This is a genomic window from Fischerella muscicola PCC 7414 (genome assembly GCF_000317205.1).
Taxonomy (GTDB): domain Bacteria; phylum Cyanobacteriota; class Cyanobacteriia; order Cyanobacteriales; family Nostocaceae; genus Fischerella; species Fischerella muscicola.
Map to the genome: position 1 here is coordinate 1 of NZ_AJLK01000117.1, position 115,343 is coordinate 115,343.

Consider the following 115,343-nt stretch of genomic DNA (forward strand, 5'->3'; position numbering starts at 1 on the left):
GAGGTCTATATTTAACAGTTATCAGTTATCAGTAAAATCCTTGGCGAAACACCACACCAATTGGTGGTAGATGTTGGTGGCGGGTAACAGCCCTACACCACACGCTTTGATAACTGATAACTGTTGACTGTTCACTGATTTAACAGCCTCTATTAATTCATTGCCCCAGAAGCAGCAAGTTCTGCCAAACGTTCTTGCTGATCCTGAGAGATACAAGACTGAATCAGTTGTTCTAAATCGCCTTCTAGAACTGGGCTGAGGGAGAAGTTTTGCCCAAGACGATGGTCAGTAACTCGGTTATCTTTATAATTGTAGGTGCGGATTTTTTCGGAACGTGACCCTGTACCTACTTGCGATCGCCGCATGGAAGTTACTGCTTCTTGTTGTTCGCGTAACTTCATTTCATACAGCTTTGCCCGCAAAATCTGCATTGCCCGTTCTTTGTTTTGTAACTGGCTGCGTTCTTCAGTACAGAAAATCCGAATCCCCGTTGGTTTATGGAACAAGTCAACCGCAGTTTCTACCTTGTTGACGTTTTGTCCACCAGCACCACCGGATCGGGCTGTAGTCATTTCAATATCTTTGGGATCAATGTGGACTTCCACATCATCGACTTCTGGCATAATGGCGACGGTGGCTGTGGAAGTGTGAACTCTTCCTCCAGCTTCAGTGACTGGTACACGCTGAACGCGATGCACCCCAGCTTCAAATTTTAATTTGCTGTAAACGCTGTCTCCCTGGATTTCTAGGATTGCTTCTTTAAAGCCGCCCATCTCTGCCAGGGATTCACTGACTAGCTTAACTCGCCAACCTTGAGTGCCAGCATAACGTTCGTACATGCGTACTAAATCAGCAGCCCAGATACTAGCCTCTTCACCACCAGTCCCTGCCCGAATTTCCAACATGATATTTTTATCATCGTTAGGATCGCGGGGTAGCAGCAATATCTTTAGACGGTTTTCTAAGTATTCTATTTTCTCTTCTAATTCTTGAACTTCCAGGGCTGCCATTTCTTGCAGTTCGGCATCTCCCTGAGATTCTTTCAGTATTTGCCGTGCCCCTGTGAGTTCTTCTTGGGCTGTTTTCCAAGTTTCATAGGTATTAACTACTTCTTCTAACCCTGAGCGCGCCTTTGCCACTTTCTGATACTCATCAGGATTTTTAGCGGTATCGGGGTCAGCAAGACGACGGGTTAGTTCATTAAAAGTTTGTTCAACAGATCTAAGTTTCTCCAGTAAATATTGTTCAGCCATGATGAGTGCGATCGCTCCTTAAAATAACAAGTTGGCCTGAGCATTTATGACAAGCGACCCAGCAGATGCAGGGTCGTCATTACCAGCAACAGAGCCAACCCGCTACTTTTTCTTTTTGCCGCCAGAAGCTTGATCGCCCCTCATGCCATACTTCCGCATGAAGCGCTCAACACGACCTTCAGTGTCAATAATCTTTTGAGTGCCGGTGTAGAAGGGGTGGTTTCCAGACCAAACATCTACGTGCAGTTCTGGCTTGGTGGAGCCGACGGTCATTACAACCTGACCGTTGCAGTAAACTTTAGCTTCTGGATACCACTCAGGATGAATACCAGGTTTAGCCATTGTTCCTTTTGTGGTGAATATACTACAATTATAGCTTTGGTGTTTGATTAGGACTAGGGAATGAAAGGGAGACAAGGGAGACAAGGAGGATAATAAACACCAATACCCGATCCCCAATCCCTGATCCCCGATCCCCAATCCCTTATCGCTTCGAGTACTGAGGGGCTTTGCGAGCTTTGTGCAAGCCGTACTTTTTCCGTTCTTTGGCACGGGGATCGCGGGTGAGATAGCCTTCAGCCTTTAGAGGTGAGCGATTATCAGGATCAAGTTGGCATAAAGCACGAGCCACTCCTAAACGAATTGAATTGGCTTGGCCAGTCAAGCCACCGCCTTCGGCTTTCACCAAAATATCATATTCGTTTTCCAGTCCTAAAGTTTCTAGAGGTGCTTTGATGCCTCCAAGATAATTAGGATTGAACTGGAAATACAAATCTCCAGGTTTGCCATTGACAATCAATTGTCCAGTGCCTGGAACTAGGCGTACTCGTGCGACCGCAGACTTACGACGACCAGTACCCCAGTACATAGCGCGACCGCTAGTGTTATCTGTTGCTTGCATTAATCTTGTTCTCCTGGAATAGTATTAATTTTTAGCTCTTTTGGTTTTTGGGCATCATGGGGGTGAGTTGGCCCAGCGTATACTTTTAACTTAGTGAACAACTGTCGTCCCAAGCTATTTTTCGGTAGCATTCCTTTGACAGCGTGTTCAATAATTCGTTCTGGTAAACGCCCTTGGAGTTTGGCAAAAGTTTCCGTTTTCATCCCGCCAGGACGACCGGAGTGACGACGATAAATCTTTTGGGTACGCTTTTTACCAGTTACCGCTACTTTATCAGCATTGACTACTATTACGAAGTCACCTGTATCCATGTGAGGCGTGTAATGAGGTTTATTTTTGCCTCGCAGAACCATAGCGATTTCGCTGGCTAGGCGTCCAAGACGCTTGTCGGTAGCGTCTACGACGTACCAATCACGCGTTATAGAATCAGTAGGAGGAAGATATGTTTTGTTCATTGTTAATTGTTATTTGTTGATTGTTGTTTGTTGTTTGTCATTAGTTAATTGTTATTTGTTGATTGTTGTTTGTTGTTTGTCATTAGTCATTTGTTATTTGTTATTTGTTGGTTGTTCTAATCAATTGTTAACTACTAACTACCAACTACTAACCACTAACTAATGACCAATGACTAATGACTAATGACAAAAAGTGGCTGAGTGTCAAACCAGACTGCTTTTGGAAAGGGAAAATCTGGATAACCGACTCGCAATAAGCATAAGCCGTGGGCAGGGGCAGCATGTTTTACTTCTTCCCGCCGTTCATTTTTCCAGAGGTCAGTGAAGTTAGCAAGCGATCGCTCTCCTGTTCCTACCTGCACTAACATTCCTACTAATAGCCGCACCATTCCATACAAAAATCCATTGGCTTGTATTTCTATATGGAGAAACGGCCCATTCCGATAACACTCTACTGCTTGCACCTCGACCCAAGAATGCTTACGTGCTGAGTTGCTACGGTGAAATGCAGCTAAATGATGATGTCCGAGTAAGGGTTTTAATGCTGCCTGAATTAAAAATTCATCTAGGGGTGCATGGTAGTAATGCCAACTGAAGTGCCTCACAAACAAGTTCGGCTGTTCTCCAGTGTATATGGTGTAGCGATAACGTCGATACACTGCGCTAAAGCGAGCGTGCCAAGATTCGCTGACACCTGCTGAAGCTAAAATCAATATGTCTTCGGGCAGGTAACTATTCAGAACGGTTGCCCATTTGTGAGCTGGAATTTTACCAGTCGCATCAAAATGAGCTACTTGAGCTGCGGCGTGGACTCCGCTATCAGTACGCCCTGCTCCGTGTAGTGTAACAGAATGACCTAGTAAATTAGCTAAAACTTTCTCTACTTCTTCCTGTACACTACGGTGATGTGGTTGCCTCTGCCAGCCATGAAAATGAGTGCCCAGGTATTGAATTACCAGGGCGACTCGTTGTTTTGGTGTAGGCTGGTGGCTTTCTAACATAGAATCAACTCAAGGCTGAAGTGTGAAGTATGAAGTATAAAATCTAATTTTTTACCTTCTGCCTCCTGCCTCCTGCCTTCTGCCTTCTTTATACCAGTTCAATGATTGCCATCTCAGCATTATCACCACGACGAGGCACGGTATGTAGGATACGAGTATAGCCGCCTTGACGATTACCGTAACGAGTGGGAGCTTGCTCAAATAGAGCATGAACTAATTGTTTATCGTAAATGTAGCCAAGGGCTTGACGGCGTGCCGACAGGGAACCGTCTTTAGCTAAAGTGATCATTTTATCTACTTCGGCTCTCACTACCTTAGCTCGCTGTAGGGTGGTGGTAATTCGACCATGACGAATTAACTCAGTGGTGAGCGCACGCAACAGGGCGCGACGTTGATCAGCTGGTTTGCTGAGTTTTTTGACACGACAACGATGACGCATAACTATGAACCATTTAAAGATAACGCTTACTAAGAAAGTTATTAGTTAGTCCATAGTCTAATCATTAATTGACTATTGACTACTGACAAATGACTAACCGTGTTTAGAAGACCTTTCAGTTGGTAGGGTAATGCCCAAGCGTCGCTGTAGTGCTTCAACGACTTCTTCCGCTGACTTCTGACCAAAGTTTTTAATTTCTAATAGGTCTTCTTGGGTATAATCCAACAAATCTGCTACCGAGTTAACTTGCGCCCGCTTGAGACAGTTATAAGCTCTTACAGAAAGCTGCAACTCTTCAATCGGAATTTGAGCGGTAGGATCATCTGGGATATCAGAATCTGTATCTGTTTGTCTGATATCAATATCTTTTAAGGGATTGAATAAGTCTACCAAAATTCCGGCTGCGGAAGAGAGAGCTTCTTGAGGGCTAAGACTGCCATTTGTCCAAACTTCTAGAAGCAATCTATCTCTTGGCATTCCGTTATCGCCACGAGTCTCTTCAACACTGTAGTTAACTTTTCTGACTGGCATAAATACCGAGTCAATTTGCAGGAAATCTAGAGATGTGGCTTCCTCACGACCTCTTTCTACGGTGCGATACCCTTTGCCTTTTTCAATCCGAAATTCCATTTCTAGCTTTCCCCCTTCGGCGAGAGTAGCTATGTACTGGGTCGGATCCATGACTTCTACTTCACTCGGTAAATCGAAGTGTGCTGATGTGACTGTAGCCGGACCGTTGACGAGTAAACGACCTATTTGGGGTTGAGAGGAATAACTTTTGAGAATTACTTCCTTCATTCTCATGAGGATTTCTAGTACATCCTCTCTGACGCCAGGAACGGTGGCAAATTCATGTGTTACCCCTGCAATTCGTACTGCTGTGACAGCCGTACCTTCTAGATTTGACAACAATACCCGTCTGAGGGCGTTGCCAACGGTTGTTCCTTGGCCCCGTTCCAGAGGTTCTAGGATAAATTTACTGTAGTGGCTCCGACTTTCCTCTGTACTAGACTCTACACATTCAATTTGAAACTGCGCCACGGAGTAGCCTCCCTTGTTCTAAGGTCTTACTAGTAGACAGATATAGACTGCCTACAAATTTGGATTTTTGCCTTGTGTTTGAGGTTGAGCAAACTAAATACTTTGCTTAATGAGCAATTAAGTTTAATACTCTACCAACTTACAGGCGCTACTATTTTTTAGGTTTTCCGAAGTTTAGCAGCCCTCTATACCAACTAGGGCTTACGAACTTCGGACGGCCACTATACGTGTGAGGGAAACAGGTAAGTTTAACAGTTATCAGTTATCAGTTATCAATGATTAATTAATTGCTGTTCACTGTTCACTGTTCACTGGTCACTGTCCACTGACTACCTTTACCACCCAACAAGTCGTATTTAGACTCGACGGCGTTTGGGAGGGCGGCAGCCGTTGTGAGGAATTGGGGTAATATCTCGAATAAGCGTTATTTCGAGTCCTGCTCCTTGCAGCGCCCGGATGGCTGTTTCCCGACCTGCTCCTGGCCCACTCACCATTACCTCAATTTGGCGCATTCCCTGATCGATCGCTCGGCGTGCTGCACTTTCAGCTGCGGTTTGAGCTGCAAAGGGAGTTCCTTTTTTTGCTCCTTTAAAACCGCTAGAACCAGCACTTGCCCAAGAGATCACATCTCCGTTTTGATCGGTAATGGTGACAATGCTATTGTTGAAAGTAGATTGGATGTAAGCAACACCATTTGGTACGTTGCGTTTCTGTTTTTTGCTCCCGGTCTTTTTGCTTGGTTGTCGCGCCATATCGTTGTGATTGGATGAATGTAAAACTTGCTAACAGCAAGCATTGCCAAAAATTTATTTCCCTGGTGCTTTCTTCTTACCAGCGACTGTTTGTCGTCTTCCGCGGCGGGTGCGGGCATTGGTGCGAGTTCTCTGTCCTCTCACTGGTAAACCCATGCGATGACGACGCCCTCTGTATGTACCAATATCAACTAGGCGCTTGATGTTCATCGCTTCCCAGCGCCTCAAGTCACCTTCGACTTGATAGTTTTCTTCTACTTCTCCCCGTAGGGCTGCTACATCAGCATCACTGAGATCCTTGACACGAGTATCAGGATTTACACCCGTAGCCTTTAAAATCTCCTGCGATCGCGATAGACCAATTCCATAAATATAAGTTAGACCGATTTCAACACGCTTATCGCGTGGTAGGTCTACTCCGGCAATACGTGCCACAACAATGTCTCCCTAATTTGCTTGCTAGTGATGTAAGTTAGTGTTTAACGATGGTTTTGTCGTTTTACTTCACCAAGTCTTAAGAGTTGTACCTTAATTCGCTCTAACCTTGGCGCTGTTTATGCTTCGGATTGGAACAGATCACCATAACACGACCCCGACGGCGGATCACGTTACACTTTTCACACATTTTTTTGACTGAGGCTCTGACTTTCATGCTTGCTAATTGACTCCAAATGTTAAATTATAGCATTTTCCGATAAATATTGAGTTAAATTACAGGAAGAAAACTAATTGTTTTGAAGGTGTGGTATATTAAATTACATAGAGTTATTTCTTCCGTAATCGATAAGTAATTCTGCCCTTTGTCAAGTCATAGGGAGTTAGCTCCACCTTGACGCGATCGCCAGGTAAAATTTTGATATAGTTACGGCGAATCTTGCCAGAGATATGAGCTAAGACGTTGAAGCCATTATCTAAATCAACGCGAAACATGGCGTTGGGCAATGACTCCGTAACTGTACCTTCCATTTCAATCAAATCTTGCTTAGACAATTTATTTTTCCCTCAATTCAACACTTCTTCATTCATTTCCAGCTATTGATAGTCTGCAAATGAACATATTTTTAGAAAAATATCAACAGTTTATTAATATATCTTATCCAAGATTTACATGTATTTGCCTACTACTGGGGGAGTAGGGGTATAGGGGTGTGGGGGTGTAGGTGAGTTTGAGTAATAAATTCGTCTTACACCCATGTACGCTTATCCCCTTAAACCCTTTTTCATGAAATAGCCTTTTTCAGTTCGGCAGTGACTTCTTCTAGGGACTGATTGCCGTTGATAGTGATTAATTGGTGGCGATCGCCATAATAGTCAATCAAGGGAGCAGTTTCAGAGCGGTATACTTCCAGGCGACGGCGAATAACCTCTTCTGTATCATCAGCACGCCCTCGTTGTAGCAGACGATTAACTACAACATCATCTGGCACATCTAAATTGACTACCTTTTCCCCCTGCTGTTCTAGTTTTTGCAGTAATTCTCCTAGAAAAGCTGCTTGCTTCACAGTCCGAGGAAAGCCGTCCAAAATCCAACCTGACTTGGTATCCGGTTGACAGAGGCGTTCTTCCACCATTTCCTCTACAAGCTGATCAGGAACTAGCTCACCCCTATCCATATAAGCTTGGGCTTTTATACCCAAAGGAGTTTGCTCTTTCAATGCTTGACGTAAAATATCACCCGTGGAAATATGGGGAATTTCGCAGTCAAGGGCCAATGTTTTAGCTTGAGTTCCTTTACCAGCACCCGGCGGTCCCAAGAAGATTAATCGCGTCACTATTGCTTCACCATTCCTTCATAGCGCTGAGAGATCACATAAGTTTGGACTTGCTTTGCTGTATCAATCGCCACACCTACTAGAATTAGCAAAGACGTAGCACCCAACCCTCTAAAAGTTGGTACTCCTAAAGCTGTTTCTACAGCAGTGGGGATGATCGCAATCAAGCCTAAAAAGATAGCACCCAAAAAAGTTAGTCGATTCAAAATGCGCTCTATATACTCGCTAGTGGCTTTACCCGGACGTATTCCAGGAATACTAGAACCCATTTTTTTCAGGTTCTGGGCCACATCAACTGGGTTTACTATCAAAGATGAATAGAAGTAGCTAAAAAATACAATTGAAACGAGGTAAACAAGGGCATATACCCAAGACTGAGAACCACCAGGACTGAGATAAGTGTTGATAATATTCGCTAGCTGGGGATTTTTGGTGAAATTGGCAATAAACAGTGGCAAACTGAGGATTGCAGCCGCAAAAATGATTGGCATAACTCCACCTTGGTTCAGACGTAAGGGGAGATAGCTACGCTGTTCAGCAAAAATGCGCCGACCGACTTGGCGACGAGCAGAAATAATTGGAATACGGCGAATTGCTTCCTGAACAAAAACGATACCAACAATTGTGAATAGAAAAACTAGAACCAATACAATTACTGGGCCTACTCTTTCTCGAACAATTTCTTGACCACTACCTTGGATATAAGCAATGGTATCGCTCAGGGATTTAGGCAGTGTTGCCACAATGTTGACAAAAATCAACAAAGATGCTCCATTACCAACGCCACGCTCTGTAATAACTTCTGATGCCCACATTACAAACATAGAACCAGCTACAAGCGCAACAGCTGTTTCAATTACGAAAATGGGGCCAAAATTCAAGGCAAAAGGTCTTAACCAAAATGCTGCCAAGAAAACACTTTGTAAAATTGCCCAACCCAAAGATACATAGCGGGTAATTTGTGAAATCCTCCGCCTTCCTGCTTCCCCTTCGTTTTTTTGTAAGTTTTCTAAATATGGAATCGCAGCTGTAAGCAATTGGATGATAATCGAAGCATTGATATAAGGCAGAATACCTAAGGCAAAGACTCCCAATGCAGATAGACCGCCTCCGGAGAATATATCCAAAAAGCTGAATATCTGATTATTACTATTAATTGCTGCGGCAAACTGCTGTCGATCAATTCCTGGTATAGGTATATGTATACCTAGACGAATCAAAATGAGAATACCGATGGTAACAAGCAGCCGGCCTCTTAACCCTGCTGCTTGCGCCATTTGCATAAAAGTTTCTTGAGCGGTTGGGGGTTTATCTCGACTGATCATAGAGGGCTACCTTTGAAGTATGAAGTATGAAGATCAGAAGTGTGAAGAATGTGGAAGTGTGAAGCACGAAATTTGAAGTATTAAGTTTTTCATCTTTTATCCTTCATCCTTCATCCTACCCTGTGGTAAGCCGCCCTAAAGGGCGTCTATAACCTTCACACAACCTCACAACTTCCGCCTGCTGCCTCAATTTTGCTACGAGCTGTACCTGTAAATGCTGCGGCCTGTACTTTGAGCGGAACATTTAATTCCCCATTCCCCAAAATTTTCAATGGCCCTTTGGCAGCAGTCAGAATACCTGCTTCTTGTAAAGAGGTCAAAGTAACTTCTGTGTTAGCTGGAAGTGAGGCGAGCTTCTCTACATTAATCGTAGTGTAATTTTTACGGTTAACTAAGGGAAAGCCTTTTAGTTTGGGTATGCGACGGTACAATGGCTGTTGACCACCTTCAAAACCCGGTCTGGTGCTGCTACCAGAGCGAGCTTTTTGACCCCGCATACCTTTACCAGCACTTGCACCTTGACCGGCAGAGACACCTCTACCTAAACGGCGACCACGTTTTTTAGACCCTTTTTGGGGACGAACATCGTTGAGTCTCATAAGCAATAAATTAAGCAAAATTCGTCATTTGTTATTGGTCATTCGTCATTTGTCATTTGCTAAGGACAAAGGACAAATGACTTTTAAATGTAAAGATTCTCTACAGCAATACCTCTATCTTCAGCTACCTCAGAGAAGGTACGTAAGGTAGTGAGGGCATTGATAGCAGCTCTAGCATTATTTAGGGGATTGTTGGAACCAAGTTGCTTAGCTAAAACATTACGCACACCTGCCAACTCTAGTACGGTACGAACCGCACCCCCAGCAATTACACCAGTACCAGGAGCTGCTGGTCGCATAATTACTTTTGCACCACCGCCAGTACCATCAACGGGATGAGGTATAGAGTTGGACTTAGTGATAGGAATGTCAATCAGATGTTTTTTACCATCGGCTACACCTTTTTTCACCGCACCAATTACATCTGAAGCTTTACCCACTCCTACACCAACTTGACCGCGTTCGTTGCCAACAACTACGATCGCGCGGAAGCTGAGTTTTTTACCACCTTTGACTACCTTACTTACACGTCGGATCTGAATGACCCGCTCTTGCCAGTTGGTTTCTTCTTTTTTAACGCGGTTAGTTTTACGACGATTTGTTGCCATTGTCTAATTTCCTGTGTCATTTGTCATTTATCATTTGTCATTTGTCATTTGTCATTTGTTGCTCGTTATTTGTTGTTTGTTGTTTGTTGTTTGTTGTTGTTGGAAGCAACCAACCACTAACTAACAACTACTAACTACTAACTACTCACCATTGACTAATGACCATTGACTCTTGACAAATTTAGAAATCTAACCCAGCTTCACGTGCTGCATCAGCTAGTGCTTTGATCCGACCGTGATAAAGATTACCACCGCGATCAAACACGACTTTGGTTATACCTTTTTCTAATGCTCGCGTTGCAATTAGTTTGCCAACTTCAGTTGAGGCTTGAATATTCCCTCCAAAGGTGAGCTTGGATTTGAGTTCTGGTTCTACAGTGGAAGCTGCCACTATGGTGTGATGTTGGGTATCATCAATCACCTGAGCATAGATGTGTTGGTGGGAGCGAAATATTGCCAACCGTGGACGTTCTGGAGAACCGCTGACTTTCCCACGAATGCGCCGATGACGACGCTGTTTTGATTCTCTACGAGTAAGTTTCATATTTACTTCTTACCACTCTTACCAGTCTTACCAGCTTTACGTCTAACTGCTTCGCCAGCGTAGCGAATACCTTTGCCTTTGTAAGGTTCGGGTGGACGAACAGCACGAATTTTAGCTGCTGTGTTCCCGACTACTTCTTTGTCGTAACCGCTGACAATTACGTTAGTATTATTTTCAACTGCAAACTGAACTCCCTCTGGTGGCGCTATCTGTACCTGATGACTGTAACCCATATTTAGAACTAGGTTACGACCTTGGATTTGCGCCCGGTAGCCAACCCCTTGAATTTCCAAACGGCGTTCAAATCCTTTGGAAACTCCTTCAACCATGTTGGCCACCAAGGTACGGAATAAACCGTGTAACTGCCTAGAAGTACGTGACTCATCTCGGCGATTAACCGTTAGTATTTCCCCATCTTGGGACAAAATCACATTAGCGGGAAGTTCGCGCGAAAGTTCGCCTTTTGGGCCTTTGACACTCACCTTGGCGTTATCAAAAGTTACTTGGACTTTTGCGGGAACTGTAATTGGGCGTTTACCAATTCGAGACATAACTTTATCTTTGTTGTTAGTTGTTTGTTGTTTGTTGGTTGTTAGTTGTGAGTCAGCGCGGTCTTGGGGGTTCTCCCCCAATCCCCACTCCCTGTCGGTCGTGGGGGCCCCGAGTCCCCCATGAGCGACTGCGAACCCGGAGGGTTGGTTTTTACTACTAACCACTGTACAGACGTGCCACCTCTCGTCTCTACAACCACTAACTAAATGACTACCAAACGTAGCAAAGTACTTCACCACCCAAGTTCTGACGCCGTGCTTCTCTGTCGGTCATGATGCCACTAGATGTAGAAATAATGGCGATGCCTATGCCACCTAATACCCGTGGTAATTCTTTTTTATTTGAATAAACGCGCAAACCTGGTTTACTTACCCGTTTCAAAGTAGTGATAATAGGTTGACGATTTTTACCCTTATATTTCAGTGAAATTACTAGGTTGCGCTTGCTTCCTTCTCCAACATCTTCGTAATCACCAATGTAACCTTCTTCTCGAAGCACTTTAGCGATATTACGGGTCATTTTTGTGGATGGCACTTGTGTAGTTTGATGCCGCGCCAGATTGGCATTGCGGATGCGCGTCAACATATCAGCAATTGTGTCGTTAGTCGCCATCGTCTCCTCGTTTAATTGAACTTATTGTTCCCGAAAGGGCATTCCCATTTCTTTTAGTAAGGCACGACCTTCTTCATCATTCTTAGCTGTGGTGATGATGGAAATATCCATCCCTCGGATTTGGTCAATGCTGTCGTACTCAACCTCTGGAAAAATCAGCTGTTCTCTAACGCCAAGGGTATAGTTACCACGACCATCGAAGCTTTTGGGACTAACACCACGAAAGTCGCGAATTCTGGGTAGAGTCAGGTTGATTAATCTGTCGAGAAAGGCATACATCCGTTCGCCTCTCAAGGTAACCATGATTCCAACAGGCATACCTTGACGAATCTTGAAGCCTGCGATCGCTTTTTTCGCTCTTGTCACTACAGGCTTTTGCCCTGTGATCAAAGCAATTTCACTTAAAGATGCTTCTAGGGCTTTAGCGTTTTGCGCTGCTTCTCCCAATCCTCGGTTGACAGTTACTTTCACCAATTTTGGTACTTGGTGAACGTTGGTGTATCCAAACTGTTTGGTGAGGTTGGGGACTATTGTTTCTTGGTATAAACTTTTAAGTCTTGTTGGCATAGTTTTTTGTCCTGGTTGTCCCTGGGCTTGGTCAGGGAAATAGCATTTTGTTGTTTGTTGCTTGTTGGTTGTTGTTTGTTAATTTTTCCGATCAACTACTAACTACCAACTGACAACCAATAACTATTTATCGATAATCTCACCTGTTTTCTTGAGCATCCGTACCTTCTTACCTTCTTCGGTAAAGGTGTAGCAGATGCGACTAGCGACGTTCTGCTTGGTGGAGTAAAGCATGACATTGGAACTGTGAATTGGGTATTCCTGGGTGACAATGCGCCCGGATTCACCTTCAGCTTGGGGCTTGACGTGCTTGGTTTTGATATTGACGCCTTTGACAATTACTTTGCTTTCTTGAGGCAAAGCTTTGATAATCTCGCCAACTTTGCCTTTGTCTTTACCAGCAATTACCTGGACGGTATCTCCAGCTTTGACATGCATTTTGTAGAACTTTGGCTTTTCTTTTTTGCTTGCCATTACAGCACCTCCGGAGCCAAAGAAACGATTTTGGTAAAGTTTTTATCACGCAGTTCTCGAGCAACGGGGCCAAAGACGCGAGTGCCTTTAGGATTGCCGTCTTTATTAATGATGACTGCGGCGTTGTCGTCAAAACGGATGCTCATACCGCTATCCCGCTTAATATTGTGGCGGGTACGAACAATCACTGCTTCTACAACATCTGATTTTTTGATAGCCATATTTGGCTGGGCATCTTTGACAACAGCAATAATTCTATCGCCCACAAAACCGTAGCGACAGTTACCTGCTCCTAAAACACGGATACACATGAGTTTACGAGCGCCGCTGTTGTCTGCAACATTTAGGTAAGTCTGGGGTTGGATCACAATAACTCTCCTTATGGTTGGTAATTGCTAATTGATAATTGCTAATTGGTAATTACTAGTTGTCTTACCTATTACCCATTACCCATTACCCATTACCCATTAAGTATTTTTTGTAGTCAGAATTTCTGTGACTTGCCAGCGCTTGGTTTTGCTCAGGGGTCGGGTTTCTTGAATGCGGACGCGATCGCCTATTTTACAGCGATTTTCTTCATCATGAGCTTTATAACGCCGGGTTTTCACCACAATTTTGCCGTACTTGGGATGGGGAGCGCGGTTTTCAACAGCGACTACAACTGTTTTTTGCATTTTGTCGCTCACTACCAAGCCAACTCGTTCTTTAACTGCCATAATCTCCTACTCTTGTTCTTTTGCGGCTTGACTTGCGGCCCGTTTGCGTTCTGACTCTACCGTCAGCAATTGAGCTAAGCGGTGTCGGGCATGTCGAAACAGGTGTGGTTTTTCTAGCTGTCTAGTTGCTTTTTGCAAGCGCAATTGAAATAACTGTTTTTTGACGGCAAGAATTTCCTCAGCCAGTTTTTCGTCACTTAATTCTCTTGCTTCCGAAATCTTGGGAAGAGGCATAACTTACTCCTGCTCCTGTGGTTCTATTTCAGAACGTGAAATGAATTTGGTTTTAATAGGTAGCTTGTATGCTGCTAAGCGCATTGCTTCGCGGGCGGTAGCTTCAGGTACACCGGCAATTTCAAATAAAATTCGTCCAGGCTTGACTACTGCTACCCAATATTCGGGAGAACCCTTACCAGAACCCATCCGGGTTTCTGCGGGACGCATTGTTACAGGCTTATCAGGGAAAATGCGAATCCAGATTTTACCACCCCGACGGATGTAACGGGTCATGGCTCGACGCGACGCCTCTATTTGTCGAGCGGTGATCCAAGCTGGTTCTTGAGCTTGGAGAGCAAAATCACCAAAGTTCAGGGAACTACCAGCAGTGGCTAGACCTTTCATGCGTCCGCGCTGCTGTTTGCGGAATTTCGTTCTTCTAGGACTTAACATGATGTGTTAGTTGTTGGTTGTTAGTTGTGAGTCAGCGCGGTCTTGGGGGTTCTCCCCCAATCCCCACTCTCTGTCGGTCGTGGGGCCCCCGAGTCCCCCATGAGCGACTGCGAACCCGGAGGGTTGGTTGTTAGTTGTGAGTCAGCGCGGTCTTGGGGGTTCTCCCCCAATCCCCACTCTCTGTCGGTCGTGGGGCCCCCGAGTCCCCCATGAGCGACTGCGAACCCGGAGGGTTGGTTGTTAGTCGTTACTACTAACCACTAACTATTAACCACTAACTATCCTTCGTTAGAGCGGTCTTCAAATTGCTGACGACGGCGTTGTTGACGACGACGTGGTTCACGCTCCCGTGTTGTTGGTGGGGGAGGTGCTTCTTCTTGTCCAGGAATAATTTCTCCTTTGAATACCCAGACTTTGATGCCAAGAATACCGTAGATGGTTTTTGCTGTGCAGTAAGAGTAGTCAATGTCAGCCCGTAGGGTATGTAAAGGTACTCTACCTTCACGCGTCCACTCTGTGCGAGCGATTTCCGCACCATTGAGACGACCACTAACCTGGACTTTGATACCTTGTACACCAGCACGTTGGGCGCGCTGAATGGCTTGACGCACAACTCGGCGGAAGGAAACGCGGCGTTCTAGCTGTTGAGCGATGTATTCAGCAATTAGGTAAGCATCAGCATCAACACGTTGTACTTCCACAACGTTGATGCGGATTTGACGATTGCTGCCCAACAGGTCTTGAAGTCCGGTACGCAATGATTCAATACCTTGCCCACCTCGACCTACAACTACACCTGGACGTGCCGTGCGTACTTCCAGATCAATTTGATCCGCTTTACGCTCAATCCGCACTTCCGAAATGCCTGCATTGTTCTGAGCGTATCTACCCAGTTTATCCTCGATAAAATTACGAAGTTTGTGATCTTCTTGTAGGAGTTCTGGATAGCGGCTAGGGTCAGCAAACCAACGAGATTGATGCTCTTGGGTAATTCCTAGACGAAAACCAACTGGATGTATTTTCTGTCCCACGAAATGCTTTCCTCTAAAATTTCTTTCAGCTATGGGTATAAGTAACTATTCAGCTGAGGCTCCAGGAGCAACAGCGACTGTAATATGACACGTTGGTTTGCGAATTTGGTACGCTCGACCTTGCGCCCTTGGTTGAAACCGTTTCAGAACTGGCCCTTGATCTGCATAGGCCTTAGTAATTACTAAATCTGCCCGATCCAATCCTTCGTTATGCTCTGCATTGGCAGCAGCGCTTCTGAGAACCTTCAATACTGGTTCACAAGCGCGATAGGGCATAAATTCTAGAATGATCAGCGCTTCTCGATAAGACCGTCCACGAATTTGATCGAGTACCCGACGCACTTTATAAGGGGACATGCGTATATAACGGGCGATCGCTTTTACTTCATTAGTAGTATCAACAGCCATAGTTTTCTCCGTTTTAGTTAGTGGTTAGTAGTTATTGGTTAGTAGTTACTGTCCACTATCTACTAACCACTAACTACGTTCTACCTTCCTGCTTTTTTATCTTTGGCATGACCTCTAAAAGTACGTGTGGGAGCAAATTCGCCCAGCTTATGTCCCACCATTTGGTCACTGATGAAAACGGGTACGTGCTGCCGTCCGTTATGAACGGCAATGGTATGACCAACCATTTCCGGCAGAATTGTGGAAGCTCGTGACCAGGTTTTGATCACTTCTTTTCTATTGCTTTCGTTAAGCTTCTCAATTTTGCTGAGCAAGTGATCTGCTACGAAAGGACCTTTTTTAAGAGAACGACCCATAGTTTATTTGGTGTTAGTTGTTAGTTGTTGGTTGTTGGTTGTTGGTTGTTAGTTGTTAGTTCAAACAACAATCAACAAACAACCACGAACATTTATGATTCACGACCACCGCGACCGCGCTTAGAGGACTTACGGCGACGGCGTACAATTAACTTGCTACTTGGCTTTTTCGGTTTGCGTGTCTTGAGACCCAATGCTGGTTTACCCCAAGGAGTAACAGGCCCGGAGCGGCCGATGGGTGCGCGACCTTCACCACCGCCGTGCGGGTGATCGACTGGGTTCATGACGCTACCTCTAACATGGGGACGGCGGCCTTTCCAGCGATTTCTACCTGCTTTACCTGCACTCAAGTTTCTGGCATCAATGTTACCCACCTGTCCAATGGTGGCGTAGCATTCCCGACGGATCATGCGGACTTCTCCTGAAGGCAACTTCAGGGTGACATAGTTACCTTCTTTGGCTACGACTTGAGCTGTTGCGCCAGCAGAGCGAACGATTTGACCTCCTTTACCAGGAGTCAGTTCGACGTTATGAACGCTCGTACCCAAAGGAATGTTTGCCAAAGGTAAGGCGTTACCATCTTCAATGGGAGCATTGACACCAGCAATTACTGTTGTTCCAACTTTCAATCCGTTGGGCTGGAGAATATAACGTTTCTCGCCGTCTTGGTACTGTAAAAGGGCGATGCGGGCGTTACGGTTGGGGTCGTATTCAATGGCGATGACTTCAGCGGGAATATCACGTTTATTACGTTTGAAGTCGATGATCCGGTAAAGCCGCTTGTGTCCGCCTCCCCGAAAGCGGCTGGTGATCCGCCCTTGGTTATTGCGGCCTTTGGCGCGATGTACAAATTTGGTTAAAGACTTTTCCGGCTCAGTTTTGGTAATTTCTGAAAAGTCGGAAATAGTTACCTGGCGAGTACTGGGGGTATAAGGGCGAAAAGAACGAGTACCCATAATTTTAGTTGTTAGTTGTTGGTTGTTGTAGAGACGTGCCATGGCACGTCTGTACATTGGTTAGTTGTTAGTTGTTAGTTGTTAGTTGTTTGGTTGTCATCCCTAACGAATTACGGGCGCAAGGTATTCCTTACTATCCACTAACTACTAACTACTAACCAATCACTAGTTACACTTCGGGGAATAGAACTTGTCTGATCTTGTCTTCATCCCCAGTCGCCACTGTAACAATGGCTCGTTTGTATTGGGGTTTGTAACCAATAAATCTTCCGACGCGACGCTTCTTGCGTGGACGATTGCTGGTGTTTACTTGTACCACTTTGACGTCAAACAGGCTTTCTATTGCCGCTTTTATTTCTGGTTTCGTTGCTTTGGGAGAGACTTCAAATGTATATTTATTCTGCTCCATGAGGATGGTCGCCTTTTCGGTAACAATTGGGCGACGCACTAGGTCAGGGAGTTTGCGGGGGTCGAAGTTAGGCACTGTAGACCTCCTGAATTTTTTCTAGGGCTGATGCGGTAACTACTATTTTGTCCGCGTGGAGCAGATCATAAACGTTGAGATGATCAGCAGCGATGAGTTTGAGATTCTCAACGTTACGGGCTGACAAGATTACGTTTTCGTTTTTTTCGGACAAGACCAGCAGTGTCTTGCTTTCCGGGTCAGCACCCCAACGGGCGATCGCTGACACTAATTCTTTGGTCTTGGGACGCTGTAGCTGTTCGCTAAATTCTTCTACCACAATCAAGTCATCAACACGGCTAGCAAACGCTGTCCGCAATGCTAACTTCCGCTCTTTGCTGTTCATCTTGATGTTATAATCTCTGGGTTTGGGCCCGAAGATGACACCGCCACCACGCCACAGTGGGGAACGAATAGAACCGGCACGCGCCCGACCAGTACCTTTTTGCCGCCAAGGTTTGCGACCGCCTCCTCTGACTTCAGAGCGAGTCTTTGTACTGGCGGTTCCATGACGAGCATTGGTCATTTGTCTAACCAAGGCTCTATGCACAACATGAGCCGCTGTTTCTTCTTTGGCAACCCGCAAGTCAAAGCTTTTTTGCCCGACTTGTTCTCCCTGCCAATTTTTGACTACACATTCAAACATTGTTAATGTCCTTTGTCATTTGTCTTTTGTCATCTGTTTGATGTTGCTTGTTGTTTGTTGTTTGTTGTTTGGAAGTACAACCAACGATCAACTACCAACAAATAACCAATGTGACTATTGACTATTACTTACCAACTACCTTGGCAGGCAAAATATTTAGCAATGACCCGGGTTTGCCAGGGACAGCTCCCTTGATTAGCAATAAGTTGCGTTCCGAGTCTACTCGTACCACTGTTAATTTCCGAACTGTGGTGCGGCTACCTCCTAAACGACCTGGGGCCCGCTTACCTGGGTAAACACGACCGGGCGTTGTACCAGCACCAGTGGAACCAGGCGCTCTATGGTTTTTGGAACCGTGCGACATAGGCCCACGACCGAAGTTATTGCGTTTTTGGTTACCTGCAAAACCACGACCGATGCTTGTACCTATAACATCTACTTGTTGACCTGCACTAAATATATCCGCTTTAATCTCTTGACCCAAGGCATAATCACCAGAGTTATCGAGGCGATACTCTTTTAAATGACGTAATGCTGGGGCAGAGGATTTCGCTAGATGACCTAATAAGGGTTTGTTTAGCGCTTTTGGCTTTACTTCGCCATAGCCTACTTGGATGGCGGAGTAACCGTCGGTCTGTTTTGTTTTAACTTGAGTCACTGTACATGGTCCCGCCTGAACGACAGTCACAGGAATGGCTACTCCTGCATCGTCAAAGATTTGGGTCATGCCCAGTTTGGTGCCGATAATACCTACAGACACAGTTACTGGCTCTCCTTTCTACTTTTTTCTTGGGAAATTGGATTCTTCAGGACACTGGTACAGTAGCTGTTGCGGCTACTCTCCGCTGGTGAGCGGCGCCTATTGAAGTCAGGAGCGGCTTAGGTATGGCGGCTCCAACTTCCCCGGTCTTTTACCAAGCATCCATACTAATTACGTGAATCCGTTTGCTTTCACTCAGATGTGATTAGAACAACCAAAATACCTTTCCACTAGGGAAAGTATATTGTTTGGGTTCAATACAAGGCTTTGGAGCTTTGTGCAACAATGCTTCTATCTAAGCAATTGCTCTGGCACTTTACTTGCTTGTAGCAGGACTTAGGCAGCAAGCTACCCAGTATCCTTGTAACTGAGACTTACGCCATGCTACAAACCAACATCACTGCTCAGTTTCTACCCCTCCAATTACCTTAAACTATAATCTTTAAGGTTTTGCCTGTCTTTGGCTCTATTACAAGAGTGAACCGGTTTTACTGACTGGGGTGAGTTCGAGTTTTTGACTCTACTCTTTTACCTTGACCTGAAAGCTTTTATAGTTTACCAGTCTCTTGTCTATTCTAGCCAGCTAATTCTGTTGAGAATTGAGCTATTAGTTTTAAACACTAAATTGTAGCTAGTAATGACAATGAAGGGGTATCCTAGAATTTGGTCACGATCTAAAAATATAGATCAAATATTTACTTTTGTCTATTAACTTTTTTAGAGAAATGAGAATTAGGAAGACGAAAAACAAAGCGATCGCCTAATCAAACCACTTTTTTGCCTAAATTCAAGAAAAGGAATCTTAAAAAGTGCGATCGCTTTTGGGTATTTGCCAACTAGGTTATCTAAACCTACGATCAAGCTAGTAGTTGAGCAACCCAAAATTGACGGGTGAAGACAGACATACCGGATGCGGTGAGGCGGTGAGTACCAAACAAGGGAGAATCTCAAAAATATTCTCCATCTTCCTCGTGTTGGCTGTCTCCCTTATCTTCCTTGTCCTCCCAATCCTCAATCCCCTATTCTCTGTCCCCTAATTTTGGTATTACATTCTAGAAAATTATGCTATTTGCTTTATCCTATCGATAAGATAATCGTTTAACGTAATTTCATAACTAAAAGTAAATAATAGAGATATCTAAGTCGGACAAGACAAAAACCTATGGCACTAATTACCACTGGTAACACTTTAATTCGCGATCTAGAAAAAAATGGCGCTCTTGGCGTATACGTACCTCTAGAAGGAGGTTTTGAAGGTCGCTATAGACGCCGACTACGTGCAGCAGGCTATATCACTCTTGATATCACTGCTAGAGGACTAGGTGATCTAGCTGCTTATCTGACAGGTGTACATGGAGTTCGACCTCCGCACCTTGGCAAAAAAAGTACTGGTAGCGGGGCGGCAGTTGGTTACGTATATTATGTGCCACCAATCGTTAACTATCAGTTAGAGCAGTTACCACCAAAGTCCAAAGGGTTGGTATTGTGGATAATTGAAGGGCATATTCTTTCGGATCAAGAAATCGAGTACTTAGCGAACTTGCCCAAGCTAGAACCACGGGTCAAAGTCGTAATCGAACGAGGTGGCGATCGCGCCTTCCGTTGGATGCCTCTGGAAAAAACTTTGTTAGCTAGCTAAATCTAGAGGATCGGAGATTGGGGACTGGGGGACAAGGGAGCAGAAAGACGTGGGGATGCTCTGACGTGGGAAATAACCAATGCCCAATCCCCGATCCCCAATCAAGCTACTTGACTAGAACTTGATCCAAAATTGACTAAATCTTCTGGAACTCCAGATTTGCAAACATTATTGTGGCTTTCCTGGTTTAGCCCAACTATGGTGACATGCTTACCAAGGCGATGATATTTGCTTATTACTTTGGCGATCGCATTTGCTGCGGCTTGATCCCATACATGGGAACGATGAAAATCTATGACAACTTTGTCTGTATCTCTAGCATAGTCAAATAACTCTACAAAGTGGTTCGCGGAACCAAAGAACAATTGACCGTGAATATAATACACTTTATGCTCATCGCGAGCAATAGTTGCTGTAGCCCTAACTTGGGCTGCTTGCCAACCAAATATTAGTAAATTTAGAATTACGCCTGCTAGAACTCCTTGAGCTAAGTCGTGTGTTGTAAGTGAAACTATGACTGTAAAAGGCATTACTAATGCCTCTGGTAGTGGTGTCTTCCGTAATATCTTGAGGGAATTCCAATCAAAGGTTTCAAAAGATACCATTATCATGACACCAACCAATGCAGCCATAGGAATTTGCTGGACAATATCCCGCAGGACAAAGATAGAAAACAGTAAAAATGCGCCAGAAACGAAGGTAGACAAACGACCTTTGGCACCACATCGGTGATTGATAATAGATTGTCCTACCATGCCACAGCCCGCCATACCACCCATGAAGCCAGTAATTACATTAGCTATTCCCTGACCTTTTGTTTCTCGGTTTTTGGAGGTGCGAGTCTCAGTGAGATCATCGACTAATGCGGCTGTTAACAATGATTCTAAAAGACCGACGATCGCTAATGTTAGTGAGTAAGGTAGGATAATCAGGAGTGTTTCTATGGAGAAGCTAACCTGAGGCACATGTAACACAGGTAAGTTGCGCGTAATTTCTCCTATGTCTCCGACTCTGCGAATATCCAAATCCATTGCGATCGCTACAAGAGTCATAGTGATAATTGCTATCAGTGGTGATGGTATGCTCTTAGTAATACGTGGAAATAAGTAGACCATCGCCAGTGTGACAGCTACCATGACATACATCTGCCAAGGTTCTCCGGCAAATAGGCTTAACTGAGCGATAAAAATCAAAATTCCCAAAGCATTGACAAATCCAGAAATAGCAGATTGGGGAATAAAACTAAAGAATCTTTCTAACTTAAAAACCCCAATCAAAAATTGAATAATTCCTGTCAGAATGGTGGTAGCAAATAGGTATTCTACTCCATGCTTTGCAACTAATGTTGTCATGAGTAACGCCATTGATCCAGTTGCTGCTGAAATCATGGCTGGGCGTCCTCCTACTAAGGAAATGACCACTGCCATACAAAAAGATGTATACAGAGCTACCATTGGATTAACTTTGGCGATCGCAGCAAAAGCCAAAGATTCTGGAATCAGTGCTAGTGCTACTGTTGCACCTGCAAGTATCTCGGTTTGAATTGTAGATAGACGCAGATTGTTCCTAAGTTTTAACTGAAATAAGTTAATTTTATTCTTCTGTTTTTTTTTCGCGTTTTCTCGATTGAAAAGCATGTTTAACCCTGCTACTGTGGTATGGCTGTGTAGCTATATTGTTGGCAAAATAAAAAAATATAATTGCTTCCAAAATGCAATTAATGCAGATGTCTTTATCAAACGTGCAAAACACCTGATTGAACGCATGGTTCACAAGTACATTAGTATTAGATAAAAATCAAAACTAAGCTATTTTTACACCATTAAAGCTGTATATTTTAGATTTATTTATCAAGCAATTATGATTTTGATTTCATCTTCATACTGACATTAAAATGTATAAAGTTATGATGAAGACATCGATATTGACCGTAAAAACCTCAGTGAAAATGTCTTTGCAAACCATGACCATTACATTAGGTTTTTTGAAGATAAACAGCGGCTAATTAGGTGGACATAATTAAATGTAAAATGCTTATGCCCATAAACTAGATAAGTTCAGTCTTTCTCCTTCTGCCATCTGCCTTCTACTTAGAAACAGATAACCACAAACAACCAAATACTAATGTTTCTACAAAAAATCATCGAGAGAAACCGGCTAGTAGTGGCAACTTTACTCTTGTGTGCTGCGTTGGTAGTGATGATTGGAATTTCTTTATCATTGGGGGCTGTACCAATAACGCCAATCCAGTTATGGAGAGCAATTTGGCGCCAAGGAGATCCACTTTACCAAACAATTCTATGGGATTTACGGCTACCAAGAACTTTGGCAGCAATGCTTGTGGGCGCAGCTTTGGGTACAGCAGGCGCATTGTTACAGGGAATGTTGCGTAACGGTTTAGCTGATCCGTTTCTCCTTGGTATCTCAGCAGGTGCAGGTTTAGTTGCTGTGGCAATGTTTAGCTTTGGGGTATTACAGGCGTGGGTTCCCCTGGCGGCTTGGATTGGAGGCTTATTCACAACTATCGTTATTTATTTTTTAGCTCGTAGAGGTGATGGTATTTCAGTTGAAAGATTAATTTTGGGTGGAGTGGCAGTCAGTTCTTTATTTGGTGCGATTCAATCGGTATTGTTACTAATGGCTGAAGATGGGCAAGTGCAAGCAGCATTGAATTGGTTAATTGGTAGCTTGAATGGACGGGGATGGAGTGAGGTCAAAACTGGGGGAATTTATATTTGCGTATCTTTGCTATTAGGATGTTTGCTAGCTCGTACCTTAAATTTGTTGAATTTGGGTGACGAATTGGCAGTGGGGTTGGGAGTTTCCCTGGTGCGATCGCGGATTTTGATTGGTGGTATCGCTTCGTTATTAGCTGCGGGTGCGGTGAGTATCGGCGGATTAATTGGCTTTGTCGGCTTGATTGTACCGCATGGCATCCGTTTACTTGTAGGTGCAGATTATCGTGCTGTTTTGCCACTTAGTGCTGTTGGCGGTGCTTTTGTCCTCACCCTTGCCGATGTAGTTTCTCGCTCAGCAGCTGTAGAGTTACCAGTAGGTGCAGTTACTGCTTTGTTGGGTTCACCTCTATTTATTTGGTTGCTTTATGGCCGCCAAACAAGCATTTAAAGAGTGCAGGTTTGCGTAAAATGATAGCGGCTTTAAACGCAGAGGGGCGCGGAGGTAGCGCAGAGAGAAGTTTGATCGGAGGAAACCTCCGCTCAAAGCTTCGGTGGGTTCGCAGAGTTTTTTTATAGAAAATTTGCTATGAATTCGTGAAATGTTGTACTCATAAGATGAAAGCCTTCTTTCATTCAATAATCAAAATCCAAAATCAATGTTATGCCTGTAGAAATTCACAATCTTACTGGCGGTTATGCAAATCAACAAATAGTTAAAGATATCAACATTACTATTGCGAAAGGAGAATGGTTAAGTTTAGTAGGTGCTAATGGTTCAGGGAAAACTACACTGCTAAAACTCCTCAGTCGCCTCATAAAACCACAACAGGGGACTGTGTTGCTAGATGGTAAGGCAATTCACACACAACCTAGTACAGTGGTGGCACAAAAATTAGCTTTTTTACCACAACAGCAAACAATTCCGACTGGTTTAACAGTGGAACAGTTAGTTAGTTTAGGACGTACATCCCATCAAGCGTGGTGGCAATGGGAATTAAATAGGGAAGATCGCAGCAAAGTAGAGATGGCTTTGCGGCTAACACAAATGGAAAATTTTCGTGATCGCACTATCGAAAAACTCTCTGGTGGAGAACGTCAACGAGCTTTTTTAGCATTAGCTTTGGCACAAAATCCTCAAATTTTATTGTTAGATGAGCCGACTACGTATTTGGATATTCGTTATCAATTAGAATTATTAGAGCTACTTAAAAAACTTAATCAACAGCAAGAATTAACTATAGTAACTGTTTTACATGATGTTAACTTAGCAGCCAGATACAGTTCTCGAATTGCCCTACTGTACCAAGGACAGATATTTACTATTGGGACACCAGAATTTGTTCTTAAACCTGCCTATTTAGCTCAAGTTTTAGGTGTACAGATTGCAGTTATCGAAACACCTGTTGGGTTACAAATTTGTCCATTAGCATCAACCGCTTATTGAAGAAGGCAGCAGTAAAAATGCGGAAGTAATTCGTGGAAAATCCAACTCATACATACAGTCTTTCTAAATAGTTTTTGAACAAAATATTTTCTTCCTCTTTTTCTGACCTTCGCGTGCTTTGCGTCTTTGCGGTTTATTAAATCAACTTCTCATTGACTATAAGGAAATTTAAAATGTGTCGCTCTTGGATATTATTCTGTTTACAATTATTCTTGATTGGTAATTTAGTTGCATGTGCCACAAATATTAATCAACAGCCTCAACAATCTATTTCTACTCCTGCTCAAGTAGTGCCGAAAAATTCAGCCAAAAGAGTTGTTGCTCTTTCTGCAATTGCGGCTGATATTATTTCCCAACTTGATCAATCTAAATTAGTAGGCATGACTGGCAGTAGCCTGTTTAATAAAAATAGCAGATTGCAAAATATCCCCCGTATCAATGAGGGAAGAACACCACTAAATTTAGAAAAAGTTATTGCACTCAAACCAGATTTAGTTGTTGCTCCAACTGGTTTTTATGTGCAAGAAATGGGAAAGTTACAACAGCTAGGAATTGCTACTTATACTTATAATCTTAATAGTTGGGAAGCTTTACAACAACTAACTAAAACTCTTGCTCAATCAATTGCTGCTGATCCACAACCTTTGTTAAACCGTTACCAATCGTTTTTAGAAAATAAGCCTGCTCAGCAATATTCAACTTTGGTGTTAGTGAGTGTTAAACCAATTTTGTCACCGAATAAAAATAGTTGGGCTGGTGATTTGCTCACAAAATTTCAAGCCAAAAATGTCACAGCAGACTTACAAGGACAAAGTCAATTCCGAGGTTATGTAACTCTTTCTCCGGAAAAAATTCTACAGGAAAACCCAGAAGTATTAATTTTAGTTAATACTCCTCAACCTCAGTCTCGAACAGAACTTTTAGAGTCTTGGCAAAAAGAAGCTTTTTGGCAGCAATTACAAGCTATCAAAAACAACCGTGTTTATATTTTTGACTATCACGGACTCGTGAATGCAGGTAGCATAGATGCGATAGAAGCAACTTGCAAACAGTTACGCTTGGCTTTGTCTGGGCAATAATTAAGTTAGAAGTAGTTTTTGTGTTTTGAAAATAGGGATTGGGGATCAAGAAAGAGAAATGAAATCTGTAGCAATAGGGAAGGGACTGCTGTATGTCCTGTTGACACTGTACGCTATCATTACCCTCATCCCGTTTTTGTGGGCGCTTTCGGCATCCTTTAAACCCCTCTCGGAAATAGTCAGTGGCGAAGCTAATTTTTTGCCTAAAAACTTTACTTTTGACAACTATAAGCAAATTTTTCTGCAAGAACCCCTATTTCTGCGCTGGTTGTTCAACAGTGTAGTGATTGCGGTTTGCGTCACTGTTTTAAACTTATTGTTTAACTCAATGGCTGGTTATGCTTTGGCAAGATTGCGGTTTTGGGGTAGACATTTTTGGTTCTTACTGATTTTGGCAGTACTAGCAGTGCCAGCACAAATTACTCTGATTCCAACATTTTTGATCTTAAAAGCGTTTGGCTGGCTGAATTCCTACCAAGGTATGATCGTCCCTAGTATGGTGAATGCCACTTTCATTTTTATGATGCGGCAGTTTTTTGTTAACTTTCCTAAAGAACTAGAGGAAGCTGCTGCACTTGACGGTTTAACTCCTTTGGGCATTTTTTGGCGTATTGTTTTACCTTTGGCAAAACCAGCATTGGCAGCGCAGGCAGTTTTTGTGTTTATGGGCAGTTGGAATAATTTTTTGCTGCCCATAGTGATACTGTTCGATCCAGAAATGTTTACCTTGCCTTTGGGGTTGAATTCTTTTAAAGGTCAATATATTAGCTACTGGAACTACATCATGGCAGCTTCAATGGTGTTTACTTTGCCAGCTTTAGCTATTTATGCCTTTTTCAACCGATATTTTATTCAAAGTGTGACTTTTACAGGAGGTAAGGGGTAAGAATTTCGCGATCGCCCATCGTATTTTACATGCTGTCTATCATCTTGTGTCTAAACCAGAACCATTCCAAGACTTGGATGCTAATTATTTTGCTCCATGTCGCTCTCAATCGTTAATCACAAACCTCTGTTATCGATTATCTACCAAACTTGGCTATTACGTTCACTTATAACCCTTACAGCCCTGATTTATTTTGCCAATCCTCATTCCTACGCCTTATCCCCCACGCCTATTTTCAAGACAGCTTAAAAGAAAGTCAGTAAAATTTAGAAAATAACTAGAAATTTTATCTTGACAAAGTCAAGTCTTTATTTATAGAGACAATCAGATAACTCTATTAAATCATGAACCAGGTAGATTACCTCCGGATTAGTTTAATCGATCGCTGTAATTTCCGCTGTCAATACTGTATGCCAGAGGGAGCAGAACTAGACTATATCCTCAAGCAAAATTTATTGACTGATGAGGAATTGCTCACCCTCATTCAAGAAGTTTTTATACCCATAGGATTTACCCGGTTTCGTTTGACAGGGGGAGAACCTTTGTTACGTCCACGTGTGGTGGAGTTGGTGAGGGCGATCGCTTCTCTTCGGGAAACGCAAGACCTCTCAATGACAACCAACGGCTTTTTACTCGCTCCGATGGCGCAAAGTCTCTACAATGCTGGTTTACGGCGGATTAATATTAGCTTAGATTCTCTCGACCCTAAGGTTTTTGACCAAATTATTGGTAATCGCGGTCGTTCTCGTTGGCAAGATGTGTGGAATGGGATTCAAGCTGCTTACAGTGTCGGATTTGACCCCTTGAAACTAAATATTGTGGTTATCCCTGATGTTAACGATCAAGAAGTCTTGGATTTGGCAGCATTGACTATTGACAAACAATGGCATGTCCGCTTTATCGAGTTTATGCCGATTGGTAATAGGTCATTATTTGGTGATCGCGGTTGGATATCTTCTGCGGAACTCAGGCAACGCATCCGCGAACGGTGGGGATTGACAGAAGCGCAAGTTTGTGGTAGTGGCCCAGCCGATATATTTCAAATTCCGGGAGCAAAGGGGACGCTGGGTTTTATCAGTCAGATGTCTGAGTGTTTTTGCGATCGTTGTAATCGGATGCGTCTTTCTGCCGATGGTTGGTTGCGTCCGTGTTTATTAAATGAAACTGGGCAAATAGATTTAAAAACAGCCCTACGAACTGGGGTTAGTACAGCTGAACTTCGGCAACAGCTAAGAGAATTACTAGCCATTAAGCCAGAAATCAACTTTAAGTTGCGTGATTCAGGCACAACAGGTGCGTACACTCGTACCATGTCGCAAATAGGTGGATAGTCATGAGTCATTAGTCATTTGCAACTGAACTAAGGACAAATGACTAAGGACAAATGACAAATCACGATCTACGCTTGTCGTGAGTAGTACTCAACCACAAGCAGTTCGTTAATACTTAGCGCCACCCATTCACGTTCAATGACACTGTTGACTTTACCTTCCATCTTGTTTTTGTCAAATTCAAGATGACTGGGAAGGTTAGCTAAACCGGGATATTGTAAGTTAGCTTCCACTAGCTTCCGGGATGCTTCTCTATTTCTAACAGCAATAACTTCTCCCGGACGGCACTGGTAACTGGGAATATTCACAACGCGACCGTTGACTGTGACATGGCCGTGGTTTACCAATTGTCGTGCTGCTGGGATAGTGGGAGCCATACCCAGGCGGAAAACCGTATTATCCAAGCGCATTTCTAGCAATTGCAGTAGCACTTGTCCGGTAGAACCAGTTACACGTCTGGCTTTCCGTACGTACCGTAGCAGTTGCTTTTCTGTCAAACCGTAGTTGAAGCGGAGTTTTTGCTTTTCTTCAAGACGGATAGCGTACTCAGAGCGCTTCTTACGGTTCTGACCGTGTTGACCGGGAGGATAAGAGCGTCTGGCGCTTTTACGAGTTAGTCCTGGCAATTCACCCAGGCGACGTGTAATTCTTAGTCGTGGTCCTCTGTATCGGGACATGAGCTTCCTAATCTAATCCTAATTTCAACTGTTACCCAGACATATCATTTTGACATTCCCTGCCCAAAAGTGCTAGAGATTCTTGGTTCCCAGAACACACGATTTAACAGTTATTCAGTTAACAGTTATCAGTTATCAGGTATTGATTACTGTTTACTGATTTACATGAAGTTGCTTCTGTTTCCAAGCTTTTACTCTGATTGCTCCAGAGTCAGTTTCGGCGTGTCTCGCCGTACTGTACTTGTTTTTTCAAGCTTTTAGTTGCGATCGCGCGACTTACCGTTAGTCACTGCTTGAGTTTCAAGCCTCTAAGGTAGCGCTAAATGCCAGCAGCCAAGACATTTTCGCTAACTCCACAAGATATTATACAAGCAATTAGCCATGATTGGTGATCAGGGATTAGTCAATGGTCAATCGTCAATTTGTCATTGGTCATTGGTCAAAAGTTAATATTTATTCTCCCTACACTTCCCACACTTCCCACACTTCCCAATCTTCCTTGTCCTCCTTGTCCCTATCCAAGACTTCTTGCCAAAATAGGTGAGAACAACCTTTGAAGATGAGATAGCATTACTTTGCGTGATTGGAGTAGAACGGAAATGCCTTTCCCGAAAAAAAGTAACTATTTATACAAAAATATGCGAAAAACTAAACAAAGATTTAGTGCTGGGATAGCCGCACCAGCATTTGTTGTGATGGGATGGTTAGGAATGACTTTTTTACCTGGTACAAATGCGATCGCTGTCACCACAGGTGATTATAGGGCTTGTGCTTCTCGACTCCTGAGGGCAGGCATCACTGCGGAAGCAGCAGCAAGCGTCTGTGCAAGGGCATTGCGTCCCAGAGATTTGTCCTCTTGTGTTGCTGAAATTGAAGATGAGACAGAAATAGCAGCAGTGGAAGCACTATCTACCTGCATACGAGCATGGCGTCCTGAAGATGTAGGCGCGTGTGTAGTTGGTATCAGCAAAAATACTGAAGCAGGAAACCAAGTTCTCGATAAACAGTTATTGAACAGAACAATTTTAAGTAATTGCGGTTTGAGTTTGTTACCAAGGCGCTATGCTCAATGCGTTGTGGGTTTGCGATTGCAAATCGACAATTTAGCCCCCACCCAAGCTATAAATACCTGTATTGATGCCAGCAATTACGTCAGTAACTATTTACCTACTTTTATACCTGCTAATAGAACAGAAAACACGATTTTTCAGCCTTCTTTTCCAACTCAGCCAATTCCCAACAACCAGGTTCCTAATAACCAAAACAGTCAATGAATGAAGATGAGGAAAGGAGAAAGGAGACAGGGGAAAGGGAACCCCATATTTCAAAATAGAGAACAGGGAATAAGGGAAGCATAATTTTCATGTTTGTTGTGTACCAATGTTCATGAATAGCTGACTTAAAAGTAACCTCACCCCGTCAAGAGAGGACGTTCCTCTCCGCAGGTTCGGAGAGGGGCTATTCTTGTGAGGTTTTTTCATCGGGACTGCCCTCTGCCTTTCTTCTGTCAATTTTTTAACTTGTTAAGTGACTTTTTAACGTTTTTATAATCGCTATAACTTTGGGGAATTTCCTCTAGCATTTTAATGGCTTCTGCTTTTTGACCAGATGAAGCTAGTACTTCAATCCCATACTTATGCTTGAGTCTACTTAAGCGCTGTTCACCTTCTTTATCTAATCGCAATGCTTGTTGATTTTTAAGGGTTTGAAGTGCATTCAAAGACTGTCTCAAAATAGATGGTTCTTTAGTACTTTGAAATTGAATGATAGATGATTCAGCTTTAGCAATTAGATCTGGTGGAGTTGGTTTCACAGGTTGGTTGTCAATTACTTCTTGAGCGACAATGGTTGCTGAGTTATTGCCTGTAAAATTGTTAATTGCTGAGAGAACAACTACGGCAACAAAGGCAGAGGCTAAACCAATAATTACAGGATTGAAAAACTGTTTTTTTTGTGGTTTTGATGGATTTTGATGTTGATTTTGATGTGATTGCGCGCCTTGTAACTTTCGTGGTTCGGGAGTTGGTTGTATTTGGCGTTGTTGTTTATTCTTGTTTTTATGCGGTTGATTCTGTGGTTTCGGAAAATGATTTGCTTGTTTGTGATTTTGTCCACCAGCAGATTGAAACCGTTTTATTCGTTGGTAAGCATCGGAAACGGCTTGAGGAACTTTGCCTCGGTAATAATCAAGGAAAAACCAATCTGAAAGGTCTTTAGCGGTTAGTGTGCAGAAGTTCGGTAAACCAGACTGTCCTGCTAAACCTTTCATTGTCGGGTCATAGGTGACAAGGATAATCACACTATTAGGATTTTCTCTCGCTAATCGATGAGCGCAAGCGAGAATTTGTCGGTCTTTTTCGTTGTCTAGAGGAATTTGGCGGTTATCTTCCTTCGGTTGAATTTTGTAGCGACTTCCTTTACCTGCAAACTCAAGAAATGCCTTAGCAGCGTGAAAATCTGGGTTCTCTTTTTCTTGAGATATCCTGCTGATTTCTGCATAGGTGGCGCCAGGTATATAGCATTCTCCAAGTTGTTCGTTGTTACGCCATACTTGTAATCTATTTGATTTATCTGCACTCAACAAAGCGATAGTATCAAATACTAATAAGTGTTTATATTCAAATACTGGTTTTTTTATAGGAAGATTACTCATTAATATTCTCCAGGCTATGTATTTGATAAAAGATTTTTGGTTATTTGGAAATGCGAAGCTGTGAAGATTGGCTCATTTACCCAAATGACTGACAATTCGAGAATCAATTTCTTGAATACGGCGTTCTAATTGACGCCACTGTTGTTTGTCGCGGCGAGTCAGGCGTTCGAGGCTGCGTCCTTTTTGCAGTAATTCTCTTGCACGGGAGAAGTTATTATTTCCAGCTTCTAAATCTGCAAGTTCTACGTATGCGCCGAGATTTTTCTTTTGTTTGAGTGATTCTTCAAAACAGTTGCGGGCTTGGGCAGCATTCTTGAAAATATACCGATAGAAGCAACCAAACTCGTACCAAAAATATCCTGTTTGTTCTTTATCTAAAGATATTGCTCGCTGATAGTGTTCTCGCACTTTGGAATAAAAATTTGCTCCTTTGCGTTGATAACACTGAGCCATGTATAAATTAGCAAGTCCATGTTTGGGATTCTCATCTATGACATATTTTAAATATTTGATTGCTTCATCAGGTTGTGGTGAAGGTCGTTGAATTAAAAGACGTGCGTAATGTAAATTTGCATATCGAATGATGCGATTCAGTTCCGGGAGATTAGCACCTAATTTTTTTTGTTGGACTTTACCTGTGTTCAGAATCTGCAAGTAAATTTTTTCTGCTTGATTGAAGTCATTGTGAAAATCTCGAAGTATATTGGCAGCATTAATAATTTGCACCCAATAATTGATTGGTATATCTAATGTGGATTGAGTAATAAATTTTGCTAATGAGTCACAATGCTTATCGTTTAAGTACTCTCTAAACCATGCAAAAATCTTAAATAATATGTGGTATATATCGCGATTTTTGGGGTAATTATCAAGGGCAAGATTAATGAACTTTTGTAGCAAGGGGATTAATTCAGCCCTGATTTTAGGGTCTTGGGGGAGGGCATTCTGAAAGCTTGAGTAATTATTTTGCAGCCAAGTGGTAGTTTGAGCGATCGCATCATTTTTTTGTTGTTGATTTCCACTCTGAGAAACCAATGCTAAATATAGGCGACGAATAATTCTATCTTCGGAATTTTTCAGCAGCCAAGGTTTTGTTTCATCAATGGCATGACGTTTTTGTTCCTCTGTGCCAAAGCGGGAAATCAGCCCTAAATGTTGACTGCGAATTTTGATATCTTCTGGATGCTTTTGTCGCAATGCTTCATATATTTTTATCCAAACTGACCATTCGCTAGAGTCATCCTTTGGTTTGAGAGTTTGAATTTTTTCTGGATAGTCTTGCAAAACTTTGAGAACAAGATGATCTTCACCATTGGTAGCCAAGCTTCTCAAACAATGGCCTAGCCAGCGTTGATGAATTTCTTCAGTTGCATCTAAACTTGGTATAGCTGTAGTCAAATATTTTTCTAAAGATTTGGATGGGTAAACTTGGATTGCTTTTTGCAGATAAAATGGATCACTTATTGCTAGTCTTTCAAATCGACCTCTAGCGCTGATGATAACTATATTTTTTAATTCGTTATTTAAGATACTATCAACGACATTTTGAATTGCTTGTTTTGAATATTCGGGTAAACATAATGGCAGAATTTCTGCTGGTGTGGCGATGTCATGCTGATAGAAGCTGCAAATTACTCCAAAAATTTGATAAATCGGATATTCCTTGCCTTTGGGTAAATTCTTAATGTAATCTGTAATATTTTTTTCATTTAGTTGTTGTGATAGAGATGTTTTCGGTGTGCTGAGAGTTGCAGATGTCTGAAGAGAAGAATTTTTGACGTTTTCCTGCTTGTTTAGTATTTGTGGTTTTGTGGATATGTTTGCTTGTACAGGTGTCTTAACAGTTTTGTTACTTGCTTGTTGATGAGTCGAAGTGCTGACTGCACGACATAAGTCACGCCAAGTAGGAGGTAATTTGTGTGGCAGTTGATAAATAACTGGCAACCAACTCGCATTGGGAGTTTCTGATTCTAAAGCGGTTAGGATTTCTCTGGCTTCTCTGACTGCTAGAAATAGAGGTTTGCCGCGTGAAAAATCTCTGAGAAAATACTTCAAAAATGCTTGAGCAACTTTATCTGGTACAGGTTCCCGCATCACGATAATTTGAGGAATATGCAGTTCAGTTAGCTCTTGTGCTAATCCCAAACCATCGCAGGAGTTAAAAATTGCTAGCTGCAAACCTCTTTCTAAAGCTCTTACTAAGCCATACTTTAATTCACGAATTTGTAATTTGTTCGTTTTATTGAGATTTATGTAACCTTTTTTAACTTCTTTGTCACTGGAACTATGCCCCGCAAAAAATAGAATATCCCAGCCTTGTTCATCACGCAATTGCTCATCTAATTCATGACGTTGTGGTTCTGCAAGAAAAACTATTTCTGGATTATCTGGTAAATTTCTGAGTTCTTTAGTGTCTTCTTCAAGATTAATTCCGGTTCTGTCTCCCAAAATGGCTAAAATTCTAACTTTGTTTCTGCGATTTGCTGACAAAAGAGTTGGTTCGTAATACTCAGACGACGAGAGGGCAATTTCTGCTTGGCGGTACTGGTCAAGAAAACTATCAAAAAATAAATGCCAAGGTAACTGCCGTAACTTGCTATCCTCGGTTTGAATCAGCAGGCGAATTTCATCGGTGCGATTTAGTTCTCTGTATATCGTTTCTCGAACCTTGGCAAACTGCGGATGGTCAAACCAATCCTTCATACTGTTTTTCAATGCTGTAGCAGAGATGCTACATTGTTGGGGGTTTTTGCTAGTTCTTCCAGCTTGGGCGGTTCCAAATCGGCGTTGTATATCTAGCTCTCGATACGCACTTTGCCAGTTATCATGATGCCTGTCAACTTCTAGCGATTTAGGCAAAGTGCCCAGAACTTCAGCAAAGGGAAACTCACCATCATTGGCTATTGCCAAATTAACTGCAAGATCCTGTTGAGTTCCCTCTTTCCTTAGTTTTAGAACAACTACCTTTGCCACTATTGCTCTCCTGTCAACTTAAATCAAGTTAAACCTCAAAATCTTTGGCGATGCTGACATCACCAAAAATTATTTGGGCTGTGAAACTATCTGCTGGTTCACCATCTGGAAGTATCACTTCTATTAATTCCCTGGTACTCTCAGCTTGGTCTTCATACAGTACATCTCCTGATAGGGACAGTAAGATCAGCTGTAAACCTTCTGGTAAGTAAGTTTCGTTGTTGGTAGCTTGCAATTGCACTCTGACGCTGAGTTTTTCGTCCTCTTCTAATCTGGTTGCAATTTTCAGTTGTACTATTTGACTGTACAGGGGAAATTCTTGTAAGTCTAACTCTTGCCATGTACCAGTAGTTGACCGAAAAGCTAAATTTGCTTCTGTTGTATTACTGATCAAGGTGTCTAATACATCTCCTATTGAGGTCAGAACCTGCTGCAACTGTCTGAGATTGACACGTCTTGTTGGTTCAACTTGTCTAATATTGATGGGGCTTAATCTATTTACTAATGCTAGGTATTGTTCACGCACATATTGGTCTTGCAGGTGCGATCGCAACCAAATTGTGGTTTCAGCGACTGCACGCTGTTGCTGTTGTTGTGTGCCAACTTCACCAATGAAGGCAAGGTATTGCCCACGCACATATCTATCTTCTGGATGGGATTGCAACCAAGTTGTAGTTTGATTAATTGCTTGTTGCTGTTGTTGGCGTGTTCCCGCATTTTCCACAAGTACTAAGTATTGTTCGCGCACGTATGTATCTTCTGGATGGGATTCCAACCACTGTGCTGTTTCCACGAGTGCTGCTTGCTGCTGTTGAGTTGTCCCGACTCTATTAACTAATATTAGGTATTTTTCCCGAACTGCTGGCGCTTCAAAATGCGATTCTAGCCATGCGGCAGTTTGTCGAATCCCTGCTTGTTGCTGTTCTAAAGTCCCTTGGGAGTCAACTAAGGTGAGGTACTGCACCCAAAGCGCTTCGGTTTCTGGTTGGGTTTGCAGCAAATTAGCGACTCTGGCGATCGCTTCTCGTTGCTGTTGTGGTGTCAAAATGGTGTAGTTGAAACTGTCCTCGCTTGTCATCGGTGAAGGTTGATTATTTGGTTCACGCAATAAATCTTCGTCGCTAAGTCCATTTTGGAACCAGTCATCATCTCCACTTTGAGAATGAGTATTCAAATAATCTGCACCAAGAGCTAATTTATCCCTTTGGATGGAGTAGAAAAAAAATATTATTTCTTCGGCTGTAGAACAAATGGCTAGTACTCTACCACACAAGTTTTGACAGCTTGCGAGACGTCAGATCCCCGACTTTTTTAAAAAGTCGAGGATCTAGCCAAACTGTCAAAATCAATTTGGTGAACTACTAGTTGGTTGGATGAGGCACCCCCTGAAGAAGTCAGTGATGGTATGGTGTCAGCAATTGAAGATGCGCTTATTGCTAAAACCGATGATGACTGTACCCTCGCGGTTATCCGTCGAGGATTATTTCTACAACTATGCATGGGAGTGTCAATCTACAAGTAATTATTTCTATTTAGTTTTGCATCTGTCCCACACTAACAACACTGTACTATTCAGTACTTGTTGTGTAGCGTGAGACTGTCGTTGATGGTACTAGCTGGGATTTTGCCCAGGAAAATCTAAAGACTATACCTGTCTTTGGGATATTAGTCTTCTTTCTTACCAAATACCATCTGTAATACCACAGGGACTCCGTCATCTTGATGATACTTATCTGCCCAAGCACGGATAATTTCATCCAATTCGTCTTTGGCCTGCTGCATCTTTTCGGGTGAAATGTCCAACTCTTCCAAGACGCGCATGGTGTTTGGTCTTTTTTCTGCCCAATCTCGCATCATTCGGAAGAAGCGAGCGGTATCTTCCACCATGATGTAAGTACGCTCTTGGTCGTCTGCTGGCGCATAAAAGGGACGGGTGAGAGCGTAGAAGGGCATTCCCCAAGGAGAATCAATCCGTGTCACCGTACCAGAGTAAAGCAAACGGCGCTTAATATGCTCCGCTAAAGCTTCACTCAAAGGCATTTGGTGTTCTTTGGGTAAATCTTCTTGCGATCGCTTGTGCAGAAATTCTATCAACTCTAGAAATTCAAACGAGGTGATCAAATGAGCATCTGGCAGATTAGAGGGTAATTTCTGCTCAATTTGTCTCTTTTCCTCGCTAGTTAGACTTGTACCGGGAATGCGCGAACGTCCAGGTCGCCAAGGATATTTTTCCATCCAGACATAGGGGAACTGAATCAGATAACGTGGTTCTTGAGAACCAAGCATCTTTAACAGTTTGCCCTCAGTCAAGGCTTGTCTAACTTCCTCAACAATGGCTTTGACTCGCTTTGGTTCTAAGTGATGCAAATGCCCTGTCATCCGCAGGTTTTGTCCCTGCTCTAGATAGGTCATGTAGATTGCACACTTGGCTGCGGTTGCGGCTGCATCTAAAAAGGCCCCATGCCTGTGCCCACTTGTCCGCATGGCACTAAAAGCCAGATAAAGCATGATCTGATCCATCGCACTGGGGCCAAGACGTTTGATCAGATCTACGTCGTTACTCATATAACAGGCAACTAAATAGCACGTTTACAGTAATCAGTCAATGGAAAGTATGTAGTATACACCCGACTGAAGGCGATGTCTTTACTTAGATGATCTATTATGCGTTAAGTATGGGTGTTCTTGGTAGTCATAATTGTCATTTAGTCCGTATTTTCTGGCAAATTGGCAGAATCAACTTAGTTGGTAGACTTTATCAACAAACAAAAAGGGAACTCTGAACAAACAAGGCAGGAGGCAGAGGGCAGAGGAGCCACTGCGTTGGTGAGGCAGCGCGCCCCAAGGGGGGTTCCCTCCCCCAACCCCAAAGGGGGCCGGTGAGTCCCCCATGAGCGACTGCCGTAGACGCGTAGACGCGTAGATGCGAAGCAGCTTCCGCAGGTAAAGGCTTCTGTAAAGTAAGGGTTCCCCGGCTTGAAGCACGTGGCGTGGCAGAAGGGAAGAGGATTTGACGGATTTGACTTGTTTTTTCCATTCATTGCAGGGTGGCGTACTCTACCTTGAAGCCGCAAGAGAACCCGTCTACGCGTAGCGTACTGGAAGTATTCGCCGCTAGTGGGGTACTCTTAATTTGGAGAGCTAGCCTAAGAAGATGAAGGAGGCATGTTTAGCAGTTTCATTAAAAACGCAGCGTATGGTGAACTGCTTTGTAATTGCCAATGGATGATGCTGTCCTGATGATAAGCTGGTTCTGCTTGAGGGAAAGTCATAGACCTCAAAAGATAAGATAATAATTCAAAAAACAAAAAATCTTTTTATTTTCAACAAGATTTTTGCTGATTTTAGCAATTTTTAGCCTGAGCATATGTAAAAACATTTACAAATTTGCTATTTATGCTAAAAGTTTTATTTAGAAGCGTTTTAAAAAAGTCATAAATCGCTTGCTAAATTACAAGTTTAGGCTTTTTGCTTAAAAGTTGTTAATAAAAATTTTGGTTTTTCTTTAAACTTTGGGTTTACCGCCAAGCATGAAAAAGATTTTTTCTAAACCCTTACACCCTTTTGGTGCGATTCCGCATTTTTTCATAGCTAACAGCGGCTGCACCACCCGTCACAAATAAAACTCCTAATACCTGTGCAGGTAGTAGTGTTTCTTGAATAATCAACCCGGCCAAAATCACAGTTATTACCGGAACAGTAGCACCCAAAATTGCCGATCGCGTAGCTCCGAGTTTGCGAATACCGACATTATTAAAAACATGACTAAATAATGTCAGTACGCCTAAAATGAAGGCACTTAAAATCAATTCCAGCAATTTATTAGAATTGACTTGGAGGCTCCAGGTGGTGGGTAAAGGTATGATCAAACCAACGAAAGACAACACGAGCATAGTAGCAAAATTAATTAAAGTAAAAGGGACAGGATGCACTTTGCTTGCACAGATGTTTGTCAATATCACGTAGAAAGCAAAAGCTATTCCAGAAACAACAGCTGTGATACTGCCTAAAAAAGCGTTACCTGTACCAATACTTGTGTCTCCTGCTAAAATCAGCATCTGCCCCAAAAAAATAGAGGCGATCGCACTCAAACGCAAAGAAGTAGGTTGCTCTTTGAGCAAAGACCATGCCAAGAGTCCACTAATGGCTGGATAAACAAACATTAATGCGATCGCTACTCCTGTCGCAATTTGACTAATAGCAATATAAATTAAGACTTGAGACAAAAATAAAAAGCATCCGCTGACAATCGACAGCAGCAATACTTGCTTAGCTTTTGCATTAGTAGTGGTAGATTTTGTTCGCCGTGATCCCACTAGACTTTGCAAATCCTGCCATACTTGCGGATACAGTATAGGAGCTAAAACCAACATCAATGGTACAACTACCAGCATCCTGAGCATTAAAATCAACAGAGAATTACCAAGAGTAGGCGCAAGTAAACCCTCTACCTCAAAGACTCCAAAAATTAGCGAAGTTGAGTTGAAAATAACTTTGATCGCAACGTTGTAAAGCGATATTACCACTGTTGACACCAAAATCAACAGTAAACCCATTGGTGCAACTGATGAATTTCTTCTCCTTCGGGATGGTGCAGCTGCGGTTACTTGTTCGCTTGGTGATGCACCATTCATAGAAAATATTGTGTCACTGTCTTGGGAAGAATTGACTGCGACAAGATTATCTTTAGTTGATGCAAAAACTTCAGATTCTTCTGATCGATTAATTTCTGCCTCTTGATACTCTCGAATCCTATCTGTTTCTATCTCCGTCGGTACATCCCAGGAACTTGATTCCTGTTGTTGGGTTGGTTCGTCAGCACGATGGGGTGGTGTTTCCCAAAATGTTGATTCCTGTTGTTGGGTTGGTTCGTCAGCACGATGGGGTGGTGTTTCCCAGAAAGTTGATTCCTGTTGTTGGGTTGGTTCGTCGGCAGGGTATGGTGTTGTTTGGATGACTGTTGGGGGAGATTGTTGTGGGAAGCGTTGTGTAGTTTTTTCTAGTTCTGCACGTATGAGTTCTCCACGCAGGCGATTTACTAACTCTGCTAATATTTCTTCCCCTTGCTGTTGTTGTAGTGACATCTGAGACAGCTGTCGAGAAATATTAGTTTGATAGTTCTTTACTTCCTGCTGGAGAGTGTTAAAAGTGATAGTGAGGGTATCATCTAAAGAGCCAAGCAACTGATTGACAACAGCATTGCTTTCGTCTTTGCTCTCATCGGCTTGTTTTACAGCTTGTTTGGCTAAGGTTTCTAGAGAAGATTGCAGTTGCGAGGATATATGACTCGCCAAAATATTGGCTAGTTGACGCAACAACACTTGTAATTCGCTTAATTGCCTACCTTGTAGTAGTTCTTCTTTTTCTTCTTGCAGACGTTTGATATCGTCAGCCAAGCGGAGTCTTTCTGTCTGTAAACGCTTGATATCTTCTTGTAAAGACTTGAGCAAAGTCCGCTGGATGATTTGCAATTCCTCGGTGACAGCTCGTAGAGCGGTATCTGCTTCTGTGAACGTCTCGCCTGCTCGTGAGTTTTCTGACCGCTTCTCAAATCGCCCCATTAGTTTGTTACCTCTGACCTAAGGTTCCAGTCTTAATTGCAGAATTTTGATATGGCTTCAGGCTTTGTATAATTTTGATAACTTTTCAGATTCAATCAATCATTATCTGGTATTATTTTTTTCTGAATAAAATCTTACAGAGATTTATGTGATCGAAATAAAAATTAAATAAATTCTTTTGGTAATTAAAGTTTCCTAGAAATACATTTACCATGTAAGAATGTAAATTTAATGACAGTTTGCCTACAAATCTCAAAATTGATTTTTAAGTATTTTGTGAAAGTTAAAAGTTTTGCGATCGCCCGAAAAGCATTTTAACAGTTATTAGCTATCAGTTATCAGTTTTCCCTCCAGCAACCACTACCCACTAACCAATCCAAAATTTAGAATCCGGGCAATACTAAAAATCGCAGCACTAAGTCCTGCACTGACGGGAATTGTAACAACCCAAGCGGTGGCGATTCCTTGGAGAGTCTTAAATTGAACAGATTTAGGGTTTTGTACTAGTCCTACACCAACTACACCACCCACGAGTGCGTGAGAAGTAGAAACAGGTAGCCCCAAACGAGAAGCAAGCAAAATTGTGGTAGCAGTGGCAAGTTCAGCGCAAAATCCACTACTCGGTTGTAAAGAAATAATACTTTCGCCAATAGTGGCAATGACTTTTTTACCCCAAATTGCTAAACCAGCAACAATACCAGCACCACCAAGCACTAAAATCCAGATGGGAATAGCGATCCCGCCTATGGGTACTGTACCAGTGTTATGAATATAGACGATCGCCGCCAAAGGAGCGATCGCATTACCAACATCATTAGAACCATGAGCAAAAGCCACAAAACAAGCACTTAGTAACTGGAATTTGGCGAATAGACGCTCAACAGTTGGTTGTTGGTTGTTGGTTGTTGGTTGTGGGTTGTTGGTTGTTGGTTGTTGGTTGTTGATTGTTGGTTGTGGGTTGTTAACCATTTCCCCTTGTCCCCCATGTCCTCCTTGTCTCCTCTGTCCCCCCTGTCCCTCGTGTCCCTCACTCCTCCTCTCCAATTCCCGCCAACTGTACAAACTCAACCCAGCTGCGGCAATTCCTCCCACACATAACGAAATATCATGAGTGGGTATTTTGACACCAACTTCCTCAATCAAAAAATTTGCGAGTGGTTGAGTAACTGATGGTAAAACGATTACACCAAAAATCCCTAGTAACATCGCACTTAGCCAGGGAATCCACTCTTTCATTTGTAATAATTGATGCGGTTGTTCTAAAATCCAACGCTTGATCTGACTGTAAAATAAACCAGCGATCGCACCACTGATTACTGGCGTCACAACCCAACCGAGAGTGATTCTACTAATTGACGACCAATCGATCGCACCTACTCCTAAAGCTACCCAACTAAAGCCAGCGATCGCACCTACAACTGCATGAGAAGAAGATACAGGTAAACCACGTGCAGTGGCAATCTGTAACCACAAACCGCAACTGATCAGCACTGTGATCATCCCGATCATTAACATCTGTGGTGTACTTGCAAATAAGTCAGGATTAGCAATTTTTGTTGCAAGAGTTTCTGAGACTTCCTGTCCAAACAATACCGCACCTGTAAATTCTAAGACACCAGCAATAATCAATGCCTGTTTAAGAGTTACAGCCTTGGAACCGACAGAAGTTCCCATTGCATTAGCAACGTCATTAGCACCAAGGTTAAAAGCGAGATAGAAAGCAAGGAGGATGACTATGAAGATCATGGGGAGATGGGAAGATGGGGGGATGGGGGGCTAGGGATCCCCACTTTGTGGGGTTGGGGGGCAATGGGGAACTCACCGGCCCCCACTCCCTGTCGGTCGTGGGGATTAGGGGTAATGGGGAGATGGGGAGATGGGGAGTGAAAATGCTCCCTATGTTGTCCTCCAGATCCCCGATCCCCAATATTATGGATAAATCAAAATCTTATATGTTTCCGGTGTTGGTGCGATCGCTTGTTCTACGGCTTGAGATAAATTTTGTAATGGATAGCGATCGCTGATTAATGCCTGTACATCGATGCGTTTATTAAACACAATATCAGCCGAGAGGCTTTGCAGGCGGTAGGATGAACTGTAGCTGCCCATCAAATCAATTTCTCGACGATAGAGAATATTGGGATTCAGAGGAATTTCTACTTCATCGGGAAATTCAGCGAAAAAGAGGATTTTACCGCCTTTACGCGTACAGTCAAGGGCTTGGAAGAAAGCTTTTTCACTGGGAACAGCCAGTAAAGTGACATCCACACCTAAACCATTGGTAAGTGCTTGAATTTTAGCTGGTAAATCAGCATCACGGGCGTCAAAAGCTGCTTCTGCGCCTACCTGCAAAGCTTTTTCTATACGGGAGGGAATGAGGTCAGTAGCGATCGCTTTTGCCCCAAAATATTTTACCAACATCACAAACATTAACCCAATCGGCCCCGCACCAGTAATCAAAACTGTTTGTCCGGGGGCAATTTGGGCTTTTTTCACTGCTTTGAGACAGCAGTTAGTAGGTTCAACAAAGCTTGCTTCTTCAAAACTGATATTATCGGGGATGGGAATCAACCCACCATTGCGGACAATGTGACCAGGAACCTTGACATACTCAGCAAAACCGCCACCACTGGGTGCAAACCCGGCTGTCGTGCAGATATTTTTATAGGTATCGCACATTGAAAAATTGTCATTTAGGCAATAATCACAACGCATACAAGGGATGTGATGCATCACTGCTACCCGTTGTCCGACTTGCCAATTTTTCACCTCTGCACCCACTGCTGCAATGGTTCCCGCAGTTTCATGTCCGAAAATGCGTGGTGGTTCATACAGGGGATAACGAATTTTTTTGATATCCGACTGACACAAACCCACTACCCGCACCTGTACCAACACTTCATCCGGTTGCAGTTCGGGTACAGGGATCTCTTCGTAGGAAAGTTGATTAACGCCTCTAAATACCTGTGCTTTCACGTTGATATTTCACCGCTCAACGATATTAGATTTAACACTAGGGGCGTGATTTGGGCTATGAATTTTGAGATTTTTGTATATGTTAATGCTCTGGGGAGAATTTAAAGTGCATCCTCAAAGCCATGAGTCTGATTGTTACTCAGAACTTAGTACAAAATCTTAGCGATCTTAAACGCACCAGAGACGCAAAGTAAGCGCACAGAGACGCAGAGTCTATCCAAAGAGAATTCGCTATGATATAGACATCTTCAGAAATTAATTATGCGTTACCCAAAATCCTTGTACCAGACGTGCCATGGCACGTCTCTACACTATTTGTAGGAGAAATCTAATATATGAAATGCAGTACTTACGCAAAAAATCAAGAATTTATCTTGTCTAAGATTAACTCAGCTTGAGCTCGCGAAGAAAAATTGAAGATTTGTAACGTCGTAAATATATTGTGGCACTTCATCCTGAATAGCAATTATATCAAGTCCGGTCTAATTACTTACGATCTGGTTGGTTTTGTTGGTAATTGGTTTGTTGCATCTGTGATTTGGTACTTTTGCTACTTGCTTCTACTAATTATTCCTACTTAGAGCGGGATTTATGAAAATGCATAAAGTGAAAGGAATTTCTATGAAGCGTAATCTCACTGCATTAATGATATTGTTGGGAGTGCAATTACTGCTATGGAAAGGAATTCCAATTATATCCCGTACAGCATATAAGGATACCTCAAAACCAGCCACAGTGACACTCATTGGAGTTATACCGTGGATTTTTGTCACTTTAGCATCTCACAATATCGTATTCTGGAATGTGCCTCAGATCGATGGTGGTATTTCTGGGGCTTTGGTTTTTGGTACAGTAGGAGCGATCGCTGGGGCTGTAATAGGTGCTGTAATTGGTGGAATATACGACCTTGTTGAGCAAAACAAGCAAACATCAAACAGTTCTAACTCATATTCACATGATTCTTGGCAATCTACAACCACAGCTTCGTTTGCGGTAGCAGTGATTGCTGGTGTACTGGGAATTATTATTGGTGGTGTGTATGGAACGATTTTTAGTTCATCTAGACCCAATGATTTAGTGGGTATTATTGGGATGTCGATATGGGGAATTATAGTAGGAGGCTTGGGCGCTTTTATTGTTGGCGGAATCGCTGGATTGATAATTGGGTTTATAAGCAGTGTTGTAATCTTGGCTATTTTGAAGTTAGTAAATGATTGGTTGTCGCTACTCGCCGCAGCATTTGGAATGAGTGTGGGGTTTGGTTTTATTGGCGGCTTTTTCAATCCAGCTACTATATCGGCACTGGTAGTAACAGGAATACCCTTGTTATATGAACAACTTTATCCACCTATCAAGTACCACAGATTAATAACTAAATATCGTCACGCTGAGAAAAATCTGATCAAGCCTTAATTAGTCCTCTTGCAAAAGTCGAATTAAACTCCTCAAAGTTAGGTTGCCAGACCACATAAGTTCTGACTCTTTGCGAGGGGCCAGATCCCCGACTTTTTTAAAAAGTCGAGGATCTCACAGGTCATCAAAATCAATGTGGTGGACTACTAGGGGCGTGATTTGGGCTATGAATTTTGAAATTATCGAATACTTCTTAAAAAGAAGAACCGCAAATATACGCCTCAAACAATAAAGACTGCACAATTATTGCGTACATCTGCGGTTATAAATTTATATTTCTCGAGTTAACAAATCCATTTAATGCACTAATTCAATTGCCCTTTTCGTCAACGCTTCCGCAGTTAAACCATTAAACGCCATTAACTCACCTGCACTTGCTGTTGTTTCTCCACGCCGCCAGGCAAAGGTATCGCGCTTGCTTGTACTCCGCAGCATGACGGGTTCTAACATCGCCGCCGCACCTCCAGTTACACCAATTAGCGCATCACCTGCAAATAATTCAGCGAATTTTTGATCATCAATGAAACCACCATCAAGTTCAGCGCAGGTATCCCAACTTGTGTCATGAGGACGATACAAACGGCGGGGATTAATAACAGAAACTATCTTCACCCCGATACCTTCTGTTTCTAAGAAAGCTGCTGCTTCAAACACAGGAATTAATGTCATGTCACCAATCACAGCAAACACTACTTGCTTATCTCCAGCAACTTCTTGCAAGACTACCGCACCATCTTGTAACCCATGACGAGTCATGTTAAAAGTAGTGCGAATTGGCAATGGCGACTTACTAGCAGTGATGACAATTCCCTTATTTTTAGTTGTCAATGCCCAGTCATAACAAACTTGAATACTGTTAGCATCGGGGGGGAACAATGGGAAGACATTGCCATTTCGCATCATCGCGGCAAAGTAAGCTTCAATTTCTGGACGTTGATGAGTCCAACCGTTGCGTCCTTGTTCTAATGCGCCGGCAGTAAATAATGTAATTGTCGAGGGAGTGGGACGTCGCAATTCTGCCATTGCTTGGGTGACGGTTTGCCAAATTGGTAAACCGTTAATGGCAAAAGATTCGTAGGAACACCACAAACTTCTAGCACCCATCAACGATAAAGCCGCAGCTAATCCAGCGCAAGCATCTTCACTCAAGGGTTCGTAAACTTGTCCGCCTGGTGCTTGGTTGTATAACTTATCAGTGGTGGGGTGGATAATTTTTAAGGCTTGGTTGATGTTACCAATACCTGATGCTTCGTTACCGTCGGCGTTGGTGACAAGGAAGTTTTCATCGATTTGTCCAACTTTTGCCACTAAACGTCCCATCGCGGTTGTGGAAACTTTGGGATCGCCACCTACAGCATACTCTTCTAAAGGCAATTCGCCTAAGTCTGGTAAAGGATACTCAAATTCGGTAACTACTGTTTTCGCTGCTGGGCCTCCGCCTGCACGTTCACAGTTTGTCCGTACGACTTGCCAAGCTTCTAGAGGTAAGGCACGTTCTTTCAGTGCGTTGACAATATGGGGTGCATCCAGTGTGTCTTTGGGATAAAGGTTATGAGACTTTGCACCCCGGGCATGGACGCCTGCGCCTTTGAGTTGTTTAATGATGAATACAGTTAGCTTACCACTCAAAGCCGATCGCGCGGCTTCATCTATACCTAAGAGTACTGCTTGGGTGAAAGCGAGGCGTTGGGCGAAAGAAAAAGCGGTACTATCTACGTAATCCCCCGCTTGGTCTTTGTCATCAAAATCTTTAGCGTCTACTAACACGACTTCTTCAAAACCGTTACCGTGCCAGTATGCCATCATCTGTTTGTTGGTTTTGATGGATACCATACTATGGTGTTCCTGGCTATAACCATTCCACACCAACACTGGTAAAAAGTTTGTCACACCAGGATAGGCGGTGTGGAAGTGCGCCATCGAACTCATGACATAGGGTTCACCCAGTCCTCCATCCCCAACGGTGAAGGGAAATAATTTGTCTTTATGCAACAGCGCAGCAGCCATCGCAAAATGTTGCCCTTGTCCCAAGGGGCCTGCTGGTGCGAGAATACCAGGAATGTAGCCAGACAGGTGTCCCAAAAGTCCATGTTTTTCTCGGAAGCGATCGCGCAGTTGTTGTACTGTATAAATGCCCATGTCTTCTAAAGAGCGATCCAAGAACATGGCACTATAAAAACCGGGGGCGTGGTGTCCTACTTCCGTAATAATATTTTTGTAACCGAGCATGACCAAAGCAGCATAAGCTTCCGCTTGCGAAGCGAAACCACCAGGATGTCCAGAGGCTTTACTTCCGGTAATTTGCAGTGTCAGATAACGCAAAGCATCGGCAGCAAGCAAGGTTTGGTATACTGCTGCTGGTTCTTCTGGATTGGCGATCGCTTCTTTTCCTGACTCTATGGCTGGAGTTGCACCATATGTTTCAAATTCCGGTAACGCTTCGCCAAAATATTGAATCCCTTCGTAAAAATTGGGAAGCGCTGAAGTTGCCTTGGAAGTAGTTGCCGTCATGCTAAGTACCTTACTAAGCCTATGGAGAAACTATAAATTAATATAGATGTTCGCCAATTTAACAAAAATTTTACAACTTCTCGACGGTCACTATTGATTGCTATTCAGCATCATCAAGATAAATAGCTTCTATTTTGCAGCATGAAAACCTCATCCCCTCCCCTACCCCTTCTCCGCGAGTTCATCAGAGGGGTGTCCTCTCTTGACGGGGTGAGGTTCTTTCAAGTCAGTCCCGATGAAAAAATTTCACCACCATGTATGAAAATACCTCTTCACCTGTTCCCTATACTTTGAACGAAGAGACGGTGGGGCTTGCGTGACGGGATAATAGGGAGAAATTCTCTCCCCACCTCCCCATTTGGTTATATTTTGCCTAAGCGCTGAACATTCAACTACTTCAATTTTTGTCTGACAAATCATCTCCACCTGTGTAACCAGTTGCTACCCAAACTAAGGATCTCACACCATCGCGGATAGATTTACCAATTGGTTCTGGTTGGGAACTACCAGAAGGAACTGACACTGGTTTAAAAGTAATTCCTCGACTACCCAAAACAATCTCACCGATGACTTTAGCGCGTCTCATGTGATAGTCGGAAGTAACTAAATAGACACTTTTAATATTATTTTTTTCTAACTCATCTACTAGAGTTGTAAAGTTCTCTACTGTATTATTGGCTCGATAATCTAAGTGCAAGCGTTGATGATGAATTCCCGCTTTGGTAAATACTTTTCTTGTCACTGCTGGTGGACTACCTCCAGAAATCCAAATAGGTAGGTTGGGATGCTTACGGGCAAAATCTGCCGTAAATTTTTCTCGTTCTAGTTTTTTTGTAGAACCACCCAAGACTAAAATCGCTTGTGGTTGTGTAAATTGGCCTTGGATTTCCTTATAACCCCACAACGTTATTAGTGGTAGGGTGAGAATCATCAACCGAGAAGAAAGATTTTTGAACAGTAGCTTTTTCAAGGTTCTATCAGTTCGTCAGCTGCAACAATTTTGCTTGAAAAAGAATAATTGACACCAGCAAAGTCAGAAGAAATTTTCCCAAGTATGTTTTTGGGTAATTTCCTTGTTTTGCAAGCAATCAAGTAAGCCTAGCAACAATAGATAGTTGCTGACTCGATGCTAGATTTTAGCCGCTATTAGGGCAGATGCAAAGTGTTCATGCAACTTTATATAAAAGTTTTTAGACAACGGGACTGGCCAGACTCGAACCGGCGACCTAGCGCTTCAGATTTGTGTGAGTTTCCCCACTCTCTGGACTATACCTTCACCATAGACTGTAAGTCTTTAGGTGGTGGCTATCTAGTCTCTACACCTTCCTGAGAAAACTTACAGCTATATACTGTATAGTTTTAATTCTCAGGCTTGGCTCGGTATTCCCATGAAATGCAAAGACGGTTTACTCATTTTTTAGGGTTCACCGAATTTAACCACATTCACTCATAGAGTTTCCTCTATGGTGCCCGATAGTTCAGGAGGCGCTCGCTCTATCCAACTGAGCTACAGCCCCAAAATATATGGATATCACTTTCCATGATACCACTTTTAATGAGACTGCCAAGCATCATTCCAAGGCCCGCCGCCTATTTCTAATCCACAAGCAGAACTATGTGCTTTCAGGATAATTTCTTGGTGATTATCCTTTTTTTCTCGCAGTTCTATATTTAATTGCCCTTGCAAAGTGTCACGACAGCAAAAGATCAAACCATTTTCTGTTGGCGCACGTAAGGGAGTTCCTGGTAAATCGGTAGTTCCTGTTAATTCAACTTCGTAGTGAGAATTTTGAGCTTGCATTTGCCATTTACCCCAAGGCTGAATATTCCAGCTAACTTGTGAGTTCCAAGGCACAAATTCGTAAAACTTGCCTTGGTAGTGTATGCCAATCATCGCTACAGATTCCATCCACCACAACACCCCTCGTCTACCACCGCCAGCGGTTAAGGCTAAGTCAGGAGTGTCTGAAAAACTATTGCAGTTTGCCCAAAACCACTTCTGGGGAAAAGCGCCACCCCAATTTTTTTCACCATAGGCAGGGGCGTTGGTAAATTCGTAGCGTTTGCCATTCCAGTCTATCCAACCGCTAGCCAACCCATGCGCCATCAAGATTTGCCAACCAGGTTCAAAAATCTGTAAAAATGATAACCAGCCTGCGGTTGATTGCTGTATACTGCGTTGATTTCCCCAGCCATACACGGGTTGAATTTCATATTGCCAACGACAATATTGACCAGTACTGGGATCACTGATTACTCCCTGATTTAAGGTAGCTGTGGCTTGATAGCCTTGCTGAATATACCGTTCAAATTCTTCTGGTTCCAAGTAGCAAGGTTGAGTATCTGGTGCAGTTTGGTGGACATAGTTATCTGGCTGAAAAGGACTAAAAAGTTTATGAAATAAACTTTCTTCCCTTCTGCCACAGCACTCCTTGTTTGCCCGCAGCTTTGCAAAGACCGCCTCTTCTACCCCCCGGCGGGCGTAAGGGGGTTTGTGCCAGTTGACGTCGTGCCCTCTGCCTTCTAGATTAATTTGACCCCAATGACCCAAAGCTAGCACATCCGGCTTTGCCCAAAAATTCTTGACTTCTGGGAAGGTACGACATAAATACTCATCATTCGGCCCCAAAATTTGGGCTGCACCGCCGCTATGGGGTTTACCGCCGATGGGGTCTTCGATAGAGTACATAAAGGCGAAGGATTGATCTTCATCAGGCAATGTAACGCGGTAGTACCAACCTTCAAAAAAGCGACGGCTACTATGATCCCAGTGATAACCACTGTGAGGAGTTTGGGTGGTGTCAAAAGGATTGCTAAGAAAACCAAGCATGATTTCTGTTGACAGAGATTTAGGAGTGTAAAAGGAGAAGGGTGTGAGGAAACCTCATTCAAACTAACCTTACACCCTTTTTTAGTATGGGCGATCGCACTTACTTCTTGGCAGTCTCAATCAAGCAAGTTTCATCGCCAAAGATGAACCCCTACACCCTTACACCCCTAAAAGCCCGATACATTACCCGTGGTCATTTGCTGCCGCAAGCAGTACCTTTGTTTATTCTGTTGTGGGTAATGAGGATTTCTGGGCACAGATTGGAGAAGTTTCTTAGCAGAAGATGAAGATAACTCCTAAAACTACGTTGCGCGTTCTAGCTGTTTTACCTCCCAGCCGCAAGTACAGCAGTTCACTAAATATGACCAAACTCCACTGGCTAGAAGTTACTGAATATATTTCCTTATACGCCTCTGCAATTGGAACCTTGGCAGCTACAGCCACTCAACAAGTTGTCTACGCAGCATTTCCTTTAACTGTAGCCCTTGGTTTAAATCTCACGAATCGGGAACGATTGAAGCGTTTAAACGAGCAATATCGACAAAATGTGATCGCCCAATTCGATCAATTGGTTGATCCCTTTAGACAGCGCTTAGAAAACTTTGATGACTTTACACAAAGATTAAGTCAAACAACTCAACAACAAATAGAAGAATTACGACAAAATCAAAAGGAGCAAAATACCGATTCTAATCAACAACGCTTAGCGCAATTTGATACATTTAGGCAACAGTTGATGAAAGCGACTGAGCTACAAATAGAACCTCTTAAACAACATCTTACCCAGTTAAACACCTACACTCAACAGTTATATACAAGTATCCAACAAATAGAACCTCTTAAACAAAATTTTGCTCAACTCAACACCTACACTCAACAGTTATATACAAGTGTTCAACAAATAGAAACTCTCAAACAAAATTTTGCCCAACTCAACAATTTTACTCAACAGTTAAATGCCAGTACTCAAAAGCAATTTGAACTACTCAGACAACAAGTGGGAGAACTTGATGCTGAGACCCAAAAAATCACTACAACTTCCCAACAGCCAATAACAAAACTTGATGCTATTCATCAACGTTTGGAACAACTTGAGAATTTTACAAAACAGATAAATACAAATACTCAACAGCAAATTCAACCCTTGAGGCAATATGTCACTCAACTAAATGCTTATACACAAGGCTTTAATAAAAATACTGAGAAACAATTAGAAGAATTTAAATACGCGATCGCTTTACTGCAAACCGAAATGCAGAACTTAGCAGAGTCTTTAACTCAAACAGAAAAACGTCTCAGTCAAGAAGTAGCTGAAAAAGTCAAACAACCCCAAGTAAAAATTACAATTCCAACACCAGTTAAGTCTCAACCACAAAATACAATTTTACATATTCAACCATCAGAAGCAGAAAAAACTGAAACAACACAAGCTTTACCGCCAGTTGAGATAGCGCCTCCAACACCACCAACAACACAAATACAAAAGAGCAAATCTCTCTCTAGCTTACGAGGACATACAGAACGAGTTGTTTCTGTTACTTTTCATCCCAATTCTGTTGATCCAGAAAAAAGGATTTTAGCTAGTGGTAGTCATGACAAAACCATCAAAATCTGGCGTTTAGATACTCAAGAAAACCGCACTCTCACAGTTTCTGGGAAAGTTAATTCAATCGCCTTTAGCCCTGATGGTAAAATTTTAGCCTGTGGTCATGACGACAAAACAGTTAAATTATGGGATGTAGATACAGAAAGAGAAATTTGTAATTTTATTGGGCACAAAGAGAAAGTTTATACTGTTGCTTTTAGCCCCAATGGTAAAATTATTGCTAGTGGTAGTCAAGATAAAACTATTAAACTTTGGTCTATAGAAGAGCAAAAAGAGATATATACACTGACAGGACATCTAGATGAAATTTTATGCGTTGCTTTTAGTCCTAATAATAGATTAGTCGCTAGTGGTGGTGGTGAACGCGACCAAACTATTAAAATTTGGCATCTAACTCAAGATAAATTTCTCACTCTCAAAGGTAAATCTGGTAAACTAGGGAGAATTTATTCTATTTGTTTTAGCCCCGATGGCACAACTTTAGCTAGTGGACATCAAGATAAAATTATTAGATTCTGGGATGTGGAAACTGGTAGAGAAATAAGTAATATCACAGGACATAATGACGAAGTTTATGCTGTCGCTTTTAGCCCTGATGGCAGAAATTTAGCTAGTGGGAGTTACGACGGAAATCTTAAAATCTGGCAAGTAGATACGGGTGAAGAACTTAATCATATTACAGTTGGCGAAGGTGCAATTTATTGTGTTGCTTATAGCCCAGATGGGAAAATACTAGCAACTGCCAATGGCGATAAAACTGTGACCCTAGTAAATCTTGAATCTAGAACAACACAGCAACGCAAAGACATAGAAATAGAGAAAGGGTTTGATTAACCTTAGATAAATCTTTAGTTAACCCAACATCCCGCCCTCAAATAATTTTGGGGTGCGGGGCAAAAACACACTTTCACAGTGATCAGTTATCAGTTATTGATCACTGTTCACTGTTAACTGATAACTGTTTAAGCAGTCAATTTTTCTTGCACCAATACAAATGGTTGGACTATTAAAGTATTAAATCGCTTAGTGCGATCGCTATTCCATTCACCCAATTGATCTAAAGATGGTTTAGCAATCAATGCTTCATCAATCCAGTTTTGGACTTCTAAAACATTATCACTAGCAATAGCTACACCTACATCCAATATATTTAATCCTACTGCTACCACAATTACTGCATCTCTTTGCGCGTGGGGAATTAGCCACTCCCACTCTGCCTCATCTAAGTTTTCTGTTAATTCTGCTCTTAAATTTGGATTAGTCATTAGTCATTAATTAAAGGCTCTTTTTACTATATTAGATAAAATTTACACAAAATTACATATTTTAGATTGAGTTTTTAATCATTACTTTAGTTATGTAAATATTAAATAGTTAAATGTGTTACCAATGATAATAAACTAAACTTCCGACTTCATTTCATCGATTTCAAATATAGAAACTATAACCCCAGCAATAGGAATTGCAATAAAAATTCCCAATAAACCAGCTACTCTTGCGCCTACTAGTAAAGCAAAAAATACCACTACAGGATTCAAATTTAGCGCACCTTGCATAATTCGAGGTGCAATAAGATTATCTTGTATTTGCTGAAGTATAATGCAAACTACCAATACCTTGAGAGCCAGCCAAACACCTTGAGATAATATAATCAAAGTGATTGTGCCAATTCCCAAAGTTGCACCTATACCAGGAATAATGTCAAGTATACCGACTATTACTGACAATATTAAAGCAAAGGGAACTTTTAATAATAAGAACGCAATAAAAGTAGAACTAGTCAGAAATAAAGTTAATATCAATTGACCTTGAAAAAATCCTAAAAAATTGCGTTTCACTATATTATTAAATCTATTACGGCGGTGCTTTGGTACTACTTTGAGAATTAAAAACCAAAGCTTTTCCCCATCCAGGAGCATAAAAAAAGCAATAACTGCGATTAATATAAAAGTCACAAAATTAGTTAAAAATGTTTGTAAAATAGCCAAGCTATTAACAAGGCTAGATATGGCTTGGGCGCGGATTTGTTCTTCAATAACAGTTAAATCTAGCTGAATATTACGTGAACGAAAAAATGATTCTATTCGCTCTAATAAAGGTACTAATGAATTGAGAAAAGCTGTAAGATTATCAATTAATTGTTGTCCTTGGGAGACAACAGTTAAGCCAACAGTAATTGTTAGACTACCAATAATCACAATACTCAGCAAAAAAATTACAATTACTGCTAAACTATGGGGCAAAAAACGTTTTAGCCATTTGACAGGATAACTTAGTAAAAAAGCTAATATAGCAGCAAAAGTAAAAATTACAATCACTGGTTCAAAATAAGCCAAAAGTATTACAATTGCCCACCCAGAAGCGACCAAAAGTAAAAATCTGACTAAAACAACATTATTTAACCTAGACCAAAAATTATTATTTTCCAAGCTACTCATGAATTATTAGAGATAAGTATATTAAAGGTTAATAGCACTAAGTACAACATTTATTTAATTCCTAGCAAGTTCTTTATAGTAAAAACTCTGCGCTCCTCTGCGGTTACTTTGCGTTCCTTTGCGTTTCAAAACACTGCATTTAACGCAAAGCGACACAGCCAATAAAATGTCTTAAGCCCATTAACCAATGACATTTACCTTATAGTCTTTAGGTACTAATAACAACTTTCCTAAAGTATATTTTTCTGTTTTTCTAGCTAATAATCTCAATTCCCCAAGAAGGAAGGATTGTGGCAAGACAACTATCTAAAGGTATGTCTTTTTTAAACTTGGTGCGTTTCATTACACTTCAGGGATAATCCAGAAAAATCAAGAGTTTTATATCGAGTCCGTCTTGCTGTAGAGTACACAGATTGTTTTCTTGTTCGCTCACCTGAGTTGCACCTCGCCCTGAGTACACCTTGAACTGAAGTTCAAGGCTCATAGTACACAGATGAACACCGATAGATTATGGGTTGGCTGTTAATTCCTGTTTTTCTACTTTCTAGACAGCCACTTATGACTTCGTTTCCATCCAATTTTCACCAGCACGTACATCTACTACTAAGGGGACACTTAATTGCACCGCATTTTCCATCGTCGACTTAATTTGCATTTGTAATTCTTCCCATTCTTGCGGAGGAACCTCAAATACTAATTCGTCGTGAACTTGTAGCAATAATCGTGCTTGGTAATTTTGCAAAATTTCATGCAGCCTCACCATCGCAATTTTGATAATATCAGCGCTAGAACCTTGAATTGGGGCATTTGCAGCAGAACGTAATAAACCAGTGTCGTAATTACCTAAATTCTTCAGCTTACTTAAATCAATATCTTCCGGATTGCTGCCTTTTAATTGACGTAGGCTATTGGTGGTAAACTCAAAATAACGACGCCTACCGAGAATTGTTTCGACATAACCTTGAGCGATCGCTTGTTTTTTCAATCCCTCTAAATATTCAAATATTTTCGGATAACGTTTGTTAAATCGCTTGATAAATTCGTTCGCAAGATTGCGATCTACACCTGTTGAACGGGAAAATTTCAGCGAACCCATTCCATAAATTACACCAAAGTTAATTGTTTTTGCTACCCGTCTTTCATCTGATGTAATATCTTGTTTTTCAAACATCAGTCTCGCGGTAACGGTGTGAATATCTTCGTTGTTTTGATAAGCTTCTACTAGTACTGGTTCTTGACTCAAATGAGTGAGAATTCTTAACTCAATTTGTGAGTAATCAGCAGCAACCATTAACCAACCAGATTCTGGTAGAAATGCCTTACGAATTTGTCGACTAAAGGCAGTCCGAATTGGGATATTCTGCAAATTTGGATTAGAAGAAGATAGCCTTCCTGTTGATGTCGCTGTTTGATTAAAATCGGTATGAACTCGCTTTGTATCTGCACGCACCAAAGCTGGTAAAGCATCTACATAAGTAGACTTTAATTTTGCTAATGTCCGATATTCAATGATGGTGTCAATGATGCCTGTTGTGTCTACTTCTCGTAATCTTTCTAAGGTAGCTACGTCTGTAGAATATCCTGTTTGAATTTTGCGAGAATGTTTAGTACTTAACCCTAATTTTTCAAACAATATTTGACTTAGTTGTTTGGGAGAACCCAAACTAAACTTTTCTCCAGCTATCTCGTAAGCTTGTTGTTCCAGTTTTGCTAAATCTGTTTCTAATTGTTGTGAAAGTTCTTTTAAATAAGCTGTATCGATGTGAATACCGTTGTATTCCATTTCTGCCAAAACAGCTTCTAGAGGTTGTTCCACTTCCACTAATAGCTGACATAAAGCTGGTATTTTGTCTATTTCCGTGCGTAATTTTGTCACGAGTTGGAATGTAGCCCAAACTTGCAAACCACAGTAGTCGGCTACTTTATCAATTTCAATATCAGCGATGGTTTTACCTTTGGGAACTAACTCTACATAATTTTGAATTGTCAACCCTAAATGTTTTTGAGCTAAGTCACTCAAATTATGACTACTCTCAGGATTGAGGACATAACTTGCTAACATGGGGTCAAATACAACCCCAGTTAAATTAATTCCTTGGCACTTGAAAACTAAGCGATCAAATTTGGCATTTTGGAAAGTCTTAGGATAGCTAGCACTTTCAAAAATTGGGCGTAGGGCTTGTAGTACAATTTCTTTGTTTAAATTTTCCCCGGTTTGATGATTCAAGGGAATGTAAGCTATTTCATCTGTGTTTGTTCCCCAGCAACAACCAATTCCAACTAACTCAGCATCTCGTGGTTCTAAGTCGTTGGTTTCAGTATCCCAAGCCACGGGTAAGTTGGGGTTAGTAAAATCTTTTAATAACTGCACCAATTCAGTGAGTTTGGCTTCTGTATCAATAATGCGGGGTTGAATTGTAGAAGTATTTTGTTGCTGTTGTTGTTCTGTATCCGCAGCGCTGAAAAACCACAAATCTTCATCTTCCCTACCAGGTAGGGGTGTATAACTCGCCTCTACTTCTTCTGTGTCTGTAGCTGAAGTTTCTGCTACAGTACCACCAAACTTTTGCTGGAGTTGGTTAATTTTGCCTAAAAAAGATTTAAATTCTAATTTTTCTAAAATAGGTACTAGAACGCTACTATCAAAGCCTTTTAATTTGCAATCTTCTAAATCAATATCGAGGGGAACATCAAGGACGATCGCTGCTAAGTATCGAGATTTTTCTGCGTCTTCTTTGCCAGCTTCTAATTTTTTCTGAGTCGCGCCTTTGATTTGACTTAATGATGCATAAATTTGCTCGAGAGAACCATAGGTATTTAGCAACTGGACTGCCGTTTTTTCACCGATTCCCTTGACACCAGGAATATTATCTGACTTATCACCACAAAGAGCTTTAAAATCAATCACTTGTGATGGTAAAATCCCTAATTTTTCTTTAACTTCTGCCTCTCCAAATTCACTGATACCATTTGTCGATGTAGAACGTTTCAGCGCATCTGGACTAAAATACAAAACGCTAATTTCTTTTTCAGGATCAATAAGTTGAAATAAATCGCGATCGCCTGTGAGAATCTTGACTTGATACCCCGCCGCACTCGCCTTTTGTGCTAGGGTTCCCAGTACATCATCCGCTTCGTAACCAGGGGCAGTGAGAATTTTGAGGTTGAATGCGTCTAGCAACTCATGTAAGTTTTTCAAATCCGGAACAAAATCCTCTGGTGTACCTGGGCGATCAGCTTTATAAGTATCATCTGCTTCGTGGCGAAATGTGGGTAAACCTAAATCAAAAGCCACTGCTATTGCTTGTGGCTGTTGTACTGTCATAACTTCTAGCAGACACTTTAAAAAGCCAAAACATACACTGGTAGGAATTCCTGTTTTGGTTCGTAATCCGCCGTCTCTTCCTCTGGCGAAGGCGAAGTAAGAACGAAATGCCAAGGAGTGTCCATCTATCAAAATGAAGGTGGGACGTGTTGCGGTTGAATTAGAGGGTGTTTTTTGGGACATACACATATTTTAGCCAGCAGCTTTCATTGCTTTATCTGACCAGTAGGAGGATTTCAGGTGATTTCTTAACCAGAGACTGATAACCTCGAACTGGGACTTCAAAGTATATTGATCATCAAATTTATGCACAAAGCATCTGCTACTCAAATAAAATCAGCTGCTGTTGCGGGTATGGCTACAAAAGAAATTAAACTGCTGGTTCTAGATATAGATGGAACTATCGCCGGCGAATCTAACAATATCAGCGAACCTGTCAAAGAAGCAATCACTGCGGCAAAAGCACAAGGAATTAAGGTCGCGATCGCCACTGGTAGGATGTTCCGTTCTGCTTTGCGCTTCCATCAAGACATTGGCTCTACTCTACCCTTAATAGCCTATCAAGGAGCCTGGATACAAGACCCAGCCTCTCAACAAATGTACCAACATTTACCTGTTTCCAGGGAAATGGCTCAACAGCTATTAGACTATTTTGAACAACCACAATTGCGATCGCTTTTATCTGTTCATTTTTACATCAACGATCAACTCTACGTCCGTGAAATCACAACCGAAACTCAACTTTATGCAGAACGTTCTGGGATTAACCCTATTGCAGTCGGTGACTTACGTCAAGTTTTAAACACTTATGAACCCACAAAAATACTAGCTTTGTGCGATGACACAGACATTATTGATAATTTACTCGGTTCTTTAAGCCGTCAATACACCCCTGCTGAGTTGTATTTGACAAAATCCGTTGCCACATTTTTTGAAGCGACTAATCCTTTTGCTAATAAAGGTGTGGCTGTGCGTTACCTTGCTGAAGAACTGCTAGGGCTACAACCTACTAACGTCATGACTATTGGCGATAACTTTAATGATTTAGAAATGCTAGAGTATGCTGGTATTGGTGTCGCTATGGGTAATGCCCCATCACAAGTGCAAGCGATCGCCAACTGGATAGCTCCTAGTGTTGAGCAAGATGGAGCAGCAGTGGCAATTGAAAAGTTGTTGCTATCGCAGTAGTTGTTTGTTGTTAGTTGTTAGTTGTTTGAAACGACCAACAATCAACAACCATCGATCAACAATTTATAAAAAATCAGAAAGGGCGCCGACGACTGGCCGTGTTTCGTCTCGGCACCCTTGCTGGTTCGCTCCTCACACACCAGCTAATATATCTTGGGTGATTAGATCAGTCAATACTTGTTACAAAAGTTTTGGTTTCTTTCATTAAACTCTCATATTTCTACCTGTTTAAATGAAGATTTCCTCACAATTCCAAAAGAGCCAAAATACCAAGCTTTTCTTCCAACAGTATTCTTAAAACCGATTGAGTGGCCATAACCAATCCCAGCCTAGCTTGAGCTAATTCTGGTGAGTTGACTTTTACCTCGCCCCAAATCCGACAGTCGCGCCAGAAGTTGTCAAACACTTGACTTAAACAAAGCGCCTGTTTTTCCCATTTCACCGAATCACTAGAGTCCGAACACTCTAATTCATCAACTACTTGCACTAACTCACTTAGCAAACACAACTCACTTGGATGATGAAAACGTAGTTCTTGTTGTTTGTTAAGCCAAGGTATAGCGCCCTCAGAGGTAATTAATCCCTCTCGTTCACCCAGTTGCACAAGGGAGCAACAGCGTGCATGGGCATATTGAATTGGGAATAGCTGATTAGGGATCGGGGATTGGGGAGATGGGGAGTGTGGGGAGAATAATACAGTAACCAATTCCTCGTTGTCTTCCTTGTCTTCCTTGTCCCCCGTGCCCCCGTGTTCCTGCGCCACAATATCCCCCCGTCCTTCAACCAGCCTCTGCAACCAGCCAGCCAAAACAGGGTGGGTCAATTCTAAATGAATCCAACCAGGTGAGACTATGCGAATAGTAAAAACTCTAGCCGAGTTAGCCGATAAATGAGAAGCGATCGCTTCAGCAATCTCCATCGCTGGAATTTTCTCATATTTTGATAGCTGTAATGCTAACCCTGTGATGTAAAAAACTTGATTACTATTTCTACCTTTAGATAGAGGAAATTTTTTATTTGCTAGACTTTCAATTTTTGGGTAGCCCGTATAAATACTTAAAGCAATCATTAAATAACTGTATACTAACTGTTTAATTGCAGTGTATTTACTTACTAGTAGCATTTTATGCACATACTTTACTGATAAAAGGCTCCTCCGTTAAAACTATTGATTTTCTGTCATCTGTCTTTAGGTAGAACTTTAATCTAAGCAAAGAAAAATTAGAATTATGCAAATTTTTTTTGAAACTGAGTAAATTTTACTACCATCATTGTACAGTAGGTAGTATAACAAAAGAGTAGGAACTCAAATTCCTCTCTTTGCATGGCTGGCACTGTTAGGTGTTAAGCCTGACCTGCCAACGAGAAGACACTCCTTGCACCTTGTTATGACGTCTTTGTCTTCAGCCGAACGCTCTTTGTTACCTATGCAATCTCCATCCTCCTTTTCTGAGGCATCACGGCCTTTCTTAACTTGGCAACGAATTCTTGATTGGGCTCAAGAACACTACCGCTGCCGCACCTTTAGCAAAGATGAGCGCATTCCAGCCCGTCCTGGATTGCTGTATTTGGTGCAAAGGGGTGCTATCCGCATGGTAGGAACCGCCCAAGTGAGTGCAACAGCAAACCAGTTAACATCTCGACGCATTAACAGAACCCCAGAAGAAGCCTTCTTAGGATTTGTTGGTGCGGGAAACCCGTTTGAAATTGTTGCCCAGTCACCATTCACACTCCAGGCTTATGCCCACGTTGACCAAACAGCAGTGTTGTGGATGTATTGGCACGATTTAGATAACTGGCCTCACTTCCGCCGCGAAATCATGGATCTTTTTAGATATCAGCACCAGCGCAAACTGCTGTGGCTGAGTGCCTTAGGACAACGCCGCACCATTGACCGACTCTTAGGATTTCTCACATTGTTGATTGAGGAATATGGAGAGCCGGCAACGAGCGAAACAGATCCTGAGGTGATTCGTGGCTATTGCCTACCTTTCCCTCTCACTCATGCCCAAATTGGCAGTGCAATTGGTTCGACTCGTGTTACCGTCACCCGTTTGATGGGTAAGTTGCGTCAGCGTGGCTTAATCCTCACGCAGGGAGATAATTTGATTTGCTTGCCAGCAGAGTCGATTAACAGAGCCGGCTAAAGCATATGTGCCAAATTCTTTGACGAGAAGTCGCCTACCATCAGGAATAGCGCCCACCACCGCTATCCTTACGGGAAGGCGTAAATCTCCCAAGAATCATCCTTCAATCATTTCTTGCACGTTTATAGAGGGTTCTAGGGGTGTCTATTGGCAATATCGCCACTTTGTAGCCTGCTTATGACCAGTGTCAGCGAATTTTGACAAACCCAGCTTGGAAAATCAATTCCTGTCCCTGTTCAGTCAGCAGCAAGTTGGCATAAGCGACACCCGCTTGCTGCTCAATTTGGTTATTCTGTTTGACCACCACAAACAGATTTCGGGTAATTGGGTACTTTCCAGATTGGAAAGCCTCAATGTTCAATTTATTTCGTTTACCAGGACACTCAGAAGGGAGGACAAGTGGTTCTTGGTAAGGAGCAATATACTGCCCTTGCGTTCGCCCCAAAGGCAAGGGTTTAATTGAACATTGGGGAACAACTTCTGGGGCAGAAGCGTAGTATATGCCACCAATACTACCAGCCACTTTTTGCAAGGCTTGGGTGGTTGTGAAAACAAACTCCACATTGGAGCTAAAGGCTTGACCACTCAAGATGTCTTGGACAAATAGTTCTACAGTCCCACCATCACTGATGCGACGCGAGTATGGCTTTATAGGGATATTAGGGCCACCCACTTGATTCCAATTCGTGATTTTGCCTGTGTAAATAGACCGTAATTGGTCTACTGTTAGTCCTGGAATATTAATATTAGGATTTACTGCTACTGCTAAGCCATCAATTGCTACAGCAATTTGTTGCAGAGTAAACCCGCGCTCTTTAGCACGCTTTAGTTCTTCGTCCAGAATTGGTCGAGATGACTGAGCAAACGCTAATCGACCATCAATTAATGCTTGAATACCTGTACTGGAACCAGGAGTAGCACTGATTGGTTCTACATAACGCAGACGAAACTCTGGTCGTGCTGCTTGAATTGCTGGATCAACAGCGAGTCGAATCGGTGCCCAAGAAGTACTGCCTCCATAGTTGAATAATCCTGTGGGGACACTTTGAATAGAGGCAAAATTGTTACCACTTGATTCTGGCTTAGTAATATTAGGACTAGTGGAATTAATCGGTTGAGGTTTGGTAACTTGATTAAAGTTAAAACTAGTTTTTCTGGTAAACCACCAAAAGCCTCCACCAATCAACCCAATAGTTATTAATAAAGATAATATTAAAATTGGCGTTTCATTTTTTTGTGACATAGTAATTTACCTATTGTTAGTAGTTAGTTATTGGTTCTTTCCAACAACAAACAACAACCAACAACCAACAAATTAAAAGTTTAGCTGTTGATAGTTACGTAGTTGTTTATTAGTAGAAGAGTGAATTTAGCCCAACACCAACCAACAATCAACAATCAACAAATAATAAATTATCTAATCCTGACAAATCCAGCTTTAGAAATTAATTCTTGACCTTGGTTTGTCAGCAGTAGATTGGCATAGGTTTCTCCCGCTTGCTGATCGCTTTGATTATTTTGTTTCACAATCACAAACAACCGTCTGGTAATTGGATATTCACCACTCAAAAAAGTAGATGCATTGAGTTGGTTACGCTGTTGTGGACACTGTTGCAGAGGAATAAATGGTTCTTTGTAAGATGGAATAAATTTATCTGCTGTTTTTCCTAGTGGTAAGGGTTTAACAGTACATTGTCCGACTACTTCTGGTGCAGAAGCGTAATACATACCTCCTGGATTTTTTGCGACTTCTTTTAAAGCTTCTGTGGTAGTGGGAATGAATTGAACATTCGCACCAAATTTTTCTCCTTCTAAAACGTTTTCATCAAAAAATTCGACCGTACCTCCTTCTTCCAAACGGCGAGAGTAAGGTGTAATCGCTAAATTTGGCCCTCCTACTTGTTGCCAGTTGGTGATCTTGCCAGTGTATATATCTTTAAGTTGGGCAACAGTTAAACCAGGTACTTTGAGATTGGGATTTACTGCAACTGCAATGCCATCAATCGCCACTGGAATTTCTTTTAAAGTAAAGCCGCGCTGCTGTGCTTTTTGGTATTCTTCGTCTTTAATTGGACGTGAGGACTGGGAAAAAGCTAGCTGATTGTCTAAAAGCATCTTAATCCCACTTCCAGAACCTGGGGCCCCTATCGTTGGATCTGTGTAGCGTAGTTGAAATTGCGGAAATACAGTTTGAATCGCTGTATCAACATTTTTACGAATTGGCGCCCAAGTAGTGCTACCACCATAGTTAAATAAGCCAGAAGGAACATTTGGTAACTGTGCAAAAGTCTCAGCAGTAGGTGGTTGAATCGGTTCAGATAAATTATTTTTTGCCTTGAAGAATCTAATTCCAGAACTATTACCTAACCATAAAAAGACACTACCCACAAGCCCTAATGTAATGACTAGAGTTAAAAGCAAAACTGTGGTTTCATTTTTTTGAGACATAATAAATTTATAAATTTTTAGTTATTGCTCTTAAAGCAATTTTTCACTTTTATGAATCGCTGTGGGTTAAGAAGTGGTTAATTGTTTGATTTTTTCAGTAGATGGTATAAATAAAGCTAACTAGTTAGGCTCGTCGTTTATCTGTTGTCACTTGTAACAATTAGTGACTATTACCTTAATTACGTGATGTAGAAACTGGTACAAAATCAAACCCAGTACCAGAACGAGAAGGATTTTTGCTGACGATTTGCACCAACTGTACAGGGGCGTTGCGATCGCCTGATGGTAAAAACCGAATTGTACCAGAAGCGCCTCTAGTAGAAAATTCCGGTGATGAAAGAGTTTGTTGGATACCTATACGGGTAGGATTACGTTCTAATGCTGCAATGAAAGCACGGGTAGCATCGTATGCTAAAGCAGTACGCCAGTTCACATCACCTCCCCACAATTGTCTTGACTTTTGTGGAAAATCGGCATTGAGATTGCTATCAATATGCCAAGGAACAGCCAACACCATTCCCACTGTTTGTTGCTGTCCAATTTCTAAAGTTTTGGGCGTGTAGATATCATCTCCGCCCAGCAAACTTAACCGTTTTTGATTCACTTGCACTACTTGCAGTGCTTTATCTAAAGTATCTGTACTAGCCGCTAACATCAAAACCTCTGCACCTTGTTTAACTGCTTGTTCTACACTTTTAGCAGCACTAAAATCGGCTTTAGATAAGTCAAATTCACTTGACACCTGTCCACCTTCTAGGGAAACAGACGAGACAAATTCAGACTTTAAAGACTGACTATAGTTACTTTGGGAATTGAAGAAAACAGCCGCATTTTTTTCTGTAAGTTTTCTACCATATACTTAGCTAAGGCCCTGGCTGCCATAAAATCGCTAGGAACCGTGCGAAAAATATAGCGGCTAAAGTTGGATATTTTCACAGAAGTGCTAATTGGGGAAATAGCCACAAGTTGTCCGGGGGTATAAACAGTGCCTGCGGCTAAAGTGACGTCACTAGCATAAGGCCCAACTACACCCAGTACTTCCTGATTTATCACCAATGCATTGGCAATTTGTTGAGCAACTTCTTGATTATTATCGTCGTTTGCTATCCCTACTTTCAGTGGTACTCCCTTATGTTAATTGGAAAAAAATAGAGTTAATAATTTATAAATCAGACGGAATAAAGCTGTAACAGCGATCGCGACTAAACCCGCAGCCACAGATAAAATAATTACTTGCTTAATACTTAAACCAGCCCGCAACACAGGGAAAAAAAATATCACTCCCCATGTAGCTGCTGCTAAGACTAACATCTCGGTTCTTTCAATCCAGCGCTGCTTTTGCCCAAAAATTAATATTGCCAGTATCACAGCACCAGCAACAAAAGTAATATTTAGAGAACGAAGCACACCATACAAAGCGATCGCAATCAATCCGCCTTCAAAACCGCTGAATCCAGCCCCCATCAATAACTCTAAAGTAGACAATGGTGCAACACGTGACGTTGACGAAAATGGTGCTTGCTGTGCAGGTTGAGTAGGTGTAGGCTGTGGTTGCGACTTGATTGACGATGGTAATTGGGTGGGTTGGCGGGGATTGATTTGTGTTGGTATTACAGGCTGAACATTTAAGTTAAGAGCATCTAAAACTTCTTGTGCTGACTGAAAGCGTTGATTAGCAGCAGGTAAAAGCATTCTATCGAGAGTATTAGCCACTAAAGGACTGACAGAAACACGCTCTTGCCATTTCCACTGGTTACTATAAACATCAAATAGCTTGGTTACGTCTTTTTCACCCGTTAATAGCATTACAGCTGTCACAGCCAACGCATATAAGTCTGTGGACGGAAAGACTTGTCCACCAGACATTTGTTCTGGTGGTGCAAAACCCAGAGAAAAAATGCCAGTAGAAGAAGCAACTCCTCCGGGGGGTGCGTTTGCTACCTGCTTAACAGCGCCAAAATCTAATAGGTAAAGCTTACCGTTACGATGGCGCATAATATTAGAAGGTTTAATATCTCTGTGAATGATGCCTTTGTTATGGACAAACTGCAAGATTTTCAGAACATTTTGCAGCACATCTAATACTTCTTGTTCAGAGAATTTACCTTTGTGATTTAATTCTTCTTCTAGGTTTTGTCCATCTATATATTCTTGAACAAGATAAAAAAATTGGTCTTGTTGTCCTGGTTGAGAAAAGCTAGAAACTATAACTGGGAAATAAGCGAATAAATCAGGAATTTGCTCGTGTTGAGAGCCTATCTCTTCTAAGACTATTGCTTCTCTCTCAAATAAATCTTGTGCTAATTTTAGTTGAGTTGCACTGAGATTACCCGCTGGTTGGAATTGCTTAACCACACACTGGCGCATCCCTGGAGTATAGCGATCGCAGGCTAAGAACGCTGCTCCAAAACCGCCTCGTCCCAGTAATTTTGTCGGCAAGTATCGCCCAACCAGAATTAGAGGCATTCCACAAGCTGTACAGTATTTTTGCTGCACAGTTCTTAAAATGGAATGGTCATCTAAATCTGAAAAATAGTTGCGTGGGCGAGGACAACCGGGACGAGTGCAGTAAACTTCCATTTTTTGTTAATGGTCAATTGTCAATCGTCAATTGTCAATTGTCAACTGTCTTTAAGTACAAGTGACTTTTGACCTTTGAGTAGACAGTTTGCTTTAGGCGATCGCTACAAAATAGTGATCTTCTAAGGAGTGGCTGCCTGCTTTTGACTCTTGACTCTTGACTATTGACTCTTGACTAAATCTTAACTTTCATCTGAGTGGGATGTGTCTAATTCCAGTGTGGTATTGATAGCTAAGCTCCGATGATTGTGTGATGATTTTAACACATCTATATTCCATCCAGGCGCAGCAAACTGGGGTAGAATTTCCCGACTGAAAGCTTCTGCGGCCTTGGATCTATAGCGATTAGGATTAAAAATCAGCCACAGTGTCCGCTTGACGACAACACCCTCAATGGGAGCGCAATGTAACACGTCCATTTGCAATTCTTTAGCAATGGCGGAAGTAGAAACAAAAGCAGCTCCCAAACCAGATTGCACAGCATTTTTAATTGCTTCAATCGAATTGAGTTCCATTTCTACTTTTAAACGCCGTGTATCAATATCATGACGTGCTAACACTTGGTCTATGACCTTACGGATTGTTGATTGAGAATCAAGGGCAATGAATTGTAATTTATATAGGTCTTCTTTTTGGATGGTTTCCAATTTGCTAAAAGGATGTAACACAGGTAAAATCAGCGCCAATTCATCCTCTGAGTAAGGAATAATTTCTAAAGATTCCGCCAATTCCGCAGGAATTTCACCACCAATAATTGCCAAATCAACTTGTCCGTTCACTACACTCCAAGCAGTGCGGCGGGTAGAGTGGACATGTAATTGCACTGCCACATCAGGGTATTTTTGTCGGAACAACCCAATCATCCGGGGCAAAAGATAAGTGCCAGTAGTTTGAGAAGCACCAACAATTAATGTACCGCCTTGGAGATTTTGTAAATCCTCAATAGCGCGACAGGTTTCCTGACACAGACTGAGGATTTTTTCTCCGTAATTGAGGAGTAAATGCCCTGCTTCGGTCAATTGAGCACGACGTCCTCCACGGTCAAATAAGGGAACATCTAATTGCCGTTCTAAGTTTTGCACTTGCAAACTTACGGCAGGTTGGGAAACATAGAGACTATCAGCGGCGCGCTTGAAGCTCCCTTCTTGTGCGATCGCTTTCAGAATCCGTAACTGATCTAGTGTGAATGGAAGGTCAGACATAAGGCTCAACCCACAGACAAGAAAGGAGCAGCATTAGCAAAAAACCAGCGATTCATAGTATTCTGGCTGGACATTAATTGTTGCATATTAAAATCGGAGGCTTTATCCGAAAAAGACATTAACACAACATCTTGACTTAAGTCCCCCTTTGAATACTTTGTGGTATTGATTGTACTGAATTAAGTTTTCTTTAAATTACTTCACTTGTGTATATGATGCTGCCAACGTGGTTGACCCCCAGTCATTTTATAATGTTGGGATTACAATTTGGTTTTGCAATTGCTCATAGCGGCGGAGCCGCCTTGCGACCTTGGGCAGAAAAATATATTGGCCCACGAGTTTACCGGATTATCTTTGCCTTAGTTAGTTTACCTTTGGCTGTAATTTTGATTATTTACTTTTTTAACCATCGTTATGATGGTTTACAACTTTGGCAAGTCCAAAGTTTACCTTGGATAAAACCATTTGTTTGGGTACTGTCGGCAATTTCTTTTTTATTTTTGTATCCAGCTACTTTCAATCTACTAGAAATTGCTGCCATTCAAAAGCCCCAAGTCCACCTCTATGAAACAGGAATTATTCGCATTACTCGTCATCCCCAAATGGTCGGACAGATAATTTGGTGTATTGCTCATACTTTGTGGTTGGGTACAACTTTTACTTTAGTTACTTCTTTGGGTTTGATTTTACATCACGCCTTCGGGGTATGGCATGGCGATCGCCGTCTTGCTTGGCGTTATGGCGAGGCTTTTATGGCAGTGAAGCAGCGTACAAGTATAATTCCCTTTGCAGCCATATTAGATGGGCGTCAATCTCTACGGTGGCAAGAATTCCTTCGTCCTGCTTATATTGGAGTTGCTATATTTGTGCTGCTATTGTGGTGGTCGCATCCGCTTTTATTGGTAGCGACTAGTAAGGTACAATGGTAAGTCCGGACTCAAACCCTATTTACAACAGCACAAAATAGACAAGCGATGAGAATTTAGGCTCATCTCGTGATTACCAAATCAATGTAGGATGAATGGAAATAGCTGTTCAGTGGAGGGGGTGGGTTAAATCAATTTGAGATTTTTTCCTTGTAGTTGCTGGTCAATAGTCATCATTGAAAGTAAGTGATATCGAACAGAGCCAGTGCGTTAGAGGTTTTCCCTACGGACAGGTCGCGAAGGTGGGAAAAACCCCCTAAGCGTACTCTTATCCTTACGGAAACGCCCTACTGTGTAAGAGAAGCAGGAGGGGCGAACCCCCAAATTAGTACTGCTCATGGTACACTACTATCCTCCCCAAGCCCACTACTGTGGGAACCCCAAAGCAAAGCGTTGTAGCTTCTGGTCTACTAAATTTCCCTCCCCAGCAGCGGCATCCGTTGGACTTCAAGATCCCCAAATGCCACTGTCAATGCTACATTAGCTTATTTGCCAGCAGCAAACTCACCAAATCAAGGCTGGAAAGATTGCATACCTTCCTGTTTGCCTACCAGGGCATCTATCGGCAGTTACTGAGTTTACGCTACCCTTGTGCTGATAGCAAGTTGGATATAAAAACCCTATAGTATTAGAGGCATCATGGTGTTGTCGGTTAGTGAGCGGACATTTACTCAAGAAGTTTTAGAATCCCCTATTCCTGTTTTAGTAAATTTTGAAGCTCCTTGGTGTGGTTTGTGCCGCATCATACACCCTTTACTGTTGCAATTCAAAGCCCAATGCAACGAGAAAATCAAATTGGTTGATATAAATGCCGACGACAATTTTAAATTGTCAACCAAATATCGGCTCAAGTCACTACCAACTTTACTTTTGATCGAAAATGGTATTGTCAGACGTCGTTTGGAAGGTTTTCGCGGTCGTGAAGATTTGCTGCAAGCATTGGAAGAAATCAAACTCAGCTACGACAAGTCTTCTCATTCGTACAATACCCCCACAACAGCGGATTTAGGATGCCGTTCGGCATAATGGTCATTGATCATTGGAGAAAGGGTGATTAGAAAAAAGCTCATTGGTGATTGGTCAAGAGTCATTGGTCAAATGACAAATGACCAATGACAAATGACAAAATCTAAAACCATATTTAAATTACCCCGCCTAATCAGTATCAGGTGGGGTATTTTATCCTAAAGGGTGTGTGTCACAATTATTAACAGATCCGACAAGTTAGTCAACTAAAGGTTGAAGTATGTAGACGCCTTAAATAGACGTCTATCTACAGGGTAGGTTGAAGTATGAAAAAATGTTTGGTTGCTTGCTTATGTAGAGACTTGTACTGTTCCCAACAGACCAGACTTAGCCATAACATAAGGCGTGAAAGTTCCTCTTTGTTGGCACTCTCAACAGCCATTTGCAACTAGTCCATTCTTTCATCCTTAAATCCTTTAGCCTTCATCCTTTACTCATGAAGAATTCTATAAGTAGGCGTCAGTGATGGAAGTAATCTATCAATATGCCTGGCTAATTCCGGTCTTGCCCCTTCTTGGGGCAACGCTGGTAGGGCTGGGATTAATTTCTTTGAATCAGGTGACGAACCGCCTACGACAGCTCAATGCCGCCTTGATTATTTCCTTGATGGGAGCGGCTATGGGGCTGTCGTTTGCCATATTGTGGAGCCAACTGCAAGGACACGCACCTTACACTCGCACCCTAGAATGGGCAGCGGCTGGCAATTTTCACTTGAGCATGGGCTACACAATTGACCACTTGACAGCTTTAATGCTGGTGATTGTGACGACGGTAGCCTTCCTGGTCATGGTTTACACTGATGGCTACATGGCTCACGATCCTGGCTATGTCAGGTTTTATGCCTATCTCAGCTTATTTGGCTCGTCAATGTTGGGTCTGGTAGTCAGCCCGAACTTGGTGCAGATTTATATCTTCTGGGAGCTGGTAGGGATGTGTTCCTACCTGCTGGTCGGCTTCTGGTATGATCGCAAATCCGCAGCAGACGCAGCCCAAAAAGCCTTTGTCACTAACCGCGTTGGTGACTTTGGTTTGTTATTGGGGATTCTGGGGCTATTCTGGGCAACAGGCAGCTTTGATTTTCAAATCATGGGCGATCGCCTTACCGAACTCGTCCATACGGGTTCTCTCAGCAACATACTGGCAGCCCTATTTGCGATTTTAGTCTTCTTGGGTCCCGTAGCCAAATCTGCCCAGTTTCCCCTCCATGTCTGGCTACCAGATGCGATGGAAGGTCCCACGCCCATTTCTGCCTTAATCCATGCAGCAACGATGGTGGCAGCAGGCGTTTTCCTCATTGCCCGGATGTACCCCGTATTTGAACACGTCCCAGCAGCAATGAACACAATCGCCTATACTGGGGCATTCACCGCCTTTTTAGGGGCAACCATTGCCATTACCCAAAACGACATCAAAAAGGGCTTGGCTTACTCCACCATTTCCCAACTCGGTTACATGGTGATGGCTATGGGAGTAGGCGCTTACAGCGCTGGACTATTCCACCTGATGACCCACGCCTACTTTAAGGCGATGCTGTTTTTAGGTTCTGGTTCGGTAATTCACGGCATGGAAGCAGTTGTCGGTCACGACCCCGACTTGGCGCAGGATATGCGCTTAATGGGTGGACTGCGGAAATATATGCCAATTACAGCCATTACCTTCTTTATTGGTTGTGTAGCAATTTCTGGTATCCCGCCCTTTGCTGGTTTCTGGTCAAAAGACGAAATCCTCAGTGCGGCGTTTGCATCTAACCCGCTACTGTGGGGTGTTGGCTGGCTAACGGCTGGCATTACCGCCTTTTATATGTTCCGGATGTATTTCACTACCTTTGAAGGTAACTTCCGGGGCAACAAAACCCAGTTGTGGAAAAAACTCAAATCTCCGATTGGCATGGCCATTGTGACGGGCTTTGAAAGAACTCCAGCTTTTGGTCCTGGTGCAATGACCAAAGGAGAACTAGAAGCCCACGCCGGACAGCACAACGACCACAGTCATGGTCATGGCCACAGTGAGTATCCCCATGAATCACCCTGGACAATGACCCTACCTTTGGTGTTATTGGCAGTTCCTTCGATGCTCATTGGATTAGTGGGGACACCCTTTACTAACTACTTTGAGGAGTTTATTTACTCTCCCAATGAAACTCTTGAAGAAGTTTTGGTCAAAGCTGCTGAAGTTGACCTGCATGAGTTTTACATTATGGCAGGTGGTTCAGTAGGAATTTCCCTGATTGGCATTACTGTTGCTTCCTTGATGTACTTGTGGGGTAAAATCAACCCAGTGGCGATCGCTGCCAAAATTAAGCCACTTTATGAGCTATCCCTCAACAAGTGGTATTTTGATGACATTTACCACCAAGTGTTTGTCCTTGGCTTGCGTCGCCTAGCTAGACAAGTCATGGAAGTTGACTTCCGCGTTGTTGATGGTGCTGTTAACCTCACAGGCTTTTTCACCCTGGTTAGCGGTGAAGGATTGAAATACCTAGAAAACGGTCGTGCCCAATTCTACGCTTTGATTGTGTTCGCTGCCGTACTGGGTTTAGTGATATTCTTTGGTGTCACCTAAACAGTGGTCAGTTATCAGTAAACAGCCTCATGTTGGTAGATTAAACCCACCAACATTGCCTCCAATGCAAACCGATAACTAATAACTGATAACTGATAACTGAAGTTAGATGAAGGCAGGACAATCGGTTCACCTGCCTTCATCTTTTTTGACTTTTGTTAAATCAACCTAACAAATAACAACCAAGTCACGAAAAAACTGCTAGTTAATAGCTAGTAGCAGATAGCCGAACCTTGAGAGCGACTTCAATGAATACAGCTAATTTTCCCTGGCTGACTACAATCATCCTGTTACCGATAGCAGCATCGCTGCTCATTCCCGTCTTGCCGGATAAAGACGGTAAAACGGTGCGTTGGTATGCCCTCATCGTTGGGCTGATAGATTTTGCACTAATTGTTACTGCTTTTTACCTTGGGTATGACTTCTCTAATCCCAATTTGCAATTGTTTGAGAGTTACCCTTGGGTTCCACAACTAGATTTGAATTGGTCAGTAGGGGCGGATGGTTTGTCTATGCCCCTAATTATTTTGACTGGATTTATTACCACACTGGCGACTTTAGCAGCTTGGCCTGTAACGCTGAAGCCAAGGCTATTTTACTTTTTAATCCTGGCGATGTACGGCGGACAAATTGCTGTGTTCGCTGTCCAGGATATGCTGTTGTTTTTCCTAGTGTGGGAACTGGAATTAATTCCGGTTTACTTGCTGCTGGCAATTTGGGGAGGTAAAAAACGCCAATACGCAGCGACCAAATTTATTTTGTACACTGCGGGTGGGTCGCTATTTATTTTGGTAGCTGCCCTAGCAATGGCATTTTACGGCGATACAGTCACCTTTGACATGCGATCGCTCGCAGCGAAAAACTTCGCTTTGAATCTACAATTATGGCTGTATGCTGCTTTCTTGATTGCTTACGCCGTCAAGTTACCCATCTTCCCACTCCACACCTGGCTACCAGATGCCCATGGTGAAGCTACAGCCCCTGTGCATATGTTGCTAGCTGGTATTCTGCTGAAAATGGGTGGTTACGCCTTAATTCGTATGAATGCCCAGATGCTCCCTGATGCCCATGCTTATTTTGCGCCTGTATTGGTGATTTTGGGAGTAGTTAACATCATCTACGCTGCTTTGACATCCTTTGCCCAGCGTAACCTCAAGCGGAAAATTGCCTACTCTTCGATTTCCCACATGGGCTTTGTCACCATTGGTATTGCTTCCTTCACAGATTTGGGTTTGAATGGGGCGATGCTGCAAATGGTTTCCCACGGGTTGATTGGGGCGAGTTTATTCTTTTTAGTGGGAGCAACTTACGACCGCACACACACTTTGATGTTGGATGAAATGGGCGGTGTCGGTAAGAAAATGGGTAAGATTTTCGCTATGTGGACGACTTGTTCCTTGGCGTCTTTGGCATTACCGGGAATGAGTGGTTTCGTGGCAGAATTGATGGTCTTTGTGGGTTTTGCCACTAGCGATGCCTATAGTTCCACTTTCAAAATAATCGTGGTCTTCTTGATGGCAGTTGGTGTGATTTTAACGCCGATTTATCTGCTGTCCATGCTGCGGGAAATTTTCTATGGTGAAGAAAACAAGGAATTAGTTTCTCATCAAAAACTTATCGATGCCGAACCCCGCGAAATCTTTATCATTGCTTGCTTGTTAGTACCAATTGTTGGCATTGGTTTGTATCCCAAGATTTTAACTCAAGTTTACGATGCCACAACTGTGCAGCTCACAGAAAGGTTGCGTGATGCAGTACCTTCATTAGCACAGCAAATTACGCCGGAAGTATCGTTAAGTGCGCCGGAGATTGAGTAAGGTAAAACAAATAAAGTTTTTACCTTTAGTGATGATTTAGGGGCGGGTTCTATGCCTGCCCTTTTTTGTGTGCTAATTCGGGACTGTAGAAATGTATTTAAGCTAGCTGACGAGGATCATCAGCAGGTGGATGCCAACCAGCTTGCACCTAAAACCTACGAGCATCTCGAATTGTTCCCTCGTCATGTAAGCTTGGGAGAAAGAAACAATCATCAGAATTAACGCCCAGCGAGAACTGCTAATGGCGTACCTTGATCGCTCGTTTGATGAACGTGCAGAAAACTTTCGCGCTTTATTTTCTGTAGTTGATAGTGCGATCGCATCTGGTAATAATGAGCAATTAGCCCTTGCTTTAAATTCAATTACAGAAATAGCTAAATCCAGCCCATTCAAAGACCTTGCCAATTTAACATCTGTTCGCGCTGCATTGAACGATCCAAATCACGAATGGACATTTTGATTATTCGCTGATTGGTACAGATGACTTCTACGACATTTATTTGTCAATATACGTAGTATTGCCCTACCTTATCCAGGTGTGGGTATTTTTTTGGAAGCTCACTTCATTCATAGACACTGTGCGATCGCTACTCATATCAGATCATTCAGAATCCTTCTCTACAATCTATAGTAGAATCTTAATTCTGCAAATCTCCCATGCTAGACTACAACCCTTTAAAGTGCTTACCCTCTTCTGAGGAATTGCCCGATTCTGACGACACACCTGTGGATAACGAACTACAAGATTTAATTCCTAGCTTATTAAAAGCAATACTGGCTTTGCTGTGGTCGGATCGTTGGGATTGGTTCTTTGGGGTTGATATGGGTATCTATTATGACCCGAATCAACCTGCTATTGTCCCTGATGGGTTTCTCAGCTTGGGAGTTCAGCGCTTTATAGATGAAGATTTGCGTTTGAGTTATGTGCTGTGGGAAGAGAAAAAACTACCCATTTTAGTTTTGGAAGTTGTTTCTCACAAGTATCGGGGCGAGTACACTACTAAAAAAGCACTCTACGCAAAATTAGAGATTTTGTACTATGTGGTCTACAATCCCCGTCGTCGCAAGAAACCACCTCTAGAGGTGTATCGCTTAGAGAATGGCGAATATATTTTACAGCCAGGAAACCCAGTTTGGCTAAGCGAAATTGGTTTAGGAATTGGCAGAGAACGAGGAACTTATCAAGGCATTACACGAGAGTGGTTGTACTGGTATGACGAGAAAGGGCAAAGATTGCTCACGCCAGAAGAACGCATTCAAGAAGCAGAACGACGGGCGCAAATGCTGGCGGAACGGCTAAAAGCCTTAGGTATAGATCCAGAAAGTTTAACTTAAGATTGGCTAAGACTGTTGGTTGCAGAAGCTTTTTTGTTTCTTTATATCTATCTAAATTAAATTTGTTCCTTTTTGGTATTGCAATTTTAAAAATTTTATAGTAGAAAATCAAATCACAAGTTTACAGAAATACCCTCTTGTCTGCATAACTTACACCTAAGGGCGATCCCCGTATCTTAAACAAACTATGAATAGTTGATAAAAAAGCATAGAATACAGCATCATATCAAGCAAACTTAATGTAATTATAAAAAAATGTAATCAAAAATTGTGCTGGTAAGTAATTAAGTTCTAGAATTGGAACTATTTTTGTAGTTCAGCTATCTAGGAATAAGATTCATCAACAGTAAACAAACCCAAATCGAAATAATTATTTATCACTAGTAATGGTTTGCCAGGTTTCAAAACAAATCATAGAAACTCATCATGAACTAAATGTTTGATGAACGCTTATACAGTCTTTATCTGTTTTTGATCCCCATTTCGATAAAATGACTTGGCAGAACCTTATAACTAAAAACCGCTTTTGACAGCGACGCCCATGAATAAACTTAACAATGGTTTTACTCTATTTCTGAGTCTGCTAGTCGAGGCGATGCCTTTTTTGCTATTGGGAGTATTATTCTCCAGCTTGCTGCTATTTTTTGTCGATGAGCGCAAATTGGTAGACAAAATGCCTAAAAATCCCCTACTAGGGGCTTTGGTCGGTAGTATGGTAGGGTTTTTGTTTCCGGTCTGTGAGTGTGGTAATGTGCCAGTGGCACGGCGCTTATTGATGCAGGGAGTGCCTACATCAGTAGTAATAGGCTTTTTGCTTGCAGCACCAACAATTAATCCGATTGTGATTTGGGCGACTTGGACAGCATTTCGCGATCAGCCAGAAATAGTAGTATTGCGAGTAGTGTTTTCCCTATTAATTGCAACTATTATTGGCTTCGTCTTTAGTTTTCAAAAAGACCTGACTCCTATAGTTCAACCGGCGCTTGCTCGTTACTTGAAATTTAACCCACCCCCAACTGCACAAACAAAACGCCGTCCAAAGCTTTCCCAAGCACAGCAGCAAGCAAGTGTACCGACTTTATTACAGTCTGGAACGTTTTTGTTAGGAGCAGGGCAAGCTACGCGGTTAGAAACTGCTGCGGAAGCCACAACTTCAAATTCTCCTCAGAGTAAACCCTTAGGAGCTAAACTCCAATTAGTCTTAGAAAATACCGTGCAGGAACTGCGGGAATTAGGAGCAGTACTAGTGATTGGTAGTGCGATCGCAGCTGCTATTCAAGTTCTCGCTCCTCGCGAATTAATTCTTAGCTTGGGTTCAGGCCCCATTAGTTCAATTACTGCCATGTTGGTATTGGCGGCGGTAGTGTCAATTTGCTCTACTGTTGATTCTTTTTTTGCTCTGTCTTTTGCCTCTGTTTTTACTAGTGGTTCTTTATTAGCATTTTTGGTATTTGGACCGATGGTTGACCTTAAAGGCGTGGGGTTGATGTTAACAATATTTAAACCCAGAGCTATCTTTTACTTGTTTGCTTTAGCAGCACTATTAACTTTTTTGTTTACCCTGATACTGAATTTGCACTTTATTTAAAAAACTGGCAAATGGTCAATTGTGAATAAATAAACTCTTGGCTCTGGAGCAATGACAACAATCCCAAATCGCAAATTAAAAATTAAAAACTTGTTACTTTCATGGCTTGATATCCTAGCAATTACTGCTTGGGGTATTTTGTTGTTAAAGTACTGGCTAACTAACAAACTGAATTTGTTAATTCATCCCAATTATTTTGGATTAGTAGTTACAGCTGCATTCGGCTTACTAATTATCAGTTTTTTCAAAATCAAACAAGCTTGGCAGCGACGTCGCTATGAAGTAACTGCTAACTTTCAACACATAAATTTATTTCCGCCTGGATGGGGTAGTGCTTTGCTGTTAGTGGCGGCAGTTTTGGGATTTATCATTACACCACAAGTATTTGCTAGTGATAAAGCACTGCAACGAGATTTCAGTGAATTATTGGGTTCCACACGTGTTAAACCGCAAGCATTCCGTGCCTCTGTTGCTCCTGAGCAGCGATCGCTCGTAGACTGGGTACGTATGCTTAACGTCTATCCAGAACCCGATAGATATCAAGGTAATAAAGTCAAGGTACAAGGATTTGTCATCCATCCACCAGATTTAGGAAAAGAATATCTCTTTTTAGCGCGATTTGTTCTAACTTGCTGTGCCGCCGATGCTTATCCTGTAGGATTACCAGTCAAATTAAAAGAAACCCGCGATCAGTATCCACCTGATACCTGGCTAGAAGTAGAGGGAGAAATGACCACAGAAACAATCGCAGACAAACGTCAACTTACCATTGCTGCCAGTTCCCTGAAAAAAATTCCCCAACCAAAAAATCCCTATAGTTATTAGTTGTTAGTTATTAGTTGTTAGTTGTTAGTTGTTTGTAATCACAACCAACAACCAACAATCAACAATCAACAAATTACAAATGACTACTAAAAAATATTTTTTCCAACCCTTAGATCGCATTGCGCTCGCATTAATGTTATTGCTGATTTTGGTAATTGGGCTAATCATATCCCAAGGTGATGTAGTCAGAGTTCGTGTCCGCGAATTCACCTGGAAGCACTTACAAAGTGAAGAAAAAGATATATCTGTGAGTAATTTCACCACCCAAAACCAAAAAATTGGCTCAGAGTACAAAGCCTTTGTCCTGACTTTTAGTCGTCCTATGGATACGAAAAGCGTAGAGGAAAATTTGAAAATAGAGCCTCCCTTAGCAGGTACATTCAGTTGGGCGGGGCGACGCATGGGTTATAGCTTCATCACACCAGCACCCTATGGAACAACTTATAAAGTGAGCTTAGAAGGGGCAAAAGACAAATTTGCTACCCAAGAAAAAACTAATAAAACCATACAACCATTTCAAACAACATTTAGCACACGCGATCGCGTGATTCTTTATATCGGATCTAGCGATGAAGACAAAGGAAGGTTAATTCTTTACAACTTAACCCAAGAACAAAAAAAGATACTTACCCCCAAGGATTTAGTCGTTACTGACTTTAAGCCATTTCCAGATGGACAGAAAATATTATTCTCGGCTCGCCCCGCCGATAGTCAAGATTTACTATCAGCACAGTTGTACACAGTCACAACTGGCTTTAGTGCGCCCCATCAAACCAAAGCAGAACCACCTGCTAAAGTAGACTTGCTTTTAGACAATAAAGAATATCAAAACTTGAAATTTGATGTATCGCCTGATGGGCAAACAATAGTCGTCCAAAGGGGGAAGAAAGATAATCCTGGTGACTTTGGGTTGTGGTTTATGCCAGTTACCAGTGACAGTTCTGACACAAAACCGACTCCTCAACGCTTGCAAAGTCAACCGGGGGGAGATTTTATGATTACACCGGATAGTAAAGCTGTAGCGCTTGCCCAAGGCCAGGGGACAGCCATTTTACCTCTACAAAAAGATGGCACTAAACCCCTAGATTTTTTCCCACAATTTGGCTTGGTACAAGCCTTCTCCGGGGATGGTTCCCAAGCCGCAATGGTTAAATTTAATACGGATTATACACGGGATTTGTTTTTAGTCACTAACCAGGGGGTTCAGAAAAAACTGTTATCCACCACAGGTTCTATAGTTAATTGTCAATTTGATGCTGCCTCCCCTACACTCTATTGCTTGCTAACACAGCTACTACCAGGAGAGTATTATCAAGAACAACCATATTTAATTGCAATAGATATCAAAACGGGGGAACAGAAACCATTATTGGTGCTACCGCCCGACCAACGAAACGTCCAGATGAGTTTATCTCCTGATGGCTTAGGTTTATTATTTGACCAGATTCAGACCCAAACCAACCCAACTACAACACCAAATGCACCTTTTTTGACAACTGATGATGGAGAGACCATTACCACTAGCAACCTGTGGTTAATGCCATTATTACCAATAGCGGATGCCCAGTCCAGCGCAGACCTTAAACCAGAACAATTGCCCTTAACAGGGTTTTATCCTCGTTGGTTGCCCTGATGAGGAGGTGGGGGAGTATGAGGGGTGTGAGGAGTATGAAGGGTGGAGGAGAAAAATTTTTCCCATTCTTGGGTAGCGAAAAGTTATAACAAAATAATCACAAATGACTCTCCCTGGGTAGGTGACAAACTTGCCTTATGGAGTAGATTTTGATAAGACAGCATTTATTATGTAATGCTGCCGCAGTCACCAATCGATAAGTTTATGCTGGTGGGTGAAAAGTCATGAATGAAGCAGACACCCCAAATAACGGGGCTTTTATTGAACCCCTAGATCCTGCTAAGGCGTCACAACCGCAACAAGCAAGTTGTCCTTTTTATTCTGTTTTGCCTGTTGACAACAGAACAATTTCACAATTGCCGTTGTTAGCACCAGCAGAAGATAAACAGTGTCAGGAAGATGCATCTTGTCAAGACTCAATGACCGAAACAAACGAACCAATAGAGGTAATTAGTAATTCTCAATGCGTATTAGAGTTAAATCAGCAGCAGTTAGAAGACTTAGAACCTGAACTAGATTGGGTTGCGGAGCCTGAAAAAGAAAAAGAAGTACAGATTGATTCTGAATTTAAACAACTGTTGGCATTAAATGAAGAATTGCGTGCTGCCAACAATGATTTATATGAACAGGTAGAAAGCTTAAAAAATGCTCTGTCTGAGTCAGAAGCCGCTGTACAATGGCAGAAAAAGCGTTCTGCTGTTGCAGAGGCTATGCTCAACCAACAGACTCAAGAACTGACTGCTGCTCAAGAACAAATAAAGTCCTTATTTCAGCAATTGGAAACTGCGCTCCAAACAGTTCAAACTCAAGAAACTGCTATAGAGAACTATAAAGCACAGCTAGAAATTACCCAACAACGTCTTGCCCTGCTGGAACGAGAATGTACCTTAATTCAGACTAAATATAACGAACAATCCCACCAGCTATTACAATCAGAAAATTCTTGTCGAGAATTGCGTACTCGGTTAATGCGGCAACAACGCCAGACATTACAATTCAAAGCAGCTCTAGAAAAATGTCTGGAAACACCACCAGTTCCTAGTTCTGATTCTACAGATACTCATGCTGATGCCAACAATGTAGGTGACAGACAAGTTAGAAATTATCGGCGGACTCATTCTTTAGTTCCCAACCAGCAACCAATTCAACCTTGGTCAGCAGAACTTGATTCTTCTTGTGAGGATACAGGTAGTTTCTGGGTAGACTCTTCTTTATCAACCCCGCATACATGGGAAAACCCCACCTCTGACCAATTGTCGACTGCTGACACTCCATCTCCAAAAAGCACATCGACAACAGAGCAATTAACTACTAACTCAGAAATTGATGATGCAACTGAACCAAAAATAGTTTCATCTTCCGATTCCTTAAGTTTGGATGAGCAAGTAGAAAACTTAATTCAGTTATTTTTTGCAGCTCAAACTACATCTGCATCACCACCCTGTGTTGAAAATACAGAAGATATGGAAGATGCAAAGAGTGAGGATGAAGTTGTGACACCCATTTGGGAAACGGTTGCTACCTCAGTTGAGGATACAAAAGAACCAATAGTTGTCATTCCAGTTAGTGCTGATACAGATTCTGAGGAGAATGAGGATTTCTGGTTAGATGTGTCACCATTACCTCCGTCATTATCAGGCTCTACTGAGTCTTCTAAATCACCCTCACCTTTGCTTTATCCCGAACGACCACCCAAAGGGCGAAAGTCTTTAGCATCTGTAGAATTGCCGAATTTTCGCCCTAATACTCAATGAAGAAGGCAGAGCTATGCAGAAGGATAAATACTAATAATTAACCCTTCCCCTTTCCCCTTCTTGACTATGGACTCTTGACAATTGACTCTTGACTATGGACTCTTGACTCTTGAGTGTGAACTTTTTTAATTTCTGGTTTGCCCTTACCTGTGGTCAAAGCATAGCTAATTGCTAATAGGTGCAACCACAATGCTGGAGAGCAATTTTCCAACCACTGATTACGGTGCAGAAAATTCGGTAGCCATCCACTTAGTAAAGCACTAATGAGGCTATGACGGATAAAGTCAAAATAGTTGCCTAACCAACGCAATAAATCTTTAGCACCAGCTAGTTCCCAAATCCACAGTAGCAATGCTGGGTTTTTCTTGGCTGCTTTCAGTGCTAAACGATTAAAAGTAAGCAAATTAAATCTATCTTTGATAAAATCGTCTGCTACTTCTAGGGGTTCATCTGCTAACAAACCAAAGAAGTTATTCAGCATGGTGTTTATGCGTTCTGGTGGTAAGAATTTACCAGTAGGAACCATCATGCCTTTGGAAAACATCCAAGTCACAGCAATATTATTTTGAAAGGCACGAATTCGGTTCAAGTGTTGGCAAGAAAGTAAGTCGTGTTTGAGGGCAATATCTAAAAGAGTAGTGAGGCGTTCTAGGTTACGAACCAAGGAACCAAATCCTGTGAAAACCAAGGGTGATTGGAGGGATGCTGCATCACCAATGGCTATTAATCGATCAAATGCTACTTTGCGATCGCTACTCCCCACACTAAAATGCCCTGGTATATAACCAAAGGTCGGCTTTTTCCAAACTAGTTTGTCCATGTCGCAGCGCCGATACTCTGGCAGAATTGTGAAAAAGTCTTCATATATTTCCAGCAAGGAACCGGGATTTTGAGAATTGACTTCATGGTAATGAAATAAATAAATTGTTAGTTCTTCGTCTGCACCAGGAAATAATTCCCAAATTAACTGTCTTCCCCGCGAAATATCGCCGTGACTATTTAGCACATCCCCGTACTGAGAATCCCAAACTCCTGGTTCAAATCCTCGTTCTATTACTGCTCCTACCGTTGGACAAACACTGTCAAAAGCACGACCACCATTTAACTGCCAAGCGATCGGTGATGCTGTTCCCATCGCGTCTACCAGCATTCGTCCGCTTACGTGCTTGTCTATTTGGTTTTTTAAGTCTTTAACTGTAACAACAACTCCTGATGTATAAATATCAGCTTTGATAAACTCTGTTTCATCCCAGATTTCGCCACCTGCCAACCGCAGCTTTTGTCCGCATAATTGGAGCAATTTCTCGGAATCTAACCCCAAATTTAGAACTGTGGGAGTGTGCAAAATAGGTGCTTTTAGTTGCTTGGGAACATAAGCATCAAAAAATTTATTAAATCCATCTTTATACTCTCGGGCAATAATAGATTCAACTTCGTTGGGTGTCAGCAAACCTAAGTTAATCAAACTTTGAATTTCATCACGAGAAATATTCCATTCTCGGTTCATGCGCCCAAAAGGCAACCGTTCCACTAACAGCACTTTGTAGCCTAATTTTGCCATCACAGCCGCGTGAATTACACCAAGCGCACCGCCGATGTAGATTAAATCGTAGGTGGGGTGGTGGGGTGATGGGGTGGTGGGGAGACTATTTTCTCTTATCCCCCTATCTCCCCATTTACCCCTAATCCCCACTCCCTGGGGTCGTGGGGGCCCCGAGTTCCCCATCTCCCAATCTCCTTTATGGGAGAAAACTACCTGACGCGGTTTTTGTGGATTCCGCACTCCTTGACGCCAGCGTTGCTCCCACCAGTACACTCGCTTGAGGTCATATTCGCCGTTGGGCATTTTTTGAAAATATTTGACGGTGAGGGGATAATAGGGAGCTAATGCTTCAAAAATCGATTGCTGGGATAAATCAATTGTTGGTGGTTCTGGGTATTGATGGGGAAAGCTGCTTCTAATCGCAGTTGTTAGCCTTTTGAGAATTTGTTTTTCCTGAGGAAAAACTTGCTCTGACCAGCGGAACGCTTTTAAGTAAGTAGTCCGTTGTACCGACCAAACAAAGATAGAGAGTTCAACGGGCAAGTTTTCCGGAATATTTCTGCTATCATTTGTATTTTCAATCATTCTCAGGCAAAAACCATCCGGTGTCACCACTTTTTCCCCATTTCCTGGTTCAAACTCAGTTTGTAGCCATTTGCATACTGCTGCTGTGTCCGGAGTGGGGATTTCTATGTAAAGTATTTCTTTCATTCGTTTTTCAAATCTCCAATCATAATATGCACTAAGACAGATCCAAAACTAGGGTTATTTACGGTAAAATCCGCCCTATCTTGTTGAATAAAAATTCAATAAAGAAATTTTAAAAGTTTGTCAAAGTTTTTGTTCATTCTCTGTTTCATTAAACTTACGCCATGAATTATCCCATTCCAGATAACCCTCAAGAAATCATTGCCCTAAGGCAAAAGCCAGTTGATGAAGAAATAGTTGCTGCTGCGATCGCAGGTGTAATAAAAGTTGTCCGTGCCCAAGGTCAATCCCTAGAAGAATTAACAGCTCAATTGCTAGCAGAAGACACTTTACTAGATAAACAGCAGCGACGTTGGCTGAGTCAAGTAGTTGCCCAAGCCTGGGAAAGTTTCTCTTAGATTTTGTTGGTAGTTCTTGGTTGGTAGTTGTTTGGAATAGTCAACAAACAACAAGCAACAGACAACAAACAACAAAGATTGTGTTGGTAGTTCTTGGTTGGTAGTTGTTTGGAGTAGTCAACAAACAACAAACAACAGACAACAAAAAAATTCATTGCCAATCATTTTGTGTGGTGTGGGAGTATAAATTGTGTGGATTGAGATTGGCAATTGGCAGGTTAAAATTAATAAGCAACTCAAAAGCAAGAAATAGACTTGTGATTAACAAGTTACTAACTCTCAAGGATATATCTTGATTTAAGTTTTGACGCGGACAGATTTTGGATTACGCTTCAATTATTCCTCAAAAGTGAAATCATCCGCAATTACAACTAAATAGTTAGTTACAAAAAGCACCAGGTGACTAGAAGTCGTAGCTACACATACAAAACCCACCTACGTGGGTTTAAAAGTCCGCGTCGGCGGACTTTGTTTGTACAGCTACGATTTCTAATCGCCAGGACTAGGTGCAATATCTCCACGGGCGTTAGCGTAGCTCCTCCGTAAGGAGGCTCGCCCACAACGAGGGCATGAAAAGTGAAACGAACACCGATGAACACAGATAGATCATGGGTTTGCTGTTAAGTTAATCCCTGATCGCTATTTTCAAGACAGATTTCAGTAATAGGCCAATTACCCATTACCAATTACCAATTACTGCGGCTTCTGCTTGGGAGTGTAGCAATAAGCCATATTCTAATCCTTCCACCACCGCTTGATAGGAAGCCTCCAAAATATTTGTGGAAACTCCTACTGTTGTCCAGCGTTGATGACCACTCCCCGACTCTACCATGACGCGCGTTTTGGCTGCTGTACCTGTATGTCCGTTGAGAATGCGTACTTTGTAGTCTGTCAACTCAAAAGCTGCTATGTGGGGATAAAAATTTACTAAAGCTTTACGTAATGCTGCATCCAAGGCTGCGACAGGGCCGTTTCCTTCTGCTGCTTCCAAAATATCTTTACCATTGACGGCAACTTTGACTGTGGCTAAGGCGCTAGTATTTGTTTCTCCCTGTCCTAAGTCGCAGTGGACTTGGAAACCCCTAATTTCAAAAAATTGTTGGCGACTTCCTAAAGCTTGGCGCATCAACAATTCAAAACTCGCCTCTGCTGCTTCAAATTGGTATCCATCACTCTCCAAATCTTTCAACCGTTCGAGAATTTTTCGGGTTGTAGGGTCATGTTTATTTAATTCAATCCCAAATGAGCGGGCTTTTGCTTGCACATTACTGACTCCTGATTGTTCGGAAATGACGATTCGACGACGGTTGCCAATTTGTTCTGGTTGAATGTGTTCGTAAGTCAGGGGATTACGTTCCACTGCTGATACATGAATTCCGCCTTTGTGAGCAAATGCTGATCTACCCACAAATGGTGCATGTTCATCTGGAGCAAGATTAACTACTTCACTGACAAAGCGACTAGTTTCTGTTAATTGCGACAGCTGGTTCTCTTCTATACATTTAAATCCTAGCTTGAGTTGGAGATTAGGAATTAACGAACAGAGATTGGCGTTACCACATCTTTCGCCATAACCATTGATTGTGCCTTGTACCATCCTGACGCCTGTCATAACAGCAGCCAGGGCATTGGCAACTGCTGTATCTGAATCGTTATGGGTGTGAATACCTAATTTAGTGTCGCTAGGAAGAACTTTAACTATTTCAGTAATAATTTGCGTAATTTCATGGGGTAATGTGCCACCATTGGTATCACAAAACACTAGCCATTCCGCACCAGCAGCGATCGCAGTCTCTAATGTTTGTAAAGCATAATCTCGATTGCGCTTATAGCCATCAAACCAGTGTTCAGCATCGTAGATAACGCGACGCCCTTGAGCGCGTAAGTACTCAATCGTATCGCGGATCATCGCCAAATTTTCAGTCAAAGTAGTCTTGAGTCCTTCAGTTACATGCAAATCCCAAGACTTACCAAAAATAGTCACCCAACGGGTGCTAGCAGCAAGAATAGCTTGTAGTATTGGCTCAGAAGCCACATTTGTATTTGGGCGTCGAGTTGAACAAAAAGCCACAACTTCAGCTTGTTTGAGGGGTTCTTCCTGCAACTGCCAGAAAAATTGCACATCTTTGGGATTGGCACCAGGCCAACCACCTTCAATGAAGGGAATACCCAGTTGATCCAGCCTTCTGGCAATGCGTAACTTATCTTCTATGGAAACAGATAACCCTTCGCGCTGAGTACCATCTCGCAGTGTAGTGTCATATATCCAAAGTTGAGGTGAACAGTTAACAGTCATAAGATGAGCAATTGTTCAGGCTATAGAATAAAAAAAGATATGTCAGGATATAAAATTGTAATGGGAGTCAAGAGTTTATACGCTTGGTTCCCCTTGGGGTTCATAACAACTACATTTCCAGGTGGTTTGTGACAACACTACAATAAGTGAAAATCTGCTGACAGATGGTGACTTTATACCATTATTCAACTTTAGATTAAAGATAGACATTAAAAAGTCTATATTCCCAATACCAACACCGCTTCACTATTTTTCAAGACCATAATAATATGGCAAGATTAAATGATTTATGAACTAATCCTTAAGGATATTCTTGTGATTGTTTCATAACTTAAATCCGATTATGAAATACTTTTTTATATATCAAAAATAAATTGTTACAATACAACCTAAAACTTGTGTAGTGATCTGCAATGCCCAAGGTGCTAGCTCAAGGTAAAACAAGTGAGTGTATGCGTAGAGCCAATCGGCAGAAAATTTTGCTGCAAAATGGTATTGACCTCTACAATAGCGGTGCTAAGGTTGTTAACTGTGGCTTAATGGGCTGTTCTGTGCAATTGCAAGTAGAAGGTAAAGCTTCAAAGGCTAATTGGCGTGAAGGGCAGCGCTCAATACCTCCTCATCCTCCGATAAAAAATCTGGGTTTCGCTTGTCAAACTCAGCTTATGGGAGATGTAAAAGTCACCAAATTTGCTGGATTTTGGGGAGAAGGTTCTCAAGTAGTCTGGACACCAAAAGGTTAAAAAGGAGAAAAAACATGGGTAGATGGACACCACTCATTTTGATGGCTGGAGGTTTGGCTATTTTACTAGGTACGTTGCTGGGGATTAGCTTTCCAATGGGCGGCCAAAATACTGCCCAAGCCCCAGGAGGTAAAACATCAAAAGTTCTCCCTGCTAACATTAATGTCAATAGCACTGCGGCTGGTACAAATAACACCAGTACCAATAGAACCAATGTTGCCCAGAACAACGCTGCTGATGACACTATGACTGACACAACAACAACTGCTCAGGATACAGGCACCACAGACGATACTCAATCAAATGATACCAATCAGGATAACGAACCAATTCGAGCTTTGTGGTAGTGGTTGCCTATCATCAGTAAACAGTTACGAGTTACCAAAAATTAAGGGTTTAAAGTCCCGTCCCAGAAGAACGGCTTTGATACAATAGATATTATCCGCAACACAGGCAGAGTTCCCGCTCAAAGGAAGAGGAAGCTGTCTGGCAATGGCCGGTATTTCCTGAGAAAATCTTTGCTTTTAGAGTAGTTAAATTTCTCATGCAGCCGCGGGACACACGGGTCTTGTATGCTTGTTGAGGGTAAAGTAATCTGAGATGTTGCTGGGCAGGATTCATCCTTGGGGCATTTTGGATCTCCCGTAGAAGCAAGAATCCTCGGACCTCAGGACGAGGAGTGTCAAATAGTCAATTGTCAATTGTCAATTGTTGATAGCCATTACTCTTGACTATTGACTCTTGACTATTGACTCTTGACTATGGATTTTGGACTCTTGACTAATGACTAACGATGTTTTAATTATCGGTGGCGGTGTCATCGGTTTAGCGATCGCTGTTGAACTGAAACTGCGTGGTGCGAAAGTTATTGTGACTAGTCGTGATTTTCACGCCGCCGCTACACATGCTGCCGCTGGGATGTTGGCCCCGGATGCGGAAAACATCTCGAATCAAGCAATGCAAGATTTGTGTTGGCGATCGCGTTCTCTTTATGCTGAATGGACGCACAAATTAGAACAACTCACCAGCTGCAACACTGGTTACTGGCCTTGTGGAATTTTAGCGCCAGTCTTTTCTGAAGAAGAGAGGGAGATAGGGAGAAAGATGATGGGGAGATGGGGAGATAGGGGGATGGGGAGAAATATTTCTCCCCACCACCCCATCACCCCATCCTCTTCTACTACCTATTGGTTAGACAAAGAAACTATTCACCAATATCAACCAGGTTTAGGAGAAGAAGTAATTGGTGGTTGGTGGTATCCTGAAGATGCCCAAGTAGACAATCGAGCCTTGGCAAAAGCACTGCTGGGTGCAGCGCAATCTTTGGGTGTGGAACTGAAAGAAGGAATAGCAGTAGAAGGCATTTTGCAGCAGCAAGGGCAAGTTGTAGGTGTACAAACCAATGCTGGAATTTTACACGCCGAACACTATGTTTTAGCCACAGGTGCTTGGACAAATCAATTGTTTCCCTTACCCGTACGTCCTACCAAAGGGCAAATGTTGAGCGTGCGTGTACCAGAAGCGATCGCAGAATTGCCCTTAACACGGGTTTTATTTGGGCAGGATATTTACATTGTGCCAAAACGCAATCGGCGAATTATCATTGGCGCTACCATCGAAGATGTTGGCTTTACCCCTTACAACACCCCAGCAGGCATTCAAAGTTTACTACAAGCAGCCATCCGTCTCTATCCTCAACTTCAGGATTATCCCATAGAAGAATTATGGTGGGGATTCCGTCCTGCTACCCCAGATGAGTTACCAATTCTGGGGAATAGTCCCTGTCAAAATCTCACCTTGGCTACTGGACACTACCGTAATGGGATTCTGCTTGCACCCGTAACAGCAGCACTAATTGCTGATTTGATTTGGGAGCAAAAATCTGACCCCCTCCTGTCGCATTTTCATTACTCGCGCTTCCAGAACAAATCATCTACCTCCTCTGTTATGCTGACTCACCCTCTCCCCGCTTCTCCAGATCAGGCACAAGTCAATTCCCTTACTCTTAAAAGTGAAGCATTTCCGGAAAAAAGCTTTGCACCCACTCCAGACACACCACTTGTGATTGCTGGCAAAACTTTTACCTCCCGCTTGATGACGGGAACTGGTAAATATCGCAGCATCGAAGAAATGCAGCAAAGTGTGGTGGAGAGTGGTTGTCAAATTGTGACTGTGGCTGTGCGACGAGTACAAACTAAAGCCCCCGGACACGAAGGTTTAGCCGAAGCGCTAGACTGGACAAAAATTTGGATGCTGCCGAATACTGCTGGCTGTAAAACCGCCGAAGAAGCGATTCGGGTTGCCCGTTTAGGAAGGGAAATGGCAAAACTCCTGGGACAGGAAGATAATAATTTTGTCAAGTTAGAAGTAATTCCTGATCCGAAATATTTGCTTCCAGATCCGATAGGCACTCTGCAAGCAGCAGAACAATTGGTCAAAGAAGGCTTTGCTGTTTTACCCTATATTAATGCTGACCCGATGCTAGCCAAGCGTTTGGAAGAAGTAGGCTGTGCCACAGTCATGCCTTTAGCTTCACCCATTGGCTCTGGTCAGGGATTGAAAACAACTGCTAACATTCAAATTATCATCGAAAATGCCAATGTACCTGTAGTGGTGGATGCTGGCATTGGTTCACCATGCCAAGCAGCACAAGCAATGGAAATGGGTGCTGATGCTTTATTGATTAACAGCGCGATCGCTTTAGCAAAAAACCCACCCCTGATGGCACGCGCTATGAATATAGCTACCGTTGCTGGTCGTATAGCCTATATCGCTGGTAGAATGCCCATTAAAGACTACGCCAGCGCCTCTTCACCAGTGACTGGAACAATTACAAATTAGATGTTTGTTGGTTGTTGGTGGTTGTTTGAAACAATCAACTATCAACCAGCAACTATCAACTCTATGTACTTTTGTAACGAATTATCTCTAATAACAAAAGTAGTCTATTGCATTTATGTAACATAAAATGAAAAAGCAGAGTAAGGAATTAGTCCATGCCCTACACAACAGAAGAAGGCGGTCGCCTCAATAATTTCGCCCGTGAACCCAAAGTTTACCAAGCAGAGCCTCCGACAGCCCAGCAAAAGCGCAATTTCATAATTTTGGGAGCTGTGGGAATAATTTTGGTCAGTGGTTTGATTTTTGTGGCCTTCTCTGTTTCTAATCTCAGTTAATCAAAATTACTTTGATAAATCAATTTTATTTTATATTTCTTCAGGTTTCTACACTTTATGGGAACCTGGTTTTTTTGTCTAATCTGGAAATAAGGCAGAGGGCTTCTGCTCTGCAAGAAAATAAGTGCAAAATATAAGTATAATAATATACGCTTCCTCTATTCTTATTTGAAACCTTGATTTATCCTGAGCAGAGCAATCAGTACTTGAAAATCGAAGTCATAGTCATATTTACAGATTGCTTGCATATGCCCTTAGAAGGGATGTACACTGCGTTTCGGCTCCCTAGCCACCATGAGCGTGAATGATACTGCACATTCGGATAAATTTGCGTGGAATCGCCAAGTCTACCACCGTCTAAAACTTGCACTTAGTCTTGGTTTGCGGCGACAAATTTTTGTAGCGGTATGTGATGATTTAAACTTGAGAAATCAGGTAGCAGCGCGTCTGCATTCAACTTTGGCTTATCCAGTTGGTCAAGTGCTGTATCAACCATCAAATACACAGGAAGATAGTACGCCAGCCTATCCACGATTAGTTACCCTGAGGTTGAATTTAAGTGATCCTAACCCTATCGCACAGATAAATCAATGGTTGGTGAGTTATCCACCACCAATTGTTGGTGTATCCAAAGATAATCCCGGGCGATCATTGCCAATACCGGCTTTTCAGATTGTAGGTGTTGAGCAGTTAACCAAACAACCAGTAGCAATACAACGTTTATTTTTGCACTATCTCCGTTTAACTGAACAGCATTTATCAAGTCCAGAATCCAGCCGTTTTCTGGAATCCAGTTTATTACTGTGGACACCACGTCCTTGGCTGTACGCCATACAGCAGTCAGCACCCCACTTTTGGCGTTGTCGTACTGGTGTGTTTGTGTTTGCTGGAGAACCGACACCAACAACTCGTACCAAAAACTCACCAGAACGCTTTTCTGGTTCTAGAAGCTTAGATTTAGGAAATATTGAACAGGTAATCTGGGAAGAATCTGTCTCTGGTGACGATTTTCCTGTGGAAGATGTTGATTTTCAGATTCACACACCTGTAAATCGTGGACACCAACCGCAAGAACCTTCACCAATCAAATCAGAATTATTTGTTCCAGAAACATTTCAGCAAGAAACTAACGATAAAGTCCGTATCAGCGAGACTTCATCGCCACCACGTTTATCGCACATTAGTAAAGAGTTAACAGAGTTAGTACTAGCAACTATTAACACTGCGATCGCTCACGATCAAGATGAGAATATACAAGTACAGCAACTTCTAGAAGAAATAGACTCTTTACATTCCACAAAAGCTTCACCAGAAACACTAGCAGCAGCTTATCATCGCCTGGGTAACTTATATCGCCTCCGCATTGAACAAGGACAAGCTACTTTAGAAAACTTGATGGTGGCTATTTTGGCATACCAAGAGGCTATTACCTACGATGAAACTTCGCCGCAAGTGCCAGATATTTTGAATGACTTAGGTACACTCTATTGGATGCTATACCGCACACCGCCCAATTCGGAAGAAGGACAATCTTATATAGAACAGGGAATAGAGTTTTATCAGTTAGCTTTAAAACTAATTTCACCTGAAACCCATCCAGAAACTTATGCACGGGTGCAAAATAATCTGGGGACTGCTTATGGGGACTTGGCACGTTTTTCTAATCCAGGCGAAAACTGGCAAAAAGCGGTTGCAGCTTATCGAGAAGCACTCTGCTTCCGTACCGCCGAGATGGAACCATTGAAGTATGCTGCAACTCAGAATAACTTGGGTACTGCTTACTGGCATTTGGCCCAGTACAATCAACCGATGGAGCATTTAAAGAATGCGATCGTAGCTTACAGTCTTGCCTTAGCTTACTACAATTCCGAGCAGGAACCACTTAAATATGGCATGATTCAAAACAATATTGGTACTGCTCATTGGAATCTCGCACAGTACGAAAATCCAGCAGAGAATCTGCGACTGGCTGTGGAAGCCTATGGGGAAGCTTTGAAATATCGTACACCAGCACATGTTCCCGCCGCTTGTGCTGCTACACAAAATAATCTTGGTACTGCTTACTGGCACTTAGCCAACCAATCACAAATCAGCAAAGAAGAACAACAGAATTTTCTAGAATTGTGCATCAATGCTTATGAAGAATCTCTAAAGCTTGCTCACTCAATGAACAATGCTAATTTAAGTTTTGATATTTTTGCTACTCACAACAACTTAGGATTAGCGCACTATCAACTTGGAACAGATCAGTATTTAAATGGCGATAAAATCGCACGTTCTCAACATTTAGAATTAGCATTAGATAACCATCTGCAAGCATTAAATGGATTAAGCAATAAACCAGAATCTTACCAAATAACTTTGAATTATGTAGTAAAAACTATCCGCGCTTTTCACAGTGAATTAGGCATACAAGGACAAAATCTAGCTTTATCTAAAGTGCCTGGTCAATTACTACCAGAAATTCTGCCAAAGTTGTAGTTAGCAGGTAGAAGTTATCTCTTTAGTAATTATCAGTTCTGATTTGTGATTCCAGAAGGAAATTTCACCATCAAAAAATATGATTCACAAAAACCTCAAGCTTTTTATTGCCATCCGCATGGAGAATTATGGACTGGTGATTCAATTCAATGGCTAAAAAATCTGCCTTCGGAATCAGTAGATTTAGTCTTTGCAGATCCTCCTTATAATATCAAAAAAGCTGCATGGGATAGTTTTGAATCTCAAGCAGCTTATGTAAACTGGTCTTTAATCTGGATTGAAGAAGTTTCTCGGATATTAAAATCAACAGGCTCACTATATATTTGCGGTTTTTCAGAAATTATTGCTGATATTAAACTGCCAGCATTGAAATTTTTTTCTGGGTGTAGGTGGTTAATTTGGCATTATAAAAACAAAGCCAATCTTTCAAATGATTGGGGACGTTCTCATGAAAGCATATTACATTTTAGAAAGACAAAAAATTTTTATTTTAATCCAGATAATATACGCATACCTTATGGAGAACACACTTTAAAATATCCACAACATCCCCAAGCAAAAACAAGTCAATACGGCAACAACGGTAAAAATGATAGTAGAATTTGGCGTCCCCATCCCAAGGGTGCAAAACCTAGAGATGTGATCGAAATACCAACTACATGTAATGGAATGGATGAAAAAACCAAACATCCAACTCAAAAGCCAGAGGAGTTAGTGAGAAAGTTTATACTTTCTTCATCTTCAAGAGGAGATATTGTGCTTGATCCATTTTTTGGTTCAGGAACAACGCTGGTTGTTGCTGAACAACTTGGTAGAAGATGGCTAGGCTGTGAGATTATTCCTGAATATGCAGCATGGGCGGTGGAACGTATCAAATCTGTAAAATACATGTCAGATGAGGAATGGTTTTGGTTCGATCGCAAGAATGAAGAACGTAGGAAGAAATTTAGGTAATAATATTTCTGCTTACCAACGATTACATAGATGTTTAACCATAATTAAACAAGGATTAGCTTCTCCCCAAATTTGTGTAATTTCTTCTAAGGGTCTAAAACCCATCGCCAGATAAAACTTTCTTGTCTGTGCATAGAACTGATCTGGATGAGAGAAAGCTAAAGTTTTAACCTGCCAATACTCAATACCTTGCTGTTGAAGAATGGACTCCGCACGGTTAATTAAGGTACGACCAATACCATGACGGTGATAGTGGGGAAGAACGCCCATAATATAGAGTTCAGCTGCATATTTGTAATGTTGCTTCCAAGTCAGAAAGCCTATACATTTGTTATCTATAAAAGCTAATATAGTTGGAAGCTCATCAATTTCTTGAGTATATTGAGCGATCGCTTCCTCAATACTGAACCATTGTGGTAAAGCTCGAATGATTGATTCGCAAATATTTCCTTTGCCGTAAAATAAACCTTGAGTTGAGATTTGATTTAATTTCATCTCAGAACAGTTGTGGATTAATTCGTAGCTTTTTCAAACGCAGAGGATCGCAAAGGAGGACGCAAAGGGACGCAGAGTTATGGTTTTATTTAGTTTTGTACTAAGTGGTGAGATGAATTGTGAACGATTCTCCTAATTTTCACTTGATTTAATTACAGAAAATATAGATGAATAATCTTCGTGAGCAAATGACATTTTCATAGCCATTTCCAAGATTTTCCGTACACCTTCAATACTGTTAACGTTTAAACCTGCGGCTTTTGCTTCTTCAATAAAGAAGTCAGTATCTTTCATTAAGTGTTTGGTGGGAAAGTTGGGATTAGCATAATTACTATCCAACATTCTTGGCAACTTTTTATCGAAAGTTGGGGCGTAAAGGGCGCTTTGACGTAGAATGTACATAAACAAGTCTTCGTCAATGCCATAACGCTGGACAAAACTAAGACTCAGGGCAAAGCCTGCTGTTAGGGAAGCAATTAATTGATTTAAAGCTAGTTTCAGTGCCGCAGCTGTTCCCACTGATCCAACTAAGATAGGTTCTAGGCTAAAGTGTTTTAATAACTCTAAGTAACGTTGGTATTGTTCTTGATGCGCGCCCACCATCACAATTAAATTACCAGCTTCTGCTTCTGGGATACTACCTAGTACGGGTGCTTCTAAATACTCTCCACCTGCGGCAACTACTGCATCTCTAATTTCTCTACTTTCGGTAGGAGTAATAGTCCCCATTTGGATGACGCTTTTTCCTGCTACAGCTTGTGAGGATCGATCTGAAAGTAGGACACTATAAATCGCTGCTGCATTCGTAAGCATGAGAATCACACAGTCAGCTGCATTAATTGCCTGATAAGGTTTTTCTGCTACTTCCGCACCCATTTGTTTTAACGGTTCTAACTTTTCTGGGGTGCGGTTATAGGCAATTAGCTGGACTCTTGCTTCTAACAATTTCTGTGCCATTGGCAGTCCCATTAATCCAGTCCCCAGAAATGCTACCTTCATTTTTACGTTCCTCTGGTAGAGCGTTATTAGTTAGTTGTTAGTTGTTGGTTGTTGGCTGTTAGTTGTTAGTGGTTAGTGGTTGTTAGTTAACCATCCCCAATCCCTGATCGCTATCTTCCCTACCAACAACCATCTACTAACCACTAACTAGTTTTTTAGCCGCCTGCGGCAAAAGTAACCATAATCATTACTGACAGTAAAATGCCAGGAACGAGTAGTACGATTAGCATCAATAAGTCATGGGTGGTCATAATTGTTACCTTTTGACTAAAGAAGGATAAAGGTTAAAAATATTGACTTCAGCCTTTAATCATAAATTGGCTATCACCTAAGTGAGATTAATAAATATAGTTTTAACTTTTCAAATGGACGTTGGTGGTAGTTTTGGTACAGTAAATCCCTTCAGTTGTTGAAATGTTTCTGTTTCCTTGAGTCCTTTACTTTGTGCCAAAATACTAAATCCACCTAATCCAAAGGGATCTAAAAGCTGACGCAATGCATCCCGGCGACACAGTAAATCAGAGATGGGTTGATTTGTATAAGAGAGGGTAGCTATGCGATCGCCCAATCCCAACGCCATTAAAAATAATTCTTGCTGCGTCAAACCAACTTTAGCTAATCCGCAGCGTTCACCCCATCGTTCTAAAGCAGTAAAGTCAACATGGGCTGTGATGTCTTGTCGCCCGATATTGATGTAAGGGTTATTATGGCGCTGATGATGCCAGTAACACTGGAGTGTGCCTTGCGATCGCCTGGGATTATAGTAACGACTTGCTGGATAGCCATAATCTATAGTTAACACATACCCCCGCTGCAAACGGTCTGCTACTACACTTAACCAATCCAGCGCTGCTAGATTTACCTCACTGCGATAACCTTCTGGATAAACATTTTCTGAGAACTGAATGCCTACTAAATCAAAGTATTCAGCTAGTTTTGGGGTGGAAGTTTCGGCTGTGATTTCTGTAAAGAGAGTGGGGATTAGGGGCAATGGGGGGGTGGGGGAAGTATGAGGAGTGTAAGGAGTGGGGGGAGTGAATAACTCTTGACTGTCGACAATTGACCCTTGACGATTGACGATTGACGATTGACGATTGACAATTGACTCTTGCTGTAGAGTCACATAAATTTCTCGCAGTTGCCCTTGTTCTAAAATAAATTGATGCACTGGTAGAGCATCCACTAATTCGTTTGAAAAAAAGCAGCCAATAATAGAATTACTAAGTATTTCTTCTAAACTACTCTTGATTTGAACTGTAAATTCTTGTAAGCGTTGCTGTTGTTCTTGCCTGAGAATGGGGGACTTTTCTACAATGATGTATTGTAGGGCAGCGAAAAAATTTGGATAGCGTGACTTTAAGTAATTTAAAATATCTAGTGCTAAATGCCCTTGTCCTGCACCCATTTCTACTAGGGAAAAAGGCACTGGTTGTCCTAAAATTTCCCACATCTGGACAAATTGTTCAGCTAGCAACTCGCCAAAATCAGGGCCAAGATGGACAGAGGTAAAAAAGTCACCCCGCTTACCGATATTTACAGCTTGGGTAGAATAGTAACCGTAGTCAGGGTGATACAATGCCATATCCATGTAGGTGGCGAAAGTAATTCGCTGATCAGGACTATTAGCAATGCGATCAGCTATGGCAGCACACAGCGCTGGATGAGAATCCATAAACTTGGAAATTTCAAATTAAAACTTCAGCCTCAATTGTATTACCTTTAGCTACAAAATATCCTGCTGTAACCCTTTATATTAGTATTTTTTCTTCTTCAATAATCGATAAATCTTCAGAAAATAATTTGCATTTTATTAGTTATATTGATGATTATATTTTTGCTTTTGATTAATAGTAGTTATCCAGCTACTACCTAATAGATTTTAATATTAATATGCATGTACATATCTATGTAAAAAATAAAGGTTTGTTGCCTCCTATGTCAGCTATATTTACTAGTACTAACCTTCCTCCTTTAGAAAGTGGCGATCGCCTGACTCGTTACGAATTTGAACGCCGTTATCAGGCAATGCCGCAGAATATAAAAGCAGAATTAATCGAAGGAGTTGTATATTTGGCTTCACCTGTACGTGCTAGAGGTCATGGCAGACCTCATGCGAAAATAATGACTTGGTTGGGAACCTACACTGCTGCAACACCTGGAGTAGATTTACAAGATAACGCCACAGTCCGCCTAGATGCTGACAATGAACCTCAACCCGATGCTCTATTACGAATTGAACCAGAAGTAGGTGGCAATTCCCGTATTAGTGATGATGATTATATTGAAGGTACACCAGAATTAATCGTAGAAATTGCTGCTAGTAGTGCTGCTTATGACCTGAATGACAAGCTTAATGCCTATCGTCGCAATGGAGTACAAGAGTATATTGTCTGGCAAAGTTACGAGAATCGTCTAGATTGGTTCAACTTAGAACAAGGACGATATGTTTTGCGAGAACCAGATGCAGATGGAGTAATTCGCAGTCAGATTTTTCCTGGATTATGGTTGGCGGTTAATGCTTTGCGAGAAGGTAATATGGCTGAGGTTTTAGCGGTTCTTCAGCAGGGATTGCAAACAGCCGAACATCAAGCATTTGTGGAGAGACTAAGGAGTTAGTGTTGTGCAGGACAAGAAGCCAAACAACGAAAAAATCAAAAAGCAAGGTAAGTCACTGCCTTCTGGTATTATCATCCGGTTGGGAAAATTTGTCTGGACTACTATGTGGCATCTGATGATGTCGAATTTGGCCCCCCGTAACCAGTCAGGAGAATACATCCGTCCAGCTAGTCAGTTTCGCAACTTTATTGGCACACAAGTAGACAATCCTTATCAACCCCAAGCGGGACGCTACCGCCTTTATATAGGTTTAGGATGCCCTTGGGCCCATAGAACTTTGGTTGTGCGATCGCTCAAAGGTTTAGAAGATGCCATACTAGTTTCGATTGTGTCTCCTTCACCAAACGAAGGTATCTGGGTTCTTAACCAGGAAGAAGAAGGTTGTCGCACCCTTCCCCAACTCTACAATTTAGCTGTACCTGGTTATCAAGGGCGCTGTACTGTTCCCGTACTCTGGGATACGCAAACCAAGACGATAGTTAATAACGAAAGTGCAGAGATTATCGTGATGTTGAATTCCCAATTCAACGAGTTTGCCAAAAATCCCCAACTTGATCTTTATCCAGAAGAACTGCGTGAGCAAATTGACCATTGGAACGAGAAAATTTATCATGCGGTAAACAACGGTGTCTATCGCTGCGGTTTTGCCCAAACTCAACAAGCCTACGACAAAGCTTGTCACGAGTTGTTCACCACTCTCGATGAAATTGACGCCGCATTGGCAAAGAGTCGCTACCTGTGTGGAGATAGGGTAACGCTGGCAGATGCGCGTTTGTTTACTACCTTGTTCCGTTTTGATGTAGTCTACTACGGATTATTTAAGTGCGATCGCCGCAGAATTCAAGACTATGAAAATTTAGGGCCTTACCTACGCGATTTATATCAGCTACCGGGAGTTTCTGACACTTGTGATTTAGATAGCGTCAAGCGAGACTACTACGGCAACCTCTTTCCACTCAATCCTGGTGGTATCATCCCCTGTGGACCCGATGTAAGTTATCTATTGAAACCACATAATCGTCAAGGAGTTAGTGGTTAGTGGTTAGTTGTTGGTTGGTTAGTTACTCCTCACACTCCACCCTACGGGAAGCCTATGAGCGCGTCTACACACTCCTCACACTCTATCTCCCCATCACCCCATCACCCCATCACCTCATCTCCCTAAATATTTCCTTATTTGTCGATTAGGAAATACTAATCAATTTGATCTTTTTCTTGCTTGATAATCTAATAAAGCTCCTGCGCTGACTGTAGTCCTTCCGTTAGTTCTACACATAGGAATTTCTCCTTTTTGTAAAGCCATATATAGATTGGCTTGGTTTAAATTTAAAAACTTTGCTGCTTGTACAAGAGAGATACCTCGCTTCAGAAAACCGGGTCTTTGTCTTTTGTATTTAGATAAGCGGCTAAGCATGGCGAAATATAAAAAACTACTTAAGAAACTTAACTTTTCTTACAAAAACGTTACAAAATCTCATAAAGACACAATTCACCTACACAGTATATCGGCTGTGTCGGAGGGATGTTGCACAACTCAGTTTGACGGAACACTAATTAGATTTTTGTCTAATTAGATTATAACAGATTATGAAAACGGAACAATTTCAGATCGTGCTACGTTTTTTCAAAGCTTTAGCGGACGAAAGTCGACTAAAGATTTTGAGTTTTCTAGCTAATCAAGAATGTAGTGTTGAAGAATTAGCTGTATTGTTACAACTCAAGGAACCAACGGTGTCTCATCATTTGGCTAAATTAAGAGAAGTAAATTTAGTTACTATGCGCCCTGAGGGTAATACCCACCTTTATCAATTAGAGAGTGGAACTTTAGAGAGTGTCAGCAAAGAAATGTTGACACCAGGGAAGATAGCTTCTTGGGTTGAAGACGTAGATACAGAAGCATGGGAAATAAAGATAATTCAAACCTACATAGAAGGAGAACACCTCAAAGAACTTCCTTCTAGTCGTAAAAAACGCTTAGTAATTCTCAGATGGTTAGCGAATAAATTGGAGGTAGGTGTTCAGTATTCAGAAAGTACGATTGATGAAATTCTCAAGCGCTACCATCCTGATTTTGCTAATCTTAGGCGGGAGTTGATTAGTTACAATCTAATCCAAAAAAAAGATGGAGTTTATTGGCGTTATATAGATTAGTAGAGAGAAATTGTTAATGAAAAATATCCTTGGTTCTCAACAAAAAATTAAAGTTTTTAAGTCTCTCTCCTTATAGGGGAGAGGTTTGGAGAGTTTTTTAAATCCGTCGAACTCATGTTATTTTATTAAAACACTAAAGTCAAAAGATATATGGAATAGCTGTAAGATTTATGAGCGAGGTGACTATATCATAGACAATAGTACTATGATTATTACTTAATGATTTTTTAGGTTAAAAAAATGGTCTTAGTAAATAAGCTAGTAAAACCGTTTCTGAAGTGGGCAGGAGGGAAAAGACAACTTGTTCCATTAATTGTAGAAAATTATATTCCTAAAAATTTTAATTACCAAACCTACTATGAACCTTTTCTTGGCGGAGGAGCGCTCTTATTTACATTGCAACCTAAAAAAGCTGTAATTAATGATAGTAATACTGAATTAATCAATTGTTATCAAGTTGTTAAAGACTCAGTTGATGAACTAATTGATAATTTAAAATTTCATAAAAATAATGAGGAGTACTATTATGCTATTAGAGATTGGGACAGGGAAGAAAGCTTTCAAAATAGAACACCTGTACAACGAGCATCAAGAATTATTTTTCTGAACAAGACTTGTTACAATGGCTTATTTAGAGTTAATTCTCAAGGACGGTTTAATGTGCCTTTTGGGAAATACAAAAATCCAAATATTTTAGATGTAACTGTTTTAAAAGCTGTAAGTAAATATTTGAATAACAACCAAATTACAATATTAAATTTAGATTTTCAAGACGCTCTTAAAGATGCAAAAAGAGGAGATTTTGTTTATCTTGATCCTCCTTACGATCCAGTTTCGGATACCGCTTATTTTACTGGCTATGATGTAAATGGATTTAATAAAGATGAACAAATTAGGTTAAAAGAGACATTTGATAATTTAGACAGGAGAGGTTGTAAAGTTCTGTTGAGTAATGCTTACACAAACTTCATCATAGACTTGTATAAAGATTATAAACAGATAAAAATATCGGCAATTAGAGCTATCAATTCAAATGCTAAAAAAAGAGGTAAAGTAGACGAAATTTTAGTAAAAAACTATGAGTGATTTATCAATTCAAATACAACAATCTAAAAATGATATTGCTTGGGAGAAGTTATTCATAATTCAATTATTTTCCTAAATATGCTTCTAAAACCTTTGGGTTGCGCTGAATTTCTTCGGGAACACCGTCTGCTAAGTTTCTACCTTCAGCAAGTACCCAAACACGATCGCACAATGACATAATCACATCCATGTTGTGTTCAATAATCAAAAAAGTCATACCTTTTCGATTCCACTGGACAATGCGATCGCAAATCTCATCAATTAGTCTCGGATTTACACCTGCTGCTGGTTCATCTAACAAAATCAACTTGGGATTAGTCATCAACGCCCGTCCCATTTCTAACAACTTGCGTTGTCCACCAGATAAACCACCAGCGTAATCATCAGCTTTATGAGCTAAACCCACCGATTCTAATATGGCTAGCGCCTGTTGTTCCAGCTGCTTTTCTTCTTTAGCAACCACATGGGGTTGAAATTGCAACTGCCAAAAATTTTCGCCAGTTTGCTTTTGCGCCGCCAATAGCATATTTTCTAGTACCGACAACTTCGAGAGGGCGCGCGCCACCTGAAATGTCCGTACTAAACCTTGTTGGGCAATTTGATAGGATGGCAAATGGTGAATCGGTTCGCCGTCAAAAATGACTTTTCCTTTGTCGGGACGGATAAAGTTAGAGAGTAAGTTAAATAAAGTCGTTTTGCCAGCACCATTAGGGCCAATTAAACCTGTGATACTCCCCGTTGTAACCTGAATTTCGGCATTATCAACAGCCTTAATCCCGCCAAAGCTTTTAGACAACCCACTGGCAGCTAATAAGGGAACCTGGGAAGAAGAATGATTATTTACCAAGGGTAAGTTCCTCCTTTTTACCTAAGATACCTTGAGGACGCCAAATCATCAGTACCATCAAAATCAGTCCGATAATCATGATGCGAAATGCGCCCAATTGATCAGAGGTAAGGTTAGTAAAAATTCTGGGTAGGAATTCACGAGTCAGGGTATCGTAAGCAAAGTAAATGACTGCCCCTAAAATCGTGCCGACATTATTACCAGAACCTCCTAATATCACCATAATCCAAGCGTCGAATGTTAGCTGGGGTTGGAAATTATCAGTATAAATAGCACTGAGTTGCCAAGCAAAGAAAGCACCTGCAATACCAGCGATCGCACCTCCCAACATCAGAGATTGTAACTTGTACCAAAAAACGTTTTTTCCTAACGCTTTCGCAACTTCTTCATCTTCACGGATAGCTTTGAGGACTCGTCCCCAAGGCGATCGCACCAAGACTTCTAAGCGCCAAAAAACGAATGCTAGTGCCACTAACGACAACAGCATTAAACCTGCTTTCGGGTTGTAATTATACAAGCCAATCACCCCAGAAATATAAATCGCTGCTGACAGCAGTCCTAGCAAACTTGCTACCACTAAACGCGATACAAATTCTTGCTTTTTACCTACCCGTTTAGCCGCATATGTCGGGCGAGTCCAGCGCCATAACCAATAAAAAGTTATACCAGCGACTAAAGTCAGTACCGCGATCATTATCAGTCTGACAAACAAATTTGGTTGCAAATTCACTAACGGAATAGGGTAACTTTGTACACCAAACGCCCCAGAAATCCAGGCATCACCCACAGGTAAATCCTGGTTATTGAGTATCAGCCTAACTAGTTCCCCCACACCGATAGTCACGATCGCCAAATAATCTTCCCGCAAACGCAGAGTCGAAAAACCGATTAACAAACCCAACAAAGCTGCTAGTACAGCCCCAATCACCGCCGCTAGCAGCACAGGAACACCCTTAAGGCTCAATAATACAGTTGTATAGGCTCCCAGCGTCATGAATGCCACATGACCAAAGTTAATTAAGCCTGTAAAACCCCACTGCAAATTTAGCCCTAAAGCAAACAAAGCAAAAATAGAAGTAGAAATTGCTAAAAAAATTAGATATTCAGCCATATGTTAGTTATTTGTCATTGGTCATTAGTCATTTGTCAATAGTCAAGGCTCAAAGGTTAGTAGTTACTATCTATTCTCCTCACACCCCTCACACCCCATCTCCTTACCTCCCCATCACCCCACCTCCCCATCAAACTTTTCCCTCATTTTATGGGAACACTAGATGTTGGTTATTTTTGATTGATAATACATGAACTTGCTGCGAATCAGAATCCATCATTTAATTGAACAGTTAGCCGACGAAGAATTAGAAAAAGTTTGGAATGCCGTCTACGACTTACATTGTGATTTTTATATGCACAAAGCCATACAAGAAGTCAAGCGATCGCAGCAACCTTGGGACACCTTAACCCATGAAGAAGCTGTGCAATTGTTAACTTTTTCATAATACTTTGGTTGTTGGTTAGTGGTTAGTTGTTAGTTGTTAGTTGTTAGTTGTTTACTCCCCATCTCCCCATCACCCCATCTCCCCACCACCCCACCATGGAAGTACGCTATGCACGGTCTTTTTTAGTAGACCTCAAAAATTTAGAACCTGCTGCCTATCAGCTGGTGTATGATTTTGTGTTTATTGAGTTTGCAGATAAAAGACAACTGCATTACTTACCAGATTTACGACAGCTAGATAGAGAAGGTATTTTTTACCGCTTGACTCTGGAGAATTACTTAATTGGCATTGAACTAAGAGGTGAAATTGTGAAATTTTTGCGAGTCATACCAATGCCGGATGTGTAGAGTCTGGCCAATGCCGGATGTGTAGAGTCTGGGTCACGTAAAGACTTAAAACTGTATAAGAGGGACAAAGCTTGGCTCTATCCTTAGCTTAAACTTGTTGAATGAAAATCACTTTACTTGAGATTTCCCTATGGACGCTACGGCACTTTGGCAACGATACCAGAAATGGCTATATTTCCATGAAGGATTAGGATTTTACCTAGACGTGAGCCGAATGCGCTTTGATGATGCCTTTGTGGAGAGTTTGCAGCCAAAGTTTGAGCAGGCTTTTGCGGATATGGCGGAACTTGAGAAGGGAGCGATCGCCAACCCGGACGAAAATCGTATGGTTGGACATTATTGGCTGCGAAATCCTGATTTGGCTCCTACTCCGGAACTGACACAAGAAATCGTCAGCACCATAGAGCAAATTGAAGTATTCGCCGAAAAAGTCCACACAGGTGCAATTCATCCCCCGAAAGCACCCCGTTTCACCGATATTATTTCCATTGGCATTGGTGGTTCTGCCCTTGGGCCGCAATTTGTTGCAGCAGCATTAGCCCCAGATTTTCCACCACTGGCGATTCATTTTATCGACAACACCGACCCCGCAGGTATTGATCGGGTTTTGACTCAGGTGCGAAACCGTCTGAGCAGCACTTTGGTATTAGTGATTTCCAAATCTGGAGGCACACCAGAACCCCGTAATGGCATGGCGGAAGTCAAAAAAGCTTACGCCGGACATAATTTAGATTTTGCTAATTATGCGATCGCTATTACTATGCCTGGTAGTAAGCTCGATGAACAAGCAAAATCTGAAGGCTGGTTGGCTAGGTTTCCCATGTTTGATTGGGTAGGCGGACGCACTTCGGAATTATCTGCTGTGGGACTAGTGCCAGCAGCTTTGCAGGGTATTGATATTCGCGCCATGCTTGAAGGTGCAAAAGAAATGGATGACGCTACCCGTGTTCCCGATATCAAAAATAACCCCGCCGCGTTGTTAGCCCTGTCTTGGTATTATGCTGGCAACGGCAAAGGCGAAAAAGACATGGTTGTCCTACCATACAAAGACAGCCTACTTTTATTTAGCCGCTACCTGCAACAGTTGGTGATGGAATCCTTAGGTAAGGAAAAAGACTTAGATGGCAATATTGTTCATCAGGGTATTGCCGTATATGGTAACAAAGGCTCTACCGACCAACACGCATACGTCCAGCAGTTACGCGAAGGTATACCAAATTTCTTTGCTACCTTCATCGAAGTTTTAGAAGATCGTCACAGCCCATCCCCAGAAATCGAGCCAGGAATCACATCAGGCGATTATCTTTCCGGTTTTCTGCAAGGAACCAGACAAGCACTGTATGAAAATCACCGCGATTCAGTTACAGTTACCATCCCCCAAGTTAATTCCCGGACTGTCGGCGCATTAATTGCCTTATACGATCGCGCTGTTGGTTTGTATGCCAGCTTAATCAACATCAACGCCTACCATCAACCAGGGGTAGAAGCTGGTAAAAAAGCTGCCGCTGAAATTCTGGAATTGCAAAAACAAGTAGTAGAAGTTTTGCAAAAAGAAAAAACACCGCTCACTTTAGAGGAAGTTGCTCAAAAAACAGGTGCTACAGACAAAATCGAGTCAATTTATCTAATTCTGCGACACCTTCATGCCAATGGACGCGGTGTAACATTGCAAGGTAATCTTGGTCAACCCAGCAGTTTAAAGTTTTCTATCGGCGGATAGATTTAGTAATTTCCATATCATAATTTGTGTAATATTGTTCACTTGTAACAATATTTCATAATCAAGCATCTTAAATTGAAGCTTATTACTTCAATTTTTAGGATGCTTTTTTAGGATATTTTTATGAGTGCAAGAGGAATCAGAATTCGGCAGTTGGAATCAATTAAAGGGGGAATGGCTGAGTTTTTCACTCCCCAAGCTAGTCACGAAACAATGCTCGTGCAGATTCCACCTCATACAATCGATGATTTATTTGTTCACAAATCACAAACCGACCAATTACTGGTAGTCAAAGGTGAGTTTGTGATTGTAACTTTAATTAATAAAAAATATCAATACATTGCTTTAAGTGAATACTACCCTGTAGTACTGACAATTCCACCAGGAGTCATGCACGGAGCGATAAATTTGAGTTCAGAAACCTGTGTTGTCGTCAATGCTGTACTGCGTCATCGACCAGTGCAAGAGCGCGATTATGTAACTCGTGGGCGACCATTTCCTTATGATTTGGAAGCAGCAAATCAGGCATTGAAGAATATAAAAAATACAATTCAAATGGCGACAAGGAGAACAAGGGAAGGTGGAGGATTTGTATCAAGAATTTTGTGAAATGGTATAAGTTTACAATTATTCATATCCCAATTCTTGAGCCATCTTGATCACTTCAGGGGTAAAGCCTTTGTTATCTGGACGCCAAGGTAACGGCCCCTCTAAATGGCTAGGTTTAATGGTTGAGGCACGATAACCTGGTGATTTGAGAAAGTTGGGGTCGTTGCCTAATTGAGCCCCGTAGGGGCCCAAGCAAGCATAGGGAGAGTTTTCAGGATGCAACATGACTTCATAAATTGAATCATTCCAGGAAAGATTTAACCATTTGCATAGTTGTTCAAAATGTGAGCGAGGATCGCTTAACATATCTTCTCCTCGCAAGCGCATTTGTTGCTCAGCAGGAATAGTACTTAAAAACTCCAAAATATTGCATTGCATTTTATACCACGAAAGCTGAGGATCAACCGTAGGTGGATCTGTTGAATAATCAATAGAGTTGGCGAGTATAGCCATTAAACCATCAGCAATATTCATGATGGATTTTCCTTGGGTTCTGGGATGGCGAATAAGATGCAGATAATAAGCATTGGGAAAATTTTCGCGCATCCGGTTAAGAATTTCGAGTTTGGTTGAGTAGGCAGGACTTTTGTCTACAATGCGTAGTGGTGCTACTTTACGGCACAGTTCGACATATACTTCACCAGTAGTCTTATTCATCCGGGTTAGAACCCAACGACGTGCCATTTCTACTGATACTATTGTTTGTTCGCCTGCATAGAGTTGGGCAACTGTACGCAACAAACCATGCATTTGAAACTGACGCATTCCCTTCATGCGTTCTGACAGTTGTTCCAAAGTGTCGGTGATGAACAAATTTAGTTCTGGCATCCCGTAAGCTTCGGGATGCTGACCTAGCATAGCGCAAATTAAGGATGTAAAAGAACGCGGAGAACCGAGGATAAATAGAGGTGGAGGAACTGACATATGCGATTTTAGAAAGCTGTTGGACTATCTGCTCTCAAGGATTTATGAAAAACTTTGTGGAGTAAAAAATAAAAAGCAAAGGGTAGTTTTATATTTCCCCTCCACTCTTTTCTCACTTCACTAATTCTTTTCCGGCAAATTTGGTGTGGCGTACTAATATTATTCTGTGTTGTCGTTTCTTAAATTATCTTCCGAACGCTTGAGATTAGCATCCGTGACATCAACAGTAGTATCAGAATATGAGGAATGTATATGGAGTAAACCTCAATGAAAATGTCACAAACATACATCAAGAGAAACTGAGTTTTTTTAACAAAAATCTGAACCAGTTGTATTGGCTCAGATTGTCAAAAAGATATTTCTTGTAGCTTGCATTCACTTAGGTAAACAGATTGTCACCTTTTCTGAATTTAGTAGAGATATTGTCAGAGTGCGTGTTGAGTTTACTTAATTCACCAAAGTTTGTGTGGCATACTACTGATTGCTTTTAGTAAACCAAAGCAAACGGGCGGGAATGAGATTAGCAGGATTAGGACCAGTGGCTGTGACTTTATCAAGATAGACACGACCTAAGAGGAAAAAGGAATTTTCATCTTCAGGTGAGCCTTTGGAATAGGGAATGACACAGTAGGGGTCATCACCACAAGAGTAGGGACTGATCCGAATAGCGAAGAGATTGGAACCATCACCCAAGGGAAAGAAGCGATTAGCTGAACCTTGAGTGTAAAGTCCGACAAAAGAAAATGATTCTCCTTTGGCTCCTTTGCTCTCATAGGAAAAATAAGTTGCAAGCCCTTTGTTAGGGTCTGCGACAACACTAGAGTGGTCTACCCCAATCAGCATCAAAAAATCTCCTTGTTTTGGAGAGATTGCACAGCCCAAAACTGTAACTTGAGCAAAATCGCAGACGTAGGAAGTGTAGATTGCATTTGGCGAATCATACGCACAAAAATTATAGTTTGTATTGCAACCAACTGGATCTGAGTGTTTCAATGTCTCAGTGATAGTGTGTTTAAGGGTATAGCCCTGCTGTTGGTAGTAGTTAACTACATTGGCTTGTAATGAATCGAGTTTCTTATCTAGCTGTTGTTGGTACTCTGTGGTGTCAGTTCTCAAATTATCTTCCCAATGCTTTAATTGAGCATCGGTGACATCACCAGTAGTACCGGGAGCTTTCACAAAAACTACTTTTGTATTTGGTGCTGTTTGTTGTGCAAAAGTATCGACTCGTTGTCTTTCCTGTGTTGTTTGAGTCGTCATGCGTAACAAAAACGATAACTGTTCAGGGGTGGCACTGGTGGCAGCATTAGCATACTTGGCTGGGAAGATATAGTTATTGATGGCCTTGGCAGGAATCCCAGACTTAATCAAAGCATTCCTAACGGCGTTGAGTGTGCCTGTGTTGGATGTGACGATAATCGCGTAATTACTGTTGAATGGCGAGGAATTGGCGGTCTGTAGGTTTCTGTTGTTCAGGTCGAGATTGATGCTGGCCATGGTCAGAGCATAATCACCAGCAGATTGGTTGTATGCCAAAGAGTTGTATAGGGTCATGCTGTAGTAGGTAATCTGGTCTGGTGTTTTGCCATAAATCACCACAGCATCGTCACCATCGAGTTGAAAACAAGGCCCAATAGTTAGACCTTCTTGCTGTTTTTCGACACATTCTTCACCCTTGATGCCAGCAACATCAGTGTAAGCCCAAGCATAACGAGTATTGGAACTGCCAAAACAAATGTCATCAGTAGTCTCAGGACACGGAGGTGCTTTTGGCGCTCCTGGCAAGCCAAAATCTGCACAAGAGCAGGATTGACCAACCACAAGCGCCCCTGAATAGAGTTGATAGCCGGGGGGTAAATTTTCTTTGAATGTAGAATTAGCGGCAGCTTTACCTGAAAAACATCCGAGTACAGCCGCAGTCCCTGCTAGCAATGACACTAGCTTGCTTAAATTTATACGCATTTTCTGTCTATTTCCTAGTTTTGCACGAATTCTTGACGACCTAGCCACACCCTGCTGAGCAAGCTAGACGGTCATGTGATAAATCACACAATGAAGGGATGAAAATTTCAACGTAGACGCACAAGCCCTATTTTCAAGCTAGATTTCAATTTTGGTAGATATTTTTACTTAAAAGATCTAAGTGTTAGGTTAACAAAAAACTATATAAATTCAGTAAATTTTTGATGAAAAAGTGATAAAAATACGTAGCAAATTTAGCTCAATAGTTGCGATGGTCAAAGACCGCTCCTTTGGAGCATCGCAGTGGAAATATAAAGTGATTATCCGGACACGATATTATTTCTTGGGTATAACTTGAAATTTTACTCTAACAGTGTTGACCTTTCAGAGTCTGCTCAGCCTATCCTAAAACACAAAATTTACATATCAAAAATCTGAGCCAATCAGATTAGCTCAGATTTTCAACTTAAAAATATACAATTTATGTCTTCTTCAGCCAGCTAGAATTGGTATTAGGGCGCTACTGGGCACTTTTAGTAAACCAAAGCAAACGAGCAGGAATCAAATTGGCAGGATTAGGGCATTAAAAATTACAAGTAAATTTTTTATAAAGATTTAATAAAAATAAAATTAAGACAGTATTTAAGAAGTTAGGAAGATGACTTAGGGAGATTTACAGGTAAATTTTTTACTCTTGTCAGATGTTGCCTAAGAATGACAATTAACCATGCGATCGCCAGATTATCTTTAAATATCTTAGTAGCTGTGTAATTTATGTCTAAGTAAAGCTGCTCTTGCTCTCACCCTACTACTTAAGTAATAATGCAACAGTGGAGATATTTTTTACATATCCGCAAGTTAATGACCAGCACTTGCAGTTAGCTATGCTACTACCACGTCGTGCGTTTGGGTGTCTAACTACCACAATATTTCCAACGCTGAAAATTTAGGATGCAAGCTAAATAATGCCAATTTGCAAGAGACAACTTGCAGGGTACTCCATGAATTAGAGTAACAATACCTTACATTGCAGACAAAAATTATGCCATCTATAAATATGCAAATAACACCCATTACTGAACAATTTGGTACTACCATTCAGGGAATAGGCGATGAAAATATTCTGAATCTAGATATAGATGAGGTTATTAAATTATTTAAGTCTTCTAGCCTAATACTTTTTAGGGGATTTGAAACTGACGTAGATAAATTTAAAAAATTTACAGAATTATATAGCACTAGCTTTATGACTTATGTCGGCGGTGCTTATAGTAGAGATTCTATCAATGGAGATAACACAGTCTTATCTGTAACTGGTCACAAAATTGCTTGTGCTGTTCCTTTTCATGGAGAAATGTACTACACGAAAACACAGCCAAAGATGATGTGGTTTTACTGTGCTACTCCGGCATTAAGTGATGGCGAGACGACAATTTGTGACGGCATTCAAGTTTATAAAGAGTTAAGTCAAACTACTAAAGAATTACTCCATTCCAAGCGTTTAAAATATATTCGCACCTATCCTCAGGAAATTTGGCCAAAAATCTATCAAACTAACGATTTAACAATGGTAGAGAAAGTATGTCATGATAATGATATGCTTCTGAAGGTAAATGAAGCGGAAAAATCTATTACTACTGAGTATATAACATCTGCAATTGTTCTCAGTAGATGTGGTCATTACAAGGTATTTCTTAACAACATTTTACCTGTAATAGAACAAGAAGCACAGGGTCGAAATAATAGTCTTGTCAGGTTTGAGGATGATTCTCGAATTCCTGAGAATGTAATTGATGAACTCAAAGAAATTACTGACAGATTAACCCAATTAGTTGCATGGCAAAAAGGAGATATTCTCATGGTTGATAATACCAGATTACTTCACGGTAGAAGAGCTTTTTCCGATAATCAAAGAGACATTTATGTGAGGCTGTGTAATCCAGCTTTTCCATTTTAAAATCTGGTGATTATTGACAACATAATACAAAGATATAATTTTGTCATTCTGAACGCAATGGGGTGAAGCTAATAGTCTCTATATATTAGATATTTTGTAGAGATTTTAACTACCTAGTTCAGAATGACATTTTTTATTTTTACTTCTATCTAAGCAATACCAAATAATTTATTGAAATTAAACAAAGTTTATATTAACTATCTAATCAGGTATAACACGAAAACTTTTACTGATTTTTAACAGTTAGTTTAAAGACCATTAACAAGGATATAAACATTTCTAATTCAGACTTCAGTTTTTAGTTGGCTATCCCAATCTAGAGTTCCTTGCAAAATTTCCAAGCCACCATTGGGATTGTCTACATATGTCCACTTTCCTTCTTTACGAACTGCTACACGTGGACCAAAAGGATTGGCTGTACCGATAAACAGACCGTAAGAAGTGGAAATAAAGTTACGAACTCCATAGTTATAGACGTTACCAAATCCTTGTCGAGTTACTGGTAGCCAATTTTCGCCATCAAAGGTACGCCATACTTCAAAACCACCTTGATATTTAACTATCTCTTCCAATCCTACTTGCTGGAGCATCCGAACTGTTTTGTCTGGCCTCCCTTCTAAGGAGATGTAGCACATGATGTCGCTCCATTCCATAGTTCCTGTATACAGCCAACCATCATGTACTCCCATCCTCCAGACATAACCATTGCATAGATTATTGAACCCAGCTGATAATCCGCTTAAGGGGTATCTGCCATCACGGATATCTCCCATAAGTAAATCCCAAGAACCGTCATGGTGAATCCTAATGATTTCCGCTCCAGCAGGGCCAATTTTATTGAGGTGATCGTAACCACCATTTTGGATACCAGAGCCGACATACAGAGCGTCCTTGAAAACCATCATACTGGCAGCGATTTGATTAAGACTACCACGACCTGCACCGTTAGTAATGACATTAGTCCAATGATAAGGAGGTTCTCCTTCTGCTTTAGTACGCCAGATTTGAAAACCATTATTATTGACGGTTCCGGCATAAAGATAGTCTCCAAATCCTCTTAACTCGAAGATTGTGCGATTTTCTGGATCACCAAATCCGCGATCGCTTGCAGCACGCCACTCTCCTTTCGCAGGATCACTACTTTCATATACCTGAGCGACTCCAGAAGTATTTGCATTACCTCCAGTTGCACTGGTTGGTGCAGTAAACAAGCGTCCTTTGAAAGGAATTAGTAAGCGCAAACTGGTGACAGGTAAACCTACTAATCCAGGTTTAGAGACAACCTCAAAGTTTTTGCCATCTTCTGTACGCATGATGAGTGGGCCATTGGCCCGCGACCTTGACCAAGTACTGACATATAACGCTGGTTCTGGGTCTGATTTCCCTTGAAATACTGCCATCCCTCGATAGCCAAGGTCACGGCTGAATTCATCTCCTTCCTTGGCCAAGGTCATGGGAGCCTGAAAAACTCGTTCCCAATGTTTGATGACTGGATTGTAGCGCCAGATTTCTGCCCGGGCCCAATTCCTTTCAAACTCTGGGGTATAGACTTTATGAGGACACTCAACAGGCCACATATCAATCTTGACATGAGGCATACTACTACGGATAAGACAGAGGTTGGCGCGGGTTGTTCCAACATATAAGTGTCCATTGAACCAAGCCATCGAATGGGCATAAGCATTATTACCATCGCCAAAACCGTTCTTGCAAATTTTACGGAAATTAGCCTCACTCAATCCTCGATTTGGTTCTGGATTAAAAATTCGCACCTGAGTCATTTTTTACATTCATAATTACGGGCGTCTTCCCTCTAAAAATGGAACTTCAAAACACTTAGAATGCATAATTGGTCCATGGCCAAAATAACCATCTTCTCCAAATAATTCCCCATGATCTGCTGTAATGATGATGTGAGTATTATCAGGACATTTATTAAATAATTCACCGATAAATTTATCTACATACTCTACACAACTAATTTGTTGCTGATGTAAGCGAGTCATTTCTTCTGGTTCAAAAAAGCTTTTCTCTTCTGGTTTTTCGCCAACTAGTAAAAATTCATCAATATTTTTAAAGACTCCATGTACACCTGAGATCCGAGGCATATCATCTCCCTTCAGCATGTAGGGATAATGAGTTTCGCCTAAATTGAAAAAGTAAAAACGAGGTTGATCATCAGGAAATTCCATTTCATTAATCATGGATGGAAAATCATTATGATTTGGCATTAATTTATAATCATCAAAATGCTTATTAATGTTGGTAAATTGATTAAGAACAGGCATGGAAACTCTGGCGATCGTCTTATAGCCATTGTCCTGTAAAACTTTTGGTAAAGATAAGTAAGGAACAAAAGTTTTAAAAGACAGGTTTGGGATATTTAAACGATCTACCCATTTGACAAACTCTTGCTTGTACACCTCTGAAGCGAACACACCACGCGGGCTTTGATGTGGAATCATACCCATCAGCATAGTGTAGTGAGAGGGGGAAGTCCAAGATGCATAGCTGTAACGACACTCTGCTTTTCCTAGTTGATCAATATTGGGTGTTGCAGCAGCCGCATAGCTGTCATAGCGACAGCTATCCATGATGATGTATACAAGATTGTTGGGCATGGGTATAAAGATTGACTTTAGGAAAATTATACTTCTTCACTAGGTTAGTGTAAATTTTAACTTTCTGACTAGATTTAGCGAAATTTTGATGAAGTATATTAAGTTGAGCTTTATAATCTTGTCTTCTTCTGGCAACAACGACAAAGAAGACGATAAAACTACAATATCAAGAACTTTTTAGCTAACTTTGCAACTCATCCCACGCCTCACTTCTAAGGTCAGTGTAGGTAGCTTCAGACGTAATTGATCGTGTTTATATACTACGTAATCTTGACGTAATAAATCAAGATTAATTTTTGCCCAGTATCTGCGATCGCTTTCCTCACACTTTTACGACAACAAGTCATACATTAAAAATTTGTAAAGGATTGTCACAGTCACTCGTATTCACTGCTTATGTAGTGGGTGACAATCCTGACACACAGTTGTTCAAGCAGTGAAAGGAAGAACTTATGGAATTTTTGTCTAACACTGTAGCGCTGTCACGGATGCAGTTTGCGCTGACAGCCATATTTCATATGCTGTGGCCTGTACTGACTACAGGCATGGCAATTTATCTAGCGATTGTAGAGGGAATATGGTTGAAGACCCGTAACCCAGATTACTACTATCATGCCCGCTTTTGGTCAAAACTCTACATTTTAAACTTTGGTATCGGTGTCGCTACTGGTATTCCGATGGAGTTTCAGTTTGGCACAAATTGGGCCCCTCTATCGGAAGCAATTGGTAATTTTTTTGGTAGCGTCATCGGCTTTGAAGCTTCCTGGGCATTTATGCTAGAAGCAGCTTTTTTAGGAATTATGGTATTTGGCTGGGAACGTGTCCATCCAATCATTCACTTTATTTCTACGATCCTGGTTGCTGTTGGCGCTAACTTATCAACCTTCTGGATTTTGGCAGCTAATTCCTGGTTGCAAACTCCCGCGGGTGGAGAAATGGTCAACGGTAAGTTCATCGTCCACGATTACTTTCAGGGTATTTTCAATCCGTTTATGGCGGTGAGTGTGTCGCATATGTTTTTAGGCACACTCGAAACTTCACTGTTCGTAATTGGTGGAATTAGTGCCTGGTATATTTACAACAATCGTCATAGCGGCTTCTTTGCCAAGGCTTTTAAGATTGCTTTAGCAGCTGCGATCGCTGTTGCACCATTGCAGATATACGTAGGACACTTGAGTGGTGAACAAGTGTATCACTACCAACCCTCCAAACTAGCAGCAATGGAGGCACAATGGCATACAACCCCAGCGGGACAGCCAGCAGATTGGAGTCTAATAGCTTTACCCAATGAACAAGCAGAACAAAATGATTGGGAAATCACTATCCCCAACGCCCTTGGCTACATTCTGGAATTCAAACAAAAACTTTCCGAACCTGTACTGGGTTTAAAAGAATGGCAACCAGCCGATAGACCACACTTAGTAGGATTGATTTACTACTCCTTCCGGATCATGATTGCCATTGGCTTCTTCCTAGCAGGATTGATGCTAGTCAGCACTATTCAATGGCTACGCGGTAAACTCTCCCCAGAGAACATTTCCCAGCAGCGCTTGTTAATGCTGGGCTGGATTTTTGCTGCTCCTTTAGGATACATTGCAGTGGAGTCAGGCTGGATAGTTCGTTGTGTAGGCAGACAACCCTGGACTGTGTACGGACTGATTCGCACGGCTGATGCTGCCTCAAATCTCCCTGCTAGTAATGTCTTAACAACTTTAACAGGCTTCGCTATAGTTTACAGCCTGTTGTTTGTTGCAGTTTTATATTTTGGTAGTAGGATTATTCGCAGAGGCCCCAGACTAGATTTACCAATACCAGGCGTAAAAGACCGACCCGCAGTTGAAACTACTCCTGGAGAGTTTATGCCTGATGAACGTCCTGTGGAAGCACAGCAATAGGAGGTTGGATGGAGACGCTAAGTTATTTTTTACCGCAGGTATGGTTTGGTATTTTAGCTCTTTTCCTCTTCCTCTATGTCATGCTGGATGGGTTTGACTTGGGGGTAGGAATTTTATCTCTGACTGCTTCTACAGAAGAACGTCGTGGCATCTTAATGACTAGCTTGAGTAATATTTGGGATGCTAACGAAACTTGGTTAGTTCTCATGGGTGGTGGTTTGTTTGGGGCGTTTCCCCTTGCTTACGGCACGATTTTGAATGCCCTTTACATTCCCATTTTGTTGATGGTATTTGGATTGATTTTTCGTGCTGTTGCATTTGAATTTCGTGAACAAGCTAAGCGCAAGCTATTCTGGAACTTTGCCTTTGGTGCTGGCAGTTTTCTCGCAGCTTTAGGTCAAGGATTCGCCCTTGGCGGTGTACTCAAAGGAATTCAGGTAGATCAAGCAGGTCACTTTATCGGTACGACTTGGGATTGGTTGAGTTGGCAGACTGTACTAGTAGCTTTGACTCTCATTCAAGGTTATGTCCTGATTGGTTCCACTTATTTAGTTTGGAAAACCACAGGTGAATTACAAGATACCCACTATAAAACAGCAAAAATTGCGGCTGTGACAACTTTGATTGGAGCCATTTTGATTACAATTGGTACTCCAATATTTTACGACTACACTAGAGAACGTTTGTTTCATCGCCCGCTGGTTTACCTATTTGCTGTGATTCCCTTGTTGGGAGTTTTGTTGATTTCGCTATTGATTAGAAGCTTGTTTCGTAAAGAAGAAAGAGCGCCTTTTGTCTGGACAATTTTGATTTTCTTGCTGACATTTGTGGGCTTGGCAATGGTTGTCTTTCCCTACATTATCCCCACTCAAATCACTATTTATGAAGCTGCTGCTGATCCGAGTGCGTTGGTTTTTATGATTATTTTCATTGGTGCGCTGATCCCCGTGATGTTGTTCTACAACATTTATCAATATATTGTGTTCCGGGGTAAGATCACTGGCGGTCACTACGGGGAGTAAGTAAGTTGGTGTCTTTGTGTCTTTGTGGTGGCTAGGATAAATATTAACCACCAAGACACAAAGGCAAATTAATCTAGATGATCTCAGGGGGATGCTTGCAGCAACACCCGTTTTTGCACTTACTCTTGCATAAGCGATTTTAGACAGCTACTGCACCATGCAAAAGATTTAATTCGCTCGGTAGGCTGTGGGTGTCATACCTGTAAGCTGTCGAAATTGCCTGCTGAGGTGACTATGACTATCGAAGCCACAAGCCAAGGCAATCTCAACAAGGGATTGATTCGTGTGTTTTAGTAACTGCTTTGCCCGTTCGACTCGTTGTTGGAGGAGGTATTGGTGAGGC

At 41.8% G+C, this 115,343-nt stretch carries 107 protein-coding genes and 1 pseudogene (1 of these 108 running past the window's edge); 42 read left to right on the forward strand and 66 right to left on the reverse strand.

What is annotated here, in order from left to right:
- Positions 1-152 precede the first annotated feature (152 nt).
- The 31 genes from prfA to rplC all read right to left on the reverse strand — a co-directional run bounded on the left by prfA (position 153) and on the right by rplC (position 18,900).
- Complete coding sequence (prfA, locus tag UYI_RS0118110) at positions 153-1,253, reverse strand: peptide chain release factor 1 (RefSeq protein ID WP_016868066.1); 1,101 nt, start codon at positions 1,251-1,253, stop codon at positions 153-155.
- Between the two features lie 102 nt (positions 1,254-1,355).
- A complete protein-coding gene (rpmE, locus tag UYI_RS0118115) occupies positions 1,356-1,595 on the reverse strand; it encodes a 50S ribosomal protein L31 (protein WP_016868067.1) in 240 nt (79 codons plus the stop codon).
- 142 nt (positions 1,596-1,737) lie between these two features.
- Positions 1,738-2,154 (reverse strand): 30S ribosomal protein S9, encoded by a 417-nt coding sequence (gene rpsI / locus UYI_RS0118120; RefSeq protein ID WP_016868068.1) that lies wholly within the window; start codon positions 2,152-2,154, stop codon positions 1,738-1,740.
- Positions 2,154-2,609, reverse strand: coding sequence for a 50S ribosomal protein L13 (gene rplM / locus UYI_RS0118125; RefSeq protein WP_016868069.1), 456 nt, complete (start codon positions 2,607-2,609; stop codon positions 2,154-2,156). The genes rpsI and rplM overlap by 1 nt, the downstream gene beginning before the upstream one ends.
- Before the next feature lie 173 nt (positions 2,610-2,782).
- Positions 2,783-3,610: a tRNA pseudouridine(38-40) synthase TruA gene (gene truA, locus UYI_RS0118130; RefSeq protein ID WP_016868070.1), complete on the reverse strand. Its 828-nt coding sequence runs from the start codon at positions 3,608-3,610 to the stop codon at positions 2,783-2,785.
- An 88-nt stretch (positions 3,611-3,698) separates the two neighbouring features.
- Complete coding sequence (gene rplQ / locus UYI_RS0118135; protein ID WP_016868071.1) at positions 3,699-4,049, reverse strand: 50S ribosomal protein L17; 351 nt, start codon at positions 4,047-4,049, stop codon at positions 3,699-3,701.
- Positions 4,050-4,142: 93 nt separating this feature from the next.
- Positions 4,143-5,090 carry a DNA-directed RNA polymerase subunit alpha gene (locus tag UYI_RS0118140; RefSeq protein ID WP_016868072.1) on the reverse strand — a complete coding sequence of 316 codons (948 nt, stop codon included), beginning with the start codon at positions 5,088-5,090 and terminating at the stop codon, positions 4,143-4,145.
- A 356-nt stretch (positions 5,091-5,446) separates the two neighbouring features.
- Positions 5,447-5,842 (reverse strand): 30S ribosomal protein S11, encoded by a 396-nt coding sequence (rpsK, locus tag UYI_RS0118145; RefSeq protein ID WP_009455552.1) that lies wholly within the window; start codon positions 5,840-5,842, stop codon positions 5,447-5,449.
- Between the two features lie 54 nt (positions 5,843-5,896).
- Positions 5,897-6,277 carry a 30S ribosomal protein S13 gene (rpsM, locus tag UYI_RS0118150; RefSeq protein ID WP_016868073.1) on the reverse strand — a complete coding sequence of 127 codons (381 nt, stop codon included), beginning with the start codon at positions 6,275-6,277 and terminating at the stop codon, positions 5,897-5,899.
- A 103-nt stretch (positions 6,278-6,380) separates the two neighbouring features.
- Positions 6,381-6,494 (reverse strand): 50S ribosomal protein L36, encoded by a 114-nt coding sequence (gene rpmJ / locus UYI_RS35005; RefSeq protein WP_071588098.1) that lies wholly within the window; start codon positions 6,492-6,494, stop codon positions 6,381-6,383.
- A gap of 113 nt (positions 6,495-6,607) precedes the next feature.
- Positions 6,608-6,832 (reverse strand): translation initiation factor IF-1, encoded by a 225-nt coding sequence (gene infA, locus UYI_RS0118155; RefSeq protein WP_006276978.1) that lies wholly within the window; start codon positions 6,830-6,832, stop codon positions 6,608-6,610.
- 230 nt (positions 6,833-7,062) lie between these two features.
- On the reverse strand, positions 7,063-7,614 hold the full coding sequence (locus UYI_RS0118160; RefSeq protein WP_016868074.1) for an adenylate kinase: 552 nt from the start codon (positions 7,612-7,614) through the stop codon (positions 7,063-7,065).
- The gene (secY, locus tag UYI_RS0118165; protein ID WP_016868075.1) at positions 7,614-8,939 is read right to left on the reverse strand and encodes a preprotein translocase subunit SecY; all 1,326 of its coding nucleotides are present in this window, start codon (positions 8,937-8,939) and stop codon (positions 7,614-7,616) included. Before secY ends, UYI_RS0118160 begins: the two co-directional genes overlap by 1 nt.
- A gap of 155 nt (positions 8,940-9,094) precedes the next feature.
- Positions 9,095-9,538 carry a 50S ribosomal protein L15 gene (gene rplO / locus UYI_RS0118170; protein ID WP_016868076.1) on the reverse strand — a complete coding sequence of 148 codons (444 nt, stop codon included), beginning with the start codon at positions 9,536-9,538 and terminating at the stop codon, positions 9,095-9,097.
- 83 nt (positions 9,539-9,621) lie between these two features.
- Positions 9,622-10,146, reverse strand: a complete 525-nt coding sequence (gene rpsE / locus UYI_RS0118175; protein WP_016868077.1) for a 30S ribosomal protein S5 — start codon at positions 10,144-10,146, stop codon at positions 9,622-9,624.
- A 181-nt stretch (positions 10,147-10,327) separates the two neighbouring features.
- Positions 10,328-10,690, reverse strand: coding sequence for a 50S ribosomal protein L18 (gene rplR, locus UYI_RS0118180; protein ID WP_016868078.1), 363 nt, complete (start codon positions 10,688-10,690; stop codon positions 10,328-10,330).
- A gap of 2 nt (positions 10,691-10,692) precedes the next feature.
- The gene (gene rplF, locus UYI_RS0118185; RefSeq protein ID WP_026086027.1) at positions 10,693-11,241 is read right to left on the reverse strand and encodes a 50S ribosomal protein L6; all 549 of its coding nucleotides are present in this window, start codon (positions 11,239-11,241) and stop codon (positions 10,693-10,695) included.
- Between the two features lie 211 nt (positions 11,242-11,452).
- Positions 11,453-11,854 (reverse strand): 30S ribosomal protein S8, encoded by a 402-nt coding sequence (gene rpsH / locus UYI_RS0118190; RefSeq protein WP_009455535.1) that lies wholly within the window; start codon positions 11,852-11,854, stop codon positions 11,453-11,455.
- Positions 11,855-11,875: 21 nt separating this feature from the next.
- Positions 11,876-12,421 carry a 50S ribosomal protein L5 gene (rplE, locus tag UYI_RS0118195; RefSeq protein ID WP_016868081.1) on the reverse strand — a complete coding sequence of 182 codons (546 nt, stop codon included), beginning with the start codon at positions 12,419-12,421 and terminating at the stop codon, positions 11,876-11,878.
- A 123-nt stretch (positions 12,422-12,544) separates the two neighbouring features.
- Complete coding sequence (rplX, locus tag UYI_RS0118200; RefSeq protein ID WP_016868082.1) at positions 12,545-12,895, reverse strand: 50S ribosomal protein L24; 351 nt, start codon at positions 12,893-12,895, stop codon at positions 12,545-12,547.
- Positions 12,895-13,263, reverse strand: coding sequence for a 50S ribosomal protein L14 (rplN, locus tag UYI_RS0118205; protein ID WP_009455531.1), 369 nt, complete (start codon positions 13,261-13,263; stop codon positions 12,895-12,897). Before rplN ends, rplX begins: the two co-directional genes overlap by 1 nt.
- 99 nt (positions 13,264-13,362) lie before the next feature.
- On the reverse strand, positions 13,363-13,611 hold the full coding sequence (gene rpsQ, locus UYI_RS0118210) for a 30S ribosomal protein S17 (protein ID WP_016868083.1): 249 nt from the start codon (positions 13,609-13,611) through the stop codon (positions 13,363-13,365).
- 6 nt (positions 13,612-13,617) lie between these two features.
- Entirely contained in the window at positions 13,618-13,845 is a 228-nt protein-coding gene (gene rpmC, locus UYI_RS0118215; RefSeq protein ID WP_016868084.1) for a 50S ribosomal protein L29, read from the reverse strand.
- 3 nt (positions 13,846-13,848) lie between these two features.
- On the reverse strand, positions 13,849-14,280 hold the full coding sequence (gene rplP / locus UYI_RS0118220; protein ID WP_016859441.1) for a 50S ribosomal protein L16: 432 nt from the start codon (positions 14,278-14,280) through the stop codon (positions 13,849-13,851).
- A gap of 278 nt (positions 14,281-14,558) precedes the next feature.
- Positions 14,559-15,311, reverse strand: coding sequence for a 30S ribosomal protein S3 (gene rpsC / locus UYI_RS0118225; protein ID WP_016868086.1), 753 nt, complete (start codon positions 15,309-15,311; stop codon positions 14,559-14,561).
- 45 nt (positions 15,312-15,356) lie between these two features.
- Entirely contained in the window at positions 15,357-15,719 is a 363-nt protein-coding gene (gene rplV, locus UYI_RS0118230; protein ID WP_009455518.1) for a 50S ribosomal protein L22, read from the reverse strand.
- Between the two features lie 80 nt (positions 15,720-15,799).
- Positions 15,800-16,075, reverse strand: coding sequence for a 30S ribosomal protein S19 (gene rpsS / locus UYI_RS0118235; protein WP_009455516.1), 276 nt, complete (start codon positions 16,073-16,075; stop codon positions 15,800-15,802).
- 92 nt (positions 16,076-16,167) lie between these two features.
- Positions 16,168-17,031 carry a 50S ribosomal protein L2 gene (rplB, locus tag UYI_RS0118240; RefSeq protein ID WP_026086028.1) on the reverse strand — a complete coding sequence of 288 codons (864 nt, stop codon included), beginning with the start codon at positions 17,029-17,031 and terminating at the stop codon, positions 16,168-16,170.
- Between the two features lie 169 nt (positions 17,032-17,200).
- On the reverse strand, positions 17,201-17,515 hold the full coding sequence (locus UYI_RS0118245) for a 50S ribosomal protein L23 (protein WP_016868088.1): 315 nt from the start codon (positions 17,513-17,515) through the stop codon (positions 17,201-17,203).
- Complete coding sequence (rplD, locus tag UYI_RS0118250; protein ID WP_016868089.1) at positions 17,508-18,140, reverse strand: 50S ribosomal protein L4; 633 nt, start codon at positions 18,138-18,140, stop codon at positions 17,508-17,510. The genes UYI_RS0118245 and rplD overlap by 8 nt, the downstream gene beginning before the upstream one ends.
- A gap of 124 nt (positions 18,141-18,264) precedes the next feature.
- Complete coding sequence (gene rplC, locus UYI_RS0118255; RefSeq protein ID WP_016868090.1) at positions 18,265-18,900, reverse strand: 50S ribosomal protein L3; 636 nt, start codon at positions 18,898-18,900, stop codon at positions 18,265-18,267.
- Positions 18,901-20,062: 1,162 nt separating this feature from the next.
- Between rplC and ndhN the strand changes: the two genes are divergently transcribed.
- Positions 20,063-20,539, forward strand: coding sequence for an NAD(P)H-quinone oxidoreductase subunit N (gene ndhN, locus UYI_RS0118260; protein ID WP_016868091.1), 477 nt, complete (start codon positions 20,063-20,065; stop codon positions 20,537-20,539).
- A 101-nt stretch (positions 20,540-20,640) separates the two neighbouring features.
- On the opposite strand, the gene UYI_RS0118265 is transcribed toward ndhN, so the two are convergent.
- The gene (locus UYI_RS0118265; RefSeq protein WP_016868092.1) at positions 20,641-22,176 is read right to left on the reverse strand and encodes a SulP family inorganic anion transporter; all 1,536 of its coding nucleotides are present in this window, start codon (positions 22,174-22,176) and stop codon (positions 20,641-20,643) included.
- Between the two features lie 487 nt (positions 22,177-22,663).
- Here UYI_RS0118265 and UYI_RS0118275 point away from each other — a divergent pair, with 487 nt between their 5' ends.
- The 5 genes from UYI_RS0118275 to moaA all read left to right on the forward strand — a co-directional run bounded on the left by UYI_RS0118275 (position 22,664) and on the right by moaA (position 27,957).
- Entirely contained in the window at positions 22,664-23,665 is a 1,002-nt protein-coding gene (locus UYI_RS0118275) for a FecCD family ABC transporter permease (RefSeq protein ID WP_016868093.1), read from the forward strand.
- A gap of 213 nt (positions 23,666-23,878) precedes the next feature.
- Positions 23,879-24,661: an ABC transporter ATP-binding protein gene (locus UYI_RS0118280; protein ID WP_016868094.1), complete on the forward strand. Its 783-nt coding sequence runs from the start codon at positions 23,879-23,881 to the stop codon at positions 24,659-24,661.
- 173 nt (positions 24,662-24,834) lie between these two features.
- Positions 24,835-25,740: an ABC transporter substrate-binding protein gene (locus tag UYI_RS0118285; protein ID WP_016868095.1), complete on the forward strand. Its 906-nt coding sequence runs from the start codon at positions 24,835-24,837 to the stop codon at positions 25,738-25,740.
- 58 nt (positions 25,741-25,798) lie between these two features.
- Positions 25,799-26,626 (forward strand): carbohydrate ABC transporter permease, encoded by an 828-nt coding sequence (locus UYI_RS0118290; RefSeq protein ID WP_016868096.1) that lies wholly within the window; start codon positions 25,799-25,801, stop codon positions 26,624-26,626.
- A 344-nt stretch (positions 26,627-26,970) separates the two neighbouring features.
- Entirely contained in the window at positions 26,971-27,957 is a 987-nt protein-coding gene (moaA, locus tag UYI_RS0118295) for a GTP 3',8-cyclase MoaA (RefSeq protein ID WP_016868097.1), read from the forward strand.
- A gap of 68 nt (positions 27,958-28,025) precedes the next feature.
- On the opposite strand, the gene rpsD is transcribed toward moaA, so the two are convergent.
- Positions 28,026-28,634, reverse strand: a complete 609-nt coding sequence (rpsD, locus tag UYI_RS0118300; protein WP_016868098.1) for a 30S ribosomal protein S4 — start codon at positions 28,632-28,634, stop codon at positions 28,026-28,028.
- 638 nt (positions 28,635-29,272) lie between these two features.
- Here rpsD and UYI_RS0118305 point away from each other — a divergent pair.
- Positions 29,273-29,908, forward strand: a complete 636-nt coding sequence (locus tag UYI_RS0118305; protein WP_235147967.1) for a hypothetical protein — start codon at positions 29,273-29,275, stop codon at positions 29,906-29,908.
- Between the two features lie 233 nt (positions 29,909-30,141).
- On the opposite strand, the gene UYI_RS0118315 is transcribed toward UYI_RS0118305, so the two are convergent.
- From UYI_RS0118315 to UYI_RS0118325, 3 genes are all read right to left on the reverse strand, one after another.
- Entirely contained in the window at positions 30,142-31,287 is a 1,146-nt protein-coding gene (locus UYI_RS0118315) for a PIN domain-containing protein (RefSeq protein WP_016868100.1), read from the reverse strand.
- A gap of 72 nt (positions 31,288-31,359) precedes the next feature.
- Complete coding sequence (locus tag UYI_RS34160) at positions 31,360-34,260, reverse strand: CHAT domain-containing tetratricopeptide repeat protein (protein ID WP_016868101.1); 2,901 nt, start codon at positions 34,258-34,260, stop codon at positions 31,360-31,362.
- A 28-nt stretch (positions 34,261-34,288) separates the two neighbouring features.
- The gene (locus tag UYI_RS0118325; protein ID WP_157226364.1) at positions 34,289-35,434 is read right to left on the reverse strand and encodes a DUF1822 family protein; all 1,146 of its coding nucleotides are present in this window, start codon (positions 35,432-35,434) and stop codon (positions 34,289-34,291) included.
- Positions 35,435-35,629: 195 nt separating this feature from the next.
- Between UYI_RS0118325 and UYI_RS36940 the strand changes: the two genes are divergently transcribed.
- Complete coding sequence (locus UYI_RS36940) at positions 35,630-35,782, forward strand: hypothetical protein (RefSeq protein WP_157226365.1); 153 nt, start codon at positions 35,630-35,632, stop codon at positions 35,780-35,782.
- 143 nt (positions 35,783-35,925) lie between these two features.
- Here the strand turns inward: UYI_RS36940 and hetR are convergent, their stop codons facing one another.
- The 4 genes from hetR to UYI_RS0118350 form a co-directional block, all read right to left on the reverse strand.
- Positions 35,926-36,825, reverse strand: a complete 900-nt coding sequence (gene hetR, locus UYI_RS0118330; RefSeq protein ID WP_016868103.1) for a heterocyst differentiation master regulator HetR — start codon at positions 36,823-36,825, stop codon at positions 35,926-35,928.
- Between the two features lie 989 nt (positions 36,826-37,814).
- A complete protein-coding gene (locus UYI_RS0118340; RefSeq protein ID WP_016868105.1) occupies positions 37,815-39,821 on the reverse strand; it encodes an EamA family transporter in 2,007 nt (668 codons plus the stop codon).
- Positions 39,822-40,181: 360 nt separating this feature from the next.
- A complete protein-coding gene (locus UYI_RS0118345; RefSeq protein ID WP_180977246.1) occupies positions 40,182-41,567 on the reverse strand; it encodes an inorganic phosphate transporter in 1,386 nt (461 codons plus the stop codon).
- A gap of 183 nt (positions 41,568-41,750) precedes the next feature.
- The gene (locus UYI_RS0118350; protein ID WP_016868108.1) at positions 41,751-42,797 is read right to left on the reverse strand and encodes a zinc-dependent dehydrogenase; all 1,047 of its coding nucleotides are present in this window, start codon (positions 42,795-42,797) and stop codon (positions 41,751-41,753) included.
- A gap of 591 nt (positions 42,798-43,388) precedes the next feature.
- Between UYI_RS0118350 and UYI_RS0118355 the strand changes: the two genes are divergently transcribed.
- Positions 43,389-44,210 (forward strand): MFS transporter, encoded by an 822-nt coding sequence (locus tag UYI_RS0118355; protein WP_016868109.1) that lies wholly within the window; start codon positions 43,389-43,391, stop codon positions 44,208-44,210.
- A gap of 297 nt (positions 44,211-44,507) precedes the next feature.
- On the opposite strand, the gene UYI_RS0118360 is transcribed toward UYI_RS0118355, so the two are convergent.
- From UYI_RS0118360 to UYI_RS0118375, 3 genes are all read right to left on the reverse strand, one after another.
- Entirely contained in the window at positions 44,508-46,721 is a 2,214-nt protein-coding gene (locus UYI_RS0118360; protein ID WP_016868110.1) for a phosphoketolase family protein, read from the reverse strand.
- A gap of 397 nt (positions 46,722-47,118) precedes the next feature.
- A complete protein-coding gene (locus UYI_RS0118365; RefSeq protein ID WP_026086030.1) occupies positions 47,119-47,652 on the reverse strand; it encodes a YdcF family protein in 534 nt (177 codons plus the stop codon).
- A 621-nt stretch (positions 47,653-48,273) separates the two neighbouring features.
- Positions 48,274-49,551 (reverse strand): tocopherol cyclase family protein, encoded by a 1,278-nt coding sequence (locus UYI_RS0118375; protein WP_016868113.1) that lies wholly within the window; start codon positions 49,549-49,551, stop codon positions 48,274-48,276.
- Between the two features lie 283 nt (positions 49,552-49,834).
- Between UYI_RS0118375 and UYI_RS0118380 the strand changes: the two genes are divergently transcribed.
- Positions 49,835-51,991 carry a WD40 domain-containing protein gene (locus UYI_RS0118380; RefSeq protein WP_016868114.1) on the forward strand — a complete coding sequence of 719 codons (2,157 nt, stop codon included), beginning with the start codon at positions 49,835-49,837 and terminating at the stop codon, positions 51,989-51,991.
- 128 nt (positions 51,992-52,119) lie between these two features.
- On the opposite strand, the gene UYI_RS0118385 is transcribed toward UYI_RS0118380, so the two are convergent.
- From UYI_RS0118385 to polA, 3 genes are all read right to left on the reverse strand, one after another.
- Positions 52,120-52,422 carry a DUF2288 domain-containing protein gene (locus UYI_RS0118385; protein ID WP_016868115.1) on the reverse strand — a complete coding sequence of 101 codons (303 nt, stop codon included), beginning with the start codon at positions 52,420-52,422 and terminating at the stop codon, positions 52,120-52,122.
- Between the two features lie 135 nt (positions 52,423-52,557).
- Complete coding sequence (locus UYI_RS0118390; RefSeq protein ID WP_016868116.1) at positions 52,558-53,595, reverse strand: AI-2E family transporter; 1,038 nt, start codon at positions 53,593-53,595, stop codon at positions 52,558-52,560.
- A gap of 556 nt (positions 53,596-54,151) precedes the next feature.
- Positions 54,152-57,103, reverse strand: a complete 2,952-nt coding sequence (gene polA / locus UYI_RS0118395; protein WP_016868117.1) for a DNA polymerase I — start codon at positions 57,101-57,103, stop codon at positions 54,152-54,154.
- 123 nt (positions 57,104-57,226) lie between these two features.
- On the opposite strand from polA, the gene UYI_RS0118400 reads away from it, so the two are divergent.
- Positions 57,227-58,108, forward strand: coding sequence for a Cof-type HAD-IIB family hydrolase (locus tag UYI_RS0118400; RefSeq protein WP_016868118.1), 882 nt, complete (start codon positions 57,227-57,229; stop codon positions 58,106-58,108).
- A 244-nt stretch (positions 58,109-58,352) separates the two neighbouring features.
- On the opposite strand, the gene UYI_RS0118405 is transcribed toward UYI_RS0118400, so the two are convergent.
- The gene (locus UYI_RS0118405) at positions 58,353-59,231 is read right to left on the reverse strand and encodes a DALR anticodon-binding domain-containing protein (RefSeq protein ID WP_016868119.1); all 879 of its coding nucleotides are present in this window, start codon (positions 59,229-59,231) and stop codon (positions 58,353-58,355) included.
- A gap of 265 nt (positions 59,232-59,496) precedes the next feature.
- Between UYI_RS0118405 and UYI_RS0118410 the strand changes: the two genes are divergently transcribed.
- Entirely contained in the window at positions 59,497-60,255 is a 759-nt protein-coding gene (locus UYI_RS0118410) for a Crp/Fnr family transcriptional regulator (RefSeq protein WP_009455792.1), read from the forward strand.
- Positions 60,256-60,442: 187 nt separating this feature from the next.
- Here UYI_RS0118410 and UYI_RS0118415 read toward each other — a convergent pair whose 3' ends face one another.
- From UYI_RS0118415 to UYI_RS0118435, 5 genes and pseudogenes are all read right to left on the reverse strand, one after another.
- Positions 60,443-61,498: a PstS family phosphate ABC transporter substrate-binding protein gene (locus UYI_RS0118415; RefSeq protein WP_016868120.1), complete on the reverse strand. Its 1,056-nt coding sequence runs from the start codon at positions 61,496-61,498 to the stop codon at positions 60,443-60,445.
- Between the two features lie 170 nt (positions 61,499-61,668).
- Positions 61,669-62,703 carry a PstS family phosphate ABC transporter substrate-binding protein gene (locus tag UYI_RS0118420; protein WP_016868121.1) on the reverse strand — a complete coding sequence of 345 codons (1,035 nt, stop codon included), beginning with the start codon at positions 62,701-62,703 and terminating at the stop codon, positions 61,669-61,671.
- Between the two features lie 175 nt (positions 62,704-62,878).
- Positions 62,879-63,834: pseudogene (locus UYI_RS32870) on the reverse strand (ABC transporter substrate-binding protein); the annotation flags it as partial.
- A 3-nt stretch (positions 63,835-63,837) separates the two neighbouring features.
- Positions 63,838-65,283 carry a serine/threonine-protein kinase gene (locus UYI_RS0118430; RefSeq protein WP_016868122.1) on the reverse strand — a complete coding sequence of 482 codons (1,446 nt, stop codon included), beginning with the start codon at positions 65,281-65,283 and terminating at the stop codon, positions 63,838-63,840.
- Between the two features lie 182 nt (positions 65,284-65,465).
- Positions 65,466-66,485, reverse strand: coding sequence for a LysR family transcriptional regulator (locus UYI_RS0118435; RefSeq protein WP_016868123.1), 1,020 nt, complete (start codon positions 66,483-66,485; stop codon positions 65,466-65,468).
- A gap of 212 nt (positions 66,486-66,697) precedes the next feature.
- On the opposite strand from UYI_RS0118435, the gene UYI_RS0118440 reads away from it, so the two are divergent.
- The 3 genes from UYI_RS0118440 (at position 66,698) to UYI_RS0118450 (ending at position 70,999) form a co-directional block, all read left to right on the forward strand.
- Positions 66,698-67,414 (forward strand): NnrU family protein, encoded by a 717-nt coding sequence (locus UYI_RS0118440; RefSeq protein ID WP_026086031.1) that lies wholly within the window; start codon positions 66,698-66,700, stop codon positions 67,412-67,414.
- Between the two features lie 636 nt (positions 67,415-68,050).
- On the forward strand, positions 68,051-68,437 hold the full coding sequence (locus UYI_RS0118445; protein ID WP_016868125.1) for a thioredoxin family protein: 387 nt from the start codon (positions 68,051-68,053) through the stop codon (positions 68,435-68,437).
- Between the two features lie 465 nt (positions 68,438-68,902).
- A complete protein-coding gene (locus UYI_RS0118450; protein ID WP_016868126.1) occupies positions 68,903-70,999 on the forward strand; it encodes an NAD(P)H-quinone oxidoreductase subunit 5 in 2,097 nt (698 codons plus the stop codon).
- A 14-nt stretch (positions 71,000-71,013) separates the two neighbouring features.
- Here UYI_RS0118450 and UYI_RS39765 read toward each other — a convergent pair whose 3' ends face one another.
- A complete protein-coding gene (locus tag UYI_RS39765) occupies positions 71,014-71,142 on the reverse strand; it encodes a hypothetical protein (protein WP_016868127.1) in 129 nt (42 codons plus the stop codon).
- A gap of 105 nt (positions 71,143-71,247) precedes the next feature.
- On the opposite strand from UYI_RS39765, the gene ndhD1 reads away from it, so the two are divergent.
- The 8 genes from ndhD1 to UYI_RS0118490 all read left to right on the forward strand — a co-directional run bounded on the left by ndhD1 (position 71,248) and on the right by UYI_RS0118490 (position 79,951).
- A complete protein-coding gene (ndhD1, locus tag UYI_RS0118460) occupies positions 71,248-72,816 on the forward strand; it encodes a photosynthetic/respiratory NAD(P)H-quinone oxidoreductase subunit D1 (protein WP_016868128.1) in 1,569 nt (522 codons plus the stop codon).
- A gap of 51 nt (positions 72,817-72,867) precedes the next feature.
- Positions 72,868-73,038: a hypothetical protein gene (locus UYI_RS36945; RefSeq protein ID WP_157226366.1), complete on the forward strand. Its 171-nt coding sequence runs from the start codon at positions 72,868-72,870 to the stop codon at positions 73,036-73,038.
- Between the two features lie 19 nt (positions 73,039-73,057).
- Positions 73,058-73,276 (forward strand): hypothetical protein, encoded by a 219-nt coding sequence (locus UYI_RS32875; RefSeq protein WP_016868129.1) that lies wholly within the window; start codon positions 73,058-73,060, stop codon positions 73,274-73,276.
- Between the two features lie 197 nt (positions 73,277-73,473).
- On the forward strand, positions 73,474-74,151 hold the full coding sequence (locus UYI_RS0118470; protein ID WP_016868130.1) for a Uma2 family endonuclease: 678 nt from the start codon (positions 73,474-73,476) through the stop codon (positions 74,149-74,151).
- Between the two features lie 541 nt (positions 74,152-74,692).
- The gene (locus UYI_RS0118475) at positions 74,693-75,739 is read left to right on the forward strand and encodes a permease (RefSeq protein WP_016868131.1); all 1,047 of its coding nucleotides are present in this window, start codon (positions 74,693-74,695) and stop codon (positions 75,737-75,739) included.
- A 51-nt stretch (positions 75,740-75,790) separates the two neighbouring features.
- Entirely contained in the window at positions 75,791-76,564 is a 774-nt protein-coding gene (locus UYI_RS0118480) for a TIGR03943 family putative permease subunit (RefSeq protein ID WP_016868132.1), read from the forward strand.
- A 79-nt stretch (positions 76,565-76,643) separates the two neighbouring features.
- On the forward strand, positions 76,644-78,197 hold the full coding sequence (locus UYI_RS0118485; protein WP_016868133.1) for a hypothetical protein: 1,554 nt from the start codon (positions 76,644-76,646) through the stop codon (positions 78,195-78,197).
- A 224-nt stretch (positions 78,198-78,421) separates the two neighbouring features.
- Positions 78,422-79,951 carry a hypothetical protein gene (locus UYI_RS0118490; protein ID WP_016868134.1) on the forward strand — a complete coding sequence of 510 codons (1,530 nt, stop codon included), beginning with the start codon at positions 78,422-78,424 and terminating at the stop codon, positions 79,949-79,951.
- A 64-nt stretch (positions 79,952-80,015) separates the two neighbouring features.
- On the opposite strand, the gene UYI_RS0118495 is transcribed toward UYI_RS0118490, so the two are convergent.
- Entirely contained in the window at positions 80,016-82,205 is a 2,190-nt protein-coding gene (locus UYI_RS0118495) for an NAD(P)/FAD-dependent oxidoreductase (RefSeq protein ID WP_016868135.1), read from the reverse strand.
- Between the two features lie 161 nt (positions 82,206-82,366).
- Between UYI_RS0118495 and UYI_RS0118500 the strand changes: the two genes are divergently transcribed.
- Entirely contained in the window at positions 82,367-82,600 is a 234-nt protein-coding gene (locus UYI_RS0118500) for a hypothetical protein (protein WP_009455806.1), read from the forward strand.
- A 679-nt stretch (positions 82,601-83,279) separates the two neighbouring features.
- Here UYI_RS0118500 and cimA read toward each other — a convergent pair.
- Positions 83,280-84,896 (reverse strand): citramalate synthase, encoded by a 1,617-nt coding sequence (cimA, locus tag UYI_RS0118505; protein WP_016868136.1) that lies wholly within the window; start codon positions 84,894-84,896, stop codon positions 83,280-83,282.
- Positions 84,897-85,309: 413 nt separating this feature from the next.
- Here cimA and UYI_RS0118510 point away from each other — a divergent pair, with 413 nt between their 5' ends.
- The 6 genes from UYI_RS0118510 (at position 85,310) to UYI_RS0118535 (ending at position 92,250) form a co-directional block, all read left to right on the forward strand.
- The gene (locus tag UYI_RS0118510; protein ID WP_016868137.1) at positions 85,310-85,639 is read left to right on the forward strand and encodes a hypothetical protein; all 330 of its coding nucleotides are present in this window, start codon (positions 85,310-85,312) and stop codon (positions 85,637-85,639) included.
- Positions 85,640-85,653: 14 nt separating this feature from the next.
- Positions 85,654-85,986, forward strand: coding sequence for a hypothetical protein (locus UYI_RS0118515; RefSeq protein WP_016868138.1), 333 nt, complete (start codon positions 85,654-85,656; stop codon positions 85,984-85,986).
- A 436-nt stretch (positions 85,987-86,422) separates the two neighbouring features.
- Entirely contained in the window at positions 86,423-88,480 is a 2,058-nt protein-coding gene (thiO, locus tag UYI_RS40015) for a glycine oxidase ThiO (RefSeq protein ID WP_016868139.1), read from the forward strand.
- A 155-nt stretch (positions 88,481-88,635) separates the two neighbouring features.
- On the forward strand, positions 88,636-88,815 hold the full coding sequence (psb34, locus tag UYI_RS0118525) for a photosystem II assembly protein Psb34 (RefSeq protein WP_016868140.1): 180 nt from the start codon (positions 88,636-88,638) through the stop codon (positions 88,813-88,815).
- A 294-nt stretch (positions 88,816-89,109) separates the two neighbouring features.
- Positions 89,110-91,296, forward strand: a complete 2,187-nt coding sequence (locus UYI_RS0118530; RefSeq protein ID WP_016868141.1) for a tetratricopeptide repeat protein — start codon at positions 89,110-89,112, stop codon at positions 91,294-91,296.
- A gap of 45 nt (positions 91,297-91,341) precedes the next feature.
- Complete coding sequence (locus UYI_RS0118535; RefSeq protein WP_016868142.1) at positions 91,342-92,250, forward strand: DNA-methyltransferase; 909 nt, start codon at positions 91,342-91,344, stop codon at positions 92,248-92,250.
- Between the two features lie 12 nt (positions 92,251-92,262).
- Here UYI_RS0118535 and UYI_RS0118540 read toward each other — a convergent pair whose 3' ends face one another.
- The 3 genes from UYI_RS0118540 to UYI_RS0118550 form a co-directional block, all read right to left on the reverse strand.
- Complete coding sequence (locus tag UYI_RS0118540; RefSeq protein ID WP_016868143.1) at positions 92,263-92,745, reverse strand: GNAT family N-acetyltransferase; 483 nt, start codon at positions 92,743-92,745, stop codon at positions 92,263-92,265.
- Between the two features lie 132 nt (positions 92,746-92,877).
- Positions 92,878-93,744, reverse strand: a complete 867-nt coding sequence (locus UYI_RS0118545; RefSeq protein WP_016868145.1) for an NAD(P)-dependent oxidoreductase — start codon at positions 93,742-93,744, stop codon at positions 92,878-92,880.
- A 361-nt stretch (positions 93,745-94,105) separates the two neighbouring features.
- Positions 94,106-95,416 carry a class I SAM-dependent methyltransferase gene (locus tag UYI_RS0118550; protein ID WP_016868146.1) on the reverse strand — a complete coding sequence of 437 codons (1,311 nt, stop codon included), beginning with the start codon at positions 95,414-95,416 and terminating at the stop codon, positions 94,106-94,108.
- A 263-nt stretch (positions 95,417-95,679) separates the two neighbouring features.
- Here UYI_RS0118550 and UYI_RS0118555 point away from each other — a divergent pair, with 263 nt between their 5' ends.
- From UYI_RS0118555 to UYI_RS37710, 3 genes are read left to right on the forward strand one after another with little or no spacing between them, the layout of a single operon-like run.
- On the forward strand, positions 95,680-96,360 hold the full coding sequence (locus tag UYI_RS0118555; RefSeq protein WP_026086033.1) for a Uma2 family endonuclease: 681 nt from the start codon (positions 95,680-95,682) through the stop codon (positions 96,358-96,360).
- 4 nt (positions 96,361-96,364) lie between these two features.
- Positions 96,365-97,399, forward strand: a complete 1,035-nt coding sequence (locus UYI_RS0118560; protein ID WP_016868148.1) for a glutathione S-transferase family protein — start codon at positions 96,365-96,367, stop codon at positions 97,397-97,399.
- Complete coding sequence (locus tag UYI_RS37710; RefSeq protein ID WP_162140407.1) at positions 97,399-97,548, forward strand: hypothetical protein; 150 nt, start codon at positions 97,399-97,401, stop codon at positions 97,546-97,548. Before UYI_RS0118560 ends, UYI_RS37710 begins: the two co-directional genes overlap by 1 nt.
- Positions 97,549-97,558: 10 nt before the next feature.
- Here UYI_RS37710 and UYI_RS0118565 read toward each other — a convergent pair whose 3' ends face one another.
- Positions 97,559-97,774, reverse strand: a complete 216-nt coding sequence (locus UYI_RS0118565) for a hypothetical protein (RefSeq protein WP_016868149.1) — start codon at positions 97,772-97,774, stop codon at positions 97,559-97,561.
- A gap of 173 nt (positions 97,775-97,947) precedes the next feature.
- On the opposite strand from UYI_RS0118565, the gene UYI_RS0118570 reads away from it, so the two are divergent.
- Together UYI_RS0118570 and UYI_RS0118575 are read left to right on the forward strand one after the other, a co-directional pair.
- Complete coding sequence (locus UYI_RS0118570; RefSeq protein ID WP_016868150.1) at positions 97,948-98,511, forward strand: DUF2087 domain-containing protein; 564 nt, start codon at positions 97,948-97,950, stop codon at positions 98,509-98,511.
- A 240-nt stretch (positions 98,512-98,751) separates the two neighbouring features.
- The gene (locus UYI_RS0118575) at positions 98,752-99,597 is read left to right on the forward strand and encodes a DNA adenine methylase (protein ID WP_016868151.1); all 846 of its coding nucleotides are present in this window, start codon (positions 98,752-98,754) and stop codon (positions 99,595-99,597) included.
- A gap of 64 nt (positions 99,598-99,661) precedes the next feature.
- On the opposite strand, the gene UYI_RS0118580 is transcribed toward UYI_RS0118575, so the two are convergent.
- Positions 99,662-100,444: an ABC transporter ATP-binding protein gene (locus tag UYI_RS0118580; protein WP_016868152.1), complete on the reverse strand. Its 783-nt coding sequence runs from the start codon at positions 100,442-100,444 to the stop codon at positions 99,662-99,664.
- Entirely contained in the window at positions 100,434-101,555 is a 1,122-nt protein-coding gene (locus UYI_RS0118585) for a branched-chain amino acid ABC transporter permease (RefSeq protein ID WP_016868154.1), read from the reverse strand. The genes UYI_RS0118580 and UYI_RS0118585 overlap by 11 nt, the downstream gene beginning before the upstream one ends.
- Positions 101,556-101,745: 190 nt before the next feature.
- Between UYI_RS0118585 and UYI_RS0118590 the strand changes: the two genes are divergently transcribed.
- The 4 genes from UYI_RS0118590 to UYI_RS0118605 all read left to right on the forward strand — a co-directional run bounded on the left by UYI_RS0118590 (position 101,746) and on the right by UYI_RS0118605 (position 104,619).
- Positions 101,746-101,943: a hypothetical protein gene (locus UYI_RS0118590; protein WP_009455825.1), complete on the forward strand. Its 198-nt coding sequence runs from the start codon at positions 101,746-101,748 to the stop codon at positions 101,941-101,943.
- A gap of 95 nt (positions 101,944-102,038) precedes the next feature.
- On the forward strand, positions 102,039-102,290 hold the full coding sequence (locus tag UYI_RS0118595; protein WP_009455826.1) for a hypothetical protein: 252 nt from the start codon (positions 102,039-102,041) through the stop codon (positions 102,288-102,290).
- Positions 102,291-102,420: 130 nt separating this feature from the next.
- Positions 102,421-104,010 (forward strand): glucose-6-phosphate isomerase, encoded by a 1,590-nt coding sequence (locus tag UYI_RS0118600; RefSeq protein ID WP_026086034.1) that lies wholly within the window; start codon positions 102,421-102,423, stop codon positions 104,008-104,010.
- 123 nt (positions 104,011-104,133) lie between these two features.
- Positions 104,134-104,619 (forward strand): cupin domain-containing protein, encoded by a 486-nt coding sequence (locus UYI_RS0118605; protein WP_016868156.1) that lies wholly within the window; start codon positions 104,134-104,136, stop codon positions 104,617-104,619.
- An 18-nt stretch (positions 104,620-104,637) separates the two neighbouring features.
- Here the strand turns inward: UYI_RS0118605 and UYI_RS0118610 are convergent, their stop codons facing one another.
- Together UYI_RS0118610 and UYI_RS0118615 are read right to left on the reverse strand one after the other, a co-directional pair.
- On the reverse strand, positions 104,638-105,543 hold the full coding sequence (locus UYI_RS0118610; RefSeq protein ID WP_016868157.1) for a sulfotransferase family protein: 906 nt from the start codon (positions 105,541-105,543) through the stop codon (positions 104,638-104,640).
- 474 nt (positions 105,544-106,017) lie between these two features.
- A complete protein-coding gene (locus UYI_RS0118615; protein WP_016868160.1) occupies positions 106,018-107,505 on the reverse strand; it encodes a hypothetical protein in 1,488 nt (495 codons plus the stop codon).
- A gap of 1,042 nt (positions 107,506-108,547) precedes the next feature.
- Between UYI_RS0118615 and UYI_RS0118620 the strand changes: the two genes are divergently transcribed.
- A complete protein-coding gene (locus UYI_RS0118620) occupies positions 108,548-109,462 on the forward strand; it encodes a TauD/TfdA family dioxygenase (RefSeq protein ID WP_016868162.1) in 915 nt (304 codons plus the stop codon).
- A gap of 284 nt (positions 109,463-109,746) precedes the next feature.
- Here the strand turns inward: UYI_RS0118620 and UYI_RS0118625 are convergent, their stop codons facing one another.
- Both UYI_RS0118625 and UYI_RS0118630 read right to left on the reverse strand, forming a co-directional pair.
- The gene (locus UYI_RS0118625) at positions 109,747-111,243 is read right to left on the reverse strand and encodes a hypothetical protein (RefSeq protein ID WP_016868164.1); all 1,497 of its coding nucleotides are present in this window, start codon (positions 111,241-111,243) and stop codon (positions 109,747-109,749) included.
- Between the two features lie 15 nt (positions 111,244-111,258).
- Positions 111,259-112,083, reverse strand: a complete 825-nt coding sequence (locus tag UYI_RS0118630; protein WP_026086035.1) for a sulfatase-like hydrolase/transferase — start codon at positions 112,081-112,083, stop codon at positions 111,259-111,261.
- Positions 112,084-112,535: 452 nt separating this feature from the next.
- Here UYI_RS0118630 and UYI_RS0118635 point away from each other — a divergent pair, with 452 nt between their 5' ends.
- Positions 112,536-113,978 (forward strand): cytochrome ubiquinol oxidase subunit I, encoded by a 1,443-nt coding sequence (locus tag UYI_RS0118635; RefSeq protein ID WP_016868168.1) that lies wholly within the window; start codon positions 112,536-112,538, stop codon positions 113,976-113,978.
- An 8-nt stretch (positions 113,979-113,986) separates the two neighbouring features.
- Complete coding sequence (cydB, locus tag UYI_RS0118640) at positions 113,987-115,000, forward strand: cytochrome d ubiquinol oxidase subunit II (RefSeq protein WP_016868170.1); 1,014 nt, start codon at positions 113,987-113,989, stop codon at positions 114,998-115,000.
- A gap of 168 nt (positions 115,001-115,168) precedes the next feature.
- Here cydB and UYI_RS0118645 read toward each other — a convergent pair whose 3' ends face one another.
- Positions 115,169-115,343, reverse strand: the 3' end of a protein-coding gene (locus UYI_RS0118645) for a helix-turn-helix domain-containing protein (protein ID WP_235147968.1). Its footprint extends 719 nt past the window's final position; the window shows 175 of its 894 coding nt (coding positions 720-894); its start codon lies beyond the right edge, outside the window; the stop codon is at positions 115,169-115,171.

Coding starts and splice junctions, on each gene's coding strand:
- rplF (WP_026086027.1), bottom strand. CDS start 11,241: ATGTCTCGAATTGGTAAACGCCCAATTACAGTTCCCGCAAAAGTCCAA.
- UYI_RS0118365 (WP_026086030.1), bottom strand. CDS start 47,652: ATGATTCTCACCCTACCACTAATAACGTTGTGGGGTTATAAGGAAATC.
- rpsE (WP_016868077.1), bottom strand. CDS start 10,146: ATGGCAACAAATCGTCGTAAAACTAACCGCGTTAAAAAAGAAGAAACC.
- UYI_RS0118620 (WP_016868162.1), top strand. CDS start 108,548: ATGCCATCTATAAATATGCAAATAACACCCATTACTGAACAATTTGGT.
- cimA (WP_016868136.1), bottom strand. CDS start 84,896: ATGACTGTTAACTGTTCACCTCAACTTTGGATATATGACACTACACTG.
- rplX (WP_016868082.1), bottom strand. CDS start 12,895: ATGGCAAGCAAAAAAGAAAAGCCAAAGTTCTACAAAATGCATGTCAAA.
- UYI_RS0118360 (WP_016868110.1), bottom strand. CDS start 46,721: ATGACGGCAACTACTTCCAAGGCAACTTCAGCGCTTCCCAATTTTTAC.
- UYI_RS0118575 (WP_016868151.1), top strand. CDS start 98,752: ATGGTCTTAGTAAATAAGCTAGTAAAACCGTTTCTGAAGTGGGCAGGA.
- UYI_RS0118585 (WP_016868154.1), bottom strand. CDS start 101,555: ATGGCTGAATATCTAATTTTTTTAGCAATTTCTACTTCTATTTTTGCT.
- UYI_RS0118280 (WP_016868094.1), top strand. CDS start 23,879: ATGCCTGTAGAAATTCACAATCTTACTGGCGGTTATGCAAATCAACAA.
- UYI_RS0118605 (WP_016868156.1), top strand. CDS start 104,134: ATGAGTGCAAGAGGAATCAGAATTCGGCAGTTGGAATCAATTAAAGGG.
- UYI_RS32875 (WP_016868129.1), top strand. CDS start 73,058: ATGGCGTACCTTGATCGCTCGTTTGATGAACGTGCAGAAAACTTTCGC.
- UYI_RS0118515 (WP_016868138.1), top strand. CDS start 85,654: ATGGGTAGATGGACACCACTCATTTTGATGGCTGGAGGTTTGGCTATT.
- UYI_RS0118545 (WP_016868145.1), bottom strand. CDS start 93,744: ATGAAGGTAGCATTTCTGGGGACTGGATTAATGGGACTGCCAATGGCA.
- UYI_RS0118630 (WP_026086035.1), bottom strand. CDS start 112,083: ATGCCCAACAATCTTGTATACATCATCATGGATAGCTGTCGCTATGAC.
- UYI_RS0118550 (WP_016868146.1), bottom strand. CDS start 95,416: ATGGATTCTCATCCAGCGCTGTGTGCTGCCATAGCTGATCGCATTGCT.
- UYI_RS0118565 (WP_016868149.1), bottom strand. CDS start 97,774: ATGCTTAGCCGCTTATCTAAATACAAAAGACAAAGACCCGGTTTTCTG.
- UYI_RS0118530 (WP_016868141.1), top strand. CDS start 89,110: ATGAGCGTGAATGATACTGCACATTCGGATAAATTTGCGTGGAATCGC.
- UYI_RS0118495 (WP_016868135.1), bottom strand. CDS start 82,205: ATGAAAGAAATACTTTACATAGAAATCCCCACTCCGGACACAGCAGCA.
- UYI_RS0118625 (WP_016868164.1), bottom strand. CDS start 111,243: ATGACTCAGGTGCGAATTTTTAATCCAGAACCAAATCGAGGATTGAGT.
- rplD (WP_016868089.1), bottom strand. CDS start 18,140: ATGTTTGAATGTGTAGTCAAAAATTGGCAGGGAGAACAAGTCGGGCAA.
- UYI_RS0118430 (WP_016868122.1), bottom strand. CDS start 65,283: ATGGAAGTTTACTGCACTCGTCCCGGTTGTCCTCGCCCACGCAACTAT.
- UYI_RS0118305 (WP_235147967.1), top strand. CDS start 29,273: ATGCGAAAAACTAAACAAAGATTTAGTGCTGGGATAGCCGCACCAGCA.
- UYI_RS0118420 (WP_016868121.1), bottom strand. CDS start 62,703: ATGTCTCAAAAAAATGAAACCACAGTTTTGCTTTTAACTCTAGTCATT.
- UYI_RS0118290 (WP_016868096.1), top strand. CDS start 25,799: ATGAAATCTGTAGCAATAGGGAAGGGACTGCTGTATGTCCTGTTGACA.
- truA (WP_016868070.1), bottom strand. CDS start 3,610: ATGTTAGAAAGCCACCAGCCTACACCAAAACAACGAGTCGCCCTGGTA.
- UYI_RS0118610 (WP_016868157.1), bottom strand. CDS start 105,543: ATGTCAGTTCCTCCACCTCTATTTATCCTCGGTTCTCCGCGTTCTTTT.
- rplB (WP_026086028.1), bottom strand. CDS start 17,031: ATGGGTACTCGTTCTTTTCGCCCTTATACCCCCAGTACTCGCCAGGTA.
- UYI_RS0118480 (WP_016868132.1), top strand. CDS start 75,791: ATGACAACAATCCCAAATCGCAAATTAAAAATTAAAAACTTGTTACTT.
- rpsI (WP_016868068.1), bottom strand. CDS start 2,154: ATGCAAGCAACAGATAACACTAGCGGTCGCGCTATGTACTGGGGTACT.
- UYI_RS0118285 (WP_016868095.1), top strand. CDS start 24,835: ATGTGTCGCTCTTGGATATTATTCTGTTTACAATTATTCTTGATTGGT.
- UYI_RS0118510 (WP_016868137.1), top strand. CDS start 85,310: ATGCCCAAGGTGCTAGCTCAAGGTAAAACAAGTGAGTGTATGCGTAGA.
- UYI_RS0118485 (WP_016868133.1), top strand. CDS start 76,644: ATGACTACTAAAAAATATTTTTTCCAACCCTTAGATCGCATTGCGCTC.
- UYI_RS0118590 (WP_009455825.1), top strand. CDS start 101,746: ATGAACTTGCTGCGAATCAGAATCCATCATTTAATTGAACAGTTAGCC.
- UYI_RS0118475 (WP_016868131.1), top strand. CDS start 74,693: ATGAATAAACTTAACAATGGTTTTACTCTATTTCTGAGTCTGCTAGTC.
- UYI_RS0118470 (WP_016868130.1), top strand. CDS start 73,474: ATGCTAGACTACAACCCTTTAAAGTGCTTACCCTCTTCTGAGGAATTG.
- UYI_RS0118595 (WP_009455826.1), top strand. CDS start 102,039: ATGGAAGTACGCTATGCACGGTCTTTTTTAGTAGACCTCAAAAATTTA.
- rplE (WP_016868081.1), bottom strand. CDS start 12,421: ATGCCAACAAGACTTAAAAGTTTATACCAAGAAACAATAGTCCCCAAC.
- UYI_RS0118385 (WP_016868115.1), bottom strand. CDS start 52,422: ATGACTAATCCAAATTTAAGAGCAGAATTAACAGAAAACTTAGATGAG.
- UYI_RS0118380 (WP_016868114.1), top strand. CDS start 49,835: ATGAAGATAACTCCTAAAACTACGTTGCGCGTTCTAGCTGTTTTACCT.
- UYI_RS0118345 (WP_180977246.1), bottom strand. CDS start 41,567: ATGATCTTCATAGTCATCCTCCTTGCTTTCTATCTCGCTTTTAACCTT.
- UYI_RS0118265 (WP_016868092.1), bottom strand. CDS start 22,176: ATGCTTTTCAATCGAGAAAACGCGAAAAAAAAACAGAAGAATAAAATT.
- UYI_RS0118375 (WP_016868113.1), bottom strand. CDS start 49,551: ATGCTTGGTTTTCTTAGCAATCCTTTTGACACCACCCAAACTCCTCAC.
- UYI_RS0118450 (WP_016868126.1), top strand. CDS start 68,903: ATGGAAGTAATCTATCAATATGCCTGGCTAATTCCGGTCTTGCCCCTT.
- UYI_RS0118600 (WP_026086034.1), top strand. CDS start 102,421: ATGGACGCTACGGCACTTTGGCAACGATACCAGAAATGGCTATATTTC.
- UYI_RS0118490 (WP_016868134.1), top strand. CDS start 78,422: ATGAATGAAGCAGACACCCCAAATAACGGGGCTTTTATTGAACCCCTA.
- UYI_RS0118410 (WP_009455792.1), top strand. CDS start 59,497: ATGACGTCTTTGTCTTCAGCCGAACGCTCTTTGTTACCTATGCAATCT.
- secY (WP_016868075.1), bottom strand. CDS start 8,939: ATGATCAGTCGAGATAAACCCCCAACCGCTCAAGAAACTTTTATGCAA.
- UYI_RS0118635 (WP_016868168.1), top strand. CDS start 112,536: ATGGAATTTTTGTCTAACACTGTAGCGCTGTCACGGATGCAGTTTGCG.
- rpsQ (WP_016868083.1), bottom strand. CDS start 13,611: ATGGCAGTTAAAGAACGAGTTGGCTTGGTAGTGAGCGACAAAATGCAA.
- UYI_RS39765 (WP_016868127.1), bottom strand. CDS start 71,142: ATGAAGGCAGGTGAACCGATTGTCCTGCCTTCATCTAACTTCAGTTAT.
- rplQ (WP_016868071.1), bottom strand. CDS start 4,049: ATGCGTCATCGTTGTCGTGTCAAAAAACTCAGCAAACCAGCTGATCAA.
- UYI_RS0118315 (WP_016868100.1), bottom strand. CDS start 31,287: ATGAGTAATCTTCCTATAAAAAAACCAGTATTTGAATATAAACACTTA.
- UYI_RS0118275 (WP_016868093.1), top strand. CDS start 22,664: ATGTTTCTACAAAAAATCATCGAGAGAAACCGGCTAGTAGTGGCAACT.
- rpmC (WP_016868084.1), bottom strand. CDS start 13,845: ATGCCTCTTCCCAAGATTTCGGAAGCAAGAGAATTAAGTGACGAAAAA.
- UYI_RS0118340 (WP_016868105.1), bottom strand. CDS start 39,821: ATGGGGCGATTTGAGAAGCGGTCAGAAAACTCACGAGCAGGCGAGACG.
- UYI_RS0118440 (WP_026086031.1), top strand. CDS start 66,698: ATGATGCTGCCAACGTGGTTGACCCCCAGTCATTTTATAATGTTGGGA.
- rplP (WP_016859441.1), bottom strand. CDS start 14,280: ATGTTAAGTCCTAGAAGAACGAAATTCCGCAAACAGCAGCGCGGACGC.
- ndhN (WP_016868091.1), top strand. CDS start 20,063: ATGGCACTAATTACCACTGGTAACACTTTAATTCGCGATCTAGAAAAA.
- ndhD1 (WP_016868128.1), top strand. CDS start 71,248: ATGAATACAGCTAATTTTCCCTGGCTGACTACAATCATCCTGTTACCG.
- moaA (WP_016868097.1), top strand. CDS start 26,971: ATGAACCAGGTAGATTACCTCCGGATTAGTTTAATCGATCGCTGTAAT.
- rplR (WP_016868078.1), bottom strand. CDS start 10,690: ATGAAACTTACTCGTAGAGAATCAAAACAGCGTCGTCATCGGCGCATT.
- rpsH (WP_009455535.1), bottom strand. CDS start 11,854: ATGGCGACTAACGACACAATTGCTGATATGTTGACGCGCATCCGCAAT.
- rplM (WP_016868069.1), bottom strand. CDS start 2,609: ATGAACAAAACATATCTTCCTCCTACTGATTCTATAACGCGTGATTGG.
- UYI_RS0118555 (WP_026086033.1), top strand. CDS start 95,680: ATGTCAGCTATATTTACTAGTACTAACCTTCCTCCTTTAGAAAGTGGC.
- UYI_RS36945 (WP_157226366.1), top strand. CDS start 72,868: ATGCCTGCCCTTTTTTGTGTGCTAATTCGGGACTGTAGAAATGTATTT.
- UYI_RS0118540 (WP_016868143.1), bottom strand. CDS start 92,745: ATGAAATTAAATCAAATCTCAACTCAAGGTTTATTTTACGGCAAAGGA.
- prfA (WP_016868066.1), bottom strand. CDS start 1,253: ATGGCTGAACAATATTTACTGGAGAAACTTAGATCTGTTGAACAAACT.
- cydB (WP_016868170.1), top strand. CDS start 113,987: ATGGAGACGCTAAGTTATTTTTTACCGCAGGTATGGTTTGGTATTTTA.
- polA (WP_016868117.1), bottom strand. CDS start 57,103: ATGTCCCAAAAAACACCCTCTAATTCAACCGCAACACGTCCCACCTTC.
- rpsD (WP_016868098.1), bottom strand. CDS start 28,634: ATGTCCCGATACAGAGGACCACGACTAAGAATTACACGTCGCCTGGGT.
- UYI_RS0118615 (WP_016868160.1), bottom strand. CDS start 107,505: ATGCGTATAAATTTAAGCAAGCTAGTGTCATTGCTAGCAGGGACTGCG.
- UYI_RS0118435 (WP_016868123.1), bottom strand. CDS start 66,485: ATGTCTGACCTTCCATTCACACTAGATCAGTTACGGATTCTGAAAGCG.
- rpsK (WP_009455552.1), bottom strand. CDS start 5,842: ATGGCGCGACAACCAAGCAAAAAGACCGGGAGCAAAAAACAGAAACGC.
- UYI_RS0118445 (WP_016868125.1), top strand. CDS start 68,051: ATGGTGTTGTCGGTTAGTGAGCGGACATTTACTCAAGAAGTTTTAGAA.
- hetR (WP_016868103.1), bottom strand. CDS start 36,825: ATGAGTAACGACGTAGATCTGATCAAACGTCTTGGCCCCAGTGCGATG.
- rpmJ (WP_071588098.1), bottom strand. CDS start 6,494: ATGAAAGTCAGAGCCTCAGTCAAAAAAATGTGTGAAAAGTGTAACGTG.
- UYI_RS0118390 (WP_016868116.1), bottom strand. CDS start 53,595: ATGAGTAGCTTGGAAAATAATAATTTTTGGTCTAGGTTAAATAATGTT.
- rplO (WP_016868076.1), bottom strand. CDS start 9,538: ATGAGACTCAACGATGTTCGTCCCCAAAAAGGGTCTAAAAAACGTGGT.
- rpsS (WP_009455516.1), bottom strand. CDS start 16,075: ATGGGTCGTTCTCTTAAAAAAGGTCCTTTCGTAGCAGATCACTTGCTC.
- rpmE (WP_016868067.1), bottom strand. CDS start 1,595: ATGGCTAAACCTGGTATTCATCCTGAGTGGTATCCAGAAGCTAAAGTT.
- UYI_RS0118405 (WP_016868119.1), bottom strand. CDS start 59,231: ATGCTACTAGTAAGTAAATACACTGCAATTAAACAGTTAGTATACAGT.
- psb34 (WP_016868140.1), top strand. CDS start 88,636: ATGCCCTACACAACAGAAGAAGGCGGTCGCCTCAATAATTTCGCCCGT.
- UYI_RS0118400 (WP_016868118.1), top strand. CDS start 57,227: ATGCACAAAGCATCTGCTACTCAAATAAAATCAGCTGCTGTTGCGGGT.
- UYI_RS0118355 (WP_016868109.1), top strand. CDS start 43,389: ATGAAAATGCATAAAGTGAAAGGAATTTCTATGAAGCGTAATCTCACT.
- thiO (WP_016868139.1), top strand. CDS start 86,423: ATGACTAACGATGTTTTAATTATCGGTGGCGGTGTCATCGGTTTAGCG.
- UYI_RS0118500 (WP_009455806.1), top strand. CDS start 82,367: ATGAATTATCCCATTCCAGATAACCCTCAAGAAATCATTGCCCTAAGG.
- UYI_RS0118415 (WP_016868120.1), bottom strand. CDS start 61,498: ATGTCACAAAAAAATGAAACGCCAATTTTAATATTATCTTTATTAATA.
- rplV (WP_009455518.1), bottom strand. CDS start 15,719: ATGGCTGTTGATACTACTAATGAAGTAAAAGCGATCGCCCGTTATATA.
- UYI_RS0118570 (WP_016868150.1), top strand. CDS start 97,948: ATGAAAACGGAACAATTTCAGATCGTGCTACGTTTTTTCAAAGCTTTA.